At 72.1% G+C, this 111,403-nt stretch carries 105 protein-coding genes and 1 pseudogene (1 of these 106 only partly in view); 67 read left to right on the top strand and 39 right to left on the bottom strand.

All coding sequences use genetic code 11. From position 1 onward, the window contains the following. On the bottom strand, positions 1-490 hold the start of the coding sequence (locus tag ACZ4YL_RS16130) for a hypothetical protein (protein ID WP_468117002.1). The gene continues 497 nt to the left of window position 1, outside the view; only the first 490 of its 987 coding nucleotides appear in the window; it begins with the start codon at positions 488-490; its stop codon lies beyond the left edge, outside the window. Positions 491-714: 224 nt separating this feature from the next. On the opposite strand from ACZ4YL_RS16130, the gene ACZ4YL_RS16125 reads away from it, so the two are divergent. Both ACZ4YL_RS16125 and pgfA read left to right on the top strand, forming a co-directional pair. Further along, positions 715-855 (top strand): SPW_0924 family protein, encoded by a 141-nt coding sequence (locus ACZ4YL_RS16125; protein WP_107047274.1) that lies wholly within the window; start codon positions 715-717, stop codon positions 853-855. A 14-nt stretch (positions 856-869) separates the two neighbouring features. Next, entirely contained in the window at positions 870-1,829 is a 960-nt protein-coding gene (gene pgfA / locus ACZ4YL_RS16120; RefSeq protein WP_468117000.1) for a cell envelope lipid trafficking protein PgfA, read from the top strand. Here pgfA and hrpB read toward each other — a convergent pair. Together hrpB and ACZ4YL_RS16110 are read right to left on the bottom strand one after the other, a co-directional pair. Then, complete coding sequence (gene hrpB, locus ACZ4YL_RS16115) at positions 1,819-4,380, bottom strand: ATP-dependent helicase HrpB (RefSeq protein ID WP_468116998.1); 2,562 nt, start codon at positions 4,378-4,380, stop codon at positions 1,819-1,821. The genes pgfA and hrpB overlap by 11 nt on opposite strands. A 1-nt stretch (position 4,381) precedes the next feature. Next, positions 4,382-5,230: a class I SAM-dependent methyltransferase gene (locus ACZ4YL_RS16110; protein ID WP_468116996.1), complete on the bottom strand. Its 849-nt coding sequence runs from the start codon at positions 5,228-5,230 to the stop codon at positions 4,382-4,384. Positions 5,231-5,583: 353 nt separating this feature from the next. On the opposite strand from ACZ4YL_RS16110, the gene rpsA reads away from it, so the two are divergent. From rpsA to ACZ4YL_RS16090, 4 genes are all read left to right on the top strand, one after another. Next, on the top strand, positions 5,584-7,092 hold the full coding sequence (rpsA, locus tag ACZ4YL_RS16105) for a 30S ribosomal protein S1 (protein ID WP_031148189.1): 1,509 nt from the start codon (positions 5,584-5,586) through the stop codon (positions 7,090-7,092). Between the two features lie 258 nt (positions 7,093-7,350). Then, positions 7,351-8,289 carry a PAC2 family protein gene (locus tag ACZ4YL_RS16100; protein WP_030010960.1) on the top strand — a complete coding sequence of 313 codons (939 nt, stop codon included), beginning with the start codon at positions 7,351-7,353 and terminating at the stop codon, positions 8,287-8,289. A gap of 31 nt (positions 8,290-8,320) precedes the next feature. Continuing rightward, on the top strand, positions 8,321-8,929 hold the full coding sequence (coaE, locus tag ACZ4YL_RS16095; RefSeq protein WP_468116995.1) for a dephospho-CoA kinase: 609 nt from the start codon (positions 8,321-8,323) through the stop codon (positions 8,927-8,929). A 66-nt stretch (positions 8,930-8,995) separates the two neighbouring features. Next, positions 8,996-9,457, top strand: a complete 462-nt coding sequence (locus ACZ4YL_RS16090; protein WP_468116993.1) for a tetratricopeptide repeat protein — start codon at positions 8,996-8,998, stop codon at positions 9,455-9,457. Between the two features lies 1 nt (position 9,458). Here the strand turns inward: ACZ4YL_RS16090 and ACZ4YL_RS16085 are convergent, their stop codons facing one another. Both ACZ4YL_RS16085 and ACZ4YL_RS16080 read right to left on the bottom strand, forming a co-directional pair. Further along, a complete protein-coding gene (locus tag ACZ4YL_RS16085; RefSeq protein ID WP_468116991.1) occupies positions 9,459-9,719 on the bottom strand; it encodes a DUF6343 family protein in 261 nt (86 codons plus the stop codon). 39 nt (positions 9,720-9,758) lie between these two features. Next, positions 9,759-10,382, bottom strand: a complete 624-nt coding sequence (locus ACZ4YL_RS16080; RefSeq protein ID WP_468116989.1) for a hypothetical protein — start codon at positions 10,380-10,382, stop codon at positions 9,759-9,761. Between the two features lie 177 nt (positions 10,383-10,559). Between ACZ4YL_RS16080 and ACZ4YL_RS16075 the strand changes: the two genes are divergently transcribed. From ACZ4YL_RS16075 to ACZ4YL_RS16065, 3 genes are all read left to right on the top strand, one after another. Beyond that, complete coding sequence (locus tag ACZ4YL_RS16075) at positions 10,560-11,885, top strand: helix-turn-helix domain-containing protein (RefSeq protein WP_468116987.1); 1,326 nt, start codon at positions 10,560-10,562, stop codon at positions 11,883-11,885. A 114-nt stretch (positions 11,886-11,999) separates the two neighbouring features. Continuing rightward, on the top strand, positions 12,000-14,828 hold the full coding sequence (locus ACZ4YL_RS16070; protein WP_468116986.1) for an SNF2-related protein: 2,829 nt from the start codon (positions 12,000-12,002) through the stop codon (positions 14,826-14,828). After that, positions 14,825-16,030, top strand: a complete 1,206-nt coding sequence (locus ACZ4YL_RS16065; protein WP_468116985.1) for an SWIM zinc finger family protein — start codon at positions 14,825-14,827, stop codon at positions 16,028-16,030. Before ACZ4YL_RS16070 ends, ACZ4YL_RS16065 begins: the two co-directional genes overlap by 4 nt. Here the strand turns inward: ACZ4YL_RS16065 and ACZ4YL_RS16060 are convergent. Continuing rightward, a complete protein-coding gene (locus tag ACZ4YL_RS16060; RefSeq protein WP_468116984.1) occupies positions 16,011-16,559 on the bottom strand; it encodes a hypothetical protein in 549 nt (182 codons plus the stop codon). The genes ACZ4YL_RS16065 and ACZ4YL_RS16060 overlap by 20 nt on opposite strands. 163 nt (positions 16,560-16,722) lie before the next feature. On the opposite strand from ACZ4YL_RS16060, the gene ACZ4YL_RS16055 reads away from it, so the two are divergent. After that, entirely contained in the window at positions 16,723-17,385 is a 663-nt protein-coding gene (locus ACZ4YL_RS16055; protein ID WP_468116982.1) for a chaplin, read from the top strand. A 6-nt stretch (positions 17,386-17,391) separates the two neighbouring features. Here the strand turns inward: ACZ4YL_RS16055 and ACZ4YL_RS16050 are convergent, their stop codons facing one another. Beyond that, the gene (locus ACZ4YL_RS16050) at positions 17,392-18,084 is read right to left on the bottom strand and encodes a DUF2293 domain-containing protein (protein ID WP_468116981.1); all 693 of its coding nucleotides are present in this window, start codon (positions 18,082-18,084) and stop codon (positions 17,392-17,394) included. A gap of 106 nt (positions 18,085-18,190) precedes the next feature. Between ACZ4YL_RS16050 and ACZ4YL_RS16045 the strand changes: the two genes are divergently transcribed. Then, positions 18,191-18,628 (top strand): cupin domain-containing protein, encoded by a 438-nt coding sequence (locus tag ACZ4YL_RS16045; RefSeq protein WP_468116980.1) that lies wholly within the window; start codon positions 18,191-18,193, stop codon positions 18,626-18,628. Here ACZ4YL_RS16045 and ACZ4YL_RS16040 read toward each other — a convergent pair. Next, on the bottom strand, positions 18,581-20,026 hold the full coding sequence (locus tag ACZ4YL_RS16040) for a WGR domain-containing protein (protein WP_468116978.1): 1,446 nt from the start codon (positions 20,024-20,026) through the stop codon (positions 18,581-18,583). The two genes, ACZ4YL_RS16045 and ACZ4YL_RS16040, sit on opposite strands and share 48 nt — an antisense overlap. 93 nt (positions 20,027-20,119) lie before the next feature. On the opposite strand from ACZ4YL_RS16040, the gene ACZ4YL_RS16035 reads away from it, so the two are divergent. Further along, complete coding sequence (locus ACZ4YL_RS16035) at positions 20,120-20,767, top strand: nucleoside/nucleotide kinase family protein (protein ID WP_468116977.1); 648 nt, start codon at positions 20,120-20,122, stop codon at positions 20,765-20,767. A gap of 39 nt (positions 20,768-20,806) precedes the next feature. On the opposite strand, the gene ACZ4YL_RS16030 is transcribed toward ACZ4YL_RS16035, so the two are convergent. Together ACZ4YL_RS16030 and ACZ4YL_RS16025 are read right to left on the bottom strand one after the other, a co-directional pair. Next, a complete protein-coding gene (locus ACZ4YL_RS16030) occupies positions 20,807-21,706 on the bottom strand; it encodes a carbohydrate kinase family protein (protein ID WP_468116975.1) in 900 nt (299 codons plus the stop codon). Then, positions 21,703-22,635 carry a pseudouridine-5'-phosphate glycosidase gene (locus ACZ4YL_RS16025; RefSeq protein WP_468116973.1) on the bottom strand — a complete coding sequence of 311 codons (933 nt, stop codon included), beginning with the start codon at positions 22,633-22,635 and terminating at the stop codon, positions 21,703-21,705. Before ACZ4YL_RS16025 ends, ACZ4YL_RS16030 begins: the two co-directional genes overlap by 4 nt. A gap of 82 nt (positions 22,636-22,717) precedes the next feature. On the opposite strand from ACZ4YL_RS16025, the gene ACZ4YL_RS16020 reads away from it, so the two are divergent. Further along, positions 22,718-23,503, top strand: coding sequence for a class I SAM-dependent methyltransferase (locus ACZ4YL_RS16020; RefSeq protein WP_468116971.1), 786 nt, complete (start codon positions 22,718-22,720; stop codon positions 23,501-23,503). 65 nt (positions 23,504-23,568) lie between these two features. Further along, entirely contained in the window at positions 23,569-23,937 is a 369-nt protein-coding gene (locus ACZ4YL_RS16015; protein WP_468116969.1) for a cupin domain-containing protein, read from the top strand. On the opposite strand, the gene ACZ4YL_RS16010 is transcribed toward ACZ4YL_RS16015, so the two are convergent. From ACZ4YL_RS16010 to ACZ4YL_RS16000, 3 genes are all read right to left on the bottom strand, one after another. Then, positions 23,927-25,162: an MFS transporter gene (locus ACZ4YL_RS16010; protein ID WP_468117271.1), complete on the bottom strand. Its 1,236-nt coding sequence runs from the start codon at positions 25,160-25,162 to the stop codon at positions 23,927-23,929. The genes ACZ4YL_RS16015 and ACZ4YL_RS16010 overlap by 11 nt on opposite strands. A 281-nt stretch (positions 25,163-25,443) precedes the next feature. Further along, positions 25,444-26,016, bottom strand: coding sequence for a methylated-DNA--[protein]-cysteine S-methyltransferase (locus tag ACZ4YL_RS16005; RefSeq protein ID WP_468116968.1), 573 nt, complete (start codon positions 26,014-26,016; stop codon positions 25,444-25,446). A 96-nt stretch (positions 26,017-26,112) separates the two neighbouring features. Continuing rightward, complete coding sequence (locus tag ACZ4YL_RS16000; RefSeq protein WP_468116966.1) at positions 26,113-27,042, bottom strand: glycerophosphodiester phosphodiesterase; 930 nt, start codon at positions 27,040-27,042, stop codon at positions 26,113-26,115. Positions 27,043-27,276: 234 nt separating this feature from the next. Between ACZ4YL_RS16000 and uvrB the strand changes: the two genes are divergently transcribed. The 4 genes from uvrB (at position 27,277) to ACZ4YL_RS15980 (ending at position 33,326) form a co-directional block, all read left to right on the top strand. After that, on the top strand, positions 27,277-29,433 hold the full coding sequence (uvrB, locus tag ACZ4YL_RS15995) for an excinuclease ABC subunit UvrB (RefSeq protein WP_388276858.1): 2,157 nt from the start codon (positions 27,277-27,279) through the stop codon (positions 29,431-29,433). An 87-nt stretch (positions 29,434-29,520) separates the two neighbouring features. Then, positions 29,521-30,099 (top strand): TerD family protein, encoded by a 579-nt coding sequence (locus ACZ4YL_RS15990; protein ID WP_030010820.1) that lies wholly within the window; start codon positions 29,521-29,523, stop codon positions 30,097-30,099. Between the two features lie 43 nt (positions 30,100-30,142). Further along, positions 30,143-32,104, top strand: coding sequence for a TerD family protein (locus tag ACZ4YL_RS15985; RefSeq protein ID WP_468116964.1), 1,962 nt, complete (start codon positions 30,143-30,145; stop codon positions 32,102-32,104). A 238-nt stretch (positions 32,105-32,342) separates the two neighbouring features. After that, the gene (locus tag ACZ4YL_RS15980) at positions 32,343-33,326 is read left to right on the top strand and encodes a TerC family protein (protein WP_468116963.1); all 984 of its coding nucleotides are present in this window, start codon (positions 32,343-32,345) and stop codon (positions 33,324-33,326) included. Between the two features lie 29 nt (positions 33,327-33,355). Here the strand turns inward: ACZ4YL_RS15980 and ACZ4YL_RS15975 are convergent, their stop codons facing one another. Together ACZ4YL_RS15975 and ACZ4YL_RS15970 are read right to left on the bottom strand one after the other, a co-directional pair. Beyond that, complete coding sequence (locus ACZ4YL_RS15975; RefSeq protein ID WP_468117269.1) at positions 33,356-34,672, bottom strand: MFS transporter; 1,317 nt, start codon at positions 34,670-34,672, stop codon at positions 33,356-33,358. A 243-nt stretch (positions 34,673-34,915) separates the two neighbouring features. Then, a pseudogene (locus ACZ4YL_RS15970) lies at positions 34,916-35,101 on the bottom strand (MBL fold metallo-hydrolase); the annotation flags it as partial. On the opposite strand from ACZ4YL_RS15970, the gene ACZ4YL_RS15965 reads away from it, so the two are divergent. From ACZ4YL_RS15965 to ACZ4YL_RS15955, 3 genes are all read left to right on the top strand, one after another. Continuing rightward, a complete protein-coding gene (locus ACZ4YL_RS15965; RefSeq protein ID WP_468117267.1) occupies positions 35,030-35,554 on the top strand; it encodes a recombinase family protein in 525 nt (174 codons plus the stop codon). The pseudogene ACZ4YL_RS15970 and the gene ACZ4YL_RS15965 overlap by 72 nt on opposite strands. Before the next feature lie 178 nt (positions 35,555-35,732). Continuing rightward, a complete protein-coding gene (locus ACZ4YL_RS15960) occupies positions 35,733-35,897 on the top strand; it encodes a hypothetical protein (protein WP_468116962.1) in 165 nt (54 codons plus the stop codon). A gap of 320 nt (positions 35,898-36,217) precedes the next feature. After that, entirely contained in the window at positions 36,218-36,550 is a 333-nt protein-coding gene (locus ACZ4YL_RS15955; protein ID WP_468116961.1) for a hypothetical protein, read from the top strand. A 151-nt stretch (positions 36,551-36,701) separates the two neighbouring features. Here ACZ4YL_RS15955 and ACZ4YL_RS15950 read toward each other — a convergent pair whose 3' ends face one another. Continuing rightward, complete coding sequence (locus ACZ4YL_RS15950; protein WP_468116960.1) at positions 36,702-37,001, bottom strand: DUF6342 family protein; 300 nt, start codon at positions 36,999-37,001, stop codon at positions 36,702-36,704. Between the two features lie 430 nt (positions 37,002-37,431). Here ACZ4YL_RS15950 and ACZ4YL_RS15945 point away from each other — a divergent pair, with 430 nt between their 5' ends. Together ACZ4YL_RS15945 and ACZ4YL_RS15940 are read left to right on the top strand one after the other, a co-directional pair. Then, entirely contained in the window at positions 37,432-37,653 is a 222-nt protein-coding gene (locus ACZ4YL_RS15945) for a hypothetical protein (protein WP_468116958.1), read from the top strand. A 116-nt stretch (positions 37,654-37,769) separates the two neighbouring features. After that, the gene (locus ACZ4YL_RS15940) at positions 37,770-37,931 is read left to right on the top strand and encodes a hypothetical protein (RefSeq protein ID WP_468116956.1); all 162 of its coding nucleotides are present in this window, start codon (positions 37,770-37,772) and stop codon (positions 37,929-37,931) included. 64 nt (positions 37,932-37,995) lie between these two features. Here ACZ4YL_RS15940 and ACZ4YL_RS15935 read toward each other — a convergent pair whose 3' ends face one another. Together ACZ4YL_RS15935 and ACZ4YL_RS15930 are read right to left on the bottom strand one after the other, a co-directional pair. Next, positions 37,996-38,649, bottom strand: a complete 654-nt coding sequence (locus ACZ4YL_RS15935; RefSeq protein ID WP_468116955.1) for an MBL fold metallo-hydrolase — start codon at positions 38,647-38,649, stop codon at positions 37,996-37,998. 9 nt (positions 38,650-38,658) lie between these two features. Then, positions 38,659-39,348 carry a maleylpyruvate isomerase family mycothiol-dependent enzyme gene (locus ACZ4YL_RS15930; protein ID WP_468116953.1) on the bottom strand — a complete coding sequence of 230 codons (690 nt, stop codon included), beginning with the start codon at positions 39,346-39,348 and terminating at the stop codon, positions 38,659-38,661. 187 nt (positions 39,349-39,535) lie between these two features. On the opposite strand from ACZ4YL_RS15930, the gene uvrA reads away from it, so the two are divergent. Next, the gene (uvrA, locus tag ACZ4YL_RS15925; protein ID WP_468116951.1) at positions 39,536-42,517 is read left to right on the top strand and encodes an excinuclease ABC subunit UvrA; all 2,982 of its coding nucleotides are present in this window, start codon (positions 39,536-39,538) and stop codon (positions 42,515-42,517) included. A gap of 87 nt (positions 42,518-42,604) precedes the next feature. Here uvrA and ACZ4YL_RS15920 read toward each other — a convergent pair whose 3' ends face one another. Next, complete coding sequence (locus ACZ4YL_RS15920) at positions 42,605-43,255, bottom strand: NAD(P)-dependent oxidoreductase (RefSeq protein WP_468116950.1); 651 nt, start codon at positions 43,253-43,255, stop codon at positions 42,605-42,607. A gap of 66 nt (positions 43,256-43,321) precedes the next feature. Here ACZ4YL_RS15920 and ACZ4YL_RS15915 point away from each other — a divergent pair, with 66 nt between their 5' ends. Beyond that, positions 43,322-43,927, top strand: a complete 606-nt coding sequence (locus tag ACZ4YL_RS15915) for a TetR/AcrR family transcriptional regulator (protein ID WP_468116949.1) — start codon at positions 43,322-43,324, stop codon at positions 43,925-43,927. Here the strand turns inward: ACZ4YL_RS15915 and ACZ4YL_RS15910 are convergent. Then, the gene (locus tag ACZ4YL_RS15910; RefSeq protein WP_468116948.1) at positions 43,917-44,798 is read right to left on the bottom strand and encodes a carbohydrate kinase family protein; all 882 of its coding nucleotides are present in this window, start codon (positions 44,796-44,798) and stop codon (positions 43,917-43,919) included. The two genes, ACZ4YL_RS15915 and ACZ4YL_RS15910, sit on opposite strands and share 11 nt — an antisense overlap. A gap of 120 nt (positions 44,799-44,918) precedes the next feature. Between ACZ4YL_RS15910 and ACZ4YL_RS15905 the strand changes: the two genes are divergently transcribed. Then, a complete protein-coding gene (locus ACZ4YL_RS15905; RefSeq protein WP_468116946.1) occupies positions 44,919-45,350 on the top strand; it encodes a Rieske (2Fe-2S) protein in 432 nt (143 codons plus the stop codon). A 44-nt stretch (positions 45,351-45,394) separates the two neighbouring features. Here ACZ4YL_RS15905 and ACZ4YL_RS15900 read toward each other — a convergent pair whose 3' ends face one another. Continuing rightward, entirely contained in the window at positions 45,395-46,327 is a 933-nt protein-coding gene (locus ACZ4YL_RS15900; protein ID WP_468116945.1) for a hypothetical protein, read from the bottom strand. Positions 46,328-46,555: 228 nt separating this feature from the next. Between ACZ4YL_RS15900 and ACZ4YL_RS15895 the strand changes: the two genes are divergently transcribed. From ACZ4YL_RS15895 to pgi, 13 genes are all read left to right on the top strand, one after another. Next, entirely contained in the window at positions 46,556-47,164 is a 609-nt protein-coding gene (locus tag ACZ4YL_RS15895) for a papain-like cysteine protease family protein (protein ID WP_468116944.1), read from the top strand. Between the two features lie 5 nt (positions 47,165-47,169). Then, positions 47,170-47,961 (top strand): hypothetical protein, encoded by a 792-nt coding sequence (locus tag ACZ4YL_RS15890; RefSeq protein ID WP_468117265.1) that lies wholly within the window; start codon positions 47,170-47,172, stop codon positions 47,959-47,961. Positions 47,962-48,222: 261 nt separating this feature from the next. Next, a complete protein-coding gene (gene uvrC / locus ACZ4YL_RS15885) occupies positions 48,223-50,232 on the top strand; it encodes an excinuclease ABC subunit UvrC (RefSeq protein ID WP_468116943.1) in 2,010 nt (669 codons plus the stop codon). Further along, positions 50,229-51,176, top strand: coding sequence for an RNase adapter RapZ (gene rapZ, locus ACZ4YL_RS15880; RefSeq protein WP_030009073.1), 948 nt, complete (start codon positions 50,229-50,231; stop codon positions 51,174-51,176). Before uvrC ends, rapZ begins: the two co-directional genes overlap by 4 nt. Beyond that, positions 51,173-52,237: a gluconeogenesis factor YvcK family protein gene (locus ACZ4YL_RS15875; RefSeq protein WP_030009074.1), complete on the top strand. Its 1,065-nt coding sequence runs from the start codon at positions 51,173-51,175 to the stop codon at positions 52,235-52,237. The genes rapZ and ACZ4YL_RS15875 overlap by 4 nt, the downstream gene beginning before the upstream one ends. Further along, complete coding sequence (gene whiA / locus ACZ4YL_RS15870) at positions 52,228-53,223, top strand: DNA-binding protein WhiA (RefSeq protein WP_030009075.1); 996 nt, start codon at positions 52,228-52,230, stop codon at positions 53,221-53,223. Before ACZ4YL_RS15875 ends, whiA begins: the two co-directional genes overlap by 10 nt. A 153-nt stretch (positions 53,224-53,376) precedes the next feature. Then, entirely contained in the window at positions 53,377-56,337 is a 2,961-nt protein-coding gene (locus ACZ4YL_RS15865) for a M14 family metallopeptidase (RefSeq protein ID WP_468116942.1), read from the top strand. A gap of 232 nt (positions 56,338-56,569) precedes the next feature. Continuing rightward, a complete protein-coding gene (gene gap, locus ACZ4YL_RS15860; protein ID WP_030009077.1) occupies positions 56,570-57,577 on the top strand; it encodes a type I glyceraldehyde-3-phosphate dehydrogenase in 1,008 nt (335 codons plus the stop codon). A 131-nt stretch (positions 57,578-57,708) separates the two neighbouring features. Next, the gene (locus tag ACZ4YL_RS15855) at positions 57,709-58,923 is read left to right on the top strand and encodes a phosphoglycerate kinase (RefSeq protein ID WP_468116941.1); all 1,215 of its coding nucleotides are present in this window, start codon (positions 57,709-57,711) and stop codon (positions 58,921-58,923) included. Between the two features lie 6 nt (positions 58,924-58,929). Continuing rightward, a complete protein-coding gene (gene tpiA / locus ACZ4YL_RS15850; protein ID WP_468116940.1) occupies positions 58,930-59,706 on the top strand; it encodes a triose-phosphate isomerase in 777 nt (258 codons plus the stop codon). Between the two features lie 130 nt (positions 59,707-59,836). Then, entirely contained in the window at positions 59,837-60,067 is a 231-nt protein-coding gene (gene secG / locus ACZ4YL_RS15845; RefSeq protein ID WP_030009080.1) for a preprotein translocase subunit SecG, read from the top strand. 181 nt (positions 60,068-60,248) lie between these two features. Next, positions 60,249-60,584 carry an RNA polymerase-binding protein RbpA gene (locus ACZ4YL_RS15840; protein ID WP_010352468.1) on the top strand — a complete coding sequence of 112 codons (336 nt, stop codon included), beginning with the start codon at positions 60,249-60,251 and terminating at the stop codon, positions 60,582-60,584. A gap of 149 nt (positions 60,585-60,733) precedes the next feature. Next, complete coding sequence (pgi, locus tag ACZ4YL_RS15835) at positions 60,734-62,389, top strand: glucose-6-phosphate isomerase (RefSeq protein ID WP_468117263.1); 1,656 nt, start codon at positions 60,734-60,736, stop codon at positions 62,387-62,389. A 63-nt stretch (positions 62,390-62,452) separates the two neighbouring features. On the opposite strand, the gene pgl is transcribed toward pgi, so the two are convergent. The 5 genes from pgl to tkt all read right to left on the bottom strand — a co-directional run bounded on the left by pgl (position 62,453) and on the right by tkt (position 69,225). Next, positions 62,453-63,235, bottom strand: coding sequence for a 6-phosphogluconolactonase (gene pgl / locus ACZ4YL_RS15830; RefSeq protein ID WP_468116939.1), 783 nt, complete (start codon positions 63,233-63,235; stop codon positions 62,453-62,455). 203 nt (positions 63,236-63,438) lie between these two features. Continuing rightward, the gene (opcA, locus tag ACZ4YL_RS15825) at positions 63,439-64,455 is read right to left on the bottom strand and encodes a glucose-6-phosphate dehydrogenase assembly protein OpcA (protein WP_468116938.1); all 1,017 of its coding nucleotides are present in this window, start codon (positions 64,453-64,455) and stop codon (positions 63,439-63,441) included. Next, on the bottom strand, positions 64,452-65,978 hold the full coding sequence (gene zwf, locus ACZ4YL_RS15820) for a glucose-6-phosphate dehydrogenase (protein ID WP_468116937.1): 1,527 nt from the start codon (positions 65,976-65,978) through the stop codon (positions 64,452-64,454). Before zwf ends, opcA begins: the two co-directional genes overlap by 4 nt. Positions 65,979-65,983: 5 nt before the next feature. Next, entirely contained in the window at positions 65,984-67,102 is a 1,119-nt protein-coding gene (gene tal, locus ACZ4YL_RS15815; protein WP_468116935.1) for a transaldolase, read from the bottom strand. 35 nt (positions 67,103-67,137) lie between these two features. After that, positions 67,138-69,225 (bottom strand): transketolase, encoded by a 2,088-nt coding sequence (gene tkt, locus ACZ4YL_RS15810; RefSeq protein ID WP_468116933.1) that lies wholly within the window; start codon positions 69,223-69,225, stop codon positions 67,138-67,140. A 327-nt stretch (positions 69,226-69,552) separates the two neighbouring features. Between tkt and ACZ4YL_RS15805 the strand changes: the two genes are divergently transcribed. The 3 genes from ACZ4YL_RS15805 (at position 69,553) to ACZ4YL_RS15795 (ending at position 72,103) form a co-directional block, all read left to right on the top strand. Further along, entirely contained in the window at positions 69,553-70,500 is a 948-nt protein-coding gene (locus ACZ4YL_RS15805; protein ID WP_468117261.1) for a heme o synthase, read from the top strand. Between the two features lie 24 nt (positions 70,501-70,524). Continuing rightward, on the top strand, positions 70,525-70,884 hold the full coding sequence (locus ACZ4YL_RS15800; RefSeq protein ID WP_382536691.1) for a hypothetical protein: 360 nt from the start codon (positions 70,525-70,527) through the stop codon (positions 70,882-70,884). A gap of 127 nt (positions 70,885-71,011) precedes the next feature. Beyond that, a complete protein-coding gene (locus ACZ4YL_RS15795) occupies positions 71,012-72,103 on the top strand; it encodes an amidohydrolase family protein (RefSeq protein WP_468116931.1) in 1,092 nt (363 codons plus the stop codon). Positions 72,104-72,120: 17 nt separating this feature from the next. On the opposite strand, the gene ACZ4YL_RS15790 is transcribed toward ACZ4YL_RS15795, so the two are convergent. The 4 genes from ACZ4YL_RS15790 to ACZ4YL_RS15775 all read right to left on the bottom strand — a co-directional run bounded on the left by ACZ4YL_RS15790 (position 72,121) and on the right by ACZ4YL_RS15775 (position 76,021). Beyond that, entirely contained in the window at positions 72,121-73,089 is a 969-nt protein-coding gene (locus ACZ4YL_RS15790; protein ID WP_468117260.1) for a COX15/CtaA family protein, read from the bottom strand. Between the two features lie 25 nt (positions 73,090-73,114). Beyond that, complete coding sequence (locus ACZ4YL_RS15785) at positions 73,115-74,248, bottom strand: hypothetical protein (RefSeq protein ID WP_468116929.1); 1,134 nt, start codon at positions 74,246-74,248, stop codon at positions 73,115-73,117. 67 nt (positions 74,249-74,315) lie between these two features. After that, the gene (locus tag ACZ4YL_RS15780; protein WP_468116928.1) at positions 74,316-75,098 is read right to left on the bottom strand and encodes an ABC transporter permease; all 783 of its coding nucleotides are present in this window, start codon (positions 75,096-75,098) and stop codon (positions 74,316-74,318) included. Then, on the bottom strand, positions 75,095-76,021 hold the full coding sequence (locus tag ACZ4YL_RS15775) for an ABC transporter ATP-binding protein (protein WP_468116926.1): 927 nt from the start codon (positions 76,019-76,021) through the stop codon (positions 75,095-75,097). Before ACZ4YL_RS15775 ends, ACZ4YL_RS15780 begins: the two co-directional genes overlap by 4 nt. Positions 76,022-76,411: 390 nt before the next feature. Here ACZ4YL_RS15775 and ACZ4YL_RS15770 point away from each other — a divergent pair, with 390 nt between their 5' ends. The 8 genes from ACZ4YL_RS15770 to ACZ4YL_RS15735 all read left to right on the top strand — a co-directional run bounded on the left by ACZ4YL_RS15770 (position 76,412) and on the right by ACZ4YL_RS15735 (position 83,015). Continuing rightward, on the top strand, positions 76,412-77,173 hold the full coding sequence (locus ACZ4YL_RS15770; protein WP_468116924.1) for a helix-turn-helix transcriptional regulator: 762 nt from the start codon (positions 76,412-76,414) through the stop codon (positions 77,171-77,173). Then, positions 77,170-78,585 (top strand): Fe-S cluster assembly protein SufB, encoded by a 1,416-nt coding sequence (gene sufB, locus ACZ4YL_RS15765; RefSeq protein ID WP_468116923.1) that lies wholly within the window; start codon positions 77,170-77,172, stop codon positions 78,583-78,585. The genes ACZ4YL_RS15770 and sufB overlap by 4 nt, the downstream gene beginning before the upstream one ends. Positions 78,586-78,666: 81 nt before the next feature. Beyond that, the gene (sufD, locus tag ACZ4YL_RS15760; RefSeq protein ID WP_468116921.1) at positions 78,667-79,845 is read left to right on the top strand and encodes a Fe-S cluster assembly protein SufD; all 1,179 of its coding nucleotides are present in this window, start codon (positions 78,667-78,669) and stop codon (positions 79,843-79,845) included. Next, positions 79,845-80,162 carry a bifunctional 3-phenylpropionate/cinnamic acid dioxygenase ferredoxin subunit gene (locus tag ACZ4YL_RS15755; RefSeq protein WP_468116920.1) on the top strand — a complete coding sequence of 106 codons (318 nt, stop codon included), beginning with the start codon at positions 79,845-79,847 and terminating at the stop codon, positions 80,160-80,162. The genes sufD and ACZ4YL_RS15755 overlap by 1 nt, the downstream gene beginning before the upstream one ends. Positions 80,163-80,169: 7 nt before the next feature. Then, a complete protein-coding gene (sufC, locus tag ACZ4YL_RS15750; protein ID WP_030720347.1) occupies positions 80,170-80,937 on the top strand; it encodes a Fe-S cluster assembly ATPase SufC in 768 nt (255 codons plus the stop codon). Next, the gene (locus tag ACZ4YL_RS15745; RefSeq protein WP_030009137.1) at positions 80,934-82,190 is read left to right on the top strand and encodes a cysteine desulfurase; all 1,257 of its coding nucleotides are present in this window, start codon (positions 80,934-80,936) and stop codon (positions 82,188-82,190) included. Before sufC ends, ACZ4YL_RS15745 begins: the two co-directional genes overlap by 4 nt. A gap of 22 nt (positions 82,191-82,212) precedes the next feature. Beyond that, a complete protein-coding gene (sufU, locus tag ACZ4YL_RS15740; RefSeq protein WP_150256905.1) occupies positions 82,213-82,674 on the top strand; it encodes a Fe-S cluster assembly sulfur transfer protein SufU in 462 nt (153 codons plus the stop codon). Then, positions 82,671-83,015, top strand: coding sequence for a metal-sulfur cluster assembly factor (locus ACZ4YL_RS15735; RefSeq protein ID WP_030009139.1), 345 nt, complete (start codon positions 82,671-82,673; stop codon positions 83,013-83,015). The genes sufU and ACZ4YL_RS15735 overlap by 4 nt, the downstream gene beginning before the upstream one ends. Before the next feature lie 78 nt (positions 83,016-83,093). Here the strand turns inward: ACZ4YL_RS15735 and ACZ4YL_RS15730 are convergent, their stop codons facing one another. Further along, on the bottom strand, positions 83,094-84,356 hold the full coding sequence (locus ACZ4YL_RS15730) for a hypothetical protein (RefSeq protein WP_468116917.1): 1,263 nt from the start codon (positions 84,354-84,356) through the stop codon (positions 83,094-83,096). Positions 84,357-84,481: 125 nt separating this feature from the next. Here ACZ4YL_RS15730 and ACZ4YL_RS15725 point away from each other — a divergent pair, with 125 nt between their 5' ends. Together ACZ4YL_RS15725 and ACZ4YL_RS15720 are read left to right on the top strand one after the other, a co-directional pair. Then, complete coding sequence (locus tag ACZ4YL_RS15725) at positions 84,482-84,802, top strand: DMT family transporter (protein ID WP_189735897.1); 321 nt, start codon at positions 84,482-84,484, stop codon at positions 84,800-84,802. Then, entirely contained in the window at positions 84,802-85,353 is a 552-nt protein-coding gene (locus ACZ4YL_RS15720) for a TetR/AcrR family transcriptional regulator (protein WP_468116915.1), read from the top strand. Before ACZ4YL_RS15725 ends, ACZ4YL_RS15720 begins: the two co-directional genes overlap by 1 nt. A gap of 208 nt (positions 85,354-85,561) precedes the next feature. On the opposite strand, the gene ACZ4YL_RS15715 is transcribed toward ACZ4YL_RS15720, so the two are convergent. Next, positions 85,562-86,437, bottom strand: a complete 876-nt coding sequence (locus tag ACZ4YL_RS15715; RefSeq protein WP_468116913.1) for a winged helix-turn-helix transcriptional regulator — start codon at positions 86,435-86,437, stop codon at positions 85,562-85,564. Between the two features lie 123 nt (positions 86,438-86,560). Between ACZ4YL_RS15715 and ACZ4YL_RS15710 the strand changes: the two genes are divergently transcribed. Continuing rightward, a complete protein-coding gene (locus ACZ4YL_RS15710; protein WP_468116911.1) occupies positions 86,561-87,781 on the top strand; it encodes an MFS transporter in 1,221 nt (406 codons plus the stop codon). A gap of 9 nt (positions 87,782-87,790) precedes the next feature. Beyond that, positions 87,791-88,771: a 2,3,4,5-tetrahydropyridine-2,6-dicarboxylate N-succinyltransferase gene (gene dapD, locus ACZ4YL_RS15705; protein ID WP_030720326.1), complete on the top strand. Its 981-nt coding sequence runs from the start codon at positions 87,791-87,793 to the stop codon at positions 88,769-88,771. 229 nt (positions 88,772-89,000) lie between these two features. Here dapD and ACZ4YL_RS15700 read toward each other — a convergent pair whose 3' ends face one another. The 3 genes from ACZ4YL_RS15700 to ACZ4YL_RS15690 form a co-directional block, all read right to left on the bottom strand. Beyond that, the gene (locus tag ACZ4YL_RS15700) at positions 89,001-89,255 is read right to left on the bottom strand and encodes a hypothetical protein (RefSeq protein WP_468116909.1); all 255 of its coding nucleotides are present in this window, start codon (positions 89,253-89,255) and stop codon (positions 89,001-89,003) included. Positions 89,256-89,400: 145 nt separating this feature from the next. Beyond that, complete coding sequence (locus tag ACZ4YL_RS15695; protein ID WP_468116907.1) at positions 89,401-89,874, bottom strand: GNAT family N-acetyltransferase; 474 nt, start codon at positions 89,872-89,874, stop codon at positions 89,401-89,403. A 69-nt stretch (positions 89,875-89,943) separates the two neighbouring features. Further along, entirely contained in the window at positions 89,944-91,785 is a 1,842-nt protein-coding gene (locus tag ACZ4YL_RS15690) for an endonuclease/exonuclease/phosphatase family protein (protein WP_468116905.1), read from the bottom strand. A 400-nt stretch (positions 91,786-92,185) separates the two neighbouring features. Between ACZ4YL_RS15690 and ACZ4YL_RS15685 the strand changes: the two genes are divergently transcribed. From ACZ4YL_RS15685 to ACZ4YL_RS15675, 3 genes are all read left to right on the top strand, one after another. Further along, positions 92,186-93,694 carry a hypothetical protein gene (locus ACZ4YL_RS15685; protein WP_468116904.1) on the top strand — a complete coding sequence of 503 codons (1,509 nt, stop codon included), beginning with the start codon at positions 92,186-92,188 and terminating at the stop codon, positions 93,692-93,694. A gap of 144 nt (positions 93,695-93,838) precedes the next feature. After that, positions 93,839-94,357 carry a proline dehydrogenase gene (locus ACZ4YL_RS15680; protein WP_468116902.1) on the top strand — a complete coding sequence of 173 codons (519 nt, stop codon included), beginning with the start codon at positions 93,839-93,841 and terminating at the stop codon, positions 94,355-94,357. A 210-nt stretch (positions 94,358-94,567) separates the two neighbouring features. Beyond that, positions 94,568-96,007, top strand: a complete 1,440-nt coding sequence (locus ACZ4YL_RS15675) for an alkaline phosphatase PhoX (RefSeq protein WP_468116901.1) — start codon at positions 94,568-94,570, stop codon at positions 96,005-96,007. Between the two features lie 30 nt (positions 96,008-96,037). Here the strand turns inward: ACZ4YL_RS15675 and ACZ4YL_RS15670 are convergent, their stop codons facing one another. From ACZ4YL_RS15670 to ACZ4YL_RS15660, 3 genes are all read right to left on the bottom strand, one after another. Continuing rightward, the gene (locus tag ACZ4YL_RS15670; protein ID WP_189735878.1) at positions 96,038-96,214 is read right to left on the bottom strand and encodes a hypothetical protein; all 177 of its coding nucleotides are present in this window, start codon (positions 96,212-96,214) and stop codon (positions 96,038-96,040) included. A 102-nt stretch (positions 96,215-96,316) separates the two neighbouring features. After that, positions 96,317-97,573, bottom strand: a complete 1,257-nt coding sequence (locus tag ACZ4YL_RS15665) for a TerD family protein (protein ID WP_468116898.1) — start codon at positions 97,571-97,573, stop codon at positions 96,317-96,319. Between the two features lie 268 nt (positions 97,574-97,841). Then, positions 97,842-99,365: an aldehyde dehydrogenase (NADP(+)) gene (locus ACZ4YL_RS15660; RefSeq protein ID WP_468116896.1), complete on the bottom strand. Its 1,524-nt coding sequence runs from the start codon at positions 99,363-99,365 to the stop codon at positions 97,842-97,844. A gap of 127 nt (positions 99,366-99,492) precedes the next feature. Between ACZ4YL_RS15660 and ACZ4YL_RS15655 the strand changes: the two genes are divergently transcribed. The 10 genes from ACZ4YL_RS15655 (at position 99,493) to ACZ4YL_RS15610 (ending at position 109,713) form a co-directional block, all read left to right on the top strand. Then, positions 99,493-100,275 (top strand): IclR family transcriptional regulator, encoded by a 783-nt coding sequence (locus tag ACZ4YL_RS15655; RefSeq protein WP_202202105.1) that lies wholly within the window; start codon positions 99,493-99,495, stop codon positions 100,273-100,275. A 102-nt stretch (positions 100,276-100,377) separates the two neighbouring features. Further along, positions 100,378-101,370 carry a hypothetical protein gene (locus ACZ4YL_RS15650; protein ID WP_468116895.1) on the top strand — a complete coding sequence of 331 codons (993 nt, stop codon included), beginning with the start codon at positions 100,378-100,380 and terminating at the stop codon, positions 101,368-101,370. A gap of 5 nt (positions 101,371-101,375) precedes the next feature. Further along, a complete protein-coding gene (locus tag ACZ4YL_RS15645; protein WP_468117258.1) occupies positions 101,376-102,644 on the top strand; it encodes a sensor histidine kinase in 1,269 nt (422 codons plus the stop codon). Beyond that, on the top strand, positions 102,641-103,339 hold the full coding sequence (locus tag ACZ4YL_RS15640; protein ID WP_468116894.1) for a response regulator: 699 nt from the start codon (positions 102,641-102,643) through the stop codon (positions 103,337-103,339). The genes ACZ4YL_RS15645 and ACZ4YL_RS15640 overlap by 4 nt, the downstream gene beginning before the upstream one ends. Before the next feature lie 62 nt (positions 103,340-103,401). Further along, positions 103,402-104,850 (top strand): peptidoglycan D,D-transpeptidase FtsI family protein, encoded by a 1,449-nt coding sequence (locus tag ACZ4YL_RS15635; protein ID WP_468116892.1) that lies wholly within the window; start codon positions 103,402-103,404, stop codon positions 104,848-104,850. Between the two features lie 63 nt (positions 104,851-104,913). Next, complete coding sequence (locus ACZ4YL_RS15630) at positions 104,914-105,414, top strand: GNAT family N-acetyltransferase (protein WP_468116890.1); 501 nt, start codon at positions 104,914-104,916, stop codon at positions 105,412-105,414. Positions 105,415-105,479: 65 nt separating this feature from the next. After that, positions 105,480-106,187 carry a DsbA family oxidoreductase gene (locus ACZ4YL_RS15625; RefSeq protein ID WP_468116888.1) on the top strand — a complete coding sequence of 236 codons (708 nt, stop codon included), beginning with the start codon at positions 105,480-105,482 and terminating at the stop codon, positions 106,185-106,187. A gap of 105 nt (positions 106,188-106,292) precedes the next feature. Further along, the gene (locus tag ACZ4YL_RS15620) at positions 106,293-107,354 is read left to right on the top strand and encodes an aminotransferase class V-fold PLP-dependent enzyme (protein ID WP_468116887.1); all 1,062 of its coding nucleotides are present in this window, start codon (positions 106,293-106,295) and stop codon (positions 107,352-107,354) included. Positions 107,355-107,384: 30 nt separating this feature from the next. Next, positions 107,385-108,488 (top strand): amidohydrolase family protein, encoded by a 1,104-nt coding sequence (locus tag ACZ4YL_RS15615; protein ID WP_468116885.1) that lies wholly within the window; start codon positions 107,385-107,387, stop codon positions 108,486-108,488. A 292-nt stretch (positions 108,489-108,780) separates the two neighbouring features. Further along, positions 108,781-109,713, top strand: a complete 933-nt coding sequence (locus tag ACZ4YL_RS15610) for an SCO1860 family LAETG-anchored protein (protein WP_468116883.1) — start codon at positions 108,781-108,783, stop codon at positions 109,711-109,713. Between the two features lie 166 nt (positions 109,714-109,879). Here ACZ4YL_RS15610 and ACZ4YL_RS15605 read toward each other — a convergent pair whose 3' ends face one another. Further along, complete coding sequence (locus tag ACZ4YL_RS15605; RefSeq protein ID WP_468116881.1) at positions 109,880-111,121, bottom strand: CapA family protein; 1,242 nt, start codon at positions 111,119-111,121, stop codon at positions 109,880-109,882. Between the last annotated feature and the right edge of the window lie 282 nt (positions 111,122-111,403).

Here is a 111,403-nt window from a genome sequence, read left to right as displayed (position 1 = left end):
AGATGGCGCCCCCCTGGTTCGCCGTGCTGTTGGTCACGGTGCTGTGCTTGAGGATGAGCGTCCCTCCGTCCGTGGGCAGGTAGGTGCCGGCGTAGTCGAGATAGCCGCCGCCGGTCGCGGTGACACCCTCGACGGTCAGGCGCCCGACGGGGCCGTCGATCTGCGCGATGCGGAAGCCCTCGGTCGCGTCGGGATCCCGTCGGATGGTGGTCTTGTTCCCCAGCAGCGTGACGGTGCCCGTGATCAGGGGCAGGGCGTTGGGGCCGAGACCGCCGGTCGACGCGGGAGTGAGGACGTTGTAGACGCATTTGGGTGCGAGCCGGATGGTGTGCGGTCCGGTGTTGTTGTTCGCGGCGACGATCGCGTTGTTGAGTGCGGTGACGTCGCACGGAATGGCCGCCAGGGAGGTCGCGTCCGCGGTGTTGCCGAGACTGAGCGCGGCCACGACCGGCACAACCAGGGCCGCGGCCTTGAGTCGACGTCTCTGCATCACTTCTCCGATCATCGTGTGTAATCTTTTGATTACGTTCCGTTGATGATCAGTGTTCCATGGGGTGGGTGTCCCGCCGTGCGCAACGCGGGGGTGGGTGTGCCGGCGGGCGCCGAGATCCCCCGGGCGGCCCAGTGGCGATCTGCGGCGAACGGTTCTCATCTCGCCCCCGCGTTGCTACGGTGCCCCATCTCTGACGCCTCATCAGATTTCGGAGCCCCGGCATGCGCGCATTCGTCGCCGCCGTCATCGGCCTCGCGGCCGCGCTGGCCCTCGTGTCCGCCATCACGGCGTTCGGGGTGCCCGAAGGCGAGACCTCGCCCAAGCCCCTGCTCACCACCGCGCCCCCCGCGCCCGGAAAGTAGAGGAGGGCCCGGCCGTGCGACGCAGAGCGAGCCTTGTCCTGCTGGCCCTTGCCGTGTTCTGTGCAGCCCTCGCGCCGCTGCTGCGCTGGTACGCGTACCCCCGCCTCGCCAAGATCCCGCCGAACCAGTACCAGGAGATGGTTCTGGAGGCGAAGGACGCGACGCTCCTCGACTACACCGGCGGCATGCAGCCGAAGAAGGTCGACAAGGTCACCATCGTCCAGACCCTCAAGGGCAACGTCGAGGCGTCCGAGGAGATAGAGGCGAGCGCCGGCAAGGACGTCGTCGTCTGGGACACGCTGTCCTACATCATCGGCCCGGACGGCAAGATGGTCTCCGAGATCCCCGAGCGCTACATCTTCGACGCGCACACCCAGGACCCGGTCCACGCCACCGGGGAGATGGTCGACGGGGACCCCGTCAAGCGCGAGGGCATCGAGTTCAAGTGGCCCTTCTTCACCGAGCCGCGCGACTACCTGTACTTCGACGCGCAGACCCGCACCTCCTCGCCGATCCACTACGTCGGACCGCGCACGTTCAAGGGCATGGACGTCTACTACTTCGAGCAGACCGTCCCGTGGACCAAGGTCGCCATGCCCAAGAAGATGCCGATCGAGGGCATCGACCCGTCGACGATCGAGGCGGCCACCGGCACCACCCTCTGGTACACGGTCAAGGCGAGGTTCTGGGTCGACCCGGTGACCGGTGCGCCGGTCAACGCCGAGCAGGACATCCAGCAGGAGATGCGCGGCGGCATCGCGGCCGGCGGCCCCGACGGCAAGCTCACCGCCTTCGCCGGACACGTCACCATGCGCGAGGACTACTCGGACTACACCGTCGACCTCGTCAGGTCGAACCGTACGAAGGTCCTCGCGCTGCACACCTACGCGCCGGTCGGCCTGGCCGCCGGCGGGCTCGCACTGCTCGGGCTGGCCCTGTGGCTGGAGGCCCGCGGCCGCCGCGTCAGCGCCTGAGCCGGGCGTTGGTGTGCCGGGTGGGCTCGGCGGTGGCCGGGTCCTCCGGCCAGGGGTGCTTGGGGTAGCGCCCGCGCAGCTCCGCGCGCACGGCCCGGTAGCCGCCCTGCCAGAAGGAGGCGAGGTCGGCGGTGACGGCGGCGGGCCGGCCGGCGGGCGACAGCAGGTGCACCAGCACCGGTACGCCCGCCACCCGCGGGGTCTCGGCCAGCCCGAACAGCTCCTGCAGCTTCACCGCGAGCACCGGCTGGCCGTGCTCGGCGGAGTAGTCCACCCGGATCCGGGATCCGCTGGGTACCTCCAGGCGTTCCGGAGCCAGCTCGTCCAGCCGCGCGGCCTCCCCGGTGGCCCACGGCAGCAGCCGGTTCAGGGCCTGCCCGGCGTCGATCCGCCCGAGGTCGGCGCGGCGCCGGGCCCGGGACAGCTCGGGCTCCAGCCAGTCGTCGGCCCGCTCCAGCAGGGCCCGGTCGCCGGCCACGTCGGGCCAGGCGCCGCCGAGCGTGCGGTGCAGGAAGCCGAGGCGGGCCCTGAGGGTCAGCGCGTCCGGGGACCAGCGCAGCAGGCCGAGCCCCTCGGCGTGCAGCCCGTCGAGGAGGGCGGCCCGTACGAGCGCGGGGTCGGGGGTGCGCAGCGGACGTACGGCCAGTTCGATCGCCCCGAGCCGCTCGGCGGCGCGGGCGACGAGGTCGCCGTCCTCCCAGCGGACCTCTTCCCCCGCGGTGAGCAGGTGCGCGGCGGCGGCTCGGGCGGTGTCCTCGTCGATGACGGCGCCGAGCCGGACCCGGGCGGACGCGGAATGCGGGGGCCTGTCGGCGACGGCGACGGCCAGCCAGGGCGCGCTGCGCAGCCGCGAGCCGTCGCCGAGCTCGGCCGCGGTGCCGTTGGCCATGAGAAGGGCCCCTTCCCCCCTGGCCTTGGCGACCCGCTCGGGGAACGCGAGGGCGGCGACGAGCCCGGCGGCGCTGTCGTCGCCAACCTCAGCCCCGCCGGCGTTTGAGGCGCGGGGGTCCGGGGGCGGAGCCCCCGCAGTGTCGCGTACGGCAACGGCACGCTCCAGGCGGCGGGACTCCGCGCGCCAGCGGGCCGCGTAGCCGTCGCCGCCCGCGCGGGCCTGCCGCCAGGCGCCGGCCAGGTCGTCCCCGTACTCGCGCGGCGGCTCCTCGCTCAGCAGGGCCACCACCTCCGCCGCCCGGCGGGCACCGAAGGCCGAGGAGCCGTCCAGCAGGGCCCGGGCCAGCCGCGGGTGCAGCCCGAGCCGGGCCATCCGCCGGCCGCGCGCGGTGACCGCACCGGCCGGGGACACCGCGCCGACGGCCACCAGCACCTCGCGCGCCGCGGCCATGGCCCCCGCTGGGGGCGGATCCAGCAGGGCCAGCCCGGCCGCGTCCGGGTCGCCCCAGCAGGCGGCCTGCAGGGCGAACTGCGCCAGGTCGGCGATGCGGATCTCCGGTGAGGGGAACGCGGCCAGGCGGCCGTCCTCCGCCTCGGCCCAGCAGCGGTACACCGTGCCCGGTGCCTCGCGTCCGGCCCGGCCCGCCCGCTGGCGCCCGGCCGCGCGGGACGCCCGTACGGTCGCCAGCGCGCCCAGTCCCCGCGCGTGGTCCGTCCGGGGCTCGCGGGCCAGCCCGGAGTCCACCACGACGCGTACCCCGGGGACGGTCAGGCTCGACTCCGCCACGGCGGTGGACAGGATCACCCTGCGGTGCTCCGCGACGGAGAGCACCGCGTCCTGGACGGCCGCCGGGGCCCGGCCGTGGATCTGGAGCACCTCGGCGTCCACCCCGGCCAGCTGCCCGGCGACCCGGGCGATCTCGCCGACGCCGGGCAGGAAGCACAGGACGTCGCCGTCGCGTTCCGCCAGTGCCCGCCGCACCACCGAGGCCACGTGCGTCAGCTGCGCCGGATCCACCCGCATCCCGTGCGGGGGCCGCACCGGCCGGGCCGGCGGGGCCCAGACCGTCTCCACGGGGTACGAGACCCCCGCGGCCTCCACCACCGGCGCGCCGCCGGGACCGCCCCGGCCGAGGACGCGCGCCCAGCCGGCGGCGTCCGTCGTCGCCGAGGCCGCCACCAGCCGCAGCTCCGGGCGCAGGGTCTCCCGTACGTCGAGGAGGAAGGCGGCGACCGTGTCGGCGTCCAGGTGCCGCTCGTGGCACTCGTCCAGGACCACCACGTCCACCCCGGCCAGCTCCTGGTCACGCTGGAGGCGCTGGAGCAGCACCCCGGTGGTCACCACCTCCACCACGGTGTCCGGACCCGCCACCCGTTCCCCGCGCACGGTGAAGCCGACCGCGCCGCCCACCGGCTCGCCCAGCAGCCAGGCCATCCGGCGCGCCGCGGCCCGGGCGGCGATCCGCCGGGGCTCGGCGACGACCACCCGGCGCCGCGGCCCGCCGCCCACCAGCCCGGCCAGGACCAGCGGCACCAGCGTGGTCTTGCCGGTGCCGGGCGGGGCGCAGAGCACCGCCGTGCCGTGGCTGTCCAGCGCCGAGACGAGCGCGGGCACGGCCTCCCGTACGGGCAGGGCGTCGAGGGCGGCGGTACGGATCACGTCAGTCGCGCTCGCAGACGAAGATCGCGGTGCCCGGGATCAGGTTGCCGCGCAGCGGGGACCAGCCGCCCCACTCCTGGCTGTTCCACTCCGGCCACTCGGGCTCGACCAGGTCGAGCAGGCGGAAGCCGCCCGCGACCACGTCGCGCACCCGGTCGCCGATCGTGCGGTGGTGCTCCACATATACGGCGCGGCCCTGCTCGTCCTGTTCCACGTATGCGGTGCGGTCGAAGTAGGAGGCGGCGACGGACAGCCCCTCGGGTCCGGGCTCGTCGGGGAAGGCCCAGCGGACGGGGTGGGTCACGGAGAAGACCCAGCGGCCGCCGGGGCGCAGGACGCGGTGCACCTCGCGCATGACGTTGACGGGGTCGGCGACGAAGGGGACGGCGCCGTAGGCGGAGCAGGCCAGGTCGAAGGAGCCGGCGCGGAAGGGCAGCCGTCCGGCGTCGGCCTCGACGAGCGGGAGGTCGTCGCCGATGCGCAGGGCGTGCTGGAGCTGGCGGTGGGAGAGGTCGAGGGCGACCGGGCGGGCGCCCTGGGCGGCCAGCCAGCGCGAGCACTGGGCGGCGCCGGCGCCGATCTCCAGGATGTCCTTGTCCCTGAGGGAGGCGGCGGGGCCGAGGAGGGCCGCGTCCGCCTCGTCCAGCCCCTCGGGACCCCACACGAAGCGGTCGTCGCCGAGGAAGGCGCCGTGGTCGCTCTGGTACTCGTCGGCGTTGCGGTCCCACCAGCTGCGGCTCGCCCGGCTGCTCTCCGCTTCCCCCGCGTCACGCCGTGTGGCCTCGGGGTCCTCCGCCGATACCGGATCGGCTTCGGACGCTACTTCGGAGGCGTAGTCCTCTTGGTTCATGGGGCCCGTCGTCGTAGTCTGCGAATGTCTTCTGAATGTGGCAGGAAGCGCCAGGAACGGCTTCCCGTCCATGAATTGTGCCGGTTGTGCGGCGATCCGCCCGAGGTGTGCGCCTTCGCGCATTGACCCTGTCCGGCTGCCCCCGTATGCTACAAGTTGCGCTGCGAGCCTGTGCTCCTCAGACCTAGCAGGCTGCGCTTGCATCTGTTGATGTCCCCTCGGTTTTCGAGGCCCCGCCGCTCTTCTGCGGATCGGGGGCCTCCTTGGCTGTCCGGTCTTCGGTGGATGCCGATAAGGGCTCCCGGCGTAGCAGTACCTACGACTTTCTGTCCGTAACCGGAGCCCTTTCCCACATGACGAGCAGCACCGAGACCACCGCCACCACTCCGCAGGTAGCGGTCAACGACATCGGCGACGCGGACGCGTTCCTCGCGGCGATCGACGAGACGATCAAGTACTTCAACGATGGCGACATCGTCGACGGCGTCATCGTCAAGGTTGACCGGGACGAGGTTCTCCTCGACATCGGTTACAAGACCGAAGGCGTCATCCCGAGCCGCGAGCTCTCGATCAAGCACGACGTCGACCCGAACGAGGTCGTCAAGGTCGGCGACGAGATCGAGGCCCTGGTTCTCCAGAAGGAGGACAAGGAAGGCCGCCTGATCCTCTCGAAGAAGCGCGCTCAGTACGAGCGTGCCTGGGGCACCATCGAGAAGATCAAGGAAGAAGACGGCATCGTCACCGGTACCGTCATCGAGGTCGTCAAGGGTGGTCTCATCCTCGACATCGGCCTCCGCGGCTTCCTGCCGGCCTCTCTCGTCGAGATGCGTCGCGTCCGCGACCTCCAGCCCTACGTGGGCAAGGAGCTCGAGGCGAAGATCATCGAGCTGGACAAGAACCGCAACAACGTGGTCCTGTCCCGTCGCGCCTGGCTGGAGCAGACCCAGTCCGAGGTTCGCCAGACGTTCCTCACCACCCTGCAGAAGGGTCAGGTCCGCTCCGGCGTCGTCTCCTCGATCGTCAACTTCGGTGCCTTCGTGGACCTGGGTGGCGTCGACGGTCTCGTGCACGTCTCCGAGCTCTCCTGGAAGCACATCGACCACCCGTCCGAGGTCGTCGAGGTCGGTCAGGAAGTCACCGTCGAGGTTCTCGACGTCGACATGGACCGCGAGCGTGTCTCCCTGTCGCTGAAGGCGACGCAGGAGGACCCGTGGCAGCAGTTCGCCCGGACCCACCAGATCGGTCAGGTCGTCCCGGGTAAGGTCACCAAGCTGGTTCCGTTCGGTGCGTTCGTCCGCGTGGACGAGGGCATCGAGGGTCTGGTCCACATCTCCGAGCTGGCCGAGCGCCACGTGGAGATCCCGGAGCAGGTCGTCCAGGTCAACGACGAGATCTTCGTCAAGGTCATCGACATCGACCTTGAGCGTCGCCGGATCTCGCTGTCGCTGAAGCAGGCCAACGAGTCCTTCGGTGCCGACCCGGCGTCGGTCGAGTTCGACCCGACCCTGTACGGCATGGCCGCGTCTTACGACGACCAGGGCAACTACATCTACCCCGAGGGCTTCGACCCCGAGACCAACGACTGGCTCGAGGGCTTCGACAAGCAGCGCGAGGCCTGGGAGACCCAGTACGCCGAGGCGCAGCAGCGCTTCGAGCAGCACCAGGCTCAGGTCATCAAGAGCCGCGAGGCCGACGAGGCCGCTGCTGCCGAGGGCGCTGCCGCCCCGGCCGCCAGTGGCAACGCCGGTGCGGGCATCTCGGGTGGTTCGTACTCCTCGGAGTCGGACGAGACCTCCGGCGCCCTGGCGTCGGACGAGGCCCTGGCCGCGCTCCGCGAGAAGCTGGCCGGCGGCCAGAGCTGATCGCAGCGCGCATCACACTCCGGTGTGAGCCGAGCTGAACTGCATTGAACGGTAAGGCCCGTCCCCTTCGGGGGGCGGGCCTTACCACGTTCCCCCCTCCGGTCTCCCCCCCCCCCGTGATCCGCTGCGTCCGGTGCGTGATCCGCTGCGTGATCCGCGGTGTGATCCGTTGCGTTCCTGTGAATGCGGCCAACTGGGGAATGGCCGGGCCGCCTTGGACGTTCTTGGCTGAGAACGAGGCGAGGAGGAGTGGTGACGGTGCTTGATCCACAGGGTTTGTACGAATGGGATGCCAAGGGCCTGGCGGTGGCCGACCTGGCGGTCGCCCAGGACTCGGCCGGGCTGGTCATGCTGTACCACTTCGAGGGGTACATCGACGCGGGTGAGGCCGGCGAGCAGATCGTCGAGCGGCTCCTGGACACCCTGCCCCACCAGGTGGTCGCCCGCTTCGACGCGGACCGGCTGGTGGACTACCGGGCCCGGCGCCCGCTGCTGACCTTCCAGCGCGACCGCTGGACGGAGTTCGAGGAGCCCCGGCTGGAGGTCCGGCTCGTCCAGGACGCGACCGGAGCGCCCTTCCTGCTGCTGTCCGGCCCGGAGCCGGACGTGGAGTGGGAGCGTTTCTCGGTCGCCGTCCGGCAGATCGTCGAGCGCCTCGGCGTCCGGCTCTCGGTCAACTTCCACGGCATCCCGATGGGCGTCCCGCACACCCGTCCCGTGGGCATCACCCCGCACGGCAACCGCACCGACCTCATGCCGGGCCACCGCAGCCCCTTCGACGAGGCCCAGGTGCCGGGCAGCGCGGAGTCCCTGGTGGAGTTCCGCCTGGCCCAGGCCGGGCACGACGTGCTGGGCGTCGCCGCGCACGTACCGCACTACGTCGCGCGCTCCGCGTACCCGGACGCCGCGCTGACGGTGCTGGAGGCGATCACGGCGGCGACCGGGCTGGTGCTGCCGGCCGTGGCGCACGCCCTGCGCACCGAGGCGCACCGCACGCAGACGGAGATCGACCGGCAGATCCGGGAGGGCGACGAGGAGCTGGTCAGCCTGGTGCAGGGGCTGGAGCACCAGTACGACGCGGCCGCCGGGGCCGAGACCCGGGGCAACATGATCGCCGAGCCGGCGGAGCTGCCGTCGGCGGACGAGATCGGCCGCGAGTTCGAGCGGTTCCTGGCGGAGCGCGAGGGCGAGAACTGACGTACGGGCGGGGCCCCCTATGCTGCGGGGCATGCTGAAAGTAGGCCTGACGGGCGGAATCGGTGCCGGCAAGAGCGAGGTCTCGCGACTGCTGGCGGGGTACGGGGCGATCGTCGTCGACGCCGATCGGATCGCGCGCGAGGTCGTGGAGCCCGGTACGCCGGGGCTCGCGGCCGTCGTGGCGGCCTTCGGGGAGTCGGTGCTGACCGCGGAGGGGACGCTGGACCGGCCGAAGCTGGGGTCCATCGTGTTCGCGGACCCGGCGAAGCTCCAGACCCTCAACGCGATCGTGCACCCCCTGGTGGGGGCCCGGTCGGCGGAGCTGGAAGCCGCCGCGGGGGCCGACGCGATCGTGGTGCACGACGTACCGCTGCTCGCCGAGAACGGCCTGGCGCCCCTCTACGACCTGGTCGTCGTGGTGGACGCGGCGCCGCAGACGCAGCTGGCGCGGCTGACCGCGCTGCGCGGGATGGCCGAGGAGGAGGCGCGGGCCCGGATGGCCGCGCAGGCGACCCGGGAGCAGCGGCTCGCGGTGGCCACCCTCGTGATCGACAACGACGGACCGCTGGAGGCGCTGGAGCCGCAGGTGCGCAACCTGTGGGACGAGCTCACGGCGCGGGCGGCGGGCGGGGCCGCCTGACGTGTGCATGGAATAGCGGGTGGGGCGGGGGCGTTGAATGCGCCCGGAGAGGGAAGGATTTCGAACGTGTCCGAGACCACGCGCCCCACACCGTCCAGCCCGGAAACCCACGTCATCGACTACCGGGCCGCCGAGCAGCTGCTCGCCGCCCGGGACCCGCGCGGCGCGGTCAAGCTGCTCGACTCGGTCATAGCCGCCCACCCGGAGAACACGGCGGCGCGGCTGCTGCGCGCCCGGGCCTTCTTCGCGGCGGCGCAACTGCGACCGGCCGAGCTGGAGTTCGAGCTGGTGCTGGAGCGGGAGCCGGACAACGCCTTCGCCCACTTCGCGCTGGCCCGCACGTTCGAGCGCTCGGGCCGGCCCGAGCAGGCGCGCAAGCACTTCCGCCTCGCCGCGGCCCTCGACCCGCAGCCCGACTACCTAGCGGCGGCCCGTTTCGAGGGCCCGGCCGCAGAGGGCCCGGGCGCGGAGGGCCCGGGCGCGGAGGGCCCGGGCGCGGAGGGCCAGGCCGGAGCCGGCCCCGCCTGACTCACCGGCTGCGGGGAGGCTCGTACGGAGGGATGTCCGGGCCGGGCTGGTAGTGGGGCCCCTGGCGGATGTGGCGCACGATCATGAACAGGTCGACGGCCACGACCACCGCCAGCACCCCGCAGGCGGCCGCCCATCCGGGGCGGCCCACCAGCGAGAACAAGGCCGTGCCGGCGGCAGCCCAGACCAGCCCCCAGACACCCAGCCAGAACCGCAGCCGCAGCGGACTGCGCGCGGTCACCGGCTCATTTCCGGAACGCATGGCCATCGCCTCTCATGTCCATGGTCCCACCCCCTCCGGTCAGGGGTTGAGCTTGTTCACGGCCTTGGTGGTCGTCTTCTTGAAGCCGTCGACCGGGGCGTGGGACAGGTTGCCCATCTCGCCCCACTGCACGACGGTCACGGTGGAGCCGTCGCGCCCGATTCCGTACAGGTGCACCCCGGGCTCGGAGTCGGGGATGGAGGTGTGGACCCCGTAGACGTGCGCGCCCTCCTCGACGGGGAGCGTGCCGTAGTCCTGCCAGGAAGCGGTACCGCCCGGGGTCGTCCGCAGCCAGTCGGCGGCGCAGGCGGCGACCTTGCGCTCCAGGACGCCGACGAGCTTGGCCGCCGCGGCGGGCGACGCGGACCGTACGGAGACCTGCACGGCGCCGGTGTCGTACTCGGTGCCGAAGACGCGGTGCCAGCTGCCCGCGGCCGGAAGCACGCCCTCCAGGCAGAACGGCGCGGACTCGGGCAGCCCCTTGGTGACCGCGCCGGCATACCAGGGCGAGGTGGGGTGCGGCGGAAGGTCGGTGCCGGCCAGGAAGCCGGGCGCGGTGGCGGCTGCGGCGGAGGTGCCGGCGGAGGCGGTCAGGACGAGGGCGGCCGCCGCCGCGACGAGTGCGGTGGTGAGCGTGGTGGCGGTGCCGGAACGTCGGAACATGGTCGGTTCTCCCCGTGGGTGTCGTGGTGGTGTGTGCCTGACGAGCCTGTTCCCCGGACGGCGTGGCGGGCGACGGATCGCGGCGAATCCGGGACGCTGGAACGGCCGTACGCACCGTCACCTGGGGGAACACCTCATGCATGGAACGCGGTCGCGGGACGCGGAACGGGGGAGAGCGTGAGCGAGGCCGAGAATTTCGCACGGCTGATGCGGGAGCTGAAGGAGCGTGCCGGGCTCAGTTACGGCGCCTTGGCGCGCCGGTTGCACACGAGTACGTCGACGCTGCACCGGTACTGCAACGGGGAGGCGCTGCCGGCGGAGTTCGCGGTGGTGGACCGCTTTGCCCGGGCCTGCGGGGCGACGCAGGGGGAGGCGGTGGACCTGCACCGGGCCTGGCTGCTGGCGGACGCGCGGCGGCGCGCGGGGGCCGCGGCGGTGCCGGCCCCGGAGCCCGTGCCCGTGCCGGAACCCGTGCCGGGGCCGGAGCCGGAACCGGAACCGGAGTCTGAGCCTGAGCCTGAGCCGACTGTGGTCGTGGCGCCGGAGCCCGAGCCGGAGCCGGTGGCTCGGGGGGCCTGGTACCGGCGGCGGGCGGCCGTGGTCGCCGCCGCGGGGGTGACGGCCGGGGCGGTGGCCGTGGCGCTGCTGGCGGCGACCGGCCCCGGGCCGGGCGCGCCGCACGCGGGCGGGAGTACGGGGACACGGACGGGGACGGGTGCGGGCACGAGTGCGCCGACGTCCGCGGGATCGGGGTCCGCCCCGGCACCGGCGGCGACGGGCACACCGGAACCGACGCCACCGACCGGATCGGCGGGGTCGGCCGGGGCGACGGTCCCGGCGCCCGTCCAGCCCTCCGCGTCACCGCCGGCGCCGGCCCCGGGCCGGGACCCGGTCGCGCCCCTCAAGGCTGCGGTGCGGTCACACGTGTGGACCGCGGGCTGCGATCACGCCTACCTGTCCGAGCGCGGTCCGGGATCGGTGCCCCCGCCGCCCGTGGAGGCGGACGCGCCCGCCTGGGCGTCGGCGCAGCGCGCCGTACACGCCGGGACGCAGATCGTGGAGGTCACCCTGCACGGCACGGGCGGGGGCGCCGTGGTCCTGGAGGACCTCGAAGTACGGGTGGCCGCGCGCCGCAAGCCGCCGGCCTGGAACGTCTACCAGATGTCGCAGGGCTGCGGCGGCGGGCTCACCCCTGCCGCGTTCGCCGTCAACCTGGACGCTCCGCGCCCGCTGGCCCGGCCCGTCGCCGGGAACGACGGCGGCAGCACGCTGCCCGCCCCCGCCTTCCCGCTGCGCGTCTCGGCGGCTGAACCGGCCGTCCTGCGGGTGGAGGCGGCCACCACGGGATGTGACTGCGACTGGTACCTCGACCTCCGGTGGACCGGCCCGTCCGGGTCGGGCACCCTGCGCATCGACGATGGCGGGCGGTCGCTGCGCACGAGCGCCGCGACCGGCCGGCCCGTGTACGGGTACGCGCCGGAGCAGGGCCGCTGGGCCCGCTGATCCGCGGGTGCTGAACCGCAGGCCAGAGGAGGTTGTCAGTGGCCGCGCCTAGACTCGTCGGCACAGGGACACACCGACGGGCACCACCGGGGACCGAGGGGGAGGGGGACAGCGATGAGCACGCAGCCGCAGGCCACCGCGCTGCTGCGCCACGCCGCGGTCTTCCTGCCCGCCGCCGTTCCCCGCGAGGGGCGGGTCGCCTTCTGGGCGCCCGACGGGGACGCCCTGCCCGAGGCGGGCACGGCGACGCCGCTCACCGTCGTACGCCCGCACGGCGACGGGGTCCGCAGCCGGACCGTGCCCGCGGTCACCTTCTCCGTCGCATCCGCCCTGCCCCTGCTCGCGCAGGCGCCCCACAGCCCCGCCGCGCATCCCGCCACCCGCGCCTGGGGCACCGCCGCCCGGCAGGCGCTCACCCTCGCCGCCCGTGGCCGGCTCCTCCCCGGGCTCACCCTCGAGGGCGTCGACGCCTGGCGTGCAGGGCCGCTGGAGGCCGCCGACATCGACCACCTGCGCGCGGTCGCCGCCGCGCTGCCGTACGAGGGGTACGCGACGCCCCTGGCCGGGCGCCGCCCGCTCCAGCTGCCCGAACCGGAGGCACTGGTCCGCGCGTTCCTCGACGCCGTCGCCGACGGCCTGCCCCGCACCCCGGCCGCGGCCGTGGCCGCCGGGCGGCCGTTCGCCGCACGGGAGCCGCAGCGGGTGCCCGGGATACAGGACTGGGCCGCGCAGGTCGCGGCCGGCTCCGACACCGGCGTCGGGATCTCGCTCCGGCTCGACCTGTCCTCGTTCCGGCTCTTCGACGAGGCCGAGGACGCCGACACCCGGCGCGCCGGAGCCGCCGTCGTCCAGGTGCACAGCCTCGCCGACCCGACCCTGGTCACCGACGCCGGGCAGCTGTGGGCGGGCACGGCGGCGGCCGGGTTCGGCCCGCGAGCCCGGATCGACGCCGTGCTCGCGCTGCGCCGGGCCGCCCGGGTCTGGCCGCCGCTGCTGCGCCTGCTGGACCAGCCCGTGCCCGATGCCCTGGCCCTGTCCGACCCGGAGCTGGAGGACCTGCTGGGGGTGGCCGCGAGCCGGCTGGCCGCCGCCGGGATCCTGGTCCACTGGCCGCGCGAGCTGGCCCGTACGCTGTCGGCGACCGCCGTCGTTCGGTCCACCGCGCCCGGTTCGGCGACCGACGGGACCGCCTTCTTCGACGCCGAGCACCTCTTCGCCTTTTCCTGGGAGCTGGCGCTGGGCGGCGACCGGCTCACCCCGGGGGAGATGGACGCGCTGGCCCAGGCGCACCGCCCCGTCGTCCGGCTGCGCGACCGGTGGGTGCGGGTCGATCCGGAGCTGGTGCGCAAGGCGCGCAAGCGGGAGCTGGGCGTGCTGGACCCGGTCGACGCGCTGGCCACCGTACTGTCGGGGACGGCCGAGGTCGACGGCGTGACGGTCGAGGCGGTGCCGGTGGGGGCGCTGGCCGCCCTGCGGGACCGGCTGACGCGGGAGCAGGCCCCGCTGCCGCAGCCCGCCGCCCTCAAGGCCACCCTGCGCGACTACCAGGCACGCGGCCTGGCCTGGCTGGACCTCATGACCTCGCTCGGGCTCGGCGGCTGCCTCGCCGACGACATGGGCCTCGGCAAGACCGTCACGCTCATCGCGCTGCACCTGCACCGGGACCGGCCAGAGCCCACCCTCGTGGTGTGTCCCGCGTCCCTCCTCGGCAACTGGCAGCGGGAGATCGAGAAGTTCGCCCCCGGCACGCCCGTGCGCCGTTTCCACGGCAACGGCCGCAGCACCGAGGACCTGACGTCCTGCGCGGGCGGCTTCGTCCTCACCACGTACGGGACGATGCGCGCCAGCGCCGCCCTGCTCGCCGAACAGAGCTGGGGCATGGTCGTCGCCGATGAGGCGCAGCACGTCAAGAACCCGCATTCGGCGACCGCGAAGGCGCTGCGCACGGTGCCGGCGCCGGCCCGGGTGGCGCTGACCGGTACCCCGGTGGAGAACAACCTCTCCGAGCTGTGGGCACTGCTCGACTGGACCACGCCGGGGCTGCTGGGCCCGCTCACCGCCTTCCGGGCCCGCCACGCGCGCCCGGTGGAGCACCAGCAGGAGGAGGACGGCGGCAACGAGGCGGCGGTCGCCCGGCTGTCCGCGCTCGTGCGGCCGTTCCTGCTGCGCCGCAAGAAGTCCGACCCCGGCATCGCGCCCGAGCTGCCGCCGAAGACGGAGACCGACCATCCGGTCTCCCTCACCCGGGAGCAGGCCTCGCTCTACCAGGCGGCGGTGGACGAGTCGATGGCCGTGATCGGGTCGAGCGAGGGCATGGAACGGCGCGGCATGATCATGAAGCTGCTGGCCTCGCTCAAGCAGATCTGCAACCACCCCGCGCAGTACCTGAAGGAGGAGCAGCCCCGGATCCCGCACCGCTCGGGCAAACTCGCCCTGCTGGACGAGCTGCTGGACACGATCCTGGCCGAGGGCGGTTCGGTGCTGGTCTTCACCCAGTACGTGACGATGGCCCGCCTGATCGAACGGCACCTGCAGGCCCGCGGGATCAGCTCGCAGCTGCTGCACGGCGGGACGCCGGTGCCGCGCCGTGAGGAGCTCGTCGACCGTTTCCAGGCGGGCGAGGTCCCCGTGTTCCTGCTGTCCCTGAAGGCGGCGGGCACCGGGCTGAACCTCACCCGGGCCGGGCACGTCATCCACTTCGACCGCTGGTGGAACCCGGCCGTCGAGGAACAGGCCACCGACCGCGCCTACCGCATCGGCCAGACCCAGCCCGTACAGGTCCACCGGATCATCGCCGAGGGCACCGTCGAGGACCGCATCGCCGAGATGCTGGAGGCGAAGCGGGCCCTGGCGGATGCCGTCCTGGGTTCCGGCGAGTCGGCGCTGACCGAGCTGACCGACCGCGAGCTGGCCGACCTCGTCTCCCTGCGGAGGCCCGGATGATCACCGCGCGGGACGACCGCCGCCGCACCTTCGAGATCGTGCCCGCCGGGGCCGAGGCGGTGAGCTGGTGGGGCCGGGCCTGGGTGTCGGCGCTGGAGGAGGTCTCCCGCGACACGGCCCGCCTGGCCCGGGGGCGTACGTACGCGGACGGGGGACACGTCAGCGCGGTCACCGTCACCCCCGGCCGGATCGTGGCCTACGTCCGGGGCAGCCGGCCCCGCCCGTACCGCACCGAGCTGACCCTGCCCGCCTTCGCGGACCCGGAGTGGGACGAACTGCTGGAGACGGTCGCGGCCGACCCCGCGGCGCTCGCCGCGCTGCTGGAACGGGAGGTCCCGCAGTCGCTCGCGGACGCCGTCCTGCCCGGCGCGGGCGAGCTGGTCCCGCACTGCTCCTGCCCGGACTTCGGGCGTCCGCCGTGCAAGCACGCGGCGGCCCTCTGCTACCGCGCGGCCCGCCTCCTGGACGAGGACCCCTTCGTCCTGCTGCTCCTGCGCGGCCGGGGCGAGCGGGAGCTGCTCGACGAGCTGACCCGCCGCAACGCCGCCCACGCCGCGCGCGAACAGCCGGACACGGCACCCGGCTTCCCCGGCGTTCCGGCCCGGGCGGCGCTCGCCCGCACCAGCCTGCCCCTGCTGCCCGCGCCGCTTCCCGCGCCCGCCGCCGTGGGCCTTCCGCCCGCCTACCCGGCCGACCCGGCGGCCCCGGACCCGCTGGCCCTCGACCAGCTCGCCTCCGACGCGGCCGCCCGCGCCCTGGCCCTGCTCACCACCGGCGAGGACCCGATCGCCGGGCTCACCGTGTGGCAGGACGCCGTCCGGCTGGCTTCCGCGCACCCCACGGCGGGGCTCACGGGCGCGGCCCGCACCCTGTACCGGGACCTGGCCCGCGCCACCGGCCGTACCACCACCGATCTCGCCCGGGCCGCCGCGGCCTGGCGCCAGGGCGGACGCCCGGCCCTCGACGCCCTCGAAGAGCCCTGGGACCCGCCGGCAGGCCCCTTCGACCGGGCCCGCCCGGCCCTGCTCGCCGCCGGCCAGGGCTCCTTCCGCCCCGACCGCAACCGCCTGACGATCCGCACCCGCCAGCTCCGCCTCGGCCGCGACGGCCTCTGGTACGCCTACGAGGACCGCCACGGCGACCAGGACTGGTGGCCGGCCGGCCGGCCCTCCCCGGACCCGGTCAGCGCTCTGCTGGGCTGATGTCCTCCGCCCAGCGGGTCAGGGTGGTGAAGTCGCGGTCGCGCAGGCCGTGGCGGGGGTGGATGCGCAGCAGGAGGGCCGGGGCCGGATGGTGTTCGGCGACCCAGGCGCGGTCGTTCGGGGTGATCATGTCGTCGACCCAGGCGAAGGGGCGGCCGGCCGCCCAGTCGCGGAGGTGGCGGGTCTTCCAGGAGAGGCCGTCGGGGTCATCGGCGAAGAGTTCGGGCCACTCGACGACGGTGAGGTCGCCCGGCAGCCCGATGTGCGGGGAGATCATCGTGTTGGCCTGGTGCGTCCAGGCGGTGGCCCAGGTGAGCTCGAAGGGCAGGGCCAGCAGCCGGGCGCCGTGGGAGGGGTGGAGGCGGACCCGGGCGCCGCGCCGGGCCTTGCGGGACTCCGGGTCGCGGTAGGAGAGCCAGACGTCGGGCCACATCCGGTGGCTCCGGTATCCGCGCAGGCCGGCGAGGGGAGAGCGGAACGGGTTGAGGGGGCCGTCCACGTCGAGGAGGAGCAGCGGGCGATCGGTCATGAAGTATCCACTACCCAGTACACGATTGAGTGAAATGCCTACCGGCGCTATAACCCGAATGGGGTCAGAGCGTTGTTTCCGGTGCGGGGACATCACCCGCGAACTCCTCCGGAAGGCAGGGAAACTGATGCGTCACAGTCGTCGGAATGGTGTGATCGCGGCGGTGGTTGCGGGAGGCGGACTGGCGGTCGCGGGTGTGGGCGGATTCGCCTACGCCGACGCGGACGCGGGTGGCCGGGCCGAGCGCTCGCCGGGGCTGCTGTCCGGAAACCTCGTACAACTGCCGGTGCACATCCCGGTGAACGCGTGCGGGAACACCGTGAGCGTGGTCGGTGTGCTCAACTCGGCCGCCGGAAACCGCTGTAGCAACGAGACACCGGGCGGTGGCGGGCATTCCGGTACACGCGCCGCGGATCCCGCGAAACCAGGAGGCGGGAACGGCGGAGGGGCCGTCGCGGAGGGACGCGGAAAGGATTCTCCGGGAGTGCTGTCCGGCAACGGGCTCCAGCTTCCGGTCGACCTCCCCGTGAACATCAGCGGTAACGCGGTGAGCGTGGTCGGCGTCGGGAACTCCTCCCACGGCAACACGTCCGTCAACGGCGAGGAGCCCACGGGCGGCAAGCCCGCCCAGCCGCCGGTCGTCGAACAGCCGGTGACCCCGCCCCCGCCCGCGCCCCCGGCCCCGCTCCCGGCGCCGCCCGCCCCGCCGCGGCACAGCGAGGCACTCGCCCACACCGGGTCGGACGGCGTCGGCTACCTGCTGCCCGGCGGCGGCGCGCTCCTCCTCGGCGGGGTGCTCCTCTACCGCCGCTTCCGCCTCAACTGAGCGGGCTCAGGCCGACAGGTCCGGAGCGGGCGTGGACGCCTGCCCCGGAGGCGGCTTACGCCACCCGTCCAGGACGGCGTCGATCCGCGGGGCCAGCCGGGCGCGGGCCGCGAACCGGGGGACACCCGCCATCAGCAGGGCGTCGTACTCGGTGTCGGTGTGCCGCACCGCCGCCCGGACCGCGACGGAGACCGCCAGTTCGTCGAGGGCCCGGCCGGCCGCGGTACGGCCCACCCGGCGGCTGCCGCGCACCGAGGCATGGGTGGCGATCGCCACGGCCCGCTCGGCCGGACACCCGGGGAACAGCCGCACGATCTCCGCGGCGAAGGCCGCCGTGAACCGGATGTCCTCGGCCGCACGCCGCCGCCGGTCGCGCTCCCGGCGGCGCGCCCGCGCCTCGGAGTCCGCGAGGCAGGCGCGCTCCGCGCGCGCCAGCGCGGCCTCTTCGACGAGGAGGCCCAGGCGCTCGTAGCGGTGCCGGCGCTTGTTGAAGCGCACGACGACGGCGCAGAGCGAACTGGCCTCGCGGGAGCGGCGGGTGAGCGCCGTGTCCCCCCGCGGGAGATAGACGAGATGGCCGAGATCCGTACAGTCCAGGCAGCGGGGTACGCCGGCCTCGCGGACGAGGTGCCGGAGCGGGCCCTGCCGGCAGTCGGCGCAGTGGATCTGCTTCAGCGACTCAAAAACCACCAGGCTCATGGACATGTGATACCGCTGTATGACCCTCATATCACCTGGTGAAGAAGGCATGCTGATGTTTCGTCGACTGTTCCTGGATGACCTGCGGCCCTTTTACCGTGGAGCGGTGGACCGCAGGAGGTCCGTCGAGGAGGGGCACATGGGTGGGCTGCGGACGATGACGGCACGGCCGGGCGGAGCATGCGTCGCCACGGCCCCGACTGGCCGGGAGATAGTCATACCGCCGGGCGGTTGCACCGGCTGGCACTTCCACCGGGTCAGACTGGACGCGGTGGTCCTGGCAGGCACCCTGACCCGGGTCCTGCACGACCGCACCGTCGAGGTGCACACGACCGGGACCACCTTCGTGGAGCCCGCGGGCATAGGGCACATCCACCTGGGCCACAACCTCGGCACCGAGCCGGTCGTGCTCTACGTGACCCCCGCGCTCCCCGCGGGGACCCCCTTCGCGATACCCGCCCCGGCCCCGGCCGGGGCCACGCAGGCGGCCTGCCGCTCACACAAGCCGTCGTATCTCTCCGCGGACCCGGTAGAAGCCCCCTGAGGCGGCGTGCAGCCCCTCGACCACGTACCGGGCGCCGGGCTCCCGTATCCCGCGCGGGAACTGGACGTTCCACGAGGGCTCGAAGCCGTCCGACACCACCTGCACCCGCATCCGGCCGCCCTGCTGGACGCACTCCACCACCACACCGCCGGCCGGCGCCGCGGCCACCGAGACCGTCGCCACCGCCGAGGCCGACGCAGCCGGTGTGAACACCGGGAGCGCAGCCGCCGACTTCACGTCCACGGGCGCGGGCACCGAGCCCTGCTGGGCCGCCGCGATCGCCTGCTCGGTCGCGTCCACGCAGACCAGCGACCCGTCCGTGGTGACGAGGTACAGCCGCTCGTCCAGGTACTGCATGGACAGTGCCGACCCGCCGCCCGTCCCCAGCTTCCACAGTCGCCGGCCGTCGGCGTCGAAGCAGTAGACCGAGGAGGAGGAGTCGCCGGCGAAGACGTGCCGCCCGTCGGGCGAGGTCGCGCACGAGTACACCGCGGCGTCGCACGCGTAGGAGGCCTCCACCGCCCCCGTCGCCTTCGAGAGCCGCTGCACGGTGTTGCGGACCGTGCCCGCGTACACCGCGTGGTCCTCCTGCCAGCCGAACAGCACCCCGCCGGGGGTCTTGGTGTGCCACAACTGCCCGCTGCCGTCGGCCGCGTACGCCGTCACACCGCCGCTGTGCCCGTGGAAGACCGCCCGCTCGTCCGCCCGGACCATCCAGGCGCCCGTCCCGCCGGACTTCCGCGACCACTGGTGCTCGTCCTCGTGGTCGATGACGGTCAGGCCGCCGTTCGCGTCGGAGACGTTCAGCACGCCCTCGTGGATGTCGAGCCAGTAGATGTCCACGTCCGCCGCGATCGCGTAGGCCCCGAACGGCACCTTCGACGACAGGTCGTACACCGTGCCGTCGTCGCAGCCCGCGTATATCCAGAACTCGTCCGCCACCAGGCACTTCACCCCGTCCGGCAGCGAATACCGGGCGAGCACCTCGCCGCCGTGGCTCAGCGTGTACACATCGCCCGCCTGGTTGCCGACCCAGCAGCGGTCCTCGTCCACATGGATGCCGAAGGCCGAGGAGCCGGTCCGGAAGCGCCACAGCACCGGAGCCACCGCCCGCGCCGTCGAGGGCGCCGAGGCCACCTGGCGGCGGGTCACCGACCGGGCGGCGCGCTGCCCCCGCACGGCCGGGGCGTACCCCTTGCGGACCTTCTCCCCGATCTTCTTCGCGGCGGCCGCGCGGGCCTTCTCGGCGTTCGGGAAGGCGGAGGTCTGCAGCTGGCCGTCCGCGCCGATGCGCCCGTACCGCACGGACACGGCCGTGCCGTCGACGGTCACCTCGTAGAACTTGTGCGCCGCGCCGTCGTCCTGCGACAGCTCCAGATACGTCGTCTCCCGAGCCATGACAAACCTCTCCCCAAAGGCAGCGCCGCCGGCTCCCTTTCGGCCGGTGATCCCTCGTGAAAAACGCTAAGGCCCACCACTGACAATGGGCTCGTGCAGTGGGAAGCGATCACATGGCAGCGGATGGCCGAGCGGCTCGCCGGTCACCTCGACGACCCCGACCATGCCCCCGTGCAGGGCAGTTGGCAGCGGGTGGGCATCGACGGCGCCCCCGCCGCCGGGACCGGCGTGCTCGCCGGTGAACTCGCCGAAGCGCTGCGGCTGCGCGGCCGCCCGTCCCTGGTGGTGCCGGCCGACGGTTTCCTGCGGCCGGCCTCCCTCCGCTTCGAGTTCGGCCGGCAGGACGTGGACTCCTACCTCGGCGGCTGGTACGACACGGCCGCGCTCTGGCGGGAGGTCTTCGGCCCGACCGACCCCGGCGGCAGCGGGCGGGTGCTGCCGGACCTCTGGGACCCGGTGACCGACCGGGCGACCCGCAGTCCCTACGCCGAACTCCCGCCCGGCGGCGTGCTGCTCGTGCACGGCCCGCTGCTGCTGGGCCACTGGTTCCCCTTCGACCTGAGCGTCCACATCCGGCTCTCCGCCGGCGCGCTCGCCCGCCGCACCGAGCAGTCCGCGCGCTGGACGCTGCCCGCCTTCGCGCGCTACGAGGCCGACACCGACCCGGCGTCGGCCGCCGACGCGGTGGTCCGGGCCGACGACCCCCGCCACCCCGCCTGGACCGGCATCCGGAGCCGCTGACGGGCCGGTCGGGGCCGCCCCCGCTCAGGAGGACACCCCCTACGGCCGGCCGCCCGGCCGGGTGACCGCCAGGGCCGCGGCCCGGCACCCGGCGCGGGCGGCCTCGGCCGGGTCCGCGCCCTCCAGCCGGGCCGCGAGGAAGCCCCCGGTGAAGGCGTCCCCGGCGCCCGTGGAGTCCACCGCCTCGACCGGCTCCGCCTCGACCTCGGCGGTGATCCGGCCGCGTTCGGCGATCAGCGCCCCGGCCGCGCCGCGGGTCACCACCACCAGCGGCACCCGCCGGCTGAGCTCCGCCGCCGCCCGGGCCACCCCCGCCGGCTCTGGGAGCCCGGCCAGCAGCCGGGCCTCGTCCTCGTTCGGCAGCAGTACGTCCGCCCCCGCCACGGCGTCCAGGAAGCGCTGCGGCCCGAGGCCGGCCAGGAATCCGGCCGAGGCGGGGTCCACGCTCACCTGCACCCCCCGGGTCCGGGCCGCCCGCAGCGCGACCACGGCCAGCTCACGGCTGCTGTCGGCGAAGAACAGATAACCGGACAGGTGGAGATGGGCCGCCCCGTCCAGCAGGGAGGGGTTCCAGTCGGCGGGGCACAGCCGCAGCGAGGCCCCGCTGTCGGTCAGGAACGTCCGCTCCGCGTCCTTGCCGACCAGCGCGACCACCGTCCCGGTCGGCTCCTGCGTGTCGATCACCAGCCGCGGCCGCACCCCCGCGTCCACCAGTGCCCGCTCGTGCCAGCGCGCCGACTCGGCGCCCACCCGCGCCAGGAGCCGAACCTCCGCGGTCCCCGTACGGGCCGCCCAGCAGGCCGCGTTGGCCCCCGCCCCGCCCGGCAGGGTCCGGATGCGGGCCGCCGTGTCGGTGGCCGGAGCCAGCGGCTCCGGATATATGGCCACCACGTCCGTCACCACGTCCCCGACGACGAGCAGCGCCCCCGGCCCGGTCATGCCCGCGCCGCCCAGGCCCCCGCGATCCGGGCGCCGAGCCGTACGTTGCCGCGTACCGCCGCCAGGTTCGCCTCCAGCGAGGCCCCGTCCGTCGCCCGTGCCAGGAACCCCAGTAGGAACGGCGTCACCGCCTGCCCCGTGATCCCGCGCTCGCGGCACTCTGCGAGCGCCTCCGCCAGTACCCGGTCGTGCAGCTCGGGATCCAGCTGCTCCTCCCGCGCCACCGGATTGGCCACCAGCAGTGCCGAGTCCGCACCGCCCAGCGCGTCCTGCGCGGCCATCACCGCGGCGACCTCCCCGGGCCCGTGCACGGTCCAGTCCACCGGCTCGCCCGAGTCGGCCAGATAGAACCCGGGAAAGCGGTCCGTCCCGTAGCCGAGCACCCCCACCCCCAGCGTCTCCAGCCGCTGCAGCGTGCCCGGTACGTCCAGGATCGACTTCACCCCCGCGCACACCACGGTGATCCGCGTCCGCGCCAGCAGCGACAGGTCCGCCGACTCGTCCTGCGTCTGCGCCCACTCCCGGTGCACGCCGCCCAGTCCGCCCGTGGCGAAGACCCGCAGGCCCCCCCGGGCGGCGAGGAAGGCCGTCGCGGACACCGTCGTCGCGCCGGTCGCCCCCGTCGCCAGCGCGGGCGCCAGATCCCGGTGGCCGAGCTTGCGCACGCCCTCGCCGCCCGCGATCCGCTCCAGCTGCGCCTTGTCCAGGCCCGCGTACGCCACCCCGTCCATGACCGCGATCGTCGCCGGAACCGCGCCCTCCGCGCGGACCAGGGCCTCCAGTTCGAGGCCCACGGCCAGGTTGCGGGGGCGGGGCAGGCCGTGCGCGATGATCGTCGACTCCAGGGCCACCACGGGCTTCCCCCGGGCGAGTGCCTCGCGTACCTCTGCCGACAGGACCGGGATCTCAGATGCTCTGTGCTGTGACATGTCCCCATCCATGGCACGGGATTGACGCCCCCAAACACCCTCCCGCCACACCCGTCCCAACCTGTCCGAGTAGCGTTCCCCCATGGACACGCGCGGCTTCTACGACGAGCTGGCCGACCGTTACGACCTCATCTACGCGGACTGGGACGCGTCCGTGACCCGGCAGGGCCGGGCCCTCGACGCCCTGCTCACCGCCGCGCTGGGCCCGGGGCCGCACACGGTGCTCGACAACGCCTGCGGCATCGGAACCCAGGCGCTGGGCCTCGCGGCACTGGGCCACCGGGTCACCGGGACCGACCTGAGCCCCGCCTCCGTGGCCCGCGCCGCCCGCGAGGCCGCACAGCGCTCGCTCGCCCTGCCCGTAGCCGTCGCCGACATGCGGGACCTGCCCTTCGCGGACGCCTCCTTCGACGCCGTGGTCTGCGCCGACAACGCGCTGCCGCACCTGCTGACCGCCGAGGACGTCTGCGCCGCGCTGGCCGAAACCCGGCGGGTGCTGCGCCCCGGCGGACTGCTGCTGCTCTCCACCCGCCCGTATGGCGAACTGCTCCGGACCCGCCCGCAGAGCGAGGCCCCGCGCGTCCGCACCGGCCCCGACGGGCGGACCATCACCTTCCAGCTGTGGCACTGGCACGCCGACGGGGAGCGGTACGACGTGGAGCTCTTCCAGCTGCTGCCGACCGGTGACACCTGGACCACACGGACGTCGAGAGCTGCGTACTGGGCACTGCCGCAGGAGCGGACCGCCGGGTTCGCCCGGGAGGCCGGCCTGCGCGAGACGGTCTGGCACGCACCGGCTGACACCGGGTTCCTCCAGCCGGTCCTCACCGCCCGGCGCCCCGGTCCGACTGGACAGGGTGACTCGTAGGCCAGGCCGTTCCTGGACGCTGTGGTCACCGCGCCGCGGGGCGGGCCGCACTAGGCTGGCGCGCCATGAGCACCAGTGATCACTCCGCCGCCCCCGCCTCCTTCTCCGTCTCCGTGGCGGACGTCGAACTGGAGGCGGACGACCTCGACCCCGGGCAGATCGTCTCCGGCGAGCCCGTCGTGACGGGCAAGGTCCTGTGGGAGTCGGCGGACGGCAAGCAGGTGCGCGGGATCTGGCAGATCACCCCCGGTGTCGTCACCGACGTCGAGGCGAACGAGCTCTTCGTGGTGGTCAGCGGCCGCGCCACCGTCGAGGTCGAGGGCGGCGGGACCCTGGAGGTCGGCCCCGGCTCCGCCTGCGTGCTCCGGGAGGGCGACCGCACCACCTGGACCGTGCACGAGACGCTGCGCAAGGCCTACCACATCAGCTACTGACGCCCTTCGCGGACGCGGCCGTGGACGCGGCCGTCGGCACGGGCACGGGGTGGCGGCGCGCCGTGAACAGCGCGAGCGCCGCCATCGGCAGCAGCAGCGCGGCGCCGACGGCATTCAGCCAGCCGTAGCCCGCCCCGGACATGATCAGCCCGGCGGCCGCTCCGCCCACGCCGGCGGCCGCGTTCATCGTGAGGTCGCTCAGGCCCTGTACGGCGGCCCTCGCGGGCTGCGGCACCGAGTCCGTCAGCAGGGCCGAGCCGGACACCATCCCGGCGGACCAGCCGAGACCGAGCAGGAAGAGGCCGAGCGCGCTCCGGCCGTGGCTGGGCCCGGCCGTTCCGGCGAGCAGCGCGGCGAGGGACAGGAGCCCGGCGGCCAGTCCGATCACGGAGAGCCGGCCGAGCCGGTCCGCGAGCCAGCCCATCACGGGGGAGAAGGCGAACATGCCCGCGATGTGACCGCTGATCACCAGCCCGATGAGCTCCAGGCCGGCCCCGTGGTGGCCCAGGTCCATCGGGGTCATCACCATGATCGAGACCATGGTGGTGTGCGACACGGCGACGGTGAGCAGGGCGAGCCGGGCCCGCGGCGAGGCCTTCACGGCGGCGAAGCCGGCCCGCAGCGAGCGCCCTTCGCGGGTCTGCTCCTCGGGCGCGGCGAGCGCCCGGGCCGTCAGCAGCGGGTCGGGGCGCAGGAATACGGCGATCAGCGTGCCGGTGAGCAGGAAGACGGCGGCGGCCCAGACGAACGGGCCGGCCGTCTCGGGTATCGCGGTGCCGACGAAGCTGCGGCTGGCCGGTGCGGACAGGTTGGGCCCGAGGACCGCGCCGACGGTCGACGCCCAGACCACGACCGAGATGGCCCGGGCACGGCGGTCCGGGGCCGCGAGGTCGGCGGCGGCGAACCGGGCCTGCAGGTTGGCGGAGGAGGCGGCGCCGAAGGCGGCCATGCCGAGCAGCAGCAGCGGGAAGCTCTTGATCGTGGCGGCGAGGACGACCAGGCCCGCTCCGGCGGCGCCGATCCCGTAGGCCAGGACCAGCCCGGGGCGACGGCCGCGCGCGTTCATCAGCGCGGCGAGCGGCAGCGAGACGAGGGCGGTGCCGATCACCGCGGCGGTGGAGGCGACGCCGGACAGCGCCTCGGTGCCGCTGACCTCGGTGGCGAGTACGGGGGCCAGGGCGATGCTGATCGGCACGCCGAGGCCGCCGAGGACCTGCCCGGCCATGAGGACCCGGGAGGTGCGGCGCTGCAGCCGGGCCAGCTCGGGCGGACCGAGGGGCCGCACGGGCCGGTCGGTACCGGGCGAGGCGGTCACGGCGTACACCGGCTTCGCGGGTGCGTGACACGGGGCGCGGAGGACGCAGGGAGGCCGGGTGCGGCGGCAGGAGTGGTCACCGCCGCAGTGTGCCAGCCCTTACCGCCCGGCGGAACCGTGCCGGAGCCCGGCCCGTCCGCAGCCGCTCCACGGTCCGGTCCGCGGGACGGGCCCGCAGGTCAGGGCCCCGTTCAGAACAGCGGCTGCGGAAGCACGCCTTCCAGGGCGAGCAGCTGCCGCTTGGTCTCCACCCCGCCGCCGAATCCGCCGATGCCCCCGTCGTTCTCCACGACCCGGTGGCAGGCCACCACCAGCGGCAGCGGGTTCGAGCCCATGGCGTTGCCCACGGCCTGGGCGGCGCCGGGCTGTCCGACGCGGGCTGCCAGCTCCCCGTAGCCGACGACCGATCCGTAGGGCACGGAGCGGTCCAGCTCCTGGAGCACCTGCCGGTTGAAGCCGGAGCTCAGGCGCCAGTCCAGCGGCAGCTCGAAGCGGCGCAGCGACCCCCCGAAATACGCGGTGAGCTGGCGTATCGGCTCGGCCAGCAGCGCTTCCTCGCCCGGCGCGGGGCGCCGGGCGTCGGCGCCGAGCCGGGAGACGAGCGGGCCGATCATCCTGTCGACCCGGTCCGGCTCGGCATGGAACTCGACCCGGACCAGACCCTCCGGGGTCGCGGCCAGGAGCAGGGGCCCGCCGAGGACGCCGTCGCCGGCGACGACGGTCCATTCGAGGTGCGGCCCGCGGGGCCGCTCGGTGCTGTCCACGCGTCCACGGTACGACCATCCACCGACACAGCGGTCACGGTTGTGGATCTCGGCCACATCGCCTGCCTGCCTGCCCGCCCTGACGGGGGCCGGGGATCAGAACCCGCCGACCGCGTCCTGGACCACGTCCGGGGCGTTGGTGATGATCCCGTCCACGCCCATGGCCTGCACCTTCCGGGCCGTGGCCGCGTCGTCCACGATCCAGGTGTCCACCTCCATGGCCTTGCCGTGGGCGCCGCGCAGGCCGTGCACGGCCGAGACCCAGTCGGCCGAGATCGTCGTGTGCCACGGGTTGATGCGGTCGGTGAACTCCGCGTAGCGCGGCAGGTCCGCCACGGTGGGGGTGCCCAGGAAGGCCGTCACCAGGTCCGGGCGCAGCCCGTGCACGATGCGCACGGAGTCGGCGCTGAAGCTCTGCACCACCAGGCGCTGCGCGACGTGGCGCGCGTCGAGCCAGCCGGCCTCGTCCAGCACCTTCAGGGTCTGCTCCTCGATCCCGGGGTAGAGCTCGGGCTTCTTGATCTCCAGCAGCAGTCGCTGCCGGTTGCGCTGTACCCGGTCGAGGTACTGCCGCAGGGTCGGCACGGAGGCGCCCGCGTACTCGGCGCCGAACCAGCTGCCCGCGTCCAGCAGGGCGATCTCGGCCGCCGTGAAGTCCTGGACCTTCCAGGGCGCGCGGTTCGGGAACCGCTGCTCGACGTCGGTGGTCCGGGCCAGGGTGTCGTCGTGGATCACCACCAGCACGCCGTCCCTGGTGCGCTGCACGTCGTTCTCGACCCAGTCGAAGCCCATCTGCATCGCCAGGTCGATCGCGTCGAGGGTGTTCTCCGGGGCGTACGCGGAGGCCCCCCGGTGGGCGTACACGACAGGGCCCCCCAGCGCGGCCCGGCCAGCGCCGGCGCCGGTGCCGGTTCCCGTGCCGGTGGCGGATCCGGGACCGGTGGCGGCGTACGCCGTCCCGCCCAGCAGGGTGAGAGTGAAGCCCAGGAATGCGGCGGCGGCCGCGGCGGCGGGTCGGACGTACATGTGCGTTCTCCTCGGGTCGTGAGCCCTGTTCCTGCGTCAGACGGGTGCGGAGCGGCAGACGTTGTGGCGATGCACTTCACCGCGATCATGGGGTTGAAGATCACTGAGCCGCCACCGAACTACGACAAACGGACCAGAACGAATGACAGTGGCCCGGGCGGCCGGGAGCGTCCGGAGCGCGCCGCCGGCCCGTGGGGGCGCGTGAGTGTCAGTGGGGGGTCGTACGGTTGACCCATGCGGCCCGTATCGAAGATCGAACGCACGGTGGCGCCTTTCGAGGTCGTCAGCCCCTACCAGCCCAGCGGCGACCAGCCGGCGGCCATCGCCGAGCTGGAGAAGCGCATCCGTGCAGGTGAGAAGGACGTCGTCCTGCTGGGTGCGACCGGCACCGGCAAGTCGGCGACGACCGCCTGGATGATCGAGAAGCTCCAGCGCCCCACCCTGGTCATGGCGCCGAACAAGACGCTCGCCGCCCAGCTGGCGAACGAGTTCCGCGAGCTCCTGCCGAACAACGCCGTCGAATACTTCGTCTCGTACTACGACTACTACCAGCCCGAGGCCTACGTACCGCAGTCGGACACGTACATCGAGAAGGACTCCTCGATCAACGAGGAGGTGGAGCGGCTGCGCCACTCGGCGACCAACTCGCTGCTGACCCGGCGCGACGTGATCGTCGTCGCCTCCGTGTCCTGCATCTACGGCCTCGGTACCCCGCAGGAGTACGTCGACCGGATGGTCTCCCTCAAGGTGGGCGAGGAGACGGACCGCGACCAGCTGCTGCGCCGCTTCGTGGACATCCAGTACACGCGCAACGACGTCGCCTTCACCCGCGGCACCTTCCGGGTGCGCGGGGACACGATCGAGATCTTCCCGGTCTACGAGGAACTGGCCGTCCGCATCGAAATGTTCGGCGACGAGATCGAGGCCCTCTCCACCCTGCACCCGCTGACCGGCGAGGTCATCAGCGAGGACCGCGAGCTGTACGTCTTCCCCGCCAGCCACTACGTCGCCGGCCCCGAGCGCATGGAGAAGGCGGTCCGCGGCATCGAGGCGGAGCTGGCCGAGCGCCTCGCCGAGCTGGAGAAGCAGGGCAAGATGCTGGAGGCGCAGCGGCTGCGCATGCGCACCACGTACGACCTGGAGATGATGCGCCAGATCGGGTCCTGCTCCGGCATCGAGAACTACTCGCTGCACATGGACGACCGCGAGCGGGGCTCCGCGCCCAACACCCTCATCGACTACTTCCCGGAGGACTTCCTCCTGGTCATCGACGAGTCGCACGTCACCGTGCCGCAGATCGGTGCCATGTACGAGGGCGACGCCTCCCGCAAGCGCACCCTGGTCGACCACGGGTTCCGGCTGCCGTCCGCCCTGGACAACCGGCCGCTGAAGTGGGAGGAGTTCCAGGAGCGCATCGGCCAGACCGTCTACCTGTCGGCGACCCCCGGAAAGTACGAGCTCTCGCGCGGCGACGGCTTCGTCGAACAGATCATCCGCCCCACCGGCCTCATCGACCCCGAGGTCGTGGTCAAGCCCACCGAGGGGCAGATCGACGACCTGGTCCACGAGATCCGGCAGCGGGTCGAGAAGGACGAGCGGATCCTCGTCACCACCCTCACCAAGAAGATGGCCGAGGACCTCACGGACTACTTCCTGGAGCTCGGCATCCAGGTGCGGTACCTGCACAGCGACGTGGACACCCTGCGCCGCATCGAGCTGCTGCGCGAGCTGCGGGCCGGTGAGTACGACGTCCTGGTCGGCATCAACCTGCTCCGCGAGGGCCTCGACCTGCCCGAGGTGTCCCTGGTGGCGATCCTCGACGCCGACAAGGAGGGCTTCCTGCGCTCCGGGACCTCCCTGATCCAGACCATCGGCCGCGCCGCGCGCAACGTGTCCGGCCAGGTCCACATGTACGCGGACAAGATGACCCCGGCGATGGAGAAGGCCATCGACGAGACCAACCGGCGCCGCGAGAAGCAGATCGCCTACAACACGGCGAACGGGATCGACCCGCAGCCGCTGCGCAAGAAGATCAACGACATCGTCGCCACCATCGCCCGCGAGGAACTGGACACCGAGGAGCTCCTCGGCACCGGATACCGGCAGGCGAAGGACGGCAAGGGGGCCAAGGCCCCGGTCCCGGCGCTCGGCGGCCGGACGGCCGCGGGCAAGACCGGCGGAAAGGGTGCGAAGGGGGCGAAGGGGGCGGCGGGTGCCGAGGTGCTCACCGACCGGCCCGCAGCCGAACTGGCCGCGCTCATCGAGCAGATGACCGAGCGCATGCGCGGGGCGGCCGCCGAGCTCCAGTTCGAGGTCGCGGCCCGGATCCGGGACGAGGTGGGCGAGCTGAAGAAGGAGTTGCGGCAGATGAAGGAAGCGGGCCTCGCCTGACCGGGAGCCGGTCAGTAGGGTTGGGTCTCAGCCGCAGGTACATGCTGCACGCCCGTCATGGGGCGGGCCAGGGAGAGGGGACAGTACGTGACGGTCAACATGACCAAGGGTCAGGCCATCAGTCTGCAGAAGGCGGACGGAGGCACGCTGACCGCGGTCCGTATGGGCCTCGGCTGGCAGGCGGCCAAGCGCCGCGGACTGTTCGGCTCGCGGACCCGGGAGATCGACCTCGATGCCTCGGCGGTGCTCTTCGCCGACAAGCAGCCCGTCGACGTGGTCTTCTTCCGGCACCTGCAGAGCGACGACGGCTCGGTGCGCCACACCGGTGACAACCTCGTCGGCGGCGTCGGCCAGGGCGGGGACGACGAGGCGATCCTCGTCGACCTCCAGCGCGTGCCGGTGCACATCGACCAGATCGTCTTCACGGTGAACTCCTTCACCGGCCAGACGTTCCAGGAAGTGCAGAACGCGTTCTGCCGCATCGTCGACGAGACCAACGGCCAGGAGCTGGCCCGCTACACCCTCGACGGCGGCGGCCAGTACACCGCGCAGATCATGGCCAAGGTGTCCCGCTCGGGCGCCGGCTGGCAGATGACGGCCCTCGGGAACCCGGCCAACGGCCGCACCTTCCAGGACCTCATGCCGGCGATCCTGCCGCACCTGTAGCAGTACCGGACAAGAGAAGAAGGCGCGGGGGAGGGGCTGCACGATGACGGCCGAACTGGTCCGGGGGCAGAACCACCCCGTTTCCCAGAGCCGGGTGGAGATCAGGGTCTCGGCGGGCACGCCCGTGCTCACCCTGGCCTCGCTCGCCGACGAACAGGGCCGGTTCGCCGGCAACGGGATACTCGCCCACCCGGGCGCCAGGTCCCTCCCCGGCGTCGAGTCGCCGGGCGAGCTCGCCGAGCGGCACACCTTCACCGTCGACCTCGACGAGGTCGCGGCGGACGTCCACCGGCTCGGTGTGCTGCTCGTCCTCCCGCCCGGCGGCCCGGTCCGCTTCGGCGCGGTACCGGCCTCCTACGTGGCCGTGGCCGACCCGGGAGGCGCCGAGCTGGCCGGTTACACCCTGACGGGGCTCGACGCCGAGACGGCCGTCGTCGCCCTGGAGCTGTACCGGCGCCAGGGCGCCTGGAAGGTCCGCGCCGTGGGCCAGGGCTACGCCGACGGCCTCGGCGCCCTGCTCGCCGACGGCGGGCTGCCCGCGCCGGCCGCCGCAGAGCTGGCCGCCGCCGCGCTCGGCACGACCCCCCGTACCGCGGGGGCCGACGCCACCCTCGCGACCATGCCGACCCTCGTCGGCGACCTGCGCGCCCCGCAGACCCCGGCGCAGGCCCCCGCGCCCGCCCCCGAACCGCCGGACCCGGTCCCCGCCTCCGGGCACCCGTACGCCGGTACGCCCGGACCCGCGCCCGGTGGCGACAGCGCGGGCTCCCCGCCCACCATCAGCTACGCCCACCCGCGGCGCCGCCGCACCAGCACCGAGCCCCCCGAGCCCGCGCCGCGGGCCGCCGCGCCGCAGGAACCCGGACAGCACCCGCGGCCCGTCGCCGGGGACGCCAGCGGCTGGTCCATGGAGGAGCGGCTCTACAACCAGGTCTGGGGGATGTTCGAGGACCTGGCCCGCACGGTCGCCGCCTACCGCAGTGCCGTCGAGTTCGCCGACTCCCGCATGGACCGCGAGCTCGACGAGGCCCTGTCCGACCCGCGCCACCGCCTCGGCGGCTCCGGGAACGCCGCCCGCGACACCGCGCGGGACCGCCGCGAGGAGCTCGTCGCCCAGGCCCAGGCCGTCCTCGACCGGGACCTGGCCCAGCTGATCGCCGAGTCGGAGGTGGTGGAGCCCGCGCTGCCGGCCGCGTACGCCCGCTGGGACAACCCCGTCTGGCACGGTCACCGCACGCCCGAGGAGAGCCCGCTGGCCCTGCGCCTCGGGGACCTGCACCTGCCCGAGCGGCCCGATCTGCGCATCCCCATGCTGAGCCGGGTCCCGCTGGAGCGCGGACTGTGGATCGACAACGGCCGCACCGGCTCCGAGGCCGCGATGACCATGGACACCGACCGGCTGCGCCGCGCCGCCATGGACATGGCCGTCGCCCTGGCGGTCCGGCTGCTCGCCGTCCACCCCGCCGACCGGTTCTCCGTGCACGTCATCGACGCGGCCGGAGCCGGATCCGCCTCCCTGGCGCCGCTCGTACGCGCCGGGGTGCTGGCCGGCCCGCCCGCCGCCGGGGCCACCGGGGTCACCCAGACCCTGGCACGGCTGACCCGGCGGGTGGACCTCGTACAGATGGCGCTGCGGGCCGGCGCCCCCGAGGACCTGCCGGCGGACGTGGACACGGCCGACCAGCTGCTGATCGTGCACGACTTCCCGCACGGCTTCGACGACCGCGCCGTCACCCAGCTGCGCTACCTCGCCGACGAGGGCGCGGCGGTCGGCGTGCACCTGCTGATGGTCGCCGACCGCGACGAGGCCTCGGCCTACGGGCCGCTGCTCGACCCGCTGTGGCGCTCCCTGATGCGGCTTTCACCGGTGCCCGACAACCACCTCGCCGACCCCTGGGTCCATCACGCCTGGACCTTCGAACCGGACCTGCCCCCGCAGGGGAGCAGGGTCCTCGACCAGGCACTGGACCGGGTGGCGGAGGCCCGGCGCACTACCCGTCCGTGACCATTCTTTGGTGTTCCCTTTACCTTTACCGCCCTCGGCGGGTAAGCTCGTCCGTGCGGAGGGGAGTATTCCTGCTTTCCTGCTACGGCGTACCCGTCAATACGGACCACTGCGGTGAGATGAACGCGGTCGGTCCCGGGGCGTCGGCCCACGGCCTCCAGGCCGCCCGGGTGGAAGAGACCTCCGGCAGCGATGACGCTGACGAAGTGCTGAGCCATCCGCCGGAGGCGTGTTCACCATGGAAGTTTCCTGGGCCCTGTGGGCTGCGACCATTCTTGGTCTGTCCCTCCTCATCGGTGCCGATTTCTTCATCGGCCGCAAACCGCACGATGTGTCGATCAAGGAAGCCGGCACCTGGACGGTCGTCTGGATCGTCCTCGCCGGACTCTTCGGCCTCGGCCTGTGGTTCTTCGGCACCCCCCAGGCGTCACAGGAGTTCTTCGCGGGCTTCATCACCGAGAAGTCGCTGAGCGTCGACAACCTCTTCGTCTTCGTCCTGATCATGGCGAAGTTCGCGGTGCCGTCCCACCTCCAGCAGCGCGTGCTGCTCATCGGCGTACTGATCGCCCTGGTCCTGCGTGCGGTCTTCATCGCCGCCGGCGCCGCGATCATCGCCAGCTTCTCCTGGGTCTTCTACATCTTCGGCGCGTTCCTGATCTACACCGCGTGGAAGCTGATCCAGGAGGCCCGCAAGGACGAGGACGACGAGGAGTTCGAGGAGAACCGTCTCCTCAAGTCCGTCGAGAAGAAGTTCGGCGTCGCCGACCGCTATCACGGCACTAAGCTCTTCATCGTCGACAACGGCAAGCGCGTGCTGACCCCGCTGATGGTCGTCATGCTCGCCATCGGCACCACCGACGTGCTGTTCGCCCTGGACTCCATCCCCGCGATCTTCGGCCTCACCCAGGACCCGTACATCGTCTTCACGGCCAACGCCTTCGCGCTGATGGGTCTGCGCCAGCTGTACTTCCTCATCGGCGGTCTGCTGAAGAAGCTGGTCCACCTCAGCTACGGCCTGTCGATCATCCTGGGCTTCATCGGCGTCAAGCTGGTGCTCCACGCCCTGCACGAGAACGGCGTCCACGTCCCGGTGATCTCGATCCCGGTCTCCCTCGGCGTCATCTGCGGTGTCCTGGTCATCACCACGATCACCAGCCTGATGGCCTCGAAGAAGCAGGCGGCGGCCGAGGCCGCCGCCCGCCCGGAGAACGTCGACGCGTAACCGGATCGAAGGATCCGGATCCGCAGGATCTACACGGGGGCGGCCGCTTCGGCCGCCCCCGTCTCCGTCGCCCGGCCCGCGGCCGCCCGCTTCGACACGACCGCCGGAACGGTCTCCGGCAGCAGCGCGAAGCAGACCAGGCTGACCAGGGCGATCCCGGTCAGGTACAGCGCGACACCCCACGGCGGACCGGAACCGTCCGCCAGCGCCGTCGCCACGATCGGGGTCAGCGCCCCGCCCAGCACACCGCCCAGGTTGTAGCCGACGGCCGCGCCCGTGCAGCGGATCCGCGGCGCGTACAGCTCGGGCAGGTACGCGGCCACCACCGAGAACATCGTCACCATGCCCAGCAGCGCACCGGTGAAGCCGACCGTCATCAGCAGCGGATCGGCCGTCCGCAACAGCGCCACCAGCGGGAACATCCACACCGAGCAGATCGCGCACCCGATCAGGCACAGCGGCCGCCGCCCGTAGCGGTCGCCGAGCACCGCGATCAGCGGGGTCACCATTCCCTTGATCGCGACCGCGATCATGATGCAGGCCAGCATCGCCGTGCGGCCCACCGAGAGGTGCTCGGTGGCGTAGGCGAGGGACCAGGTGGTGACCGCGTAGAAGACGGCGTACCCGACGGCGAGCGCCCCGCCGGTCAGCAGGAGCAGCCGCCAGTGGCCGCGGAACACCTCGGCCAGCGGGGCCTCGGCCCGCCGGTCCGTCGCGGCGAGCGCCCGGAACTGCGGGGTCTCCTCCACCGAGCGGCGCAGCCACAGCCCGGCCAGGGCCAGCACCCCGGCCGCCCAGAACGGCACCCGCCACCCCCAGGCGGTGAACTGGGCATCGGTCAGCGACGCGGACAGCCCCAGCATCAGGCCGTTGGCGAGCAGGAAGCCCACCGCAGGGCCCATCTGCGGGAAGCTCGACCACAGTCCGCGCCGCCGCTCGGGGGCGTGCTCGGCGGTCAGCAGTACGGCGCCGCCCCACTCCCCGCCCAGCCCGAGGCCTTGCAGGAAGCGCAGCAGGAGCAGGAGTACGGGCGCGGCCATGCCGATCGAGCCGTACGAAGGCACGCAGCCGACGGCCACGGTGGCGAGGCCGGTGAGCAGCAGGGAGGCGAGCAGCACCGGGCGCCTGCCGTAGCGGTCGCCGATGTGGCCGAAGACCGCCGAACCGAGCGGGCGGGCCAGGAAGCCGACGCCGAAGGTGCCGAAGGCGGCGAGGGTTCCGGCGAGCGGGGAGAAGGAGGGGAAGAAGAGCGGGCCGAGCACGAGGGCGGCGGCCGTCCCGTACACGAAGAAGTCGTAGAACTCGATCGCGGTCCCGGCGAGCGAGGCCGTGGCCAGCCGCAGCATGCCGGGCCCGGCGGAGCCGTCGGCTTCGGCGGGCGGGGCCTCGGGCGGCGTGGCGGAGGAAGGGGCGGGGAAAGGGGCGGGGGGAGCGCCGGGGGAGGCCTCGGGGGCGGAGGAGGCCAGGGGCGGGGACGGGTCGTGTGGCATGCCGCACCAGATACCCGTTCCCCGCCCCTCAGGACGTGGGTCCGGCCGTAAGCGACCGGAAGGAGTGCTTCGCGTCTCGAAGTTGACGCGTTGCGGTGCCTACCAGCCGCGCTCGCGCCATTCGGCCAGGTGCGGACGCTCGGCGCCGAGGGTGGTGTCGTTGCCGTGGCCCGGGTAGACCCAGGTCTCGTCCGACAGCTGCTCGAACAGCTTGTGCTCGACGTCGTCGAGCAGGCTGGTGAAGGCCTTCGGGTCGTCGTGCGTGTTGCCGACGCCGCCCGGGAAGCCCTAGGGTCCTGTCCCGGGAACACTCTGACCCTCCCGCGCCGTACCGTCGCCTTCCTGTACGCCCGGATCTCCGAGGATCCCCGCGACCGCCGACGGGGCGTCAACCGGCAGCTGAGCGACCTGCGTACGTTCTCCAAGGAGAACGATTGGGAGATCGACCGCGAGTACGTCGAGAACGACGTCTCCGCCCATTCGGGCGAGGAGCGTCCCGAGTACGACCGGCTGATGGCCGACGCCATCGAGGCCGCCCGGGAGCCGGGTGTTCGGGTCATCGTGGTCGGATACCACCCGTCACGAGTCTGGCGGCGCCGTGTCGAGCGGGCGCAGGCCATCGAGGACCTGCGTCACGCGAAGTGCTGGGTGGCTTTCGAGTCGGGCGGCCTGTTCAACATGGCGAAGGCGTCGGACCGGTCGCAGCTCGCCAACCTCGGCGGCCCTTGCCGCCCTTGAACGCGCGGAAGGGCTGAAGGCGCGCCAGGAGGCAGCCGCCGACGACTACGCGGACGGGATCATCACCCGGGAGCAGCTACGGCGGATCACGGCGAAGCTGGCGAAACAGATCACGGACGCGCAGAACGAGGCGCGCAGGTTGCGGCCGGCCTTCGACCTTGACGCGTTCAAGGGCCTCGTGGGGCCGCGATCCGCGGAGACGTGGAAGACGCTCCTGGTGCCGCAGAAGCGGCGCGTCCTGGACGGCCTGGGACTGCGGTTCAGGGTGAACCCGGTGACGCGGCGCGGCCCGGGCTTCGATGAGACCACCATCGACCTCCGGCGGGCGCGTAACGGCGACTGAGGTGCAGGTGCCGACGTGGCCCCGGGCGTCCCGAGGGCCACGTCGTCGTTTCGTGGGGGGATGAGGGCGGTCGGGCTGCTTTACAGCGGCGGCTGGACAGGGCTTTCGGTCCCGGGCCGGAGGCTGCTCGCGGCATCGTTCTACAGCGCCGGGCTGCTGCCCCGTGCCGATCAGGGGGACGGGGCAGCGCTCGTGACCCGTGTTAAGAACACGTGGAAGCCCACCTCACGGGGCGTGTCCCACCTCGAAGAACGCGAGTCCGCCCTACTGGCTCTCGCCGCCGAGCAGTCCTACTCCACTCCGCAGGCTGGGAGCAGTACGTGACCGAATCCCGCACCAACACCACCCGCACCCGCCCGTGGGGACCGTGGAGGGAGGCCGGCCCGTACGCCTCAACCGCCGAGCACGCAGGCCCGTGGAAGGCCGAGCGCGGCCGGCTCCCGCACTACGCCGTCAGCTACCGGGAGTGGTGGACGTGCCTCGCCTGCCCGCTGGACGGCTGCGACTGGCACCACGACGACCGGCACGACGCCCCGGCGGCTCCGGCCGTGCTGGAGGCTCTGGTGCGCGAGCACGTCGCCGGGCACGACCTGGCCGACGTCCTCGGCTCCCTCACCGCCGCGCGGGATGCCAAAGCCGCAGCGAGGAAGTGATCGCCGGCCCTCTGGACGTGCCGGGCACGGAAAGGGCCCGCCGACCGTGACCGGTCGTACGGGCCCTTGTGCTGTGCAGGTGGGAGACGGAAGGGCTCACGCGGTGACGTGGCCTCGTCGCCCGCTACAGGGTTGCTGCGGGAGGACCGTCCTAGTAGCCGAGGTCCTTCTGCTCGGTAATCAGGCGGCCGGCGATATGCAGGTTCCCGTCGGAGTCGAGTACCGCGATGATCTTCTTCGTCGAGCCGTGGTGGGTCGTGAAGTAGATCTTGTCCGCCTCCTGCGAGGTCGAGTAGTTCGTGTTAACGGACAGCTCGATGCTGACCGGGGAGCTGATGAGCACGTCCTTCTTGGGCGAGCCCGGGTAGACCTGGTTCTCCCGCAGCTTGATACGGCCGTGGGTATCCCCCTCGTCCCAGTCCGACGCCACTCCGAGATCGATGTCAGCCATGCGACTTCCCCCTTGGGATCCGGTGGATGAGCCTCTGTCATCGGGCCGTTACGGGACGCCCGAAGCCATGACGGAACTTATACGGACAGTTGGAGGTCCGTAACTGGGAGTTCCGTGCGTGGCCGGATATCCACTCAGGTAGGCCGGAACCGGCGTTAACCGTTACCGGCCTCATGCGCGGGGCGCCGACCCGGTGGCGCTGCAGTTGTCCGCCGCCCTCGTCGGGCATGAGGACCACCAGGCCGTGCGCGACCTACTCGGGTCCGACGTTTACCGCCAGCCCGCCGGACCCTGACAGAACCTGCGGAAACCCTGACATTCCGAGGGCCCGATGCCCCCACGTCTACGACCGGTGGATCAGCCTCGGCGTCCGGCACCCCGACGGGTTGGTGCAGGTGCGAAGGGGCGGGAGCGGTCTGAGGGTGGAGGCATGGACTCCACCGCGAAGCTGATCGTGTACCCGCCCGACGAGAACGGATGGCGCTGGGTCCGCTACGACGGCGTGGCCATCGGGGTGGCGCACCGGCCCTCCGACATCAGGGTCTTTCTCGCCGCGGCCGGCATGGAGGACGCCGAGGACGTCGACCTGACCGACCCGGCGTTCGTGGAGTGGCGGGGCGCCGGCCCTGAGGGCTGGGACCCCTCCCCGTAGGTCCGCCGAGGATCACGGCCCGCTACGCCGCCTCCGCGGGTTGTCTTGGCTGATACCCGCCCCCACCCGCCCCGGGACCGGGCACTCTGGCGGCCGGAGTAACCGGGGAGGATCACGTGCACTTCGCGTTCGTGTGCTGGTGCTGCGGCGCCGACTGCACCGTGTGGGGCAAGCCGCGCGGCTTCTGGACGGAGCTGTTCGAGGTGCCTGGCGAATGGGACTGCTGGAACTGCGGGGCGACCAACGAGACACCCGAGCCGCCTTGGACACCCGCATGACCGGGCGATACAGAGGCGGCCGCCCCCGCTTCGATGTCGGCGGGGGCGGCGGTGGTCGCTAGGGTTACCAGCCTCGTGCGCGCCACTCCGCGAGGTGGGGGCGCTCGGCGCCAAGCGTGGTGTCGTTGCCGTGGCCCGGGTAGACCCAGGTCTCATCAGGCAGGACGGCGAACAGCTTGGTCTCGATGCCGTCCATCAGGCTGTTGAACTCGTCGGGCTGTGTGGTCCGGCCAGGACCGCCCGGGAAGAGGCAGTCGCCGGTGAACACGTGCGCGTGCCCGTGCGGGTCGTCGTAGATCAGCGCGATCGAGCCGGGGGTGTGTCCGACCAGGTGGCGGGCGGTCAGCGAGACCCGTCCGACCGTGACCGTGTCCCCGTCGGCGACCGGGACGTCCGTCGCCACCGGGATGCCCTCGGCGTCGAGGGCGCCCGCGTAGGTGCGCGCACCGGTCGCCTCGACCACCTCGGCGAGCGCGCCCCAGTGGTCGCCGTGCCGGTGCGTGGTGACCACGGACGTGATGCCGTCGTCGCCGATCAGGCTGAGCAGGGTGCCCGCCTCGGCGGCCGCGTCGATGAGCAGCTGCTCGTCGGTGGCGCGGCAGCGCAGCAGGTAGGCGTTGTTGTTCATCGGGCCCACCGCGACCTTGGAAATCATCAGGTCCGCAAGTTCGTGCACGTCGGCGGGACCGCCGACCTTGACCTCTCCGGTGTACGTCATGTCTTGATCCTAGAGCGGGGGGAGCCCGGGGAGGGGGCCGCCCGAGGTGGTCAGGGAGGCGCCCTTGTCGCCGCGGCCGGCCAGCCAGGCCAGCAGCCCCGCGGCGGTGCCGGACACGGTCACGGCGGGATCCCCGGCGGAGCCGGTGCGCCAGCTCCGGCCGTCGGTCGCGACGAGGGCCACCGGCGGCACCTCGGGGCGCCCGGACCAGCGGTCGGCGAGGAAGACGATCTCGCGCTCGGTGAACTCGTCCGGGAGGTCGGTGAGCTCGTAGCCGATGTTCAGGTCGACGTGGTGCAGATCGGCCTCGACCCAGCGCCGGAAGGGCACGTTGGATGCGAGGTCGGTGATGCCGTTGCGCAGCTCGACCGTGCGCGTCCAGTCCTGGTCGGGCTCCGTGGTGGCCATGAAGCGGGCCGCGGAATCACGGAGGTCCGTCAGGTGTTCTTCGAGGGGCCGGCCGGCGTCGCGCTCGATGTCCGCGTCGCGGGCGGCGGCGCTCTCGTACATCGGGCGTCCCTCGAAGACGTTGACGAGCGCGTCCGCGTTGCGTGCGAGGTGGGCCAGGATGTGGCCGCGGGTCCAGCCCGGGAGGTGTGACTCCTCGGAGAGGGCTGCGTTGTCCAGTTTCGCGACAGCGGTCAGCAGCCGGTCCGTGGCTTCACGTACAGATCGCAGGTCGTGCACATGATCAGTCATGACGGCGAGCCTAGTGGCTCACCCGGCCCCGCCACACGATTGGGTGAAGCGGTCTGCGGAGTGCCGTAAATCGAATGTGCGTGCTATACGCTCGGAAGTCCAAGGACCCAGTCCATCGCAGAGGCGCCCCCCATACCCTGGGACGGGGGCCCGTGCCCCCGCTCTCTCAAGAAAGGTGCGGACCGGCGTGACCGACCGTCTCATCGTTCGTGGCGCTCGCGAGCACAACCTGAAGAACGTCTCGCTCGACCTGCCCCGCGACTCACTCATCGTCTTCACCGGACTCTCCGGGTCGGGCAAGTCCTCCCTGGCCTTCGACACGATCTTCGCCGAGGGCCAGCGCCGCTACGTCGAGTCGCTCTCGTCGTACGCCCGCCAGTTCCTCGGGCAGATGGACAAGCCCGACGTCGACTTCATCGAGGGCCTCTCCCCGGCCGTCTCGATCGACCAGAAGTCGACCTCGCGCAACCCGCGCTCGACCGTGGGCACCATCACCGAGGTCTACGACTACCTCCGCCTCCTCTTCGCCCGCATCGGCAAGCCGCACTGCCCCGAGTGCCGCCGCCCCATCTCGCGCCAGTCGCCGCAGGCGATCGTCGACAAGGTGCTCGCGCTTCCCGAGGGCAGCCGTTTCCAGGTGCTCTCGCCGCTGGTGCGCGAGCGCAAGGGCGAGTTCGTCGACCTCTTCTCCGATCTCCAGACCAAGGGCTACAGCCGGGCGCGGGTGGACGGGGAGACCATCCAGCTCTCCGAGCCGCCCACGCTGAAGAAGCAGGAGAAGCACACCATCGAGGTGGTCATCGACCGCCTCACCGTCAAGGAGAGTGCCAAGCGCCGGCTCACCGACTCCGTGGAGACCGCTCTCGGCCTCTCCGGCGGCATGGTGATCCTGGACTTCGTCGACCTCGCCGAGGACGACCCGGAGCGTGAGCGGATGTACTCCGAGCACCTCTACTGCCCCTACGACGACCTGTCCTTCGAGGAGCTGGAGCCGCGCTCCTTCTCCTTCAACTCGCCCTTCGGCGCCTGTCCCGAGTGCACGGGTATCGGTACCCGCATGGAGGTGGACCCGGAGCTGATCATTCCGGACGAGGACAAGTCCCTGGACGAGGGCGCGGTCTCGCCGTGGTCGCTCGGCCACACCAAGGACTACTTCCAGCGGCTGATCGGCGCGCTCGCCCAGGAGCTGGGCTTCCGCACCGACATCGCGTGGGCCGGGCTGCCGGCACGCGCGAAGAAGGCCCTGCTGTACGGGCACAAGACGCAGATCGAGGTCCGCTACCGCAACCGGTACGGGCGGGAGCGGGCGTACACGACGGCCTTCGAGGGCGCCGTGCCGTTCGTCAAGCGGCGGCACGCGGAGTCGGAGAGCGACGCCAGCCGTGAGCGCTTCGAGGGCTACATGCGCGAGGTGCCCTGCCCGACCTGTGAGGGCACCCGCCTCAAGCCGATCGTGCTCGCCGTCACGGTGATGGAGAAGTCCATCGCCGAGGTCGCCGCCATGTCGATCAGCGAGTGCGCGGACTTCCTGGGGCGGATGCGCCTCGACGCCCGGGACAAGAAGATCGCCGAGCGGGTCCTCAAGGAGGTCAACGAGCGGCTCCGCTTCCTCGTGGACGTCGGTCTCGACTACCTCTCGCTCAACCGGGCCGCCGGCACGCTGTCGGGCGGCGAGGCCCAGCGCATCCGGCTCGCCACCCAGATCGGCTCCGGTCTGGTCGGCGTGCTCTACGTGCTGGACGAGCCGTCCATCGGTCTGCACCAGCGGGACAACCACCGGCTGATCGAGACCCTGGTGCGGCTGCGGGACATGGGCAACACGCTCATCGTGGTCGAGCACGACGAGGACACCATCAAGGTGGCCGACTGGGTCGTGGACATCGGTCCGGGCGCGGGTGAGCACGGCGGCAAGGTGGTGCACAGCGGGTCGCTCAAGGACCTGCTGAAGAACACCGAGTCGATGACCGGGCAGTACCTCTCGGGCAAGAGGTCCATCGAGATCCCGGACATCCGCCGGCCCGTGAACGGGGAGCGCAAGCTGACCGTCCACGGCGCCAAGGAGAACAACCTGCGGGACATCGACGTGTCCTTCCCGCTGGGTGTGCTGACGGCCGTGACCGGTGTGTCGGGTTCGGGCAAGTCGACGCTGGTCAACGACATCCTCTACACGCACCTGGCGCGTGAGCTGAACGGCGCCCGCTCGGTGCCGGGCCGGCACACGCGGGTCGACGGCGACGACCTCGTCGACAAGGTCGTGCACGTCGACCAGTCGCCGATCGGCCGCACCCCGCGGTCCAACCCGGCCACCTACACCGGTGTCTTCGACCATGTCCGCAAGCTGTTCGCGGAGACGATGGAGGCGAAGGTGCGCGGCTATCTGCCGGGCCGCTTCTCCTTCAACGTGAAGGGCGGCCGGTGCGAGAACTGCGCCGGTGACGGCACGATCAAGATCGAGATGAACTTCCTGCCGGACGTCTACGTCCCGTGCGAGGTCTGCCACGGCGACCGGTACAACCGCGAGACGCTGGAGGTCCATTACAAGGGCAAGTCCATCGCGGAAGTCCTGAACATGCCGATCGAGGAGGCGCTGGGCTTCTTCGAGGCGGTGCCGACGATCGCGCGTCACCTCAAGACGCTCAACGAGGTCGGGCTGGGCTACGTCCGCCTCGGCCAGTCCGCGCCGACCCTGTCGGGTGGTGAGGCGCAGCGCGTGAAGCTGGCCTCCGAGCTCCAGAAGCGGTCGACGGGCCGGACGGTCTACGTACTGGACGAGCCGACCACGGGTCTGCACTTCGAGGACATCTCGAAGCTGATCAAGGTGCTGTCGGGGCTGGTGGACAAGGGGAACTCGGTGATCGTCATCGAGCACAACCTGGACGTCATCAAGACCGCGGACTGGGTCATCGACATGGGCCCGGAGGGTGGCTACGGCGGCGGTCTGGTGGTCGCCGAGGGCACGCCGGAGGCGGTGGCCTCGGTGGGCGCCAGCCACACGGGCAAGTTCCTGCGGGACATCCTGGGCGCTGACCGGGTGTCGGACGCGGCGGCGTCTCCGGTACGGGCCCCGGCGAAGAAGGCCCCGGCGAAGAAGGCGGCGGCCACCAAGGCCGTCGCCGCGAAGAAGGCGGCTCCGGCCAAGAAGGCGACGGCCCGGGCGCGCAAGGCGTAGCCGCCGAGCCGCGATCGGGTTCGCGTACGGGTTGGCGTACGACGGGAGGGTCCGGCCCATGGCCGGGCCCTCCCGCGTTCGCTCCGCTCAGGAGGCGACGCCCACCGCGTGGCCCGCGCAGGCCGGGTCCGTCAGGGTGGCCAGGAGGGCGTTCGCGACGTCCGCGCGCGGGATGACCCGGCCGCCGCGCACGTTGGCGTCGATCGCGCGCCGGTAGGTGCCGGTGCGGGGCTTGTTCTGCAGCATCGGCGGCCTGACGACCGTCCACCGCGTCCCGCTCGCGGCCATCGCCGCCTCCATGTCCGCGAGGTCCGCGTACAGGTCCCGCAGAAGTCGGCGCAGCAGCGGGTAGACCACGGCGCGGGTGAACATCCCCTCGCCTTCCGGCAGCGGGCCGACGGGTGCGGCGCTCACGGCCGACAGCGGCCGCACCCCCGCCCGGTCCATGGCCGAGGTGATCGCTCTCAGGGCCGGGCCCGCGATGGGCTTCGCCTTCGCCTGCTTGTTGTTCGCCGCGCCCAGCGCCGAGACCACCGCGTCCCGCCCGCTCACCACGGACAGCACCGCCTCGACGTCGGTCACATCGGTCACCGTGGCCACGTGGAGCCGCTCATGGGCGGGAACGGAAAGCCGCGAAGGGGCCCGCACGACCGCGGTCACCTCGTGCCCCGCGTCGAGTGCCTGCCGGACGACCTCGCGGCCCACGCCGCCGGTGGCCCCGAACACCGTGATCTTCATCGTCATTCCCCCGCGACGAGAGGTGGGTGAGTATTTACTCACCCCTGATTCCGCTAGGGTGAGTGAATGCTCACCTCGAAGTCAAGCCGCCCCACCGCCGAGCGGCTGCTGGACGCCGCCGAGAAGCTGATGCGCACCGCCGGGCTGGCGAGCGCCACCACGAAGGCCATCGCCAGGGAGGCCGGGTGCTCGGAGGCCGCGCTCTACAAGTACTTCGCGAACAAGGAAGAGCTGTTCGTGCGCGTGCTGATGGAACGCACTCCCAACGCCGGCCCGCTCATGGCCGCCCTGCAGGCCGGTCCGGGGGAGCGGGGCGTCGAGGAGACGCTCGCCGGGATCGCCCGGCACGCCTCGCTCTTCTACGCCGACGCCATGCCGATGGCCGCCTCGCTCTTCGCCGACCCCGCGCTGCTCACCCGCCACCGCGAGGGCGTCCAGGAGGTCGGGGCCGGACCGCACGTGGTACTGGACGCGCTGGCCGGCCGACTGCGGCGCGAGCTCGACGCCGGCCGGCTGAGGCCCGACGCCGATCCGCGGGCCGCCGCGGCCCTGCTGCTCGGCGCCTGCTTCCAGCGGGCCTTCTTCCTGCACTTCTCCGGGGCCCACGTGGTCCAGCCCGTCGAGGAGTTCGCCCCGGCGGTGGCCCGCACCGTCTGGGCCGCTATTCGCTGAGCTCCGCCGCGTACGGCGGCTCCGCACCCGCCCGCGTGCAGGTCAGGGCCGCCGCGTGGGCGGCGTGGGCCAGGACCTGCGGCCAGTCGACCGGTCCGCCCGGTGCGAGGGTGAGCCGGTGCAGCAGGGCGGCGTTGACGGTGTCGCCCGCGCCGATCGTGTCCACCACCGCCACCGGACGGGCCGCCGCCGCGTACTCCCCGCCCTCCCGGGTCCAGGCCGTCAGGCCCGCCGCGCCCCGGGTCAGCACCACCGCCGACGGTCCGGCGGCCAGCCAGTCCCCGACCCGGCCGCCCAGCCAGGCCGCGTCCTCCTCCGACAGCTTGAGGACGCCCGTGTGCGGAAGCAGCCGCTCCAGGAAGCGTGCGCGGTACGCCGCCGGGTCCGCGATCAGCGCCGGCCGGATGTTGGGGTCCAGCAGGGTCAGCACCCCGCGCCGGGACTCCCGGCGCAGCAGGGCCTCGTACGCGCTCGCGCCCGGTTCCAGGACCAGCGAGCAGGTGCCGAGCGCGAGGGCCCGTACCCCGTCCGGGAGAGCGGGCGGCAGCGTGAACAGCCGGTCCGCGGTGCCCTCGACGTAGAAGCCGTACGAGGCCGAGCCGTCCGGGGCCAGTGCGGGCACGGCGAGCGTGGTCGGCTCCGGTCCGCGCTGGACCAGCGACAGGTCCACCCCGGCGGCCCGCAGCCCGGCCAGCAGGCTCTCGCCGAAGCCGTCCGAGGAGACCCGGGAACAGAAGGCCACCTCGGCGCCGAGCCGGCCGAGCGCCAGCGCGGTGTTGTACGGTCCGCCACCCGGCCGTGGCAGCAGCGCCCCGGGCGGCCGCGCCACGGGCACCAGGTCGATGAGGGCTTCTCCGCCGACGACGATCACGCGGGGGAAGCTACCTCATGGGACGGAGGTATCGTCGGGTGGGCCGGTGCCCCGGCCGCGTTCCGGCCGCGCCCCGCCCCCGCACCCCTTCCCCACGTGCCCGCACCCCAGGAGAACCGCATGTCCGCGCCGCAGTCGCCCGCCCGCCGTACCGTCCTCAAGGGCGCCGCCGCGCTCGCCGGGGCCGCGGGCGCCGGAGCGACCCTCGCGGCCTGCTCCACCGAGACCGGCAGCGGAGGCAACACCCCCGCCACCCCCACCGCGCCGGTGGACCTGGGCGCCGCGGCCGATGTCCCGGTGGGCGGCGCGAAGCTGTACCGGGAGAACAAGCTGATCGTCAGCTGCCCGGCGGAGGGCCAGTACAAGGCCTTCAGCGCGCAGTGCACGCACGCCGGCTGCGTCCTGGACAAGATCGTCGAGGGCGAGGGGAACTGCCCCTGCCACGGCAGCCGCTTCGACGTGAAGACCGGCAAGGTCCTGCGCGGTCCGGCCGCCGCCCCGCTCCCCGCCGTCCCGGTCCGGGCCGAGAACGGCAAGCTCGTCGCGGGCTGACCCGCGCCCCCGCCCGCGCCCGGGACCGGGACCGTACCCGGACCTCAGTCCCAGTCCCAGGCGATCCCGAGGATCCCGCGCCGCACCGACTGCTCCACCAGGTGGACCGCCCGGTGCCGGCCGCTGGGTGTCAGGTCCACGAGGCCGGTGCGCGGGGCCTCGGGCCCGCCCCGGGCGAAGCGCCGGCAGCGCACCGGCAGGGCCGCCTCGTCGAAGCCGACCTGGAGCATGTACTGGCCGCCCGCGTAGCTGAACCCGCGTACGTACTCCCCGCTGCGGGCTCCGGTGCCGTCCTCGATCCCGTAGCCGAAGACGTGGGTGTCCCCGCGCCGCAGCCGCGCGTCGAAGAGCAGCTCGGCGACCACCACCCCGGACTCCGGATGGCACCGCACCCGGCCCGTGCGGCAGTTCTCGTACGCCGTCACGCGCATCCGGGACACGTCGCAGCCGGGGTCGCCGTGGTGGACGGCCAGGTAGCGGTCGACGCCGTCGCGGTGCGCCCGGACGATCTGCTGCGACTCGCGGACCCGCAGCTCACCCGCCGGTCCGATGCGGACCCGCTCGTGGTGGCCGACCGAGTGCAGCCCGCCGTCCGGCGGGAGGTCCATCCCGTCCAGCAGCTGCTCCACCGTCCCGCCCAGGCTGAACAGGGCCCGGTACGAGCGGGTGGGCGGGCGCGCGGACCCGGGGCCGGGATCCTCGGCGGCCAGCAGGCGCAGGAGGGCCCCGTCGGGCAGTTCCAGGATCCGCTCCAGGGCGGTGACCGCCCGCAGCGACTCCGGGTGACGCGGCCGCCGGGCGCCCTGCTGCCAGTAACTGAGGCTGGTGACACCGAGCTTGATGCCCTGCGCCGCCAGCCGGTGCTGCACCCGGTGCAGGGGCAGGCCACGCGCGGCGAGGGCGGCGCGCAGGGCGAGGTGGAAGGGGCCGCCGCGCAGCAACTGGCCGAGTTCCGCCGTGTCCTCGGTCGGTCGCATGGCGACTCCTTCGTGAACGTTCACACGGGCCGGCGCGGGGGATCGCGGCGGCGGCTCCGGGGGACCAGGTGACACGGCAGCAACCGTTCACACCGCAGCCCCACCGTTCACACAGCAATGTCACCGCGTATTGAAGCGTGTTGACCTGATCGCGACAACTCCCCGATGCTCCTGAACAGCGTCCGGACGCGCTCCTCCACCCCCACACCCCACATCGGGAGGAACGCGATGCGCAACCGAAACCGGCGGCACTCCCCAGCCGCCTGCGTCACCGCCGTGCTCACCGCTCTGCTGTTCACCCTGCCCCTCGGCGCCGGCACCGCCGCCGCTGCCGAGGCCGGCACCGATTCCGCCCTCGCCACCAAGCGCCTGAACATCACCATGCAGGCCCAGACGAAGACCAACTGGTGCTGGGCCGCCGGCGGCAACACGATAGCCACCTGGTTCGGCCGGAACTACAGCCAGAACCAGTTCTGCAACGCCGCCTTCAACCGCCAGCAAGGCAGCGAATGCCCCAACAATCAGGCCACCCTGGGCAACGTCCAGACCGGACTGCGCTGGGCCGGCATCAACCCCGGCTCGTACGTCAGCGGCTGGCTCCAGTACTCCACCGTCCAGACCGAGATCAATGCCGACCGGCCGATCGAGACCCGCATCCAGTGGTCGAACGGCGGAGGCCACATGCACGTCGTCTACGGCTACGACACCGCGAGCAACTGGGTCTACTGGGGCGACCCCTGGCCCTCCAGCGACCGCTACAACTGGGCCTCGCACTCCTGGTACGTGAACAACAGCACCTTCTCCTGGACCCACTCCCTCTACCGGATCGGGGCGTGACCACCATGACCCCGCGCGCCACCGCCGCCGCAGCCGCGGTCCTCGCCGCCACCGCCCTCCTCGGCCTCGCCCCGTCCGCCGCCGCGGCTCCCGGGAGCCCGGTGCCGCAGCCCCAGGCCGCCACCGCCGAGAACAAGGCCGCCGCCGTGCAGGCGGCCACCGCCCCCGACACCCTGGCCACCCTCTCCCGCTTCTTCGCCCGGGAGGGCAAGATCTCCCTCACGGCCGCGCAGCCCCGGATCGAGGGCGAGGCGATACCGGTCAACCACCTCTCCCCGGAGTTCGTCGCGGGCAGGGCGGGCGCACCCGTCGCCCGCCTGGAATTCCTGGCCAGCAAGGCCGTCTCCGCCGACGGACAGCAGGCCGCGCTGTGGACCGCGCGGACGGAGGCCGGATGGGAGGTCGTGAACATCGCCACCGGCGACGACGAGTTCCGCTACGCCCGGCTGGGTGCGGAGAAGCTGCCCGGCGGGACGGTGTTCCGGGAGCCGCAGATCGACGCCTGGTACGTGGCCGGAGGCAGCAGGGTGCTGCCGCTGGACGAGGACGCGGTGCGGGCCGTGGGGGCCGGGGGGACGAGCCTGGCCGCGTACCGCGTGCGCGTCGCTCGGGCGTACGGGGACAAGCTGCCCGGGTCCGCCTACGCGGAGTCCGGCGAGGCCGGCGGGTACGCGGAGGGCATCGCGCCGGCCGTGGGGACTCCGGTCCCGGTGGTCGCCGCGGGTGGGGCGCTGGTGCTCGGCGGGGCCGGTGTGCTGCTCGCCCTGCGGCGGCGGCGCCGGGTGGCCGGGGCGTAGCCCTCGCGGGGCCCGGCCGTCCGCCAGGCGGTCGGGCCCCGCAGGCCGCAGGGGCTCCGCCCCCGGACCCCCGCGCCTCAAACGCCGGCGGGGCTGAAGAGGCGCCTCAAGCGCCGGCGGGGCTGGATCTTCAGCCCGTCCGGCGTTTGAGGACCGGGTCCCGGGCGGAGCCCGGAAGGCCCGCGGGGCCCCCGCCCGGATCCGTACACCGCGCCGGAGGCGTACGGTTCGTTGTCGGTGCGCGCAAGTAGGGTGGTTGGCATGGCCGACCCTTCCAGTTACCGCCCCGAGCCGGGACAGATCCCGGACTCCCCGGGGGTCTACAAGTTCCGCGACGAACACCGCCGGGTGATCTACGTCGGGAAGGCCAAGAGCCTGCGCCAGCGCCTGGGCAGCTACTTCCAGGACATCGCCGGCCTGCACCCCCGTACCGCCACCATGGTGACCACGGCCGCCTCCGTCGAGTGGACCGTGGTGTCTACCGAGGTCGAGGCGCTCCAGCTGGAGTACTCGTGGATCAAGGAGTTCGACCCCCGGTTCAACGTCAAGTACCGGGACGACAAGAGCTACCCCTCCCTCGCCGTCACCCTGAATGAGGAGTACCCGCGGGTCCAGGTCATGCGCGGGCCCAAGAAGAAGGGCGTGCGCTACTTCGGTCCGTACGGGCACGCCTGGGCCATCCGCGAGACCGTCGACCTGATGCTCCGGGTGTTCCCGGTCCGGACCTGCTCCGCGGGCGTGTTCAAGCGCTCCGCCCAGATCGGCCGGCCCTGCCTGCTCGGCTACATCGGCAAGTGCTCCGCCCCCTGCGTCGGCAGGGTCACCCCCGAGGAGCACCGCGAACTGGCCGAGGACTTCTGCGACTTCATGGTCGGCCGCACCGGCACCTACCTCTCCCGGCTGGAGAAGGAGATGCACGCGGCGGCCGAGGAGATGGAGTACGAGAAGGCCGCCCGGCTGCGCGACGACATCGGGGCGCTGCGCCGGGCGATGGAGAAGAACGCCGTGGTGCTCGCCGACGCCACCGACGCCGACCTGATCGCCGTGGCCGAGGACGAGCTCGAAGCCGCGGTGCAGATCTTCCACGTCCGCGGCGGCCGGGTCCGCGGCCAGCGCGGCTGGGTCACCGACAAGGTCGAGGCCGTCGACACGGCCGGGCTCGTCGAGCACGCCCTCCAGCAGCTGTACGGCGAGGAGAAGGGCGAGGCCGTGCCCAAGGAGGTGCTGGTCCCGGCCCTCCCCGAGGACACGCCGACACTGAGCCAGTGGCTCGCCGAGCGCCGGGGGTCCCAGGTCAGCCTGCGGATACCGCAGCGCGGCGACAAGAAGGCCCTGATGGAGACCGTCCACCGCAACGCGCTGCAGTCCCTCGCCCTGCACAAGACCAAGCGCGCCAGCGACCTCACCACCCGCTCCCGGGCCCTGGAGGAGATCGCCGAGGCGCTGGACCTCGACAGCGCCCCGCTGCGCATCGAGTGCTTCGACATCTCCCACCTGCAGGGTGACGACGTCGTCGCGTCGATGGTCGTCTTCGAGGACGGGCTGGCCCGCAAGAGCGAGTACCGGCGCTTCCAGATCAAATCGTTCGAGGGGCAGGACGACGTCCGCTCCATGCACGAGGTGGTCTCACGGCGCTTCCGCCGCTACCTCCAGGAGAAGCTGAAGACCGGCGAGTGGGAGGCGGAGGAGGGCGAGGGAGCGGTCCCCGAGGACGACGGGCGGCCCAAGCGGTTCGCGTACCCGCCCCAGCTCGTCGTGGTCGACGGCGGGCAGCCGCAGGTCGCCGCCGCCAAGCGGGCCCTGGAGGAGCTCGGGATCGACGACGTCGCCGTGTGCGGTCTGGCCAAGCGGCTGGAGGAGGTCTGGCTGCCCGGCGAGGACGACCCCGTCGTGCTCCCGCGCACCAGCGAGGGCCTCTACCTGCTCCAGCGGGTCCGTGACGAAGCCCACCGGTTCGCCATCCAGTACCAGCGCAACAAGCGCGGCAAGCGCCTGAAATCCGGCCCGCTGGACGAGGTGTCCGGCCTCGGCGAGAGCCGCAAGCAGGCCTTGATCAAGCACTTCGGTTCGGTGAAGAAGCTGAGACAGGCGACAATCGACCAGATCTGCGAGGTCCCGGGCATAGGCCGAAAGACGGCCGAGACCGTGGCCGCGGCCCTCGCCCAGGCGGTTCCCGCTGGTCCTGCCGTCAACACGGCCACAGGAGAGATCATTGAGGATGAGAACCCCGCGCCCGCGGGAGCATCGTCCGAACGGGGGACCGAGCAATGACCGAGCACGAGACCGCGCACGACCGAGACGGAGCACAGGTGAGTACGGGCACGACAGTGGAGCCCGGCGAGACCGCCGAGGCGGCCATCCCCGAGCTGGTGATCATCTCCGGCATGTCCGGGGCCGGCCGCAGTACGGCGGCGAAGTGTCTGGAGGACCTCGGCTGGTTCGTCGTCGACAACCTCCCGCCGGCCCTGATCCCGACCATGGTCGAGCTCGGCGCCCGCTCCCAGGGCAACGTGGCCCGCATCGCCGTCGTCGTCGACGTCCGCGGCCGCCAGTTCTTCGACGCCCTGCGCGAGTCCCTCGCCGACCTCGACAGCAAGGGCGTCACCCGCCGCATCGTCTTCCTGGAGTCCTCCGACGACGCGCTGGTCCGCCGCTTCGAGTCGGTCCGCCGCCCGCACCCGCTCCAGGGCGACGGGCGCATCACCGACGGCATCGCCGCCGAGCGCGACCTGCTGCGCGAGCTGCGCGGCGACGCCGACCTGGTGATCGACACCTCCAGCCTGAACGTGCACGAGCTGCGCGCGAAGATGGACGCCCAGTTCGCCGGGGACGAGGAGCCCGAGCTGCGGGCCACCGTCATGTCCTTCGGCTACAAGTACGGCCTCCCCGTCGACGCCGACCTCGTCGTCGACTGCCGCTTCATTCCCAACCCGCACTGGGTCCCGGAGCTGCGCCCCTTCACCGGGCTCAACGAGGAGGTGTCGGGGTACGTCTTCAGCCAGCCCGGCGCCAAGGAGTTCCTCGACCGCTACACCGAGCTGCTCCAGCTCATCGCCACCGGCTACCGCCGCGAGGGCAAGCGGTACGTGACCATCGCGGTCGGCTGCACGGGCGGCAAGCACCGCAGCGTGGCCATGTCCGAGAAGCTCGCCGCCCGCCTCGCCTCCGAGGGAGTCGAGACCGTCGTAGTCCACCGGGACATGGGGCGCGAGTGACCGCACGGACCCCGCGGCTGAGCCGCCTGCGCCGCCTCACCCCGGGCCGGGGCGAGGACGGCGCGGGCCGCTCCGGCCGCTCCGGCCGCCGGCGCGGCGCCACGCCCAAGGTGGTGGCGCTCGGCGGCGGCCAGGGCCTGTCGGCCTCCCTCGCCGCCCTGCGCCGGATCACCGGTGACCTCACCGCCGTGGTCACCGTCGCCGACGACGGCGGTTCCAGCGGCCGGCTCCGGGAGGAGCTCGGCGTGCTCCCGCCCGGCGACCTGCGCAAGGCACTGGCCGCGCTGTGCGGTGACGACGACTGGGGCCAGACCTGGGCCCGGGTCATCCAGCACCGCTTCCAGTCCGAGGGCGATCTGCACGGGCACGCGGTCGGCAACCTGCTGATCGTTGCCCTGTGGGAACAGCTCGGCGACCCCGTCCAGGCCCTCGACCTGGTCGGGAAGCTGCTCGGGGCACAGGGCCGGGTGCTGCCCATGTCTGCGGTGCCGCTGGAGCTGCAGGCCCTGGTCAGGGGGCACGACCCGGCCCGCCCCGAGGACGTGGACACCGTCCGCGGGCAGGCCACGGTGGCGCTGACCCCGGGCGAGGTGCTCTCCGTACAGGTGGTGCCGAGCGACCCGCCGGCCGTGCCGGAGGCCGTCGCGGCCGTCCTGGACGCCGACTGGGTGGTGCTCGGTCCGGGGTCCTGGTTCTCCTCGGTCATTCCGCACCTGCTGGTGCCGGAACTGCTGGACGCGCTGATGGAGACGAAGGCCCGGCGGGTCCTCTCGCTGAACCTCGCGCCGCAGCCCGGCGAAACAGAGGGCTTCTCTCCGCAGCGTCATTTGGAGGTTTTGGCCCGACACGCCCCTAAACTCGCCCTGGACGTGGTGCTGGCCGACGAGGCCGCCGTGCCCGACCGCGAGTCCCTCGCCGATGCCGCGAAACGGTTCGGTGCCGCGGTCGAGCTGGCGCCCGTGGCCAGGCAGGACGGCTCTCCGAAGCACGACCCGGAGCTGCTGGCCGCCGCGTACGACCGTATTTTTCGGATGCATGGAAGGATCGGCCCATGGCGATGACGCCTGCGGTGAAGGATGAGATCTCCCGCCTGCCCGTCACCCGGACCTGCTGCAGGAAGGCGGAGGTTTCGGCGATCCTTCGGTTCGCGGGCGGGCTGCACCTGGTGAGCGGCCGCATCGTCATCGAGGCGGAGCTGGACACGGGGATCGCCGCCAGACGCCTGCGCAAGGACATCCTGGAGATCTTCGGCCATTCCTCGGACCTGGTGGTGATGGCCCCGGGCGGACTGCGCCGCGGCAGCCGCTACGTGGTCCGCGTCGTGGCCGGCGGTGACCAGCTGGCGCGCCAGACGGGCCTCGTGGACGGCCGCGGCCGGCCCATCCGGGGTCTTCCCCCGCAGGTGGTCTCCGGGGCCACCTGCGACGCGGAGGCGGCCTGGCGCGGCGCCTTCCTGGCCCACGGCTCGCTCACCGAGCCGGGCCGGTCCTCCTCCCTGGAGGTCACCTGCCCCGGCCCGGAGGCCGCCCTGGCCCTGGTGGGCGCCGCCCGCAGGCTGTCCATCGCCGCCAAGGCGCGCGAGGTGCGCGGAGTGGACCGGGTCGTGGTCCGCGACGGCGACGCGATCGGCGCCCTGCTGACCCGGCTCGGCGCGCACGAGTCGGTGCTGGCCTGGGAGGAGCGGCGGATGCGGCGCGAGGTCCGCGCCACCGCCAACCGCCTGGCCAACTTCGACGACGCCAACCTGCGCCGCTCGGCGCGGGCCGCCGTGGCCGCCGGAGCCCGCGTGCAGCGCGCGCTGGAGATCCTCGGCGAGGAGGTCCCCGAGCACCTGGCCGCGGCCGGCCGGCTGCGCATGGAGCACAAGCAGGCCTCCCTGGAGGAGCTGGGCGCGCTCGCCGACCCGCCGCTGACCAAGGACGCGGTCGCCGGCCGGATCCGCCGCCTGCTGGCGATGGCCGACAAGCGGGCCCAGGACCTCGGCATCCCGGGCACCGAGTCGAACCTCGACCTCAGCGAGGAGATGGCCGACAACATGGCCGGCTGACCGGACCGGCAGTCCGTTTCCGGATTCGGCCGAAGGGGCTCGCGCGATCACTCGTGCGGGCCCCTTTGCCGCACGCCCCATTGACATGAGCATGGGCCGGTCTTGAGTCTGGCGTCCGAACGCTTTCGTGGCAGACGACGCCCAGGGGGGCACATGAGTCACCGCGCGAGATCGATCCTCGCCGCAAGCGCACTCGTCTTCGGAACCACACTCGCCGTGCTACCCGCCGCGGCACAGGCCCAGCCGGGACCCGGCGCCGCATCCGGCGCCGACGAGGTACGGGTCTACGACGCCGACATCACCCGGGAACAGGTCCCGCTCGTCCTCGCCGCGGGGCAGGACGCGCACGAGCTCACCGAGCGGGCCCCGGAGACCGGAACCGCCCGGGTCGAGCTCTTCCTCAGCGGCGGCCAGGCCGAGGAACTCGCGGCCCAGGGCGTCAAGCTGGCCGAGCGCAAGGTCCCCGCCCAGGGCCTCGCCCGTGCCAAGGCCGCCGGGGACGGGGTGTTCCGCCCGTACAGCGGCAAGGGCGGCCTCCAGGAGGAGATCCTGCGGACCGCCCAGGAGAACCCGGGGCTCACCAAGGTCGTCTCCATCGGCAAGACCGTCCAGGGCAAGGACATCCTCGCCCTGAAGGTCAGCAAGAACGCCAAGAAGACCAAGGACGGCGACAAGCCGTCGGTCCTCTACATGTCCAACCAGCACGCCCGTGAGTGGATCACCCCCGAGATGACCCGGCGGCTGATGCACCACACCCTCGACAACTACGGCAAGGACCCCAGGATCACCAAGCTGGTGGACTCCAGCGAGCTGTGGTTCCTGCTCTCCGCCAACCCGGACGGGTACGACTACACGCACGCCGCCGACGGCCAGCGGCTGTGGCGCAAAAACCTGCGCGACAACAACGGCGACGGGAAGACCGGACCCGGCGACGGGGTCGACCTCAACCGGAACTTCGCCTTCAAGTGGGGCTACGACAACGAGGGCTCCTCACCGACCCAGTCGAACGAGACCTACCGCGGCCCGAGCGCCTCCTCCGAGCCCGAAACCGTCGCCCTCGACCGCTTCGAGAAGCGCATCGGCTTCGAGTACGCCATCAACTACCACTCCGCCGCCGAGCTCCTCCTCTACGGCGTGGGCTGGCAGGTCGCCACCCCCACCCCCGACGACGTCGCCTACAAGGCGCTCGCCGGCACCCCGGAGAACCCCGCCGTCCCGGGCTACTACCCGCAGGTGTCCTCCGAGCTCTACACCACCAACGGCGAGGCCGACGGCCACGCCTCCAACGTCAACGGCATCATGATGTTCACGCCGGAGATGACCACCTGCCAGACCGCCTCGGCGAGCGACCCGAACGACCAGTGGAAGCCCGAGGACTGCGCCTCCGGCTTCAACTTCCCGGACGACGAGAAGCTCATCCAGGCGGAGTTCGCCAAGAACGTCCCCTTCGCGCTCTCCGTCGGCGAGAGCGCCGCGACCCCGGACCGTCCGAAGTCCTCGCTGGGCCTGAGCGCCGCCGACTTCACCGTGGACGCCTTCGCCACCTCCTACGCCGCCCGCGGCGAGGACCAGACGGTCTCCGTCACGGCCCGCAAGGCGCTGAAGGACAAGGAACTCAACTTCCGGATCAACGGCGGCCGCACGCACGACGAGGACCTGGGGCCCTGGAAGGGCGGCGAGGTCTACGGCGGCGACGACAACAACTGGTTCGACGAGTACCGCGCCGAGGTCGACGGCGCGAAGCCCGGCGACAAGGTCGAGGTCTGGTTCACCGGCCGCGACCGCTCCGGCAAGCAGGTCTCCAGCGAGCACTTCACGTACACGGTGGCCGAGCGGCCGCGCGCGGACGTCCTGGTGATCGCGGAAGAGGGGGCAAGGGCCCAGTACGCCCAGACCTACGTCGACGCCCTGCGCGCCAACGGCAAATCCGCTGCGGTCTGGGACGTCGCCGTCCAGGGCACCCCGCACCACCTCGGCGTCCTCTCCCACTTCGGCACGGCCGTCCACTACACGGGGGCCAAGACCCCGGGCGGCGAGACCCAGTTGGCGGTGCGCGACTTCCTGAACGAGGGCGGCAAGCTGATCGAGGCCGGTGAGCTGGCGGGCGGCAACGCCCAGGTCGGCCGCGCCGTGACCAACGACTTCAGCCAGTACTGGCTCGGCGCGTACAGCCGGACGAGCACCCCCGGAGCCACCGGCTTCGCCGGCGCCGGCGCCCTGAACGGCGCGCGGGGCAGCGTCGGGGACGCCGCGGGCAACCCGCTGAACGCCCCCGGCGGGTACACCGTGACCTCCGAGACCCTGGCGCCCGCGCAGTTCCCGCAGTTCAAGAGCGCCCAGGCGGGAGCCTTCACCGGGGTCGTGAACCCGTACGCCCCCTACGCCGGCATCGGCATGGCCGCGGCCCTGCACGCCGACGACGACTGGAAGCGCCTCGTCCGTACGATCGACCTCACCGGGGTCACCGCGGCCGACCAGCCGCAGCTGAAGCTGGCGCTCAACTGGAACGTCGAGGAGGGCTACGACCACGCCGCGCTGGAGGCCCGGACCGCGGGCGGCGACGACTGGACCACCCTGCCGGACACGGGCGGCCTGAGCAGTTCCACCGTCCCGGAGGAGTGCGCGGCCGGGTTCTTCGTCAACGGACACCCGTTCCTGCGCCGCTACCTCACGCTCGACGCCGGCGGCTGCACCCCGCAGGGCACCAGCGGCAAGTGGAACAGCTTCACCGGCTCCTCCGGCGGCTGGAAGCAGGTCTCCTTCGACCTGAGCGCCTACGCCGGCAAGAGCGTTGAGCTCTCGCTCTCCTACATCACCGACCCGGGCTCGGGCGGCCGCGGCGTCTTCGCGGACGAGGCGCGCCTCTCCGTCAAGGGCGCGGACCAGCCCGCAGAGGGATTCGAGACGTCCCTCGGGGCCTGGACGGCGCAGGCCGCACCGGCCGGAAGCCCCGAAGTCCCCGGTGACTGGGCCCGGTCCGGGGAACTGTTCAAGTCCTACGCTGCGGTCACCACGCGTGACACGGTGTTGCTGGGCTTCGGCCTGGAGCACATGCCCACCGCGGCGGACCGTGCCCTACTCGTCGGTAAGGCGCTGCGCACACTGCACCGCTGATCTGAGGCCCGGCCGTCACTCACCCTGAGTGACGAGGGCCGAAGTCCGGGGGTCCCGTTCCGGAGTGTCCGGAACGGGACCCTCGCGGGAGTACCCCCGGGAAGTAGGGGGAGTGTCAGGCCCCGACCGATGTCACCCAAAAGCTCACGGAGAGGTAGGGTCGTAAGCGGTCGGGGACATCCCATACAGCTCGCCGGCGCTTTTACCGGCGCACCAACGAGGAGATCGGTTCGTGACGATCCGCGTAGGCATCAACGGTTTTGGCCGAATTGGCCGTAACTATTTCCGGGCGCTCCTGGAGCAGGGAGCGGACATCGAGATCGTCGGTGTCAACGACCTGACTGACAACGCGACCCTGGTGCATCTGCTCAAGTACGACACCATCCTGGGCCGCCTCAAGGCCGAGGTCTCCCACACCGACGACAGCATCACCGTCGGCGGCCAGACCTTCAAGACCTTCGCCGAGCGTGACCCCGCCAACCTCCCCTGGGGCGAGCTGGGCGCCGACATCGTCATCGAGTCGACCGGCATCTTCACGAAGAAGGCCGACGCCGCCAAGCACATCGCCGCGGGCGCGAAGAAGGTCCTCATCTCGGCTCCGGCCAAGGACGAGGACATCACCATCGTGATGGGCGTCAACCACGACAAGTACGACGCGGCCAACCACCACGTCATCTCCAACGCCTCCTGCACCACCAACTGTGTGGCGCCGATGGCCAAGGTCCTCGACGAGAACTTCGGCATCGTCAAGGGCATGATGACGACGGTCCACGCGTACACGAACGACCAGCGCATCCTGGACTTCCCGCACTCGGACCTGCGCCGCGCCCGCGCCGCCGCCGAGAACATCATCCCGACCTCCACCGGTGCCGCCAAGGCCACCGCGCTGGTCCTCCCGCAGCTCAAGGGCAAGCTGGACGGCATCGCCATGCGCGTCCCGGTCCCGACCGGCTCGGTGACCGACCTGGTGCTGGAGCTCTCCCGCGAGACCACGGTGGAAGAGATCAACGCGGCCTTCCAGAAGGCTTCGGAGGGGCAGCTCAAGGGCATCCTCGACTACACCGAGGACGCGATCGTCTCTTCCGACATCGTGAACTGGCCCGCGTCCTGCACCTTCGACTCCTCCCTGACCATGGTTCAGGACGGTACGCAGGTCAAGGTCGTCGGCTGGTACGACAACGAGTGGGGCTACTCCAACCGTCTCGTCGACCTCACCGTCTTCGTCGGCGGTCAGCTCTAAAAACGTAGGGCAAGGCACCACGATGTGAAGCACAGGGTCCGAGCAGCGCGACGAAGCGCCGCACGGGCCCTGTTGCTTGCCTCGTTATCCTTCCTCGCCCTTCGAGTGAAGGCTCAAAGGAGTAGAAATACATGAAGACGATCGATGAACTGCTCGCCGAAGGCGTCAAGGGCAAGCGGGTCTTCGTCCGCGCGGACCTGAACGTCCCGCTGGCCGAGGGCACCATCACCGACGACGGCCGCATCCGCGCCGTCCAGCCCACGATCGCGAAGCTCGCCGAAGCCGGCGCCCGCGTCATCGTGGCCTCGCATCTGGGCCGTCCCAAGGGCGCCGGCGTCGAGCCGGCGTTCTCGCTCGCCCCGGCCGCCGCGCGCCTGGGCGAACTGCTCGGTGCGGACGTGGCGTTCGCCACCGACACCGTCGGCGCCTCCGCCAAGGAGACCGTCGCGGCCCTGACCGACGGTCAGGTCGCCGTCATCGAGAACCTGCGCTTCAACGCCGGTGAGACCTCGAAGGACGACGCCGAGCGCGGCGCCTTCGCGGACCAGCTCGCCGAGCTCGCCGACGTCTACGTGGGCGACGGCTTCGGCGCCGTGCACCGGAAGCACGCCTCGGTCTTCGACCTGCCCGCCCGCCTCCCGCGCGCGGCCGGCTACCTCATCGCCACCGAGGTCGGCGTCCTGAAGAAGCTGACCGCCGAGGTCGAGCGCCCGTACGTGGTGGTCCTGGGCGGCGCCAAGGTCTCCGACAAGCTCGCCGTCATCGACCAGCTGCTCGGCAAGGCCGACCGCATTCTCATCGGCGGCGGCATGGCCTACACCTTCCTCTACGCCAAGGGCTACGAGGTCGGCATCTCCCTGCTCCAGAAGGACCAGGTGGAGGTCGTCAAGGAGTACATGAAGCGCGCCGAGGACACCGGCGTCGAGCTGGTCCTCCCGGTCGACGTGCTGGTCTCCGCCGAGTTCCCGGACCTCAAGAAGAAGACCCCGGCCAACCCCGAGACCGTCGACGCGGACAAGATCCCCGCCGACCAGGAGGGCCTGGACATCGGCCCCAAGACGCGTGAGCTGTACGCGTCGAAGATCGCCGACGCCAAGACCGTCTTCTGGAACGGCCCGGTGGGCGTCTTCGAGCACCCCGACTACGCCAAGGGCACCGCAGCCATCGCCCAGGCCCTGCTCGACAGCAGCGCCTTCACCGTCGTCGGCGGTGGCGACAGCGCCGCCGCGGTCCGCATCCTGGGCTTCGACGAGAATGCATTCGGCCACATCTCGACCGGTGGCGGCGCCTCCCTCGAATACCTCGAGGGCAAGACGCTCCCCGGCCTCGCCGCCCTGGAGGGCTGAACCCGTATGACCACGCGCACCCCGCTCATGGCGGGCAACTGGAAGATGAACCTCAACCACCTCGAGGCCATCGCCCACGTCCAGAAGCTCGCCTTCGCCCTCGCCGACAAGGACTACGACGCCGTCGAGGTCGCGGTCCTGCCGCCCTTCGTCGACCTCCGCTCGGTCCAGACCCTGGTCGACGGCGACAAGCTGAAGATCAAGTACGGCGCCCAGGACATCTCCGCGCACGACTCCGGTGCCTACACCGGTGAGATCTCCGGCCCGATGCTGTCGAAGCTGAAGTGCACGTTCGTGGCCGTCGGCCACAGCGAGCGCCGCCAGTACCACGGCGAGAGCGACGAGATCTGCAACGCCAAGGTCAAGGCCGCCTTCCGGCACGGGATCACCCCGATCCTGTGCGTCGGGGAGGGCCTGGACATCCGCAAGGCCGGCCAGCAGGTCCCCTACACGCTGAGCCAGCTCGACGGCGGCCTGGAAGGCGTCCCGGCCGACCAGGTCGAGTCCATCGTGATCGCCTACGAGCCCGTCTGGGCCATCGGGACCGGCGAGGTCGCCACCCCCGACGACGCCCAGGAGGTCTGCGGGGCGATCCGCGGCCGCCTCGCCGAGCTGTACTCGCAGGAGCTGGCCGACAAGGTCCGCATCCAGTACGGCGGCTCCGTGAAGTCCGGAAACATCGCGGCGATCATGGCCCAGCCGGACGTCGACGGCGCCCTGATCGGCGGCGCGGCACTGGACGCGGACGAGTTCGTCAAGATCGTCCGCTTCCGCGACCAGTGAGTATGCGGTAGGGCGGATCCGTCGTACCCTTGCGGGGGCCAGAGGCTGATGCATCAGCCCCTGGCCCCCGTGCACATCTCGCAAAGCCGGAAAGCCCGAAAAAGCCAGAAAGTAGGAATCAGCCGTGATTATGGGGTTCTCGATCGCCCTGATCGTCTTCAGCGCCCTGCTGATGCTGCTCGTGCTGATGCACAAGGGCAAGGGCGGCGGCCTCTCCGACATGTTCGGCGGCGGTATGCAGTCGTCGGTCGGCGGTTCCTCCGTCGCGGAGCGCAACCTGGACCGCATCACCGTGGTCGTCGGTCTGCTGTGGTTCGCGTGCATCGTCGCGCTCGGCCTGCTGACGAAGTCGAGCAGCTGACCGTTCTGGCCATTCCGGCAGTCCGGTCGGCACCGTCCGGCCTATCATGAGGGCTGGCGTTCATCGCGTGGAATCAGTAACTCCGCTCATTGGACGTGCGTTGGGCCTTACGTAGACTTGGGCGCTCCGCGGCGGAATTCCACTCACCTTCCGCGGCACCATCACGCAGGGAGTTACGACCGTGGCAAGTGGCAACGCGATCCGTGGTAGCCGGGTCGGAGCGGGGCCGATGGGTGAGGCGGAGCGCGGCGAGTCCGCGCCCCGTCTGCGCATCTCCTTCTGGTGCTCGAACGGGCACGAGACGCAGCCGAGCTTCGCCAGCGACGCGCAGGTGCCGGACACCTGGGACTGCCCGCGCTGCGGGTTCCCGGCCGGCCAGGACCGGGACAACCCGCCCGCGCCGCCGCGCACCGAGCCGTACAAGACGCACCTGGCGTACGTACGGGAACGGCGCTCGGACGCCGACGGCGAGGCGATCCTGGCCGAGGCGCTCGCCAAGCTCCGCGGCGAGATCTGAGACGGCCCGAAGCATGTGACACGAGGCCCGGTGACACAGGAACTTCTCCTGTGTCACCGGGCCTCTTTGTGTGCGTTCTGCCGCTTGTGATCCCTTAAGTTGGAGCCGGCGGGGCACGACAGGACGGAAGAAGTGGGTTGATGTCCGAGATGAATGCAGGCAGCTCTACGAAGCTGAACCGGACGCCGGAGTGGCGGGCACTCGGCAAGCACCGGGAGGAGTTCGGGCAGACGCATCTGCGCGAGCTGTTCGAGGAGAATCCCGGCCGCGGCTCCGGCTACACCCTGCAGGTCGGTGACCTGCACATCGACTACTCGAAGCACCTCGTCACCGACGAGACGCTCGCACTGCTCCGCGAACTGGCCGAGGCCACGGGCGTGGCCGGGCTGCGCGAGGCGATGTTCCGCGGCGAGAAGATCAACACGACCGAGGACCGGGCGGTGCTGCACACCGCTCTGCGCGCACCTGCGGACACGGTCGTCGAGGTGGACGGCGAGGACGTCGTCCCGGGCGTGCACGCCGTCCTCGACAAGATGGCGGCCTTCTCCGACCGGATCAGGTCGGGAGCGTGGACCGGCTTCACGGGCAAGCGCATCAAGAACGTCGTCAACATCGGCATCGGCGGCTCCGACCTCGGCCCGGCCATGGCGTACGAGGCCCTGCGGGCCTTCACCGACCGCGATCTGACGGTGCGCTTCGTGTCCAACGTCGACGGCGCGGACCTGCACGAGGCCGTGCGGGACCTGGACCCGGCCGAGACGCTGTTCATCATCGCCTCCAAGACCTTCACCACCATCGAGACCATCACCAACGCCACCTCGGCGCGCGGTTGGCTGCTCGCCGGGCTGGGCGGGGACCAGGCCGCCGTGGCCCGGCACTTCGTGGCGCTGTCGACCAATGCCGAGAAGGTCACCGACTTCGGCATCGATCCGGCCAATATGTTCGAGTTCTGGGACTGGGTCGGCGGACGCTACTCCCTCGACTCCGCCATCGGCCTCTCGCTGATGATCGCGATCGGCCCGGCCGCCTTCCGGGAGATGCTCGGCGGCTTCCACGCCATGGACGAGCACTTCCGCACGGCGCCCGTGCACGAGAACGCCCCGCTGCTGATGGGCCTGTTGGGGATCTGGTACAGCGCCTTCTTCGACGCCCAGTCGCACGCCGTGCTGCCGTACAGCCACTACCTCTCGCGCTTCACGGCGTACTTGCAGCAGCTCGACATGGAGTCCAACGGCAAGTCCGTGGACCGCGACGGCAATCCGGTGGAGTGGCAGACGGGCCCGGTGGTCTGGGGCACGCCCGGCACCAACGGGCAGCACGCCTACTACCAGTTGATCCACCAGGGCACCCGGATGATCCCCGCGGACTTCATCGGCTTCGCCCGGCCGGTGGCGGAGCTGGAGGCGGCCCCGGCGGCCCAGCACGACCTGCTGATGGCGAACTTCTTCGCACAGACCCAGGCGCTGGCCTTCGGCAAGACGGCGGACGAGGTGCGTGCCGAGGGCGCCCCGGAGTCGCTGGTCCCGCACAAGACCTTCCACGGGAACCACCCGACGACCACCATCCTGGCGGGAGAGCTCTCCCCGGCGGTGCTGGGCCAGCTGATCGCGCTCTACGAGCACAAGGTGTTCGTCCAGGGCGCGGTGTGGAACATCGACTCCTTCGACCAGTGGGGCGTCGAACTCGGCAAGGTGCTCGCCAAGCGCGTCGAGCCCGCGCTGAGCGAGGGGGCCGACGTGCCGGGGCTGGACGCCTCGACGAAGGCGCTGGTGGCCACGTACCGCAAGCTGCGCGGCCGTAGCTGACCCAGGTACGAGAAGGGCCCGCCTCCCGGTACAGGGAGGCGGGCCCTTCTGCGTCGGCCGTCGTCAGGAAGAGGCCGGGGGGTACATGCCGGCCGGGAGCTTGGCCGCCGCCGCGCGGTCCAGGAGCCACAGGGTGCGGGAGCGGCCGTACGCCGCCGCGGCCGGGGCCTGGACCTCGCCCGCGCCGCCGAGGGCCAGGGAGACCGCCCCGGCCTTGTCCTCACCCGCGGCCAGCAGCCAGACCTCACGGGCCGCCCGGATCGCCGGGAGCGTGAGCGAGATCCGGGTGGGCGGGGGCTTCGGGGCGCCGTGCACGCCGACCACCGTGCGCTCGGTCTCGCGGGCCGCCGGGTGCTCCGGGAACAGCGAGGCCACGTGCGTGTCCGGGCCCACGCCCAGCATCAGCACGTCGAACCGGGGGACCGGACCGTGGTCCTCCGGACCGGCCGCCTTCGCCAGCTCGGCCGCGTAGGAGGCCGCCGCGGCGTCCACGTCGCCGCCGTGCGGGCCGTCCGAGGCGGGCATCACGTGCACGCGGGCCGGGTCCACCGGGACCGCGTCCAGCAGGGCCTCGCGGGCCTGGGTGTGGTTGCGCTCGGGGTCGTCGGCGGGGACGTACCGCTCGTCGCCCCACCACAGGTCCAGCCGGGTCCAGTCGATCGCGTCCCGCGCCGGGGCGGCGGCCAGTGCCGCGAGCAGGCCGTTGCCGTTGCGTCCGCCGGTGAGGACGACGGACGCGGTGCCGCGGGCCGTCTGAGCGTCCACGATCTTCGTGATGAGCCGGGCCGCGGTGGCCTGGGCCATCAGTTCCTTGTCCCGGTGGACGACGACCTGGGGAGTCGTCATACCCATGTGCTGCCGCCTTCTTGGTTGTGCGGGTGGGATGCGGTGCGGGTGCCGCTGCGCGGAGCCGGTCCCCGCCCCGCCCTTTCGCCGTTTCCCGGGGCGCCGCCCCGGACCCCGCGCCTCAAACGCCGGCGGGCTGGATTTTCCAGCCCGCCGGCGTTTGAGGACCGGGTCCGGGCAGAGCCCGGCTCCGGCGGGGACTGCTACTTGGCCCTGGCCTTCTTCGGCTTCGGAGCCGGAGCGGGGTCCGGGTCCGCCGGGGCTTCGGCGGGGTCGGGCGCCGCCGCAGGCGTGGACGCCTCCAGCCTCGCCACGCCGAACTTCAGCGAGGCCTCGTACGTGTTGTCCGGATCCAGCCTGCGCAGCTCCTCCGCCAGGAGCTCGGCCGTGTCGCGGCGCTTGAGCGCCACCGCACGGTCGGGCTGTCCCGGCATGCACAGCGTGGCCAGCGCGCCGTCCGCCCGGTCCAGGACGATGTCGCCGTCCTTGGTGGACAGGCGTACGGCCGTCAGGCCCGGGCCCGACGACAGCGTGCGCCTGACGGGGACCTGGAGCCGGTCCGCCAGCCACATGGCCAGCAGTTCGCAGCTCGGGTTCTCGTCCTCGCCCTCGACGGTCGCCGAGACGACCGACAGGGCCTGCTGGTCCAGTGCGGCCGCCAGCATGGAGCGCCACGGGGTGATCCGGGTCCACGACAGGTCCGTGTCCCCGGGGGCGTACGCCTCCGCCCGGGCGCCGAGCGCCTCGACCGGGTGCTCGGAGGAGTAGGTGTCCGTGATCCGACGCTGTCCCAGCGCGCCCAGCGGGTCGCCCGCCAGGTCTGCCGGAGCCCCTCCCGGCCACCAGACGACCACGGGCGCGTCGGGCAGCAGGAGAGGCAGCACGACCGACTGGGCATGGTTGACCAGTTCGCCGTGCAGGCGGAGCACAACCGTTTCCCCGCTGCCGGCGTCCGCCCCGACGCGGACCTCCGCGTCGAGCCGGGCGTCACGGCGGCTGCGGGGGGAGCGGCTGGCCCGCTTGACCACGACGACGATCCGCGAGGGGTGTTCGTGGGACGCGTCGTTCGCCGACTTGAGCGCGTCGTACGCGTTCTCCTCGTCGGTCACGATCACCAGCGTGAGGACCATGCCGATGGCCGGCGTGCCGATGTCCCGGCGTGCCTGCACCATCGCGGCATTGATCTTGCTGGAGTTGGTCTCCGTGAGGTCGATCTTCATGGCCGGCGCCAGCTCCGTCCGTCTCGTGCGAGCATCTCGTCCGCCTCGACCGGCCCCCAGGTGCCCGACGGGTACTGCGCGGGCTTGCCGTGCTTGTCCCAGTACTCCTCGATCGGGTCGAGGATGTTCCAGGACAGTTCGACTTCCTGGTGACGCGGGAAGAGGTTCGCGTCGCCGAGGAGCACGTCGAGGATGAGCCGCTCGTACGCCTCGGGGCTGGACTCCGTGAAGGACTCGCCGTAGGCGAAGTCCATCGTGACGTCCCGGACCTCCATGGAGGTGCCCGGGACCTTGGAGCCGAAGCGGACCGTCACGCCCTCGTCCGGCTGGACCCGGATGACCAGGGCGTTCTGCCCCAGCTCCTCGGTCGCGCCCGACTCGAACGGCAGGTACGGGGCCCGCTTGAAGACGACCGCGATCTCGGTCACCCGGCGGCCCAGGCGCTTGCCCGTCCGCAGGTAGAACGGGACGCCCGCCCAGCGGCGGTTGTTGATCTCCAGGCGGATGGCCGCGTAGGTGTCGGTCTTCGACTTGGGGTCGATGCCGTCCTCTTCGAGGTACCCGACGACCTTCTCGCCGCCCTGCCAGGCGGCCGCGTACTGGCCGCGCACGGTGTGCTTGCCCAGGTCCTCCGGCAGCTGCACCGCCGTGAGCACCTTGAGCTTCTCGGCCACCAGCGCCTTGGGGTGGAAGGAGCCGGGCTCCTCCATCGCGGTCAGCGCGAGCAGCTGGAGCAGGTGGTTCTGGATGACGTCACGGGCGGCGCCGATACCGTCGTAGTACCCGGCCCGGCCGCCGATGCCGATGTCCTCGGCCATGGTGATCTGTACGTGGTCGACGTACGACCGGTTCCAGATCGGCTCGAACATCGTGTTGGCGAAGCGGAGCGCCAGGATGTTCTGGACGGTCTCCTTGCCGAGGTAGTGGTCGATCCGGAAGACCTCGTCGCGCGGGAAGACCTCGTGGACGACCTTGTTGAGTTCCTCGGCGCTCTTCAGGTCGTGCCCGAAGGGCTTCTCGATGACGGCACGCCGCCAGGAGCCCTCCTTCTGCGCCAGCCCGTGGTCCTTGAGCTGCTGGACCACCTTGGGGAAGAACTTCGGCGGGACGGACAGGTAGAAGGCGAAGTTGCCGCCCGTGCCCTGTGCCTTGTCCAGCTCCTCGATGGTCGCCTTCAGCGTCTCGAAGGCGGCGTCGTCGTCGAAGTCGCCCGAGACGAAACGGCAGCCCTGCACGAGCTGCTGCCACACTTCCTCGCGGAAGGGCGTCCGGGAGTGCTCCTTGACCGCGTCGTGGACCACCTGGGCGAAGTCCTCGTCCTGCCACTCGCGGCGGGCGAACCCGATCAGCGAGAAGCCCGGCGGAAGCAGGCCTCTGTTGGCCAGGTCGTAGACGGCAGGCATCAGCTTCTTGCGCGACAGGTCACCCGTAACGCCGAAAATGACCAGGCCGGACGGCCCCGCGATACGCGGGAGCCGCCGGTCCTGTGCGTCACGAAGCGGGTTCGCTCCGTTTACAGTCAAGGTGTTCAGGCCTCCGTGGGGGCGAGGCGCTCAAGCTCCGCCTCGGTCGACTTCAGCAGGTCGTTCCAGGACGCCTCGAACTTCTCGACGCCCTCGTCCTCGAGCAGCTGCACCACATCGTCGTACGAGATGCCCAGCTTCGCGACCGCGTCGAGCTCGGCGCGCGCCTGCTCGTAGGTGCCGCGCACGGTGTCACCCGTGATCTGCCCGTGGTCGGCGGTGGCCTCCAGGGTGGCCTCCGGCATGGTGTTCACCGTGTTCGGGGCGACCAGGTCGTCCACGTACAGGGTGTCCTTGTACGCCGGGTCCTTGACGCCCGTCGAGGCCCACAGCGCACGCTGCTTGTTGGCGCCGTGCTTCTCCAGCGCGGTCCAGCGGTCCGAGGAGAAGACCTCCTCGTAGGCCTCGTAGGCCAGACGGGCGTTGGCGAGCGCCGCCTTGCCCTTGAGGGCCTTCGCCTCGTCGGTGCCGACCGCGTCCAGGCGCTTGTCGATCTCCGAGTCCACGCGGGACACGAAGAAGGAGGCGACCGAGTGGATCAGGGAGAGGTCCAGGCCGGAGGCCTTGGCCTTCTCCAGACCCGCCAGGTACGCGTCCATGACCTCGCGGTAGCGCTCCAGCGAGAAGATCAGCGTGACGTTGACGCTGATGCCCTTGCCGATGACCTCGGTGATCGCCGGCAGGCCGGCCTTGGTCGCCGGGATCTTGATGAGCGTGTTCGGGCGGTCCACCAGCCAGGCGAGCTGCTTGGCCTCGGCGATGGTCGCCGGGGTGTTGTGCGCCAGGCGCGGGTCGACCTCGATCGACACGCGGCCGTCCTGGCCGTCGGTGCGGTCGTAGACCGGGCGCAGGATGTCGGCGGCGTCCCTGACGTCCGCCGTCGTGATCATGCGCAGGGCCTCTTCCACGGTGACCTTGCGGGTCGCGAGGTCGGTGAGCTGCTGCTCGTAGCCCTCGCCGCCGCTGATGGCCTTCTGGAAGATCGCCGGGTTGGTGGTGACACCGACCACGTGCGACTGGTCGATGAGCTCGGCCAGGTTGCCGGACGTGATGCGCTTGCGGGACAGGTCGTCCAGCCAGATCGCGACGCCTTCGTCGGAGAGGCGCTTGAGTGCGTCTGTCATGGGATTACATCTCCTACTTGGGTTGCGTACCGGCGTCAGCGCGCGGCGGCGGCGAGGGATTCGTGGGCGGCGGCCGCCACGTTCTCGGCCGTGAAGCCGAACTCGCGGAAGAGCACCTTCGCGTCGGCCGAGGCACCGAAGTGCTCCAGCGAGACGATCCGGCCGGCGTCGCCGACGTAGCGGTGCCAGGTCAGGCCGATGCCCGCCTCGACCGCGACGCGGGCCTTCACCGACGGCGGCAGGACGCTGTCCTTGTACTCCTGGTCCTGCTCCTCGAACCACTCGACGGACGGCATCGAGACGACCCGGGTGGGGACGCCCTGGGCCTGGAGCTGCTCGCGGGCCTCGACGGCCAGGTGCACCTCGGAGCCGGTACCGATGAGGAGGACCTGCGCCGGGCCGCCCTCGGCCTCGAACAGCACGTACCCGCCCTTGGCGGCGGCCTCGTTGCGCTCGTAGGTCGGCACACCCTGGCGGGTCAGCGCGAGGCCGTGCGGGGCACCCTTGCCGAAGACCTTGGTGTGGCGCCGCAGGATCTCGCGCCAGGCGATGGCGGTCTCGTTGGCGTCGGCCGGGCGGACGATGTTCAGGCCCGGGATGGCGCGCAGCGAGGCGAGGTGCTCGACCGGCTGGTGGGTCGGGCCGTCCTCGCCCAGACCGATGGAGTCGTGCGTCCACACGTACGTCACCGGCAGGTGCATCAGCGCGGACAGGCGGACGGCGTTGCGCATGTAGTCGGAGAACACCAGGAAGGTGCCGCCGTAGATGCGGGTGTGGCCGTGCAGCGCGATGCCGTTCATGGACGCGGCCATGGCGTGCTCGCGGATGCCGAAGTGGATGGTGCGGCCGTACGGGTCGGCCTCCGGCAGCGGGTTCCCCACCGGCAGGAACGAGGAGTCCTTGTCGATGGTGGTGTTGTTGGAGCCGGCCAGGTCGGCCGAGCCGCCCCACAGCTCCGGGATGACCGCGCCGAGCGCGCCGAGGACCTTGCCGGAGGCGGCGCGGGTGGCGACGCCCTTGCCGGCCTCGAAGACGGGGAGCTTGTCCTCCCAGCCCGCGGGCAGCTCGTTGGCGTTGATGCGGTCGAACTCGGCGGCGCGCTCCGGGTTGGCGGTGCGCCAGGCGGAGAACTCCTTCTCCCACGCGGCCTTGGCCTCGCGGCCGCGGTCCCCCAGCGCGCGGGTGTGGGCGATGACCTCGTCGGAGACCTCGAAGGTCTGCTCCGGGTCGAAGCCGAGGACGCGCTTGGTGGCCGCGACCTCGTCGTCGCCGAGCGCCGAGCCGTGGGCGGCCTCGGTGTTCTGGGCGTGCGGGGCGGGCCAGGCGATGATCGAGCGGGCCGCGATGAAGGACGGGCGGCCGGTCTCGGCCTTGGCGGCCTGGAGGGCGGCGAACAGCGCCTTCGGGTCGAGGTCGCCGTTCTCCTGCTGCTCGACGCGCTGGACGTGCCAGCCGTACGCCTCGTAGCGCTTGATGGTGTCCTCGGAGACGGCCGTCTCCGTGTCACCCTCGATGGAGATGTGGTTGTCGTCCCACAACAGGACGAGGTTGCCGAGCTTCTGGTGGCCGGCCAGCGCGGACGCCTCGTGCGAGATGCCCTCCTGGAGGCAGCCGTCGCCCGCGATCGCGTAGACCATGTGGTCGAACGGGGAGGCGCCCGGGGCGGCCTCGGGGTCGAACAGGCCGCGCTCGTAGCGGGCGGCCATGGCCATGCCCACCGCGTTGGCGATGCCCTGGCCGAGGGGGCCGGTGGTGGTCTCGACGGCGGCCGTGTGGCCGTACTCCGGGTGACCGGGGGTCTTGGAGCCCCAGGTGCGGAACGCCTTGAGGTCGTCCAGCTCCAGGCCGAAGCCACCGAGGTAGAGCTGGGTGTAGAGCGTCAGGGAGGAGTGCCCCGCGGAGAGCACGAAGCGGTCGCGGCCGACCCATTCATGGTCCGCCGGGTCGTGCCGCATCACCTTCTGGAAGAGGGTGTACGCGGCGGGGGCCAGGCTCATCGCCGTACCGGGGTGGCCGTTTCCGACCTTCTGGACCGCGTCAGCGGCCAGGATGCGGGCGGTGTCGACGGCCCGCTGGTCCAGTTCGGTCCACTCGAGCTCTGTGGTGGTCGGCTTGGTGCTCACCGTGGGTCAGGGCTCCTCTCCACATGTATGAATCCCGGTGACGAACGGTGCACCGGCGCGATTCCGAGCCTACCCCCGCAACGGCGTGCAGCTATTCGAGTGCAGGCAGTCCGTCACCGCGCCGCCGACCCGCGTTCACCCGCGCACCGGCGTCCGGCGAGGCCCGTCCCCCGTATGTATGCACGGTCCGATCGGCTCAACACGAGGCGACCCCGGCGCGGGGCGACGTAAGCGCAACGTCTACAGTGGCGTGGTACGCGCAAGCCTTAACCGGGCCTTCATGTCGTGAATGGTCCGAGTCGGAGCTTGCTGGATTCTCTCTCAGGGGTGTGCGTGACGGCCGTCGAATCCCGTCCAGCGGGGGTGCTCGGGACGAGCCCCGGTCACCGGCCGCTCGGGACCCGCGTCATGGCTTTCGTGGCATTGACCAAGCCGCGGATCATCGAACTTCTGCTGATCACCACAGTGCCGGTGATGTTCCTGGCGGAGCAAGGCGTTCCGTCGCTGCGGCTGGTCCTCGTGACCTGCCTCGGCGGCTACTTGTCCGCGGGCGGCGCCAACGCGCTGAACATGTACATCGACCGCGACATCGACGCGCTGATGGACCGGACCTCGCAGCGCCCGCTGGTGACCGGCATGGTCAGCCCGCGGGAGTGCCTGGCCTTCGGCCTCACCCTCGCGGTCGTCTCCACCCTCTTCTTCGGCCTGCTCGTCAACTGGCTGTCGGCGGCGCTGTCGCTCGGCGCGCTCCTCTTCTACGTCGTGGTCTACACGATGCTGCTGAAGCGGCGCACCGCTCAGAACATCGTGTGGGGCGGCATCGCGGGCTGCATGCCGGTGCTCATCGGCTGGTCGGCCGTCACGGACGAGGTCTCCTGGGCCGCGGTCATCCTCTTCCTCGTCATCTTCTTCTGGACGCCGCCGCACTACTGGCCGCTGTCGATGAAGGTCAAGGACGACTACGCGCGGGCCGGCGTGCCGATGCTCCCGGTGGTCGCGGGCAACCGGGCCGTGGCGCGCCAGATCGTCCTCTACAGCTGGGTGATGGTGGCGGTCTCGCTGCTGCTGACCCCGCTGGGCTACACCGGCTGGTTCTACACCGCGGTCGCGCTGGTCTCGGGCGGCTGGTGGCTGTGGGAGGCGCACGCGCTCCACGCACGGGCCAAGGCGGGCGTCGTGGGCGCGAAGCTCAAGGAGATGCGCCTGTTCCACTGGTCCATCACCTACGTGTCGCTGCTGTTCGTGGCAGTGGCCGTGGATCCCTTCCTCCGTTGATTACTCGCCGGTAGCATGGCTTCCATGGGAGACACCGCAGACACGGCGGCCGCCGCAGGCGCCGCGGACAAGAAGCAGGACCGTAAGGCCGCGAAGCTGGCCAAGCAGATCGGCGCGTTCGCCAAGCAGCACGGCGGCGCCGAGGGCCAGCTCGCCCACATCGGCCAGGCCGGCACCCGGATCGTGCTCGTGGGTACGGACGGCGGCTGGGGCGACCTGGTGGCCCCCACCTTCGAGGTGGCCCGGCTGGCCGCGGAGAAGGCGGCGCTGACCCTCCACGACGAGTTCGACGGGGAGTTCGCCGCGCGCGTGCGCACGGGCCCGTACGAGTGGACGCGGATGGCCGGTATCCAGATCGGCGGACCCGAGAACCCGGCGGCCTGAGCCCGGGAGAACGTCCCGGGGACCCGGGAGTGCCGTCTCGGTCAACAGCCCGAGCAACACCTCACACCCCGCTTACCCGTTAGGACGTGTGGAAGCGCCTTCCCCACGTCCGCAACGGGATGCCCGGATGATCGAAACGCCGCCCCTGGTGGACCAGTACTGCCACGGAGTCCTCCGTACGGAGCTGGGCCTGGGCACCTTCGAGGCCCAGCTGATGCGCTCGGCCGGTCCGCCGGCCGCGGGCACCACCTTCTTCGACACGCAGACCGGCTTCGCGGTACGCCGCTGGTGCCCGCCGCTGCTGGGGCTGGAACCGCACGCCACCCCCGCCCGCTATCTGGCGCGGCGGCGCGAGCTGGGCGCGGCCGAGACCGCCCGGCGGCTGCTGAGGGGATCCGGCGTCGCCGCCTACCTGGTCGACACCGGGGTGCCCGGGGATCTCACCGGGCCCAAGGAACTGGCGCTCGCCGGGGACGCCGACGCCTTCGAGTCGGTCCGGCTGGAGTTGCTGGCCGAGCAGGTCGCCGACACCTCCGGGACGGTGGGCGCCTTCCTCGCCAATCTCGCCGAGGCCGTCCACCACGCCGCCACCGGGGCCGCGGCCTTCACCTGTGCCACGGCGTTCGCCCGCGCACACACCCCGGCCGTCGCACCCGAGCCGCCCGGTCCCGGCGCGGTGCGCGGGGCGGCCGGGCGGTGGCTGGCCCGGCGGCCGCGGGGCGGAGCCGTACGGGACCCCGTACTCCTGGCCCACCTGCTGTGGAGCGCGGTGGCGTCGGGGCTGCCGCTCCAGCTGCACACGGGCGAGGCCGACACGGCCGCGCTGACCGGGTTCGTACGGGCCACCGCGGGCCTCGGGACCCGACTGGTACTGCTCGGCGGATATCCGCACCACCGCCGCACCGCGCAGCTCGCGGCGGCCTTCCCGCACGTCTACGCCGATACGGGCGAGGCCCTCGGGCAGACCGGGGCGCGGGCCGCGGCGGTCCTGGCGGAGCTGCTGGAGATCGCGCCGTTCGGGAAGGTGCTGTTCTCCAGCGGCGGGCGGCAGCTGCCCGAACTGCACGCGGTGGGCGCCCTGGTGTTCCGCGAGGCGCTGGGCCGGGTGCTGGGCGGCTGGGCGGCCGAGGGTTCCTGGTCCTGGCGGGACGCGGAACGGGTGGCCGCCCTGGTCGCGGCGGGCAATGCCCGCCGCGTCTACCGCCTGGACCGGGGGTAGGGGCCAGGGGCTGGTGACTAGGCGGCGGAGAGCTGCGGGTCGGCCTGGGCGGGGATCTCCGCCTGCTCGGCCGGCCGCTCGCGCAGGCTCAGGGCGATCCGGAGCACGGCGATCCACACCAGGCAGGAGCCGAGCATGTGGGCGGCGACCAGGGCCTCGGGGACCTGGGTGGCGTACTGCACGTAGCCGATCGCGCCCTGGGCGAGCAGCACGACCAGCAGGTCGCGGGCGCGGGCCCGGGTGTCGGCGGGAGCGTCCACGACGCGCAGGACCAGCCACATCGCGATACCGAGCGCGCACACCAGCCAGGCGGAGACGGCGTGCACGTGGGCGGTGGTGTCCCAGTCGAAGGGCATCCGCTTGATCTCGCTGCTGTCGCCGGCGTGCGGACCGGAGCCGGTCACGACGGTGCCCGCCGCGATCAGGACGAGGGTGGCCGCGAGCAGCGCCCACGCCAGCTTGCGCACCGGGCCGGGCACGCGCGGCCGGGCGGCGCCGTCACCTTCGCGGGTGCGCTGCCAGGTGACCGTCGTCACGGTGATCAGCGCGGTGGCGAGGAGGAAGTGCCCGGCCACGCTGTACGGGTTGAGCCCGGTCAGGACGGTGATGCCGCCCAGTACGGCGTTGGCCATCACGGTGAAGAACTGCACCCAGCCGAGCTTCGTCAGGGAGTGCCGCCAGGGCTTGGCCGAGCGGGCGGCGATGATCGCCCAGCCGACGGCCGCGCTGAGCACGTAGGTCAGCATGCGGTTGCCGAATTCGATGGCGCCGTGGAAGCCCTGCTCCTGCGTCACGATCAGGCTGTCGTCGGTGCACTTGGGCCAGGTGTCGCAGCCGAGGCCGGATCCGGTCAGCCGTACCGCGCCGCCGGTGACGACGATGACCACGCTCATGACGAGCGCGGCGAGTGCGGCCCGCTGGACGGTCCGGGGTGACGGGGTCCAGCGGCTGGCGATGTGGGCGAGGGGGTTCAACACGCCCCATATCGTAGGCGACCCCTTGTGCAAAGTTTCACGAGGGGGTGGCCAGGGGCGTGTCCGGGCCGATGGCCAGCCGGTACCTCGCCCCTGCGGGGTCGCCCTCCTCCTGCCACCACAGGAGGATGCGCCAATGGGTGCCGTCGCCCGGGTAGTCCGCCGAGTCGGCGAACCCGCGCAGTAATTCGCCCGCTACGTCCTCGGCCGTCCGATTCCTTACTTCTATGGTGCTGTGCCAGGGATGTTCGAGTACGTTCCATGCGCCGTCAGGTCCGCGCACCTCGAAGCGCCACACCGCGAGCCAGGGGGTGACCTCCAGCATCGTGCGCACCTGCTCGGCGTCGAGCCCCAGCCCGGCCGCGATCCGCGGCTCCGCCACCCCCTGGATACGGGCGGCCACCACGGCCCGGGGCAGCAGCCGTTCGGGCAGCAGCCCCTGCGTGCGCAGGCTGACCAGCGAGCCGAAGGTCAGGAAGCGCAGCCGCAGTTCCAGCTGGCGGCCGAGGTGGTCGAGGGCCTCCTCGGCCTCCCCGGACTCCTCGGCGGCAGGGTCTGCGAGCAGCAGCCGGCGGAAGTCGGACTCGGCGGCCACGGCCCAGGCCACGGCCTCCTCGGCGAACCCCAGCTCGGCGAGGCGGTCCCCGAGGAACACCTTGGCCTGCGCCAGGCCCCGCCGGTTGACCGGATCCCGCTGGTCCAGCCCCGCCCACACCTCCACCGCGGTCCGGGTCAGATCGCGGGCGCGCTCACCGGCCGCCCGCTCCATGGCGCTCGGCCCCTCGCCGGCGGCCGGGCCCAGTGGGTGCTTCGGCAGCCGGGCCCCGTCGCTGAGCGGCCAGGACAGCCAGACCCCGTGGTTGATCAGCCCGCGGGCGTACCAGCGGGCGAACTCGGGGGAGTGCCCGGCCGCGCGCTCGGAGCTGCGCAGTCCCTCCTCGATCGTGGCGAGGGCGCCCGCGCGGTCCCCCGCCGCGAACCGCGCGGCGGCCCGGTCGGCCAGGCGCAGCCCGAGCAGCGCGGTGCACCGAGGGTCGTCCGTGAAGGGGCGCAGGGCGCCGATCAGCTCGTCGAGGAGCCGCTCGCGCTCCCCGGGCTCCGTGTGCTCCGCCCCCGACCGCACCCGTGCCCATTGATCGTCCAGCCGTAGAACGGCGTCCCGCTGCACCATGTCCGCCCCCCGGCTTCATGTGTGAGGGGCCCATCCTCGCGGCATCGCCGCCGCGAGGGGAGGGATTTCATTCCCAGCGGAAGAGCCGCGCGGCGGCGCCCAGACCGAGTACGGCCCAGCCCGCCAGTACGGCCGCGTCGCCCCAGGGGAGCGAAGCACCGTGCTGGAGCACCTCGCGCAGCCCGTCGGACAGGGCCGCGATGGGCAGCAGCCCCAGGACGGACTGCGCGGCCTCCGGGAACTTCTCCAGCGGCACGATCACCCCGCCGCCGACCAGCAGCAGCAGGAAGACCAGGTTGGCGGCTGCCAGTGTCATCTCGGCCTTGAGGGTGCCCGCCATCAGCAGCCCGAGGCCGGAGAAGGCGGCGGTGCCCAGCAGGATCAGCGCGGCCACCGACAGCGGGTCGCCCTGCGGGGACCAGCCCAGCGCGAGGGCGATCGCCGTCAGCAGGGCGATCTGCAGTACCTCGGTGACCAGCACCGACAGGGTCTTGGCGGCCATCAGGGCCCAGCGCGGCAGCGGGGAGGCCCCGAGTCGCTTGAGGACCCCGTAGCGGCGGTCGAAGCCGGTGGCGATGGCCTGGCCGGTGAAGGCGGTGGACATCACGGCGAGCGCCAGAATCCCGGGCGCGAGGAAGTCCACGGACTTCTCGCCGCCCCCCTCTTGAATGGGCACGGTGACGATGTCCACGGCGGAGAAGAGGGTCAGCAGCAGCGCCGGGATGATCACGGTCAGCAGCAGCTGTTCCCCGTTGCGCAGCAGCATCCGGGTCTCCAGCGCCGCCTGCGCGAGGATCATGCGGGACACGGGCGCGGCCCCCGGGCTGGGGGTGAACGTACCGGCGCTCATGCGCGCAGCTCCTTGCCTGTCAGTTCGAGGAAGACGTCCTCGAGGGTGTGCCGCTCCACCGTGAGGCTGCTCGGCATCACGCCGTGCTGCGCGCACCAGGAGGCGACGGTGGCCAGCAGCTGCGGGTGGACGTCGCCGGTGACCCGGTAGACGCCCGGGGTGAGCTCGGCGGCCTGGGTGCCGTCGGGCAGCGCCTTCAGGAGCGAGGCGAGGTCGAGGGAGGGGCGGCCGGTGAAGCGCAGGGTGTTCTCGGCGCCGCCGCGGCACAGCTCCTCGGGGCTGCCGTGGACGATGACCCTGCCCGCGTCCACGATGGCGACCTCGTCGGCGAGCTGCTCGGCCTCGTCCATGTGGTGGGTGGTGAGGACGACGGTGACCCCGTCGGTGCGCAGCTCCCGTACGAGGTCCCAGGTCGCGCGGCGGGCCTGCGGGTCCAGGCCGGCGGTGGGCTCGTCCAGGAAGACCAGCTCGGGGCGGCCCACCACGGCCATGGCCAGGGCCAGGCGCTGCTGCTGGCCGCCGGAGAGCCGGCGGTAGGGGGTGCGGCCGCAGCCGCCGAGTCCGAGGCGTTCCACCAGGGTGCCGACGTCGAGCGGGTCGGCGTAGAGCTTGGCCATGTGGCGGAGCATCTCGACGGCGCGGGCTCCGGAGTAGACGCCGCCGGACTGCAGCATCACGCCGATCCGCGGGCGCAGGGCCCCGGCCTGGGCGACCGGGTCGAGGCCGAGGACGCGGACGGTGCCGGCGTCGGGGCGGCGGTAGCCCTCGCAGGTCTCCACCGTGGTCGTCTTGCCCGCGCCGTTGGGACCGAGGACCGCGGTGACGGAGCCGCTCCGGACGGTGAGGTCCAGGCCGTCCACCGCGGTCTTGGTGCCGTACCGCTTCACCAGTCCGCGGATCTCCACGGCGGGGTCGTTGCTCATGAGGGGTGAGTCTACGGAGCCGGGGGAGGGGCCGTGGGTCCCGGGGTCAGGGCCTCTTCGTCTCCGGTTCGTCTTCGGTTCGGCGTCAGGGATTCGAACGCCGCGTCGCGAATACGGTTCTTTTCAGTCGGTCGGTCCTGGAGGTGTCGGCATGTTTCAGTGATCTTTTCCGGAGGTCGATTTTCCCGGCGCCGAGGAACGGCTGCGGGTAGAGGTGTGCTGGTGGGGAGCGGTTTTCGGGCTCAGCGGGACCATCCGGAAAAGTAGCGGAATGCTGCCCTCCGAATAACTCTCCGTCGACAAATAAGGTAACCCTTAGTGATGGAGGCCACCAGGGGTGGCGTCCATCACGGCTTGTCGCCGCTCGGTTAATTACGCAACAATGGCGTTGTGAAATACGGCGAACGGCAGATCGACACCCTCCAGGGGGAGCTCGGCACCGGGGAGCGGTCAACCCGCAACCGCGTGGCGCGCTCGATCCTGGACCACGGTCCGTCCACCGTCGCCGACCTCGCCCAGCGTCTCGGCCTCACCCAGGCCGCCGTCCGCCGCCACCTCGACACGCTCGTCACCGACGACGTGGTCGAACCCCGTGAGCAGCGTGTGTACGGTGCGCGCACCCGGGGCCGGCCCGCCAAGGTCTTCGCGCTCACCGACTGCGGCCGCGACGCCTTCGACCAGTCCTACGACACGCTCGCCGCGGACGCCCTGCGCTGGATCGCGCAGTCGGCCGGCGGCGGTGAGAAGGGCGACGTGGCCGTCGCCGCCTTCGCCAGGTCGCGGATGGAAACGCAGGCGCGGGCCTACAAGGAGGCCGTCGAGGCCGCCGCCCCGCAGGAGCGCACGGAGGCCCTTGCCAGGGCGTTGACCACGGACGGGTACGCTGCTACGGCGAAGAGCGCTCCCGGTCCGCACAGCGGTGAACAGCTCTGCCAGCACCACTGCCCGGTCGCGCACGTCGCCGAGCAGTTCCCGCAGCTCTGCGAGGCGGAGACCGAGGTCTTCTCCCGTCTGCTGGGGACCCATGTGCAGCGCCTCGCCACGATCGCCCATGGCGACGGGGTGTGCACGACGTTCATTCCGCGTGGCGCGAGCACCACACAGACCGACACATCAGTATCTGCAAGTACGGCCGGGAGGAACCCCGCATGACCACGGAGATCGCTCACCCTGAGCTCGATGGCCTGGGCACTTACGAATACGGCTGGGCCGACTCCGACGCGGCCGGTGCCGCTGCCAAGCGGGGTCTGTCCGAAGATGTCGTCCGCGACATCTCGGCGAAGAAGTCCGAGCCGGAGTGGATGCTCAAGCTCCGCCTCAAGGGCCTGAAGCTGTTCGACAAGAAGCCCATGCCGAACTGGGGTTCCGACCTCTCGGGCATCGACTTCAACAACATCAAGTACTTCGTGCGTTCCACCGAGAAGCAGGCCGCTTCGTGGGAGGACCTGCCCGAGGACATCAAGAACACGTACGACAAGCTCGGCATCCCGGAGGCGGAGAAGCAGCGCCTCGTCGCCGGTGTCGCGGCCCAGTACGAGTCCGAGGTCGTCTACCACCAGATCCGTGAGGACCTGGAGGAGCAGGGCGTCATCTTCCTCGACACGGACACCGCGCTCAAGGAGCACCCGGAGCTCTTCCAGGAGTACTTCGGCACGGTCATCCCGGTCGGCGACAACAAGTTCGCGTCGCTGAACACCGCGGTGTGGTCCGGCGGCTCCTTCATCTACGTCCCCAAGGGCGTGAAGGTCGACATCCCGCTCCAGGCCTACTTCCGTATCAACACGGAGAACATGGGCCAGTTCGAGCGGACGCTGATCATCGTCGACGAGGACGCCTACGTCCACTACGTCGAGGGCTGCACCGCCCCGATCTACTCCTCGGACTCGCTGCACAGCGCCGTGGTCGAGATCATCGTCAAGAAGGGCGGCCGCTGCCGCTACACGACGATCCAGAACTGGTCGAACAACGTCTACAACCTGGTCACCAAGCGCGCCGTGGCGTACGAGGGCGCGACCATGGAGTGGATCGACGGCAACATCGGTTCCAAGGTCACCATGAAGTACCCGGCCGTCTACCTGATGGGCGAGCACGCCAAGGGCGAGACCCTGTCCATCGCCTTCGCGGGCGAGGGCCAGCACCAGGACGCCGGCTCCAAGATGGTCCACATGGCGCCGAACACCTCCTCGAACATCGTCTCCAAGTCGGTGGCCCGAGGCGGCGGCCGCACCTCCTACCGAGGCCTGGTCGAGATCGGCGAGGGCGCGCACGGCTCGAAGTCCAACGTGCTGTGCGACGCGCTCCTGGTCGACACCATCTCCCGCTCGGACACGTACCCCTACGTGGACGTCCGCGAGGACGACGTCTCCATGGGCCACGAGGCCACGGTCTCCAAGGTCTCCGACGACCAGCTCTTCTACCTGATGAGCCGCGGTATGACGGAGTTCGAGGCGATGGCCATGATCGTGCGCGGCTTCGTCGAGCCCATCGCGCGTGAGCTGCCCATGGAGTACGCCCTGGAGCTGAACCGGCTGATCGAGCTGCAGATGGAGGGATCGGTCGGCTGACCGCCGGCCGCGCGGCGTCCCCCGCCGCACATCCTTTGACGTAGGCAGTGTTCTTTAAAGAGAGTGAGCAAGACGACAGCCATGGCTGAGGCTCAGAACATTCCGGCGGGTTCGACCACCGCCGGCGCGATCGCGGTGGCCGCCGAGTCCACCGTCGCCACCCGGATGAGTGCGCCCCCGTCCTTCGACGTGGCGGACTTCCCGGTTCCGAACGGCCGCGAGGAGGAGTGGCGCTTCACGCCGCTCGCCCGCCTCAAGGGCCTGCACGACGGCACCGCGGTCGCCAACGGCACCATGAAGGCCCAGATCGACGCGCCCGAGGGCGTCACGGTCGAGTCGGTGGAGCGCGGCGACGCGCGCATCGGCAAGGCCGGCACCCCGGTGGACCGGATCGCCGCCCAGGCGTTCTCGTCCTTCGCCAAGGCCACGGTCGTCACCGTGCCCAAGGAGACGGTCCTGACCGAGCCGGTGCGCGTGACGCTGCACGGCGAGGGCGGCACCACCTTCGGCCACACCGTCTTCGACGTGCAGGCCTTCGCCGAGGCCGTCATCGTCATCGACCACACCGGTGACGGCGTGCGCGCCGCCAACGTCGACTTCCTGGTCGGCGACGGCGCCAAGCTCACCGTCGTGTCCGTGCAGGACTGGGACGACACCGCCGTCCACTGCTCCCAGCACAACACGCTGGTCGGCCGCGACGCGACCTTCAAGTCGGTCGTCGTCACCTTCGGCGGCGACCTGGTCCGCATCCACCCGCGCATCAGCTACGCCGGCCCCGGCGGCGAGGCCGAGCTCTTCGGCCTGTACTTCACGGACGCCGGCCAGCACCAGGAGCACCGCCTCCTGGTCACGCACGACGCCCCGCACTGCAAGTCGAACGTGGTCTACAAGGGCGCGCTCCAGGGCCAGGACGCCCACGCGGTCTGGATCGGTGACGTGCTCATCCAGAAGAGCGCCGAGGGCACCGACACCTACGAGATGAACCGCAACCTCGTCCTCACGGACGGCGCGCGGGTCGACTCGGTCCCGAACCTGGAGATCGAGACCGGCGAGATTGTCGGCGCCGGCCACGCCTCCGCGACCGGCCGCTTCGACGACGAGCAGCTCTTCTACCTGCAGGCCCGTGGCATCGCGGCCGACGACGCCCGCCGCCTGGTCGTCCGCGGCTTCTTCGCGGAACTCGTCCAGCAGATCGGTGTCGACGACATCGAGGAGCGTCTGCTCGCCAAGATCGAGACCGAGCTCCAGGGTTCCGTCTGATGAATTACGTCAAGGCCTGCGCGCTCAGCGAGCTGGAGGAGAACACCCCGAAGCGGGTGGAACTCGACGGCACGCCGGTGTCCATCGTCTCCACCGAGGGGGAGGTGTTCGCGATCAACGACATCTGCTCGCACGCGAACGTCTCGCTCTCGGAGGGCGAGGTCGAGGACTGCATGATCGAGTGCTGGCTGCACGGGTCCTCCTTCGACCTGCGCACCGGCAAGCCCTCGGGTCTGCCCGCGACGCGCCCCGTACCCGTATACCCCGTAAAGATCGAAGGGGACGACGTGCTCGTCTCCCTCACCCAGGAGTCCTGAGGTATCCATGGCAACGCTTGAAATCCACGACCTGCACGTCTCCGTCGAGGCCGAGAACGGCGCCCGCGAGATCCTCAAGGGCGTCGACCTCACCGTCAAGCAGGGTGAGACGCACGCCATCATGGGTCCGAACGGCTCCGGCAAGTCCACCCTGGCGTACTCGCTCGCCGGTCACCCGAAGTACACCATCACCGGTGGCACCGTGACCCTCGACGGCGAGGACGTCCTGGAGATGTCCGTCGACGAGCGCGCCCGCGCCGGCGTCTTCCTCGCGATGCAGTACCCGGTCGAGGTCCCCGGTGTCTCGGTCTCCAACTTCCTGCGCACCTCGGCCACCGCGATCCGCGGCGAGGCGCCGAAGCTGCGTACCTGGGTGAAGGAGGTCAAGTCCGCGATGGAGCAGCTCCAGATGGACCCGGCCTTCGCCGAGCGCAACGTCAACGAGGGCTTCTCCGGCGGTGAGAAGAAGCGCCACGAGATCCTGCAGCTGGAGCTCCTGAAGCCGAAGATCGCGATCCTCGACGAGACCGACTCCGGCCTGGACGTCGACGCCCTGCGCCAGGTCTCCGAGGGCGTCAACCGCGTCCGCGCGACCGGCGAGGTCGGCACGCTGCTGATCACGCACTACACGCGGATCCTCCGCTACATCAAGCCCGACTTCGTCCACGTCTTCTCCGAGGGCCGCATCGCCGAGTCCGGTGGCGCCGAGCTCGCCGACAAGCTGGAGGCCGAAGGCTACGAGTCGTACAGCACGAAGGGTGGCGCGACCGCGTGACACAGTTGCCTGGCCTCCTCGACATCGAGGCGATCCGAAAGGACTTCCCCCTTCTGGATCGTGTGGTCCACGACGGGAAGAAGATCGTTTACCTGGACAACGCGGCGACCTCGCAGAAGCCGCGCCAGGTGCTCGACGCGCTGAACGAGTACTACGAGCAGCACAACGCCAACGTTCACCGTGGCGTGCACGTGCTCGCCGAGGAGGCCACGGCGCTGTACGAGGGCGCTCGCGACAAGGTCGCCGCCTTCATCAACGCGCCGAGCCGCGACGAGGTGATCTTCACCAAGAACGCCTCGGAGTCGCTCAACCTGGTCGCGAACATGCTCGGCTGGGCGGACGAGCCCTACCGGGTCGACCGCGAGACCGAGATCGCCATCACGGAGATGGAGCACCACTCCAACATCGTGCCGTGGCAGCTGCTCTCGCAGCGCACCGGCGCGAAGCTGAAGTGGTTCGGCCTCACCGACGACGGCCGGCTCGACCTGTCCAACATCGAAGAGGTCATCACGGAGAAGACGAAGATCGTCTCCTTCACGCTGGTCTCCAACATCATGGGCACGGTCAACCCGGTCGAGGCGATCGTGCGGCGCGCCCAGGACGTCGGCGCCCTCGTGCTGATCGACGCCTCCCAGGCCGCCCCGCACATGCCGCTGGACGTGCAGGCGCTCGGCGCCGACTTCGTGGCCTTCACCGGCCACAAGATGTGCGGCCCGACCGGCATCGGCGTCCTCTGGGGCCGCCAGGAGCTCCTGGAGGACCTGCCTCCGTTCCTCGGCGGCGGCGAGATGATCGAGACCGTGTCGATGCACGCCTCGACCTACGCCCCGGCACCCCACAAGTTCGAGGCGGGTACGCCCCCGATCGCCCAGGCCGTCGGCCTCGGCGCGGCCGTGGACTACCTGACCGCGATCGGCATGGACAAGATCGCCGCGCACGAGCACGCGATCACCGAGTACGCGATCAAGCGCCTCGCCGAGGTGCCCGACCTGCGGATCATCGGCCCCACCACGGCCGAGGACCGCGGCGCCGCGATCTCCTTCGTCCTGGGTGACATCCACCCGCACGACGTCGGTCAGGTGCTGGACGAGCAGGGCATCGCGGTCCGCGTGGGACACCACTGCGCGCGCCCCGTCTGCCTGCGCTACGGAATTCCTGCGACGACGCGAGCGTCTTTCTACCTGTACTCCTCTCCGGCCGAGGTCGACGCGCTGATCGACGGGCTGGAGCACGTACGGAACTTCTTCGGCTGACGGACGAGGCGACGAGGACGCAGTGAAGCTGGATTCGATGTACCAGGAACTCATCCTGGACCACTACAAGCACCCGCACGGGCGTGGCCTGCGCGACGGCGACGCCGAGGTGCACCACGTCAATCCGACGTGCGGTGACGAGATCACGCTGCGCGTGAAGTACGACGGCGAGACGCTGACCGACGTCTCCTACGAGGGCCAGGGCTGCTCCATCAGCCAGGCCAGCGCGTCCGTGCTGAACGAGCTGCTCGTGGGCAAGGAACTGGCCGAGGCGCAGAAGATCCAGGCAGTCTTCCTGGAGATGATGCAGTCCAAGGGCAAGATCGAGCCCGACGAGGCCATGGAGGAGGTGCTGGAGGACGCGGTCGCGTTCGTCGGCGTCTCCAAGTACCCGGCTCGTGTGAAGTGTGCTCTGCTGAGCTGGATGGCGTGGAAGGACGCGACGGCCCAGGCTCTGGGCGGCGCGGAGAGGGAGACGGCATGACCGAGAACGCGACGCCCGAGGCGTCGATCAAGCCGGCCACCGAGGAGGAGGTCCGCGAGGCCCTCTACGACGTGGTCGACCCCGAGCTGGGCATCGACGTCGTCAACCTGGGCCTGATCTACGGCATCCACATCGACGACGCGAACATCGCCACCCTCGACATGACGCTGACCTCGGCGGCCTGCCCGCTGACGGACGTCATCGAGGACCAGGCGAAGTCGGCGACGGACGGCATCGTCAGCGAACTTCGCATCAACTGGGTCTGGATGCCGCCGTGGGGCCCGGACAAGATCACGGACGACGGCCGCGAGCAGCTCCGCGCGCTCGGCTTCAACGTCTGAGCCGTTTGAACGAGGAAGGGCCCCCGGCATCGTGCCGGGGGCCCTTCCTCGTGTCCGCAGGGCGGCCCGTCGGGCCGCTCAGTCGTCCTTCGGCCTGTCGGGCAGCGTGTCCGGCTCCGGTTCGGGTCGCGGCTGCGGCCGGTCCGGGTGCGCGACGGTGGGTGCGTCGGCGTCCGTGAGCGTGTGCGCGAGCGTGTCCGCGGGCGGCTCCGAGGGCGTGGGCACGGGTCCGGCGGTGGGGGCCTGCGCGGCGAGTTCGGCGAGGAGGGCCTGGGCGAGGTTCTCGCGCCGGATGCGCTGGTCCACGTACAGCAGATTGCTGAACAGCTGGGTGTACCCGATCTGGAACATCTGGCTCACACCGCCGCCGACCATGAGGCACAGGATGCCGAACACGAGGGCGACGATCATGCCCGCCGACGGGTCGGCCCCCTCGGCTCCCTCGCCCGCCTCGGCCATGAGCGGGATCATCCCGAACATGCCGACGAGCTGGAAGGGCATCTGGATCATGTAGGCGACGCTCATCGCGATCATGCTGCCGACCAGGGTGATACCGAAGATCCGCCACCAGTCGCCCTTGACCAGCGCGGCCGAACGGCGCAGCGCGGTGACGGGGGCGGCCTTCTCCATGACCGCCACGGCGGGGGCCAGGCTGAGCCGGGTGCCGAGCCAGACGGACACCGGGATGGCGGGCAGCAGGAGCACGGGCAGGAGGACCAGGGCCGCGGGTGACGGGTCGTCGCCGGAGACGGAGACGACCATCAACGGAATCCACACCGCCATGGCGGCGAGCACGGGAGCGCCCGCGATCAGCCCCGTGAGCAGCAGCGTGCCCAGGACGGAGGGAGTCCGCCGCAGGGCCGTGCGCCACACCGCGCGGAAGGTGGTGGGCCGGCCGAGGACCGCCTGCTGGAGGACCGCCGGGCACACAGCGGTGAGCGTGGCCGTGCTCAGCAGCCCCACGGCGAGCAGCAGCACGAACAGCGTGACGCCCGCGACGATGAACGGGGTGAGGTGCTCGGCCGCAGGGTCCTGCCCGTAGGGCGGGTCGAAGACAGGCTCGATGTGGTCGTACACCGCGGCAACGGCGACGCCCGCCAGCAGGGCCATGACCAGCAGGCACAGGCCCAGCACGGCCAGCATCACACCGACGAGCTGCTTCCAGTGGCGGCCGAACGTGGCGAAGGAGGCGCTCACGATGTCCCCGAGGCCCAGGGGCTTCAGGGGTACCACCCCGGGCTTCGGCGGTGGCGGCGGAGCCCATCCTCCCCAGTGCGGCGCGCCGCCCTGGCCTCCCGGCCCCGGTGCCCCCATGGATCCCCACCCTGTGCTCTGCGTCATGCGTCTGCTCCGTCTGCTCGTTCCCCCATCGAACGCACACCGTATCCCAGCATGTCAGGGACATGGCGGCGGGTTTCCTGGCTGCTTGTGTACGTGCGTACGCATCGATGTGTACAGTTGTACGCATGCCCTACGTCATGCTTGCCGCGGCCATCGCCGCCGAGGTCGCCGGAACCACCGCCATGAAGTACAGCGACGGCTTCACGAAGCTGTGGCCGTCGCTGGGCACCCTGCTGGGCTACGTCATCGCCTTCACCCTGCTCGCGCAGACGCTGAAGTCGATGTCGGTCGGCACGGCGTACGCGATCTGGGCGGGCGTCGGCACCGCCGCGATCGCCGCGATAGGCATGGTGTTCCTGGGCGAGGCGGCCACCGCCGCCAAGATTGCCGGGATTGCGCTGGTGATCGGCGGGGTGGTCCTGCTGAATCTCGGCGGGGCCCACTGATGACCCCCGCTGTGCGGCGCTACGACCCGGACCGGCGGCAGCGGATCGTCGACGCGGCGCTCCGGGTGGTGGGCGAGCGGGGCATCGCCGGGCTGACCCACCGCAGCGCCGCAGCGGAGGCCGACGTACCGCTCGGGTCGACGACGTACCACTTCAAGACGCTGGACGACCTGCTGGTCGCCGCGCTGCGCCAGGCCAACGAGGGCTTCGCGCAGGCGGTGGCGGACTCGGCCGCACTGGCCGACCCGGATGCGGACCTCGCCGGCGCCCTGGCCCGCCTGCTCGGGGAGTTCCTGGCGGCGGACCGGGGCCGGGTCGAGCTGGAGTACGAGCTCTACCTTGCGGCCCTGCGCCGCCCCGCGCTGCGGCCGGTGGCGGCGCAGTGGTGCGAGGCGATGTCGGCGGCGCTGACCCCGCGCACCGACCCGGTGACCGCGCGGGCGCTGGTGGCGGCCATGGACGGGATCGGCCTGCAGGTCCTGCTGACGGACGCCGCCTACGACGAGGACTACGCCCGCGAGGTCCTGCGGCGGATCCTGCGGCCGGCGTAGGCGCGCCGCCGCCGCTCGGACTCCGCCCCGCGCCCCGGTCCGCGGACACCGGCGGGCCTGCACGGCCGGGTCCGGGCGGGGCCCGGTTCCGGAAGGTGCGGGGGAGCGGCTCCGCAGGCGGCGGCCCGGCGGCCCGGCGGCCCGGTGGCCCGTTGGCCCGGTGGCCCGTTGGCCCGGTGGCCCGGAGGCCCGGAGGCCCGGCGGCCGCTCAGCCTGCGGGGCGTACGGCCGCGAGGGCCGTCCGTACGCTCGCCTCGATGTCCTGGATCGGGTAGATCACCTCGCGGACCGTGCGGTCGCGGTCGATGACGAGCGTCAGCCGCTTGATCCGGCTCGTGCCCGCCGCGCGGAACGTCGGCAGGCGCAGCGCGGCCGTCAGTGCCAGATCCGCGTCCGACAGGAGCGGGAACCGCAGCCGCTCCTGCTCCGCGAACTCCCTTTGCTCGTCCGGGCGCTGGGTCGACACCCCGTGCACGGTGGCGCCGGCCGCGGTGAACTCCGCAAGCTGGTCGCGGTAGGTGCACGACTCGAACGTGCAGCCCCTGGCGCCCGGGATACCGGCCCAGCCGGGCGGGTAGGACTCGGCGCGCGCGTACGCGCCCGGGAAGCAGTACAGGACCGTGAACGGGGTCTCCGCCACCGGGTCGCTCAGCTCGCCGAAACGGTCCGGCAGCAGCAGCGGCGGCACCCGCGTGCCGCGCAGCGCGTGCACCCGTTCCGCCTCGCGCGAGGTCTCGTCGGTCGTTGCCGTCATCTCTCCCTCTCCCAGGACCCAGGTGTCTCCCCAGTCCTGGAGGGCCACCAGGACGGGCAGCAGCCCCCGCCCGCGCGGGGTCAGCCGGTACTCGTGCCGCACCGGGCGCTCCTGGTACGGCTCGCGCGACAGCACCCCGGCCTCGACGAGCAGCTTCAGCCGCTCCGCCAGCACCTTGCGGGACATCCCCAACTCGCGCTGGAGCTCGTCGAAGCGGTGCAGACCGCGCGCGGCGTCGCGCACGATCAGCAGCGTCCACCAGTCGCCCACCACGTCGAGGGCCTGGGCGATGGCGCAGTCCGCGTCGCCGAGGTGTGTGCGCTGGGCCATGGGAACTCCTTCGTCCGTTGACCCAAGGCTGTCATGCTGACATAGTCAGTTCCCAAAGGGAACTTACTCGTCGGGCAGGGGGGCACGGGTGTGCTGCAGGGGTTCAAGGACATACCGAGGGTTGTGTGGCTGCTGGCTGCGGGGGTCTTCGTCAACGCCGTCGTCAGCTTCACCTTCGTCTTCGTCTTCCTCTACCTGACCGGCCCGCGCGGCCTCGGCGCCGCCCAGGCGGGCCTCGTCACCGGAATCAGCGGCATCGGCCTGGTCGCAGGCAACTTCACCGGCGGCTGGTACGGAGACCGCTTCGGCCACCGCCGGGTGCTGCTCGCCGCATCCACCCTCGGGGGCCTGGCCCTCGCGGCCCTCCCGCTGCTCCCCCTGCCACTCCTTTACCTGACCCTGCCCGTGGCCCAGTACGCCTCCGGCGTGATCCGGGCCGCCAACTCCGCACTCGTCGCGGTCACCGTCCCGGAGGGAGCCCGCCGCCAGGCCTTCGCCCTCGTACGCTGCGCCTCCAACGGCGGATTCACCCTCGGACCACCGCTCGGCGCCCTGATCGCCACCGGCCTCTCCTACGACTGGCTCTTCGTCGGCGACGGCGTCGGCACGCTCCTCTTCGCCCTGTGGACCGCGCGGGTCGTCCCGGCTCGCGGCGCTCCCCGTGCACCCTCCGCCGCGGCCCAGGACGGGGGTCCGGGCCGCGGCGAACAGGGCCTGTGGCGGGAGCTGCGCGCCCGCCCCACCGTGCTGGTGCTGCTCGGCGCGATCCTGGTGACCGACATCGTCTACCGCCAGCAGTACTTCACCTTCCCCGTCTTCCTCGCCGACCACGGCCTCGACGCGCGGGCCTTCGGGCTCGTCATCGCCCTGAACGGAGGGGTGATCCTGCTCCTGGAACTGCCCGCCGCCGTCGCCCTGCGCAAGCGGCCGGCCCTGCCGGTCATCGGCGCCGGGATGGTGCTCGTCGGGGCGGGGTACGCGGCGCTGCTGCTCGGGGCCGGGATCGCGAGCGCCGTGACGATGATGATCCTGCTGAGCCTCGGGGAGATCCTCTACAAGACCACCGCCACCGCCCACATGGCCGACCAGGCGCCCGAGCACGCCATCGGGCGGTTCCAGAGCCTGTACGCGGGCGTCTCGGTCAGCGGGGTCGTCCTCGGTCCGCCGCTCGGCGGAGCCCTCTACTCCGTTGCGCCCGGGCTGCTGTGGCCGCTCTGTGCGGTGCTGGCGGCGGGGGCGGGCACGGCGCTGCTGGGGGCGCACGCACGCCAGGCCCGGCACGCGGCGCGACCCGCGCGACCGTCACATGAGACCGGTTCGCAACCGACGGCCGTCGCCGGTTAGGTTTCGGATATGACTGCTACGCGTACCACCGGCGCCGTCGCCGCCGGACTTGCCACCATCACCGCCGACGGCACCGTCCTCGACACCTGGTTCCCCGCCCCCGAGCTGGTCGCCGAGCCCGGCCCGGCCGGCACCGAGCGCCTCACCGCCGACCAGGCCGTGGAGCTGCTGGGCGCCGCCGCGGCCAAGGCGATCCGCACGGACGCGGTCCGCGGCGTCGAGGTCGTAGCCGTCCGCACGGTTATCTCCTCCCTGGAGGACAAGCCGCTGGACGCGCACGACGCGTACCTGCGCCTGCACCTGCTCAGCCACCGCCTGGTCAAGCCGCACGGCCAGAACCTCGACGGCGTCTTCGGCCTGCTGACCAATGTCGCCTGGACCTCGCTGGGCCCGGTCGCCGTCGACCAGGTCGAGACCGTCCGCCTCAACGCGCGCGCCGAGGGCCTGCACCTCCAGGTCACCTCGATCGACAAGTTCCCGCGGATGACGGACTACGTCGCGCCCAAGGGCGTGCGCATCGCCGACGCGGACCGCGTCCGCCTCGGCGCGCACCTCGCCGAGGGCACCACCGTCATGCACGAGGGCTTCGTCAACTTCAACGCCGGCACCCTCGGCACCTCCATGGTCGAGGGCCGCATCTCCGCGGGCGTCGTGGTCGGCGACGGCTCCGACATCGGCGGCGGCGCCTCCACCATGGGCACCCTCTCGGGCGGCGGCAAGCAGATCATCTCGATCGGCGAGCGCACCCTGATCGGCGCCGAGGCGGGCGTGGGCATCGCGCTGGGCGACGAGTGCGTGGTCGAGGCCGGCCTCTACGTGACCGCGGGCACCCGCGTGACCCTGCCGGACGGCCAGATCGTCAAGGCCCTGGAGCTCTCCGGCGCCAACAACATCCTCTTCCGCCGCAACTCGGTGACCGGCGCCGTCGAGGCCCGCCCGTACAAGGCGGCCTGGGGCGGCCTGAACGAGGTCCTGCACAGCCACAACTGACGTCAGCCGACGGCCCCACCGGCCGCACCGTCGTCTCCCGAGCGCCCTCCCGCCGTTCCCCACGGCCGGGAGGGCGTTTCGTGTGGATGCGAGAGCCGTGGGAGGTCCGGACACGGGCGCCCGAGATCCGGCGGGACGGGACTGCGGCGCTGCGTCCGAAGGATGCTCACCGCCGTGAGGCCGAAGGAGCCGACGGGCCGCCACGACGGGCAGGCCGCGGGGCCGGGTGTCAGCTCAGGGGGATCGTGCGGACCAGGCCCGCGAAGGCCTGCTTCTCTGCCTCGGTCAGCTCCACCGACTCCATCGGATGCGCGGCGGAGCCGCGCTGGGCCGGGATCATCGGCAGGCCCTCGGCGGCGGCGGGATCCGAGTGGGGGAAGCGGCTGTCCTCCCGCATGTTGCGGAGGCCGGTGAACCAGACGATCGCGGCCACGAGCAGGACGGCGAGGCCGATTTCCTGAGCGAGGGAGATGGAGGGGAACACGAGGATCCTCCGGGAGTGCGGTCGGTACGAGCCGGTACAAGATCGAGCGTGGAAATACTCAACCACCACAACCGGTCGATTCGGTAGGGATGTGTTGAGCGTCACGCCAGGGCCGAAAGTCCCTGGCTTGTCCGAGAAGGCCCCGTTACGGCTCCAGCTGCAGCTTGAAGCCCTCGTGGCTGCGGGCGAAGCCCAGCCGCTCGTAGAACCGGTGCGCGGCCGTCCGCCGCTTGTTGCTGGTCAGCTGGACCAGGCCGCAGCCGCGCTCGCGGGCCCGCTCGGCGGCGAGCCGCATCAGTTCGGCGCCGAGCCCCCCGCCCCGCCGGTCCGCGCGGATCCGTACCGCTTCCACCAGCGCCCGTTCCTGCCCGTTCTGGCCCAGGCCCGGGATGTACGTGAGCTGCAGGCAGCCGAGGACGACCTCGCCGGCCCCGTCCGCCCCATCCGCCCCGTCCGTGAGGACCAGCATCTCGTTGCGCGGGTCCGCCTCGATCGCGGCGAAGGCCCGCTCGTGCGCCTCGCCGACCACGAACCGGGCCGGGTCGACGACCGAGTCCTCGTCGGCGAGCAGGGCGAGTACGGCGGGCAGGTCCTGGCGGGTGGCCTCACGGAAGATCATGGCGGGATTGTGGCAGGGGGCCCGGCCGGGACGGCGGCCGGACCCCCTGCAGCTGCGGGACCCGAGGGGTTACGGGCGGAAGCGCAGCACCTGCGGGTCGTGGTCGCTGTTCTGCGCCGAGAACTCCGCGTTGATGTGCACGCTGTCGTACGTGAACTTCTTGATCGCCGGGCTGGTCAGGATCTGGTCCAGCACCTGCGCGTTGCCCTGGTAGACGTACGAGTAACGCTCGGCCTTCGGCAGCGACTTGATCGCCGGGTACAGCGCCCCGCCGTCCGCCAGCGCGTCCGTCGTGGCCGAGAACTCGAAGTCGTTGATGTCGCCGAGGACCAGGACGTCGGCGTTCTTGTCCTCCGCCAGGATCTGCTTCACGAAGCCGTTCACGGCCTGCGCCTGGAGCAGTCGCTTGGCCTCCGAGGAACGGACCGGCGGCTGGTGGTGCGAGGTCAGGCCCTCGTCGCCGCCCTTGGAGCCGAAGTGGTTGGCGATCACGAAGACCGTCTTGCCGCGGAAGACGAACTCGCCCGCCAGCGGCTTGCGGCTGTCCGCCCACGCCGGGTTCGCGGGGTCGATGCGGCCGGGGGAGTGGGTCAGGGCGGCCTTGCCGTTCTCCTTGACCACGCCGGTCGCCGTCACCGCGTCGCCCGGGGCGCGCTCGGTGAAGGAGACCCGCGCCGGGTTGAAGAGGAACACCTGGCGGATGTTGCCGCCGGGCTCGCCGCCGTCCTTCTTGTCCTCCGGGTTGACGGTCCGCCACTGGTAGGCCGGGCCGCCCGCCGCCGTGATCGCCGCGGTGAACTTCGTCAGCGTCTGCTCGGCGGAGACGGTGCCGTCGTTCTTGGCGCCGTTGTCGTCCTGGATCTCCTCCAGGGCGAGGACGTCGGGGGAGGCCAGGTTCTCGACGACGGCCTTCGCCAGCGCGTCGAACTTCTCCTGCGGGTCGGTCGGGTCGAGGTTCTCCACGTTGTACGTGGCCACCGCGAGCTCCTGCTCGGCCTGCGGCTTGGTCTTCTCGGGGGCGAGGGTGCCCGCCTTGACGGTGCCGAGGGTGCGGGCCACCAGCGTGTAGCCGCCGAACTGGTTGAAGTCCAGCGGGCCTTCCGTGGTGCCGGTCAGCCGGTCGCCGACGTTGGCCACCGGGAAGGGCTGCTGCGCGAGGGGCGCGAGCTGCTGGATCTGCAGGCGGCCGGTGTTCTGGGACTCGTAGGAGCCGTAGATGGTGCCACCGCGCTTGGCGGTGTTCTCCCAGCCCTTCACCGTGACCCACAGCTCCGAGTACGGGTCGGTGGCGCCGACCACGCGGGAGGTGCCGATCTTGACGTTCATGCCCTCCAGCGACTCGAAGTGGTCCAGGGCGTAGCGCGAGGGCTCCAGGGTCAGACCGTTGATGCTGCCGCCGGCGGCCGGGTCGCCGGCCGGGGCGTACTCGGCGGGCACCGAGTACTCGGTGATCGCGGTGGCCTCGGGCAGCGCGTTGCCGGAGGAGACCACGGTCACCGTCGGCTTGGAGATCTGGGTGACCGACTGGTTGCCGGAGCTCACGCCGCCGGGGATGTACTCGCCGACCGTGCCGGAGACCTTGACCGCGTCGCCCGCGGTGACGGTCGGGACCGAGTTGGTGAAGACGAAGACGCCCTCGCTGGTGGCGTCGTTGTCGTCGGCGTCCGGGTCCTGGATCCAGAAGCCGCGCGAGCCGTACGTACGTACGCCCGTCACGATGCCCTCGACGTCGGTGACCTGCTTGCCGTTGAGCGGGGATATCCGGGTGGTGCCCTGAATGTCGTGGATGCGTATCGGATCGGCGGACACGGCGCCTTCGGCCGCGTCGGCGGAGCCCGCGAGCAGGCCGGTGGCCAGTGCGGTGGCGACGAGGGCCGCGACGGCGGCGGAACGGGGATGCGAGGAGCGCATGGGCAGGAACTCCGGTGTGGGAGAGGGAAAAGGTGGGGGGTGCGGCAGTGAGATCTGCGGGAGGCAAGCCGCTCCCTATACATCTACGCGCGTCAATTTCCTGTGTGGCCAGCAAAGTTGTCAAGCCCTCCAGGGAATACGGCAGCTGACTGTGGGATGAACCAAAGGAGATGGCCCGCCGGACGCGCCCGAAATGCGTCTACGCTGGAGCGCCGTACGAAGGCCACGCCTGTCATCTGCGCCACATCCGCATGCCCGCACTGCCCGTCATGTCGGCCATGTCATCGAAATCCGGGCGCATCTGACGGTCCGGCCGACAGCACGGCCCGTGTCACCAACGCCACACCCCGTTCCACCCGCCCTGCCCCGCCCCACCGCGTCCGCGAGGAGAACCGTCCCCATGTCCGCAGACTCGCACCCCACGCTGCCGCCCGTACGGCTGCACTCCGATGCGGAGCTGGCCCGCGACGCCCTCGGCGCCCCGCTGTTCGCGCGCGCCGTACGGCTCGCCCGCTGGGCCGGACCCGACACCCGCGTCGGCGTCGGCGGCGAGCTCGCCACCGACCAGCTGCCCGAGGCCGCCGCGGTGCTCGGCCTCGACGCCGCCGACGCGGACTCCGCCGGGTACGCGAGCCAGGCCTGGCGCGTGGCCGTGGACACCGGCCTGGTCGACGTGACCGAGCCGGAGGACGACGGCGGGGAAGGCGACGAGGAGCGCTTCGGCACGGCCGCGCCCGGTGAGGACCTCGCGCTGGTGACGAGCGGTACGCCCGGCGACGTGCTCGACCTCTGGCTGGCGGCGCTGGACACGGTGCTTGCCGACGCGGCGGTGCCCGACCTGGACGACCTCGTGGACGCGCTGGACGCGGGCGGCGAGATCGACTTCGACCGGCTGGACTGGAACCCGGGGCGCGAGGCGGACTTCCTCGACGGGGTCCTCGCCAACCTCTACCTGCTCACCGTCACCGAGGGCGGGGCCGCGGACGAACCGGTTCCGCTGCCGGTGCTCGCCGCGTCGATGGTCGTGCCCGACGACATGGGCGAGCCGACCGACGCCGTGCTGGAGCAGGTCTCGGACGCGATGATGCGCCTCGACGACCAGTTCCGGCAGCTGGAGCCGATCGGGCTGGTGCAGTTCCGGCCCGTCGACGAGGAGCTGATGGCGGAGGCCGACGGCCCCCTGGAACCGGAGACCGGGAGTGCCGGGGGTGCCGGGAGCGCCGCGAGTGCTGCGGACGACGAGGACGTCTCGCGCTACGGGATGGTCCGCCTGACCCCTCTCGGCCTGTACGGGATCCGGGCCCGGATGCTGGAGGCCGGGGTCGATGCCCCCGCCGTCGGTGAACTGGCCGAGAAGGGCGCCGACGCCCTCCTCGACGCGGTCTCCTTCTACTCCGAGAGCGCCGCCCAGGCCGAGATCGAGCAGTGGCTGGCCGGCCGGGAACTGCCCGCCGCGGCCGCCGAGCTGCTGGCCGCCGCCCGCGGGGACGACGAAGGCGCCCCGCTGCGCCGGCTCCGGTGCCAGCAGGCCCTGGCGCCCGCCGGACCGGAGGCCGAGCCCGCGGTCCGCTCGGTGCTGGACGACCCGGAGCTCGGCGGGCTCGCCCGGGTCTGGCTGGCGGAGCGCGGGGTGAGCGACGTACCGGCGCCGGACCCGGAGATGGTGTTCTGGCTGACGGTGGACACGATCGCGGCGCAGCTCGCCGCCGACGGGGAGACGGAGGAGCTCCCGCTGCTGATGGAGACCCTGACCGCCCATCACACGGGATTCTTCGAGCAGGTGTGGCGGGTGGAGCACCCGGCGACGGCGTACGTCCTGGAGGCGATGGGCCGGCTGCACCCGGACAAGAAGGCGGCCAAGGAGGCCCGCAAGGCCGCGTTCAAGGCCCGCTCCCGCCGCCCGGCCTAGAGCCTGGCGGCCGGGCCGGTCGGGCGGCGCTTCCTCATCGGGCCGTGCCCGGCCCGCCCGGGCAGGGCACGGCACGGCACGGTGGGGGAGGGATGCCCGAGGGCTGTCCCTGTCCCGCGATCCCCGGCGGACACAATGGGCGCCATGGACTCAGGACTCGCCGCACTGCTGGGCGCCGCCGTCGGCTCCGCCACCACCCTCGGGGCCGCGATCGTGAACGGCCGTGCGCAGGCACGGTCCCAGCACGCCCAGTGGAGCCGCCAGCACCGCCGCGACGCGTACGCCGGCTACCTCGGCGCTCTCCATGACCGGGACATAGCCATGGACGCCGTACTCGACGCGCTGCGCCCGGACGCACCCGACCTGTCCGACCTCGACGAGAAGACGGGCCGCTTCGTCACCCTGGCCCGCGAGGTCCACCGCGCCGCCGAGATCGTCGTCCTCGAAGGGCCGGCCTCCCTCGCCGAGGTCGCCGAACGCGTCACCCACGCTTCCAGCGATCTCGCACACGTCATGCGGCGGATGGCCGCGAACGCCCGCGCCGGGGACACCACCCACAAGGCCGAGGACGCCGCCCTCGCCGCCGAGCGGCAGCGGATCCTCTACCAGGCGGTCAAGGATTTCCGCCTCGCGGCCCGCAGCGCCATCGGCAGGACCGGCTGACCCGAGCCCCCCGGCCGGGGTGCCCGGAGAGGGTGCCCGGGATGGGTGGCGACAATGCGCCGTTCCTGCGGTCGGAGTTGGCCATTCCGGGGCAGGGCAAGGGGTCGGTTCCTCTTGGTGGGTAGTTCAGCCGCCGTTCACGTGCGGGCGAGAGCGTGTGCGCCGACGACCGCACGACAGGCGCACCACCTCCCCACCCCTGGAGACCCGATGCCGCTCAGCCGTAGAGACTTCACCGCTCGTACCGTCATCGCCGGAGCGGGAGTCGCGCTCACCGGGACGGTCGGCGCCCTCGCCACCGCCCCCGGGGCGCTCGCCGCCGAGGACAGCACCGATCGCGACGAGCACGGACGGCCCTGCGAGCCCGGCTACGGCCCGCTCGTCCCCGACCCCGCGGGACTGCTGGCCCTGCCCGCCGGATTCACGTACCGCGTCATCACGCACAGCGGGGTCACCAAGCTGGACTGCGGCGAGACCACCCCGTCCAACCACGACGGGACCGCTGCCTTCGAGGGCCACCGCGGGGTCACCCTCCTCGTCAACAACCACGAGCTCAAGGGCAAGCGGGAGAACTGGGCCCACCCCGTCCCGCTCACCGAGGGACTCGTCTACGACCCGGCCGCGGCCGGCGGATGCACGGTCGTCGAGGTCCGGCGCGGCGGCGAGGTCGCCGAATGGGTGGGCATCGCCGGTACGTCGACCAACTGCGCGGGCGGTGCCACCCCTTGGGGCACCTGGCTGACCTGCGAGGAGAACTCGGACCTGGCCGGCAAGAACGGCATGACGAAGGACCACGGCTACGTCTTCGAGGTCGACCCGCACGACCGGCGCGCCAACCGTGACCCGCGGCCGGTCAAGGCCTTCGGCCGCTACGACCACGAGGCCGTGGTCATCGACCCGCGCCAGGGCCACGCCTACCTGACCGAGGACGCCTCCGGCCCCAACGGGCTGCTCTACCGCTGGACCCCGCCCCGCGGCTTCCACCACGGGCGCGGCAAACTCCGTACGCTCGCGGCCGATGCCGGCGTGCTCCAGGCCGCCAAGTGCATCGACAGCTCCGGCCGGTTCGTCGACGACTTCTCGCGCGCCACGAAGATCGGCACCGTGTACGGGGTCGACTGGGTGGACGTGCCCGACCGCGATGCCCGGACCGTACCGGTGCGCAAGCAGTTCGCGGACGGTGTGGTGACGCGCGGACGCAAGCTGGAGGGCATGTGGTGGGCGGACGGCGGCGCGTACTTCGTCTCGTCCTACGCCCGTGAGGAGAGCCCGGGCGCGGCCCACGACGGCCAGGTCTGGTTCTACGACCCCAAGCGGCGCACGGTCCGGCTCACCGTCCTCATCGGGATCAACGCGGACCCGTCGGTCGACGGCGGCTACGACGGCCCCGACAACATCACCGTGTCCCCGTACGGCGGCCTGATCATCGCGGAGGACGGCTCGGGGCTGCAGCACCTGTTCGGCGCGACCGCGTCGGGACGCACCTACCCGCTGGCGCGCAACGAGCTGAACAACGGGTCGGCCGAGGCGCCGGAGTACTCCGAATTCACCGGTGTCTGCTTCTCCCCGGACGGGCGCACGCTGTACGCCAACATCCAGGTCCCGGGCATCATGCTGGCCATCACCGGACCGTGGCGGCGCGCGCACTGACCGTCGGCGGCGCCACCGCGCACGTGCCGCCTACAGGGCCGGGGAAACCTCCGCGCGCGAGGCCTCGGCCCACTCGGCGAGCAGGAACTCATACGCCTCCGAGGGCCACTCGCCGTCCACCCGGGTCTCGACAAGGTGCCGTATCGCCTCGTTCGCCTCGGCGGCGGACGGGCGGGCGGGCCCCGCGGGGGTGAGTGTCTCGTGCATGGTTTCAAGGCTACGGGCGGGCACTGACAGCCACCTACGGATTACGCGTGGCATCCATCACCCGGGACGCGTACCGGTGGCCGCATGTGCCCGCCCACCTGCTCAGAGTGCCTGCGCGGCGGGCTTGACCATGCCGCGCACTGTGCGCGACTTCACAAAGTCGCCCATGGCGGTCATCTCCCACTCGCCGGAGAACTGCTTGATCAGCTTGGCCATCATCACGCCGGTCTGGGGCTCGGCGCTCGTGAGGTCGAAGCGCACCAGCTCCTCGCCGCTCGCCGCGTCGATGAGACGGCAGTAGGCCTTGGCCACCTCGGTGAACTTCTGGCCGGAGAAGGAGTTCACCGTGAACACCAGGCCGGTGGCGTCGGCGGGGATCCGGCCGAGGTCCACGACGATCACCTCGTCGTCGCCCGAGCCCTCACCGGTGAGGTTGTCACCGGAGTGCTTGATGGCACCGCCCAGGATGGACAGCTTGCCGAAGTAGCAGCTGTCGATGTGGTTGCGCTGGGGGCCGTACGCGATGACGGAGGCGTCGAGGTCGATGTCCTTGCCGCGGAAGGCCGGCTCCCAGCCCAGACCCATCTTGACCTGGGAGAGCAGCGGGCGGCCGCCCTTGACCAGGGAGACGGTCTGGTTCTTCTGGAGGCTGACCCGGCCCTTGTCGAGGTTGATCTTCCCGGCGGCGGGCGCGGGGGCCGCGGGTGCGGGAGGTGCCACGGGGGCGGCCGGGGCGGGAGCCGCGGGCGTGGTGGCGCCGCCGAGCCAGGGGGAGGCCGGGTAGGAGACCGGCGGGGTCGGGGGCACGGGGGGCGCCGGGGGCGCGGGCGGGGTCACGGCCTGGGGCGCCGCGGGCTCCTCGTCCACGGAGACCCCGAAGTCGGTGGCGATGCCCGCGAGACCGTTGGCGTACCCCTGGCCGACCGCGCGCACCTTCCACACGCCGCCGCGCTGGTAGACCTCGACGACGACGAGCGCGGTCTCGGTGCCCAGCCGCGGCGGGGTGAAGGAGGCGATCACCGCGCCGCCGTCGGCGTTGCGCACGGTGCCGGTGGGCTCGATGCCCTGGAAGGACTGTCCGGCGGCGTCGGGGCTGGCGGTGACCACGATCCGCTCGATGCCCGGGGGCAGGGCGGCCGTGTCCACGGTGATCGAGTCCGGTGCCGTACCCCCGCCGGACCGGTAGCTGACACCGGGCCCGGAGGGCTGGTTGAAGAAGATGAAGTCGGCGTCGGAGCGCACCTTGCCGTCCGCCGTCAGGAGCAGGGCCGATACGTCGAGCCGTACCGGCGCAGCCACGTCGACCGTCACGCGGACGGCATTGAGCGGCAGGTTGGATCCAGGGGTCATAGCGGTCATGCCCGGAGAACGACCGGAGGTGCTTTGCCGTTCCCTTACCCTCGCGGGATGTTTCGGCACGTTCGGGATGTCAGCGCTGATTGCGGGGGTGGCCGCGGTGCGGCCCCGGTGGGTGATGACGACGGAGTCGTGCCGGTGGCGTTCGTACGTGAACCCGTGCGGCTTTGGCATGCGGCGCAGACTGCCGCGACGGACGGGGGCGGGCAAACGGGATTTCCGGTGTCCCGGCGGGCGGCGGGCGGCGAGGCCTGCCGGGACACCGGGACGCTCAGCCCCCGGTGACCTGACGCGGCAGCCCCAGCGGGTTGGCCTCGCGCAGCTCCGCCGGAAGGAGTGCGTCCGGCACGGACTGGTAGGCCACCGGACGCAGCCAGCGCTCGATCGCCGTGCCACCCACCGAGGTGGAGTGCGAGGTCGCGGCCGGGTACGGGCCGCCGTGGTGCTGGGCCGGGGCCACCGCGACCCCGGTCGGCCAGCCGTTGACCACGATCCGCCCCGCCAGCCCGGTGACCTGCCCGATCAGCTCGGCGGCCGGGCCGGGCGCGCCCTCGGTCTCGGCGGCCGACAGCTGGAGGGTGGCGCTCAGGTTCCCGCCGAGGAGCCCGAGGACCGCGCTCGCCTCGCCCTGGTCGGCGTACCGCACGACGACGGTGACCGGACCGAAGCACTCCTCCAGGAGGACGTCGTACCCGCGGCCTTCCAGGAGGCTCCCGGCGCGCACGGTCAGGTAGCCCGCGCCGACGGTGTGCTCGCCGCCGGACCCCGGGGTCACGGGCGCGTCGACGCCGGGCAGCGCGGCCCGCTCGCGCACCCCGGAGACGAAGTTCTCCCGCATCCGGTGGTCGAGCAGCACCCCCGGCTCGGTCTCCCCGAGCGCCTTGGTGAGCTCGCCGGTCACCCGGTCGCCGTCCGCGCCCTCGGGGACCAGCACCAGGCCGGGCTTCACGCAGAACTGGCCGACGCCGAGGGTGACCGAGCCCGCGAGCCCGGCGCCGATCTCCTCGGCGCGCTCGGCGGCGGCGGCCGGGGTGACCACGACGGGGTTGAGGGAGCCCAGCTCACCGTGGAAGGGGATGGGCACGGGCCGGGCGGCGGCCGCGTCGAACAGGGCTCGCCCGCCCCGGATGGAACCGGTGAATCCGGCGGCCGCCACCAGCGGATGGCGGATCAGCTCCAGGCCGGCGTCGAACCCGTGGACCACGCTCACCACTTCGGCCGGGAGCCCGGTCAGGGCCGCGGCCCGGCGCAGCAGCGAGGCGCACAGCTCGGAGGTGGCGGGGTGGTCGGGGTGCGCCTTGACGACCACCGGACAGCCGGCGGCGAGCGCGCTCGCGGTGTCCCCGCCGGGGACGGAGAAGGCGAGCGGGAAGTTGGAGGCGGCGTAGACCGCGACCACGCCCAGCGGGACCTTGTAGCGGCGCAGTTCGGGGCGCGGCGGGCTGAGGGAGGGGTCGGCGCGGTCGATCCGGATGTCGAGGTAGGCCCCGGCGTCCACGGCGTCGGCGAAGGCGCGCAGCTGGCCGGTGGTGCGGGCCAGTTCGCCGGTGAGCCGGCCCGGGCCGAGCGCGGTCTCGGCGTCGGCGGCCTCGATCACATGGGCGGCGGCCTCGTCCAGCAGCGCGGCGGCGGCGCGCAGGAAGGCGGCGCGCACGGTGGCGTCGGCGAGCGAGCCACGGGCGGCGTGGGCGGCCCGTACGGCTTCGTCCACCTCGCCGGGTGTGGCCTCCACCGCAACCTGTTCGCGCTGCTTCCCGGTGCGGGGGTCCACACTCCAGACTGGTGTCGTTGTCATGGCCCACTGCCTCCTGGATCGTTCAGTATTCTGAACGCGGTTCCGGTGGATGAATGATCACATCTGCTGTGGACTCTATTTCCGCGTCCTCGGCGTGACAAGAGGCGACCAGAGGGGAAGCAGGCGTATGACGACGACCGAGTCCGGGATCCCCGCCCAGGCGGCGCCGGTCAAATCGGCGGTGCGGACCGTCCTGCTGCTGGAGCACTTCGCGGCGCGGCCGGGGCTGCACAGCCTGGCCGACATCCAGAACGACCTCTCCCTGCCGAAGTCCAGCCTCTACATGCTGCTGCGGACGCTGGTGAATCTGGGGTGGGTGGAGACGGACGCGACGGGCACCCGGTACGGCATCGGCGTACGGGCCCTGCTGGTCGGCAGTTCGTACATCGACGGCGACGAGGTGGTCGCCGCGGCCCGGCCCACCCTGGACCGGCTCTCCGACGACACCACGGAGACCATCCACCTGGCCCGGCTGGACGGGACGAGCGTGGTCTACCTCGCCACCCGGCAGTCCCAGCACTACCTGCGCCCCTTCACCCGGGTCGGGCGGCGGCTGCCCGTGCACTCGACCGCGCTGGGAAAGGCCCTGCTGGCCACGCACACGGACCAGGAGGTACGGGGGCTGCTGCCGCGGCGCCTGGAGGCGGTCACCGAGCACACGGTCACCGACCGGGAGCAGCTGATCGAGGAGCTGGCACTGGTGCGGGAGCAGGGGTACGCGGTGGACCGGGAGGAGAACACACTCGGGCTGCGCTGCTTCGGGGTGGCCGTGCCGTACCGGACGCCGGCACGGGACGCGGTGAGCTGCTCGGTCCCGGTGGCCCGGCTGACGGGGGAGCACGAGCAGGTCATCAAGGCGGCGTTGTTCGAGGCGCGGGACCGGCTGTCGGTCGTGACGCGCCGGATGTGACACGCGGCGCAGCCGGGGCGACGGTTGTACTCCCCCGCGTGGGGGAGGCGGTTCCCCTTCCAGGGGGAGGTGGCGGGGCCGCGCGGGCGCGACCGTTGAGTCATGAACACGCGAGAGACGCACCCGAGTGACCTGACGGAAGTGAAGCGGCCGTCGCCCTCCCGCCTGGGAAGCGGGCGGCGGATCCTGCGGGCGGTGGCCCTGACCGCCACCGTGCCGTATCTGGGGCTCAAGACGGTCTGGCTGTGCGGGAGTCACCTCGGGATACCCGAGGGCAGCGTGCTGCGGGAGCCGGGCCCGTTCTTCAACGCGGCCAATGCCGTCACGCTTGCCATGGACGCCTGCGTGATCCTGCTCGTGCTGGTGCTCACCAGGCCCTGGGGCATACGGGTGCCGGGCCCGCTGCTGACCGTTCCGGTGTTCGTGGCCACCGGGCTGCTGACCCCGATCCTCCTCGGCTTCCCGGGCCAACTGCTCGTACGGGCCGTCGGCTTCGGCGCGGACCCGGCGGTGGAGGCGGTGCGGAAGCCCTTCCTGGACCCGTGGGTGTTCCACGTCGTCTACACCGGATTCACCGTCCAAGGACTCGCCCTGGCCGCTCTGTTCGTGCCCTATGCGCGGGAGCGCTGGGGGCGGCCCTGGCGGGGCGTGACGGGGGAGCGGCTGCCGTCGCCCACGGGGGTGGTGGCGGCAGCCGCGGCAGCCGTCGGCTTGGCGGTCGCGGGAGTGCTGGTGCACTGGGCCTTCGGAGGTGCCGCCGGTCTGGGCACCGAGCGGGCGGCCGCGTACTCCGCGGACACGGCCGTGGTGTCCGCGGTCCACGCCATATGCGCGCTCGCCGCCGGAGCGGGGGCCCTGCTGCTGGCCCGTGGCGGGACGCTGCGGGCACGTTGGCCGCTGGGCCTCGCCTGGATCGGCGGGGCGGCGACGCTGAGCTGGGGGGCATGGATGACGGTCTCCGCACTGGGACCACAGCTGGACGGCGGCGAAGGCCCTCCCGCCACAACGCTGTTGATCTACGCTGGTCAGATGATCACCGGATTGCTCACCGGCACCGTCCTCATACGGTTCCTCACCACCCGCCGCCCGGGGTGAGCCGGCTGCCGGTGGCGCGGGCCCGGTGGCGCTGGGTGCACCTGATCCTCGGCGGCGCCCTGCTCATGCCGTACTTCCTGCTCACGCAGGTGGTGGTCGGTGTCGTCGCGGGCGGGGTCAACGCGCTCGACTCCGCCCCGCTCACCTTCCTCGCCTACGCCGCCTCCCTGCCCCTCGTCGCGGTCACGGCGCTGGTCGGGCCGGTCCGGCCGATGTCGGTGGCCGCCGTCCGGGCCATGTGCGAGGTGCCGGGGGAGCGGCTGGCCGACGGTCCGGCCACGTCCTGGGCCGCCCGGGGACGGGCCTCGGCCTGGTGGACCCTGCACCTGGGGACCGGCGCGCTGATCAGCGGAATGACCCTCGCGGTGCCGCCCATGGCGGTCATGCTGATCGCGGTGCCGGCCGTGGGGCGGCTGCGGGCCGTCCGGCTGGGGTACGGCTGGTTCGCCACGGACGCCGGCCCGTACATCGCCCCCCTGGCCGGGATCGGGCTGCTGGCCGGGCTCACCCTGTGCGCCGTCGGGGCCGGGAAGCTGCTGGCCAGGATGGCGCCCGTACTGCTCGGGCCCACGGCGGCCGACCGGCTGGCCGCGGCCGAGGAGCGGGCCGCCGACCTGGCCGTGCGCAACCGGCTGGCTCGGGAACTGCACGACGCGGTCGGGCACGCCCTGAGCGCCGTCACCCTCCAGGCCGCCGCCGCCCGGCGCATGCTGGAGCGCGACCCCGACTTCGTACGGGAGGCGCTGGCCGCGATCGAGGACACCACGCGGCGGACGGTGGGCGAGCTCGACGCCGTCCTGGGCCTGCTGCGGGACGGGGACCCGGCCCGGCCGGACGCCGCGCCCGCGCCCACCCTCGCCGCCGACCTCGACGGACTGCTGGCCCGCACCCGGGCCGCCGGCACCACGGTCACCGCGCACCAGGACCCCGGACCCGCCGGGGACTGGGCCGCCCTCCCGGCGATCACCTCCCGCGAGGCGTACCGGATCGTCCAGGAGGGCCTCACCAACGCCCTGCGGCACGGCGCGGGCCCGGTGGATCTGCGGATCCGCGTACAGGCAGGCCCCGACACCGCACACCGTGAACTGGAGATCACCATGACCAATCCGCCGGCGGCGCCCGCCGAGGACCGGGAGACCCGTACCACCGGGGGCCGCGGACTGCGCGGCGCCGCGGAACGCGCCGCACTGCTCGGCGGCAGCGTCGAGGCCGGCCCGCACGGGGACCGGTGGCGGCTGCGGGCCGTCCTCCCGCTCGCCGGGGAAGCCCGATGACCGCCGTTCCCGCGCCCGCGCCCGTTCCCGCGCCGCGGCCGCCGCTGCGCATCGTGGTCTGCGACGACGAGCGGATGGTCCGCACCGCGCTGCGGGTCATCCTGGAGGCCGAAGCCGACCTGGAGGTCGTCGGTGAGGCGGCCACCGGGGCCGAGGCGGTTCCGCTGGTCCGCTCACTGGCCCCCGATGTGGTGCTCATGGACGTCCGGATGCCCGAGATCGACGGCATCCGGGCCACCCAGCAGATCCTCGCCACCATGGCCGAGCCGCCCCGGATCGTGGTCGTCACCACCTTCGAGAACGACGCCTACGTCTACGACGCGCTGCGCGCGGGAGCCGCCGGCTTCCTCCTCAAGCGGGCCGACCCCGACGAGCTGATCGGTGCGGTCCGGCTCGTCGCCCGCGGCGACTCGCTGCTCTTCCCGGCCGCCGTCCGCTCCCTTGCCGCCGCCCACACGGCCGGCGCCCCGCCCGCCGACGCGCCCTGGGTGGCCCGGCTCACCGAGCGCGAGGCCGACGTCCTGCGCCTGATGGCCACCGGGCTGTCCAACCACGAGATGAGCGAGCGCCTCGGCGTCGGGCCGCAGACCGTCAAGACCCACGTCGCGGCGGTCCTCACCAAGACCGGCTCCCGCGACCGCACCCAGGCGGTCATCGCGGCCTACGAGGGAGGCTTCATCATGAAGAAAAGCTGAGAACCCCGCCACAATCGGGGCAGAGCGGAACGGCTGGGACCGCAGAGACGTCCTTCTGGGGGATGAACAAGACGATCAGGCGTGCGTCGGTCTTCTGTCTGCTTCTGGTGCTGGCCCTGCTGGTCCGCGTCACCTGGGTGCAGGCATACCAAGGCCAGGCCCTCGCAGACGACAAGCACAACCGCCGGAATCTCATCGGGCAGTACGAGAACCCGCTGGGCAACATCATCGTGGGCGGGGAGGCGATCACCGGCTCGGAGAAGACGGGCGGCAAGGACTTCGGCTACAAGCGGACGTACGTCGACGGCCCCCTCTACGCACCCATCACGGGCTACAGCTCCCAGGCCTACGGCACCACCCTGCTGGAGGGCATCTACAAGAACGTCCTCAACGGCTCCGACAGCCGGCTGAAGACCGTGATGGACATGCTCACCAACAAGCGGGCCTCCCCCGGCAACGTCCTGACCACGATCGACAAGGACGTCCAGAAGGCCACCTACGACGCGCTCCAGGGCAAGCAGGGCGCGGCCGTGGCCATGGACCCCAAGACCGGCGAGATCCTCGCCGTGGTGAACAACCCCTCCTTCGACCCGGGCAGCATCGCCGGCGCCGACGACCAGAAGGCCTGGGACGCCCTCTCCGCGGACAAGGGCAAGGCCATGGAGAACGTGGCGCTGCGCAAGCCCCAGGCGCCCGGCTCCACCTTCAAGCTGGTCACCCTCGCCGCGGCGATCGAGAACGGACTCGTCACCGACCTCGACCGGCAGACCGGGATCGCCGACCCGTACACGATCCCCGGCACCCGCACCCCGCTGCCCAGCGAGGCGGGCTCCGCGGCCTGCAACAACGTCTCGGTGCGCACCGCCCTGAAGCTGTCCTGCAACAACGTCTTCGCCGAGCTCGCCTCCAAGCTGGGCCAGGACAAGATGCGGGCGACGGCCGAGAAGCTCGGTTTCAACGTGCAGATCGACACCCCGGTCCGCACCAACCCGCCCAGCAAGTACCCGTCGAAGAAGATGTCGGTCGACCAGGTCGCGCAGACCGGTATCGGCCAGTTCGACGTGCAGGCCACCCCGCTCCAGATGGCGATGGTGACGGCCGCGATCGAGAACGGCGGCAAGCTCGTCGCCCCGCACCTGGTCTCCGAGGTCACCGACGCGGGCGGCGACGTGCTGGAGAGCTTCAAGGACCCGAAGTCCCAGCAGGTCATGGGAGAGAGGACCGCCTCGATGATCCGCGACGCCATGCGTACGGTCGCCACCGAGGGCGGCGGCAAGCCGGCCCAGGTGTCCGGCGCCGAGGTCGGCGGCAAGACCGGTACCGCCCAGCGCGGTGTCAACAACAGCCTCGCACCGCTGGCCTGGTTCACCTCGTACGGCAAGTCGAACGGCAAGCAGATCGCGGTGGCCGTGGTGATCGAGAACTCCGACACCGACCGCTCCGAGATCGGCGGCGGGAAGCTGGCCGCCCCCATCGCCCAGAAGATGATGGAGGCGTGGCTGAAGAAGTAGCCACGAAGGCCGCGCGGCGGGTGCGCCGGGAACCGTCGAGGCTCCCGGCGCGTTCCCACTCCCATGATCAGAGCCGCGCACCCCGCCGACCTCCCCGCGATCGCCGCCCTGCACACCCGGGCCCGCGCCACCTACTACCAGGGCCACATCCCCGAGCAGGCCTACCTGGGCGACGCCGAGCTCCAGCGGACCCGCGAGGGCTGGTCGCACGCCATCGCCCGGGACACGGCCGAGGGCGAGGTGTTCTGCGCCGAGCAGGACGGCGAGCTCACCGGGGTCGCCGCGTTCCGCACGCGGGACGGCGAGACCACCCTCACCCAGCTCCACGTCGACCCCGTCCACTGGCGCCGCGGCACCGGGGCCGCCCTGCACGCCGCCTGCCTGGACGCCTGGCGGCGGGCCGGAATCCGCCGGGTCCGCCTGGAGGTCTACGAGCACAACCTCCGCGCCCAGGCCTTCTACGCCACGCAGGGCTGGCGCGCGGACCCGTCGGCCCCCCGCTCGGGCACCCACCGCACCCTCTGGCTGCAGGTGGGCCAGGTGCCGGTCCCGTCCGGGGAATGAGACGGGGCGGTGAATGGTTGAACCACAAACCGTTTCCCCCCTTGAACCCGGAGAGAAGAAGGATCATGCGCGTCGAAATCTGGAGCGACATCGCTTGTCCCTGGTGCTACATCGGGAAGGCCCGTTTCACCAAGGGACTGGCCGAGTTCGCGCACAGCGACGAGGTCGAGGTCGTCTTCCGGTCCTTCGAGCTCGACCCGGGCGGGGCGAAGGGCGTCACCGCCCCCGTCGTGGAGATGCTCGCCAAGAAGTACGGCCGCACCCTCGACGAGGCGCGCGGCATGGAGGAGCACGTCGCCGCCAGCGCCCGCGCCGAGGGGCTCACGTACCGGACCGAGGGCCGCGACCACGGCAACACCTTCGACATCCACCGGCTGCTGCACCTGGCCGCCGCCCGCGGCCGCCAGGAAGAGCTGCTCGACCTCGCCTACCGGGCCAACTTCGCCGAGGAGCGCTCCGTCTTCGACCCCGAGGTGCTGATCGCGCTCGCCGTCGAGGCCGGACTGGACGAGGCCGAGGCCCGCACCGTCCTCGCCGACGGCTCCGCCTACGCCGACGAGGTCCGGGCCGACGAGCGCGAAGCCGCCGAGCTGGGCGCGAACGCCGTGCCGTTCTTCGTCCTCGACCGCCGCTACGGGATCTCCGGCGGACAGCCGGCCGAGGTGTTCACCCGGGCCCTGGAGCAGGCGTGGGCCGGGCGCGAGGTCGAGGAACCGGCCGCGGCCGCCGAGGCCTGCGAGCCCGACGGCGCGTGCGCGGTCCCCCAGGCATAGGGAGCACCCGGGGAGACATGGAGGACTCGGGCGACTCGGGCGACTCGGGCGACTCGGGGGTCCGGGCGATGGACTGCGGGCCGTTCCTGACGCAGAGTTGACGGCATGGATCTTCCGCTCGCCGAAGCGACCCGTGCCGAGTTCGCCCACTCCACCACCTACCTCAACACCGCCAAGTGCGGGGTCGTCCCGCGTTCCGCCGTCGCGGCCGTACGGGAGCTGGCCGAGGCGGCGGGGGCCGGGCTCCCCACCGGCTTCGGTGACTTCGACCGCGTGAACGGGGCCCGGGCGGCCTTCGCCCGCCTGGTCGGGGTGGACACCGACCGGGTGTCCATCGGCTCGGCCGTCTCCACCCACGTCGGCCTGGTCGCCGCCTCGCTCCCGCCCGGCGCCGAAGTGCTGTGCCCCGAGGGCGAGTTCTCCTCCGTGATCAACCCCTTCGTGGCGCGCGGCGACCTCAAGGTGCGCTTCGCCCCGCTCGAATCCGTCGCCGAGGCCGTGGGCCCCGGCACCGCCCTGGTCTCGCTGAGCGCCGTGCAGTCCGCGGACGGCCGCAAGGCCGACCTGGCGGCGGTGCGCGCGGCGGCGACCGCGCACGGGGCCCGGATGCTCGTGGACGCGACCCAGGCGGTCGGGTGGCTCCCGTTCGACGCCTCGCCGTACGAGTACACGGTCGCCGCCGGGTTCAAATGGCTGCTCGGCGTGCGCGGAGCCTCGTACCTGACCGTGTCGGCGGAGGCCCAGGACACGCTGACCCCGCTGCACGCCGGATGGGTTCCGGCGGTGGCCGAGGGGGACGCCACCTACGGGCCGATGGCGGAACTCGCCCACGGGGCGCGGCGGTTCGACGAGTCCCCGGCCTTCCTCGCCTACCACGCCTCCGAGCCCGCGCTGGCCCTGCTGGAGCGGATCGGCATCGAGGCCGTCCACGCCCACGACACCGCCCTGGCCGCCCGCTACCGGGCCGGGATCGCGCGCCTGGGCCACGAGCCCGTCCCCGGCGACTCCGCCATCGTCTCCGTGCCGGGCCTCGCCGGCCGGCAGCCCGCCCTGGAGGCCGCCGGCATCGTCACATCGGCCCGCGCGGGCCTCCTGCGGGCCTCGTTCCACCTCTACAACACGGAGGCGGACGTGGACCGGCTCCTGGACGCCCTCTCCGCCTCCTGAAGCGGCAGGGCCCGTGCGTACAGTGCCGCCATGAGCGATGTGAGCGGTGTGAGCGACGTACTGCACGTCAAGGGCCGGGTGCTGGTCGGCCCCGACGAGGTACGCGACGAGCTGTGGGTGGTCGGCGGGCGGATCTCCTACGAGCGCCCGCGCGGCACCCGCGAGGTCACCGCGGTGACCGGCTGGGCCCTGCCCGGACTGGTCGACGCGCACTGCCACGTGGGCCTGGACGCCCACGGCCCGGTCGACGCCGAGACCGCCGAGCGTCAGGCCCTCACCGACCGCGACGCCGGCACCCTCCTCATCCGGGACGCCGGTTCGCCCTCCGACACCCGCTGGATCGACGACCGCGAGGATCTGCCGAAGATCATCCGGGCCGGGCGGCACATCGCGCGCACCCGCCGCTACATCCGCAACTACGCCCACGAGATCGAACCCGCCGACCTCGTCGAGTACGTCGGCCGCGAGGCGCTGCGCGGCGACGGCTGGGTCAAACTCGTCGGCGACTGGATCGACCGCGAGGCCGGGGACCTCGCGGCCTGCTGGCCGCGCGCCGAGGTCGAGGCGGCCATCGCCGAGGCGCACCGGCTGGGCGCCCGCGTCACGGCGCACTGCTTCGCCGAGGACTCGCTGCGCGACCTGGTCGAGGCGGGCATCGACTGCATCGAACACGCCACCGGCCTCACCGAGGACACCATCCCGCTGTTCGCGGAGCGCGGGGTCGCGATCGTCCCGACGCTCGTGAACATCGCGAACTTCCCGAAGATGGCGGCGGGCGGCGAGGCGAAGTTCCCGCACTGGTCGGCGCACATGCGACGGCTCCACGAACGGCGCTACGACACCGTCCGAGCCGCCTACGACGCGGGCATCGAGGTCTTCGTCGGCACCGACGCGGGCGGCTCGCTGCCGCACGGCCTGGTCGCGGCTGAGGTCGCGGAGCTGGTCAAGGCCGGCATCCCGCCGATCGACGCCCTCTCCGCGACGGCCTGGGCGGCCCGCGAGTGGCTCGGCAGGCCGGGGCTGACCGAGGGGGCGCCCGCCGACCTCGTGGTGTACGCCGCCGATCCGCGGGCCGACGTACACGTGCTGGCGCGGCCGCTGCGGGTCGTCGTGAACGGCAGGGTCCGGGCCTGAGCCGTGCGTCCGTGCGGGCGGCGCCCGGTTGACGTCGCGTGACATCCGTGGCCCGTCGGTCGTTGAAGACGACCGGGCGGGCCGGGTGTCGGTGAAAGGAGACAACTTGCGTTCTTCATGAGGCGTAATGATTCGAATATGCGCCCGGAAACCACCCTTTGGGGTGAAGTCACGTCAGGTTCCCACTCGTTCACCCGCAGTGCGTAAAGATTCCGGGGTCGAGTCCGTCGGCGCCCGCGATGTCCCCCATCGGCGGCGCGACGGCACCCAACTCCCCGGGGGTTCCACCACCGTGAACAGCCATACCTTCCGCATGCCCGCGGCCGTCCTCCTCGCCACGGGAGCGGTGGCCCTGCTCACCGCTCCGCCCGCCTTCGCCACGGGAGGAGGCGCGGCCGGGGGTGAGGGCAAGGCCGGCGCCGTCGTCCTGCGTGCCGGACTGGACGTGGGCCTGCTCAACAAGACCGTGAACGTCCCGCTGAAGACGACCCTCAACGAGGTCAGTGCCCCGGCGACGGCCGAGAAGACGGCGCTGACCATCACCCTGGACGGGGTCGAGGGGAACGATCCGGTCAGTGTGCTGCGCGCCGAGGTGGCCACCTCCAAGGCGACCGCCGACAAGACCCGGGCCGAGGCGGAGGCGAACCTCGCCAAGGCCTCCGTCCACGTGCCCGGACTGCCGCTGCTCTCCCTCATCGAGGTGGAGAAGGTCACCTCCAAGGCCGTCTGCGAGGCGGGCAAGAAGCCGGTGGCGAGCGCGAACGCCCTCGGGAAGGTGACGGCGCTCGGCAAGAAGGTCACCCTGTCGGCGGGCGGCCCCACCGAGGTAGAGGTCCCCGGAGTGGGCCGGATCGACCTGGAGCTGTCCGCCACGGAGACCACCGACACCACGGCGGCCGCGGCCGCGCTCCGCCTGAAGGTGGCGGTGAACCCGCTGAACCTGAACGTGGCGAAGGTCGACGGCGAGATCGTGCTCGCCGAGGCGCACTGCGAGTCCCCGACGGGCGCGGCGCCGGCGGCGAACCCGCCCGCGGACCCGGACATCAAGCCCCAGACGGCGACGGGGACCGGCTCCGGTTCCGCCACGTCCGGCGGCGCCACCGGCGCCAACCTCGCCGAGACCGGCGGCGGTTCACTGACTCCCTACGTCGCAGGCGGGGCCCTGACCCTGCTCGCCATCGGCGGGGGCGCGCTCCTGATCACCCGGCGGGGCAGGGCCTCGTAGGGCGATCGGGAGCCCCGGGCCGCCGCCCGGCGCGCCCGCCCCGAGGAGCGCACGGAGGGGAGTGCTCAACGGGTGCCGGGCAAGGACGGGCGGCGTGTCCGGTGACTCATGGGCCGGCGGGCTCCGGCGGGCCCCGGCGGGGGACATGGACGGCGCTGGGACGTGCTCAGCGGGTGGCGTGTTCCAGCCCCTGTCCGCCCGCGCCACGGGACATCACGGCCTCGGTGACCTGCTGGTCGATCCGCGCGTACTCGCTCCGCTTCGCGGCCGGGAGCGAGGTGTCCGAGGCCGCGCAGGAGGCGCAGACGACGCGGAACGGCGGCCCCATGTCCGAGTACTGCGTGAGGTATTCGGCCTTCACCACCTCCCAGCGGCCCGGCCGGCCCGCCGCCGGGGAGAAGGTGAAGCGGGGGACCGAGGACTGGTTGCCGCGCAGCTTGTCGGCCGGTACGAAGCTGGCGACCTGGTCGCCCATCCCGAAGACCACCCAGGTGCCGTTGATCTTCTCGTAGGGCTGGGGCACGTGGTTGTGCGTGCCGATGATCAGATCGATGTCGGGGAGCCCGTCGGCCGAGCGGGAGGCGGTCAGCGCCTGCGCCAGCGCCTTCTGCTGTTCGTCCGGCGCGGTCTGCCACTCGGTGCCCCAGTGGACGCTGAGCACCACCACGTTCGCGCCCCCCGCCCGTGCGGCCCGGGCGTCGGCGATGATCCGGTCCTTGTCGATCAGATTGACGGCCCACGGCTTGCCCTGGGGAAGCGGGATGCCGTTCGTGCCGTACGTGTAGGAGAGCTGGGCGACCTTCGCGCCGCCCGCCGCGAGCAGCGCCGGGGCCTTGGCCTCCTCCGCGCTGCGGGCCGAGCCGACGTGCGGGATGCCGACCCGGTCGAGGTGCTCCAGGGTGCGGGCGAGGCCCTCGTAGCCGTCGTCCAGGGTGTGGTTCGATGCGGTGGAACAGCTGTCGTACCCGGCATCCTTGAGGGCGTCCGCCAACTGGTGCGGGGCCTTGAAGGTGGGATAGCCGGTGTAGGGGCCGCCGGGGCGCCCGTACGGTATCTCGTGGTGGCATATCGCCAGGCCGGCGGCGGAGACCAGGGGTTTGACCCCGGCGAGTATCTTCCGGAAGTCGTACTCCCCGGCCTTGCCCGCGTCGTCCGCCGACCGCTGGACGATCGACGGGTACGGGATGATGTCGCCGGTCGCCACCAGCGTGAACGGCTTCCCCGGGGCGGCGTCCGGCGGAGCGTCCGGCTTCCCCCGCGCCGGCTCGCCCTGCCCCGGATCGCCCTGGAGCCGCTGCTCCGAGGCGGGCGCCGCGCCGCTGTCGAGCAGCCGTGGCACGGCGTAGATCCCGCCGCCCACGACCGCGAGCGCGGCCAGCGCCGTGCCCGTCCTGACGTGTGCCTTCATTCCCGACCCCCGGTGTCATGCGCGGATGACCGATGCGGGGATCCTCACCCGGCCCCGCCCCCGTGGCCATCGTAGGGGGCCGAACGGGTGACGGCATCATCAGCGCTCGGTGAGGGCCGCAGGTCAGACGGGTGCCGTGAAGGCCGGTACGCGCAGCTCACGCTCGGCCCGCGCAGCTCACGCTCGGTACGCGCAGCTCACGCTCGGCCCGCGCAGCTCACGCTCGGTACGCGCAGCTCACGCTCGGCCCGCGCAGCTCACGCTCGGTACGCGCAGCTCACG

It is taken from the genome of Streptomyces sp. NPDC030021, from assembly GCF_055574035.1.
This window is presented reverse-complemented; position numbering and strand designations above follow the sequence as displayed.

Excerpts from the sequence above, each read along its gene's own strand:
- ACZ4YL_RS16125 (WP_107047274.1), top strand. The coding sequence starts at position 715 with ATGCGCGCATTCGTCGCCGCCGTCATCGGCCTCGCGGCCGCGCTGGCC.
- ACZ4YL_RS16110 (WP_468116996.1), bottom strand. The coding sequence starts at position 5,230 with ATGAACCAAGAGGACTACGCCTCCGAAGTAGCGTCCGAAGCCGATCCG.
- rpsA (WP_031148189.1), top strand. The coding sequence starts at position 5,584 with ATGACGAGCAGCACCGAGACCACCGCCACCACTCCGCAGGTAGCGGTC.
- coaE (WP_468116995.1), top strand. The coding sequence starts at position 8,321 with ATGCTGAAAGTAGGCCTGACGGGCGGAATCGGTGCCGGCAAGAGCGAG.
- ACZ4YL_RS16085 (WP_468116991.1), bottom strand. The coding sequence starts at position 9,719 with ATGCGTTCCGGAAATGAGCCGGTGACCGCGCGCAGTCCGCTGCGGCTG.
- ACZ4YL_RS16080 (WP_468116989.1), bottom strand. The coding sequence starts at position 10,382 with ATGTTCCGACGTTCCGGCACCGCCACCACGCTCACCACCGCACTCGTC.
- ACZ4YL_RS16070 (WP_468116986.1), top strand. The coding sequence starts at position 12,000 with ATGAGCACGCAGCCGCAGGCCACCGCGCTGCTGCGCCACGCCGCGGTC.
- ACZ4YL_RS16065 (WP_468116985.1), top strand. The coding sequence starts at position 14,825 with ATGATCACCGCGCGGGACGACCGCCGCCGCACCTTCGAGATCGTGCCC.
- ACZ4YL_RS16060 (WP_468116984.1), bottom strand. The coding sequence starts at position 16,559 with ATGACCGATCGCCCGCTGCTCCTCCTCGACGTGGACGGCCCCCTCAAC.
- ACZ4YL_RS16050 (WP_468116981.1), bottom strand. The coding sequence starts at position 18,084 with ATGAGCCTGGTGGTTTTTGAGTCGCTGAAGCAGATCCACTGCGCCGAC.
- ACZ4YL_RS16040 (WP_468116978.1), bottom strand. The coding sequence starts at position 20,026 with ATGGCTCGGGAGACGACGTATCTGGAGCTGTCGCAGGACGACGGCGCG.
- ACZ4YL_RS16030 (WP_468116975.1), bottom strand. The coding sequence starts at position 21,706 with ATGACCGGGCCGGGGGCGCTGCTCGTCGTCGGGGACGTGGTGACGGAC.
- ACZ4YL_RS16025 (WP_468116973.1), bottom strand. The coding sequence starts at position 22,635 with ATGTCACAGCACAGAGCATCTGAGATCCCGGTCCTGTCGGCAGAGGTA.
- ACZ4YL_RS16020 (WP_468116971.1), top strand. The coding sequence starts at position 22,718 with ATGGACACGCGCGGCTTCTACGACGAGCTGGCCGACCGTTACGACCTC.
- ACZ4YL_RS16015 (WP_468116969.1), top strand. The coding sequence starts at position 23,569 with ATGAGCACCAGTGATCACTCCGCCGCCCCCGCCTCCTTCTCCGTCTCC.
- ACZ4YL_RS16010 (WP_468117271.1), bottom strand. The coding sequence starts at position 25,162 with ATGGCCGGGCAGGTCCTCGGCGGCCTCGGCGTGCCGATCAGCATCGCC.
- ACZ4YL_RS16000 (WP_468116966.1), bottom strand. The coding sequence starts at position 27,042 with ATGTACGTCCGACCCGCCGCCGCGGCCGCCGCCGCATTCCTGGGCTTC.
- uvrB (WP_388276858.1), top strand. The coding sequence starts at position 27,277 with ATGCGGCCCGTATCGAAGATCGAACGCACGGTGGCGCCTTTCGAGGTC.
- ACZ4YL_RS15985 (WP_468116964.1), top strand. The coding sequence starts at position 30,143 with ATGACGGCCGAACTGGTCCGGGGGCAGAACCACCCCGTTTCCCAGAGC.
- ACZ4YL_RS15980 (WP_468116963.1), top strand. The coding sequence starts at position 32,343 with ATGGAAGTTTCCTGGGCCCTGTGGGCTGCGACCATTCTTGGTCTGTCC.
- ACZ4YL_RS15975 (WP_468117269.1), bottom strand. The coding sequence starts at position 34,672 with ATGCTGCGGCTGGCCACGGCCTCGCTCGCCGGGACCGCGATCGAGTTC.
- ACZ4YL_RS15950 (WP_468116960.1), bottom strand. The coding sequence starts at position 37,001 with ATGGCTGACATCGATCTCGGAGTGGCGTCGGACTGGGACGAGGGGGAT.
- ACZ4YL_RS15945 (WP_468116958.1), top strand. The coding sequence starts at position 37,432 with ATGGACTCCACCGCGAAGCTGATCGTGTACCCGCCCGACGAGAACGGA.
- ACZ4YL_RS15935 (WP_468116955.1), bottom strand. The coding sequence starts at position 38,649 with ATGACGTACACCGGAGAGGTCAAGGTCGGCGGTCCCGCCGACGTGCAC.
- ACZ4YL_RS15930 (WP_468116953.1), bottom strand. The coding sequence starts at position 39,348 with ATGACTGATCATGTGCACGACCTGCGATCTGTACGTGAAGCCACGGAC.
- ACZ4YL_RS15920 (WP_468116950.1), bottom strand. The coding sequence starts at position 43,255 with ATGAAGATCACGGTGTTCGGGGCCACCGGCGGCGTGGGCCGCGAGGTC.
- ACZ4YL_RS15915 (WP_468116949.1), top strand. The coding sequence starts at position 43,322 with ATGCTCACCTCGAAGTCAAGCCGCCCCACCGCCGAGCGGCTGCTGGAC.
- ACZ4YL_RS15905 (WP_468116946.1), top strand. The coding sequence starts at position 44,919 with ATGTCCGCGCCGCAGTCGCCCGCCCGCCGTACCGTCCTCAAGGGCGCC.
- ACZ4YL_RS15900 (WP_468116945.1), bottom strand. The coding sequence starts at position 46,327 with ATGCGACCGACCGAGGACACGGCGGAACTCGGCCAGTTGCTGCGCGGC.
- ACZ4YL_RS15895 (WP_468116944.1), top strand. The coding sequence starts at position 46,556 with ATGCGCAACCGAAACCGGCGGCACTCCCCAGCCGCCTGCGTCACCGCC.
- ACZ4YL_RS15890 (WP_468117265.1), top strand. The coding sequence starts at position 47,170 with ATGACCCCGCGCGCCACCGCCGCCGCAGCCGCGGTCCTCGCCGCCACC.
- uvrC (WP_468116943.1), top strand. The coding sequence starts at position 48,223 with ATGGCCGACCCTTCCAGTTACCGCCCCGAGCCGGGACAGATCCCGGAC.
- rapZ (WP_030009073.1), top strand. The coding sequence starts at position 50,229 with ATGACCGAGCACGAGACCGCGCACGACCGAGACGGAGCACAGGTGAGT.
- whiA (WP_030009075.1), top strand. The coding sequence starts at position 52,228 with ATGGCGATGACGCCTGCGGTGAAGGATGAGATCTCCCGCCTGCCCGTC.
- ACZ4YL_RS15865 (WP_468116942.1), top strand. The coding sequence starts at position 53,377 with ATGAGTCACCGCGCGAGATCGATCCTCGCCGCAAGCGCACTCGTCTTC.
- ACZ4YL_RS15855 (WP_468116941.1), top strand. The coding sequence starts at position 57,709 with ATGAAGACGATCGATGAACTGCTCGCCGAAGGCGTCAAGGGCAAGCGG.
- tpiA (WP_468116940.1), top strand. The coding sequence starts at position 58,930 with ATGACCACGCGCACCCCGCTCATGGCGGGCAACTGGAAGATGAACCTC.
- secG (WP_030009080.1), top strand. The coding sequence starts at position 59,837 with ATGGGGTTCTCGATCGCCCTGATCGTCTTCAGCGCCCTGCTGATGCTG.
- pgi (WP_468117263.1), top strand. The coding sequence starts at position 60,734 with ATGAATGCAGGCAGCTCTACGAAGCTGAACCGGACGCCGGAGTGGCGG.
- pgl (WP_468116939.1), bottom strand. The coding sequence starts at position 63,235 with ATGACGACTCCCCAGGTCGTCGTCCACCGGGACAAGGAACTGATGGCC.
- opcA (WP_468116938.1), bottom strand. The coding sequence starts at position 64,455 with ATGAAGATCGACCTCACGGAGACCAACTCCAGCAAGATCAATGCCGCG.
- tal (WP_468116935.1), bottom strand. The coding sequence starts at position 67,102 with ATGACAGACGCACTCAAGCGCCTCTCCGACGAAGGCGTCGCGATCTGG.
- ACZ4YL_RS15800 (WP_382536691.1), top strand. The coding sequence starts at position 70,525 with ATGGGAGACACCGCAGACACGGCGGCCGCCGCAGGCGCCGCGGACAAG.
- ACZ4YL_RS15795 (WP_468116931.1), top strand. The coding sequence starts at position 71,012 with ATGATCGAAACGCCGCCCCTGGTGGACCAGTACTGCCACGGAGTCCTC.
- ACZ4YL_RS15785 (WP_468116929.1), bottom strand. The coding sequence starts at position 74,248 with ATGGTGCAGCGGGACGCCGTTCTACGGCTGGACGATCAATGGGCACGG.
- ACZ4YL_RS15780 (WP_468116928.1), bottom strand. The coding sequence starts at position 75,098 with ATGAGCGCCGGTACGTTCACCCCCAGCCCGGGGGCCGCGCCCGTGTCC.
- ACZ4YL_RS15775 (WP_468116926.1), bottom strand. The coding sequence starts at position 76,021 with ATGAGCAACGACCCCGCCGTGGAGATCCGCGGACTGGTGAAGCGGTAC.
- sufB (WP_468116923.1), top strand. The coding sequence starts at position 77,170 with ATGACCACGGAGATCGCTCACCCTGAGCTCGATGGCCTGGGCACTTAC.
- sufD (WP_468116921.1), top strand. The coding sequence starts at position 78,667 with ATGGCTGAGGCTCAGAACATTCCGGCGGGTTCGACCACCGCCGGCGCG.
- ACZ4YL_RS15755 (WP_468116920.1), top strand. The coding sequence starts at position 79,845 with ATGAATTACGTCAAGGCCTGCGCGCTCAGCGAGCTGGAGGAGAACACC.
- sufC (WP_030720347.1), top strand. The coding sequence starts at position 80,170 with ATGGCAACGCTTGAAATCCACGACCTGCACGTCTCCGTCGAGGCCGAG.
- ACZ4YL_RS15735 (WP_030009139.1), top strand. The coding sequence starts at position 82,671 with ATGACCGAGAACGCGACGCCCGAGGCGTCGATCAAGCCGGCCACCGAG.
- ACZ4YL_RS15730 (WP_468116917.1), bottom strand. The coding sequence starts at position 84,356 with ATGACGCAGAGCACAGGGTGGGGATCCATGGGGGCACCGGGGCCGGGA.
- ACZ4YL_RS15725 (WP_189735897.1), top strand. The coding sequence starts at position 84,482 with ATGCCCTACGTCATGCTTGCCGCGGCCATCGCCGCCGAGGTCGCCGGA.
- ACZ4YL_RS15720 (WP_468116915.1), top strand. The coding sequence starts at position 84,802 with ATGACCCCCGCTGTGCGGCGCTACGACCCGGACCGGCGGCAGCGGATC.
- ACZ4YL_RS15715 (WP_468116913.1), bottom strand. The coding sequence starts at position 86,437 with ATGGCCCAGCGCACACACCTCGGCGACGCGGACTGCGCCATCGCCCAG.
- dapD (WP_030720326.1), top strand. The coding sequence starts at position 87,791 with ATGACTGCTACGCGTACCACCGGCGCCGTCGCCGCCGGACTTGCCACC.
- ACZ4YL_RS15695 (WP_468116907.1), bottom strand. The coding sequence starts at position 89,874 with ATGATCTTCCGTGAGGCCACCCGCCAGGACCTGCCCGCCGTACTCGCC.
- ACZ4YL_RS15690 (WP_468116905.1), bottom strand. The coding sequence starts at position 91,785 with ATGCGCTCCTCGCATCCCCGTTCCGCCGCCGTCGCGGCCCTCGTCGCC.
- ACZ4YL_RS15685 (WP_468116904.1), top strand. The coding sequence starts at position 92,186 with ATGTCCGCAGACTCGCACCCCACGCTGCCGCCCGTACGGCTGCACTCC.
- ACZ4YL_RS15680 (WP_468116902.1), top strand. The coding sequence starts at position 93,839 with ATGGACTCAGGACTCGCCGCACTGCTGGGCGCCGCCGTCGGCTCCGCC.
- ACZ4YL_RS15675 (WP_468116901.1), top strand. The coding sequence starts at position 94,568 with ATGCCGCTCAGCCGTAGAGACTTCACCGCTCGTACCGTCATCGCCGGA.
- ACZ4YL_RS15670 (WP_189735878.1), bottom strand. The coding sequence starts at position 96,214 with ATGCACGAGACACTCACCCCCGCGGGGCCCGCCCGCCCGTCCGCCGCC.
- ACZ4YL_RS15665 (WP_468116898.1), bottom strand. The coding sequence starts at position 97,573 with ATGACCGCTATGACCCCTGGATCCAACCTGCCGCTCAATGCCGTCCGC.
- ACZ4YL_RS15660 (WP_468116896.1), bottom strand. The coding sequence starts at position 99,365 with ATGACAACGACACCAGTCTGGAGTGTGGACCCCCGCACCGGGAAGCAG.
- ACZ4YL_RS15655 (WP_202202105.1), top strand. The coding sequence starts at position 99,493 with ATGACGACGACCGAGTCCGGGATCCCCGCCCAGGCGGCGCCGGTCAAA.
- ACZ4YL_RS15650 (WP_468116895.1), top strand. The coding sequence starts at position 100,378 with ATGAACACGCGAGAGACGCACCCGAGTGACCTGACGGAAGTGAAGCGG.
- ACZ4YL_RS15640 (WP_468116894.1), top strand. The coding sequence starts at position 102,641 with ATGACCGCCGTTCCCGCGCCCGCGCCCGTTCCCGCGCCGCGGCCGCCG.
- ACZ4YL_RS15635 (WP_468116892.1), top strand. The coding sequence starts at position 103,402 with ATGAACAAGACGATCAGGCGTGCGTCGGTCTTCTGTCTGCTTCTGGTG.
- ACZ4YL_RS15630 (WP_468116890.1), top strand. The coding sequence starts at position 104,914 with ATGATCAGAGCCGCGCACCCCGCCGACCTCCCCGCGATCGCCGCCCTG.
- ACZ4YL_RS15625 (WP_468116888.1), top strand. The coding sequence starts at position 105,480 with ATGCGCGTCGAAATCTGGAGCGACATCGCTTGTCCCTGGTGCTACATC.
- ACZ4YL_RS15620 (WP_468116887.1), top strand. The coding sequence starts at position 106,293 with ATGGATCTTCCGCTCGCCGAAGCGACCCGTGCCGAGTTCGCCCACTCC.
- ACZ4YL_RS15615 (WP_468116885.1), top strand. The coding sequence starts at position 107,385 with ATGAGCGATGTGAGCGGTGTGAGCGACGTACTGCACGTCAAGGGCCGG.
- ACZ4YL_RS15605 (WP_468116881.1), bottom strand. The coding sequence starts at position 111,121 with ATGAAGGCACACGTCAGGACGGGCACGGCGCTGGCCGCGCTCGCGGTC.